A 115,343-nucleotide genomic window follows, 5' to 3' on the forward strand; every position below is an offset into this window, starting at 1 on the left:
GGGGTTCATCGACATCTTGACGTTGGCGAGGTCAACGCCGGAGTTGTCCGCCTTGACGCGAACTTTAACGTTGTAATCGACCACTCGTTTGACAGCTACAAGAACCTTCATGGATTCCTCGTTACTCTCCGGTGAAAAGAAAGTCGCCTAGGCGAACCTGGCGGTTGATGCTCATCAGCACAAGGGCACCTCCAAAGATCGTTGCCCTGCTTATATAAAGAAAGACGAGTGCCCAAAACTTCCCTTGCGACCGCTTATCGGATGTGACTGGTAAGTCATTCATCGCAATGACGTGTAAACTTCGCTCAAAAAATGGCAGGCCCCATCAGGCTCATGCCTGTGCCCTGTCTTTAGAGGTGCTCTTGAAACCGACAATCAGCCTACGGCGAGCGCAAAACCGCCCGTATCTTGACCGGAACGCCTTTTGCGGTCAATACAGCAAATCGGCCACTTTAGAGCCGCGCGTCATTGATTTGTCTGGGTTACAGCGATTTCAAACAAACGTTTGTATTGGACCCCACGGGTGGTGTAGATATAATGCCGCCCCTTAGAGAGAGCGGTGCGTCATCCATTGCGTCTTCAGCCTGCGCCGAGGAAATAATGGATGAAACGCCAAACCTCCAATTAGAAAAATACCGTTGAGCCTTGAGTAGGAGATAGCCTGTGGAACGCGAATACATGGAATTCGACGTGGTCATCGTCGGCGCCGGCCCTGCCGGTTTGTCCGCCGCCTGCCGTTTGAAGCAGAAGGCCGCCGAAGCCGGTAACGAAATCAGCGTCTGCGTGGTGGAAAAAGGCTCTGAAGTCGGTGCACACATCCTGTCTGGTGCCGTGTTTGAACCCCGCGCCCTGAACGAATTGTTCCCGGACTGGAAAGAACTGGGCGCTCCGCTCAATACCCCGGTCACCCGTGACGACATCTATGTACTGCGCAGTGAGACGACCTCGACCAAGGTGCCGGATCTGTTTGTGCCCAAGACCATGCACAACGAAGGCAACTACATCATCTCGCTGGGCAATTTGTGCCGCTGGCTGGCGCAACAGGCCGAGAATCTGGGCGTCGAAATCTATCCGGGCTTTGCCGCTCAGGAAGTCCTGTTCGATGAAAACAACGTGGTGCGCGGGATCATCACCGGCGACCTCGGTGTTGACCGCGAAGGCAATCCGAAAGAAGGCCTGTACACCCCCGGCATGGAACTGCGCGGCAAATACACCCTGTTCGCTGAAGGCTGCCGCGGCCACCTCGGCAAGCAACTGATCGAACGCTTCAAGCTGGACGCCGACGCGGACAGCCAGCATTACGGCATCGGCCTGAAAGAAATCTGGGAAATCGACCCGTCCAAGCATAAGCCCGGTCTTGTGGTTCACACCGCAGGCTGGCCACTGGACGTCATGAGCAGCGAAAACACCGGCGGCTCATTCCTGTATCACCTGGAAAACAACCAGGTGGTGGTCGGCCTGATTGTTGACCTGTCCTACAGCAACACCTTCCTCTCGCCGTTCGATGAGTTCCAGCGCCTCAAGCATCACCCGGTGCTCAAGCAGTACCTCGAAGGCGGCAAGCGCATCAGTTACGGTGCCCGCGCCATTTGCAAAGGCGGCCTGAACTCGCTGCCGAAAATGGTGTTCAACGGCGGCGCACTGATCGGCTGCGATCTGGGCACGCTGAACTTCTCCAAAATCAAGGGCAGCCACACGGCCATGAAGTCCGGCATGCTCGCCGCGGATGCCGTGGCGGATTCGCTGCTCGCCGGTTCTGAAGGCGGTGATGCGCTCAATACGTATGTTGAAGCGTTCAAAGGCAGCTGGTTGTTCGACGAACTGTTCGCCAGCCGTAACTTCGGCCCGGCGCTGCACAAGTTCGGGCCTATCCTGGGCGGCGGTTTCAACTGGATGGATCAGAACATCTTCGGCGGCAAACTGCCGTTCACGCTGCACGACAACAAACCAGACTACGCGTGCCTGAAGCTGGCCAAAGACTGCAAGCAGATCGACTACCCGAAACCTGACGGCAAGCTCAGCTTCGACAAGCTCAGTTCCGTGTTCCTCTCCAGCACCAACCATGAAGAAGAGCAGCCTTGCCACCTCAAGCTGCGCGACCCGAACATCCCGATCAACGTCAACCTGCCGTTGTACGACGAACCGGCGCAGCGCTACTGCCCGGCGGGCGTGTATGAAGTCATCACTCAGGAAAGTGGCGAGAAGCGTTTCCAGATCAACGCGCAAAACTGCGTTCACTGCAAAACGTGCGACATCAAAGACCCGTCGCAGAACATCACCTGGGTGACCCCGGAAGGCGCAGGCGGTCCGACCTACCCGAACATGTAAGCCTGAAGCGGCCTGTCAGCCGCTGACGAGACAATGACAAGGAACGAGCGGCCCCGGCATACGGAGCCACTCGTGCCCTCGGCCAAAGCCTTGCGCTGCTCGTCAACGGCTACAGGCACACTCAAGCACTGCTGATTACGCCCCTCCTGCCCCTTCATGTCCGGGGCTGCGCTCGAAGTAGCGTTTGTACTCGCGACTGAACTGCGAAGTACTTTGATAGCCCACCCGCTCTGCCACCTGCGCAACACCCAACCCCTCATTCAACAGCAACTGCTGAGCCCGCAATAAACGCAAGCGCTTGAGGTACTGCACGGGCGACAACAGCGTGCTGCGTTTGAAGTGCTCATGAAAGGTCGAGGCACTCATGTTCGCGCAACGCGCCAGCGTTTCGACATTCAATGGCTCGGCAAAGTGCGCGTGCAAATGGCTCAAAGACGCAGCCACCCGCGCAAACTGGCCTTGCTGCTCGACCAGCGCCCGCAACACCCCCGCCTGCGGACCTCGCAAGGCCGCAAACAGCACTTCGCGCAGCCGCGCCTTGCCCATGATCCGGCACTCCAAAGGGTCATGCAGACAGCGCAACAACCGCTCAACCGCCTGGCGCATTTCGTCATCCAGCACGGCAGAAGTCATGGACTCAGGGGTTTGAGCCACAGCGCTGCGATCAGGATCAAGCCCCATGGCCAGCACCAGCTCGCCGAGTACGGCGCGGTCGATGCTGATGGCCACGCCCAGCAGAGGGACTTGCTCCGAAGCAAAGGTCTCGCACTCGAACGGGACGGACAGCGCCTGCACCAGATAATGGCCCGCGCCATACTCCAGAGTCCGCTGTCCGAGGTAGGCCAACTTACTGCCCTGCGCGATGACCATTAGGCTAGGCTCATAAATCTGCGGCATGCGCGCCACCGCCCGACAAGCTGAAACCACGCGCACTTCGGGCAACAAGGTCGATACAAAACCGATTGACGAGGCCAGCGGCTGGATCAATGAAACCAGCGTGGCATTCTCGTCGCGATGGCGAGTCAAAAACATGCAGACAACTTCACAGGAGGAATAGACAGGCGCATCTTCGCAGAATTAACCGTTAAAACCAGATCCACCCCGACACGCCGGAGGAATAGGCATAACAGGCGGAGGAATCGTCATAGTCCTCAAAGACAGGCGAGCGCAAAATCACCTCCTTGTTTACAGTCAACGTTTCGCGAGGTTCTCCATGTCCAACGTCACCTACAACGCCATCGGCTACGCCGCTCAAACCGCCTCTGCGCCCTTGGCGCCGATGCAGTTCAACCGCCGCGCTCCGCGCCCGGACGATGTCGCCATCGAGGTCATGTACTGCGGCGTGTGCCACTCCGATATTCACCAGGTGCACAACGATTGGGGCTTTGCCGTTTACCCGGTCATGCCGGGCCACGAAATCGTCGGCAAAGTGACCGCTGTTGGCAACGATGTGACCAAGTACAAGGTCGGCGATCTGGTCGGAGTGGGTTGCATGGTCGACTCCTGCCGCGAATGCTCCGCCTGCAAGGAAGACCTGGAGCAATACTGCCTGGAAGGTTTTACTCAAACATACGGCTCGCCGGACCGCATTGATGGCACCACCACCATGGGCGGCTACTCGGACAGCATCGTCGTACGCGAAGACTTCGTGGTGCGCATCCCGGAAAACCTAGACCCGGCCAGCGCTGCGCCACTGTTGTGTGCTGGCATCACCACCTACTCGCCGCTGCAACACTACGGGGTTGAACCGGGCGACAAGGTAGGCGTGCTGGGCATGGGCGGCCTGGGGCACATGGGCATCAAGTTCGCCAAGGCCATGGGCGCTGAAGTGACGCTGTTCACCCGCTCTGCCGCCAAGGCCGAAGAAGCCCGTCGTCAGGGTGCCGATCACGTGATCGTTTCCACCGATGCCGAGCAAATGAAAGCTGCTGCCGGGAGCTTCGACTTCTTGCTGGACACCATTCCGGTGCAACACGACCTCAACCCCTACCTCGAAACCCTGCGCTTTGACGGCGTGCACATTCTGGTAGGCCTGATCGAGCCTGTCGAACCTGCTGTGGATGCTTTCAATTTGGTGTTCAAGCGCCGCGTGCTGGCCGGCTCGCTGATTGGCGGGATCGCTGAAACGCAAGAGATGCTGGACTTCAGCGCCGCCAACGGCATCACCTGCGACATCGAAATGCTCGACATCAAAAACATCAATCAGGCATTTGAACGCGTGCAGAAAGGCGACGTGAAATACCGCTTCGTGATTGATATGAAAACACTGAAAGCCTAAGGGTTTACGCACCCGGGTCCGGGGCGATGGGGAAAAACTCCCCGTCGCTCCAGACGCCGAGCCACAACTGGCCGTCAATCGGTCGCGACTGCGCCAGCTCAACCAACTGGTAGAACACATTGCGGTGGATCAGCGCGTCCAGGTTACGGCGCACCCGCAGATAGGGCGCAGGCTCCTGGGTCACCGGGTCGATCTCCACCCGCAACGGGTGTTCACGCCCCGCCTCAATCAGCTCATCCACATTAGTGGTGAACCGCAACACCTGCTGCTCACCTTGCCCCTGCACATCCAGCGCCACCGCCACAAAGGGCGCGTCATCGACCTGTATGCCGACTTTTTCCACGGGTGTGATCAAAAAATAATCATCGCCATCACGACGAATGATGGTCGAGAACAATTTGACCATGGGTTTGCGGCCAATGGGCGTCCCCATGTAATACCAGGTGCCATCACGGGCAATGCGCATGTCGATGTCACCGCAAAAGGCGGTGTCCCACAAGTGAACCGGCGGCAGCCCCTTGTCGGCTTTAGGGATTTGCGCCAACAGATTACTGACGTCTACCGGATCGCTCATGGTCATTCCCTCGCTTTATTGGTCGCTCAAGCCTATCAAGCTGCGCGCGTACTTAGCCAGCGGCGGGCCAATCAGGTCGGCGGGTTTGTTGTCATGGAAGGTCAGTAAGCCACCACGGCTGCGGATGGTCGCCGTGTCGATCAGGTATTGGGTGCTGGTTTCGATCAACATCACTTGAATCACACCGCTGTCGATGCCCAAACGACTGATTTCTTCCTGATCCAGCCACTCATCACTGTTGCCAATGCGGTCGTCGGCCCGGGCAAAACGTGTGTACAGCAAGTAATGAGCGCCGTAACCCCGCGCCTCGGTCATTGCATCATCCAGCCCGACAGGCGCTTTGGCGCGACGAACCATCGGAAAGTATTCAACAAAGCCGTTGAACGCTTCTTCTGCGACCACATTGGGCCGCACATAAGGATCGCCAATCGGCTTGAAGGGGCCTTGGGCAATGTAAATAAAGGAGTCAGGCTGAATGCGCAGTGAATTGCTGCGACGCGTGTTGCTGTGGTCCAGCAGACCGGCATCACTCATTTGATCACGCGCGCCTTCGCCCAGGTCGCTGACCTTCATGCACCCACCCAGCGCCAACAAAGCCAGCAAAACAAACAGACTACGCATCCTGATCTCCCGATGACCGGCGACAAAAAACCGGCGAATAGCCGCGTGATGCAGTTTGCGCGCCAGTTTAAGCCGCTGTTCGGATTTTGGGATCTCGCACGCTATCCGCCGATGATTTTCATCACGGTGGCGCCGCCCGAGAAGGCGACGTCCTGTTTATCGCCCAAGGCTTTCATTAGCAGCCCCTGCAACGCCGGAAGGGCTTCATGACGGGGCTTGTTGAGCAAGTCGCCGACATAATGGCGATTGCTTGACGATAAACAGCCGTGCAGCCAACCGGTAGAGGAGAGTCGCAAACGCGAACAGGTTCGGCAAAACGGTACGCTTTCGTTGGCAATAACCCCGAAATACCCACGCCCGGGGATCTGGTAGCGCACAGCAGTGGCATCCACCGGCGCATCGGCCTGCAAATACTCGTGACGCTCACCGATCAACGCGAGCAGTTGTTGCAGGCTGACGAATTGTTGCAGAAACCCGTTCCCGTCACTGGCCAGATGCCCCATGCGCATGAGTTCGATAAAGCGCAGCTCGTACCCTCGCGCCAGACAGTATTCGAGCAGTGGTATGACCTGATCGAGGTTCTGACCACGCAACGGCACCATATTGACCTTGATTTTCATGCCGGCATCGCTGGCCTGACGCAACCCGTCGAGCACCGTCGCCAGGTCGCCGCCGCGAGCAATCGTGCGAAAGGCGTCGGGGTTCAGCGTATCCAGGGAGACATTCAGGCGACGGATGCCCGCCTCTCTCAATAACGGCAATTTGCGCGCGAGCAGTTGGCCATTGGTGGTCAGGCTGATCTCACTCAGGCCCAACTGCCCGACTTCGCGCATAAAGGTCTCAAGCTTGGGGCTTACCAGCGGCTCGCCCCCGGTAATGCGCAAACGCTCAATCCCCGCGGCTTCTATCAAGTAGGCCACTCCACGCGCCATGGCTTGGGCCGACAACTCGTCCTGCGCCGCCACCAGCCTCTTGCCGTTGGGCACGCAATAGGTGCAGGCATAGTTGCAAGCTGACGTCAGACTGATACGCAAATTGCGAAATTGTCTGCCCTGGCGGTCAACGATCATGGATGACTCCGGCACGCGAAAAAGGGGGTGCGCCAAAACCTGACTCAAGTATCAGATTTTGGCAAGACCCACGCCTGAGTATAGGCAGCACGCCAAGGTGCCATGCAGGCCCAGGCAGCGGGATTATTCCACCGCCGGGCTGTCTGAATCGCGCTTGCGCTTGTTGCCCATGCGCACACCGATGTCCATCAGGAACTGGAAAAAACCTTCCTGGTCTTCCAGCACATTGCTCCAGAACGGCGAGTGATACAGCGCCACGGCGCCGTGTACCAATGCCCAGGCGGCGCAATAGTGGAAGTAAGGCGGCACATCTTCCAGCTTGCCTTCGCTGATACGGCCCTTGATCAGCAGGGTCAGGCGCTCAAAATTCGACGCGCGAATCTTGTGTAACTCCTCCACCAGCTCAGGCACCTGATTGCCTTTGACGACCTTTTCTTCAAGCCGGTCAAACAGCCGATAACGCTGAGGATCGCGCATGCGGAATTCAAAGTAGGCACGCGACAGCGCTTCCTTATCCTTGTCCACATCAGCGGAATGCAGCAACTCGTTCAAATCGCGCTCGTAATCGAGCATCAGGCGCAGGTAGATCTCGGCCTTGGACTTGAAGTGCTTGTAAATGGTGCCTTTGCCGATACCGACGGCATCCGCAATCATCTCGACGGTGACGCTGTCTTCACCCTGTTCGAGGAACAGCTTGAGCGCGGTATCGAGAATTTCTTGCTCACGGCGACGAAACTCACGGACCTTACGGGGTTCTTTGTGCATAAGAAAAGGTCTGTAGGGGTCAAAATCGAAGCCCGGTATTATGCCTAAGTCACGCTAAATTGCACGGATCATCCTGCAAATCGATGGGTGCAGGTAAATTGTGCGGCAGCTAATGCGTACTCAACCGAATCACGGGTATTCCAAATCTGTTTAAAAAATGTACAGCCAGGACTGGACGCCCGTTAAAGCTGACCAATACTAAAGGAGTCGGCGGTACATCCCCCCAAGTGCTTCGCCGATAAAGGCCGCCAGGGACTGTGTGCCTTTGTTTTACTCCTAATGGTCTTAACCCGGATTCCCCCAGAGCCCGGGTTTTTTTTGCCTGTGTGCCGCACGCTCCGATCAGCGTTGGAGCCGCGCCAACGGGAACAGGCGCTGGAAGTTTTCGGTGGTCTGCTCTGCAAAGCGTTCGTAGGACTCACCACGCAGCATGGCGAGGAACTCTGCCACTTCGCGCACGTATTGCGGAAGATTCGGCTTGCCACGGTAAGGAATGGGGGCGAGGTAAGGGGAATCGGTCTCCACCAGCAAGCGGTCGGCAGGCACCTGTCGCGCCACATCGCGCAGCGCATCGGCATTGCGGAAGGTCACGATGCCCGACAATGAAATGTAAAACCCCAGGTCCAGCGCAGCCTTGGCCATCTCCCAGTCTTCGGTAAAGCAATGCAGCACGCCCGCCTGGAGCAAGGCCGCCTCACGCAGCAGCGTCAATGTATCGGCCCGGGCACCACGGGTATGAACGACCACAGGCTTGCCGGTCTTCTGCGCAGCCTCAAGGTGAACGCGAAATGACATTTGCTGCAATTGGGCCGCTTCAGGCTCGTAGTGATAATCCAGACCGGTTTCACCGATAGCCACAACGCGCGGATGGTTCAACTCGCTGAGCAACCAGTCCAGCGCCGGAGCCGCACCGGGCTGTACGTCCAGAGGATGGACGCCCACCGAGCAATCGACATCGTCGTAACGATCAGTCAGGGCTTTGACATCGGCCGCATTGTCGGCACTGACACCAATGCACAGAAAGTGCCCCACACCCCGTGCCCGTGCCGCTTGCAGCGCGGCATCCAGCGAGCCGTCGTGGGCGCTTAAATCGAGACGGTCGAGATGGCAATGGGAGTCGACGAGCATAGTAATCACCTGCGTGGAATTTGAATCAGATCAGCGCTGGCCGGGCAGGCTTGCCCATTGCACCAGTAACGCTTCGAGCAACAGCACACGATTGAGGTTGGCTTTGCCCAGCACTTTCTGACGCTGGGCAAGAATCCAGTCCTGAATGTTCAACACTTTTTCCTGCGGGGTTTTCTGTGCCAGGTATTGCAGCACTTTGCGCATGTCTTCCAGACCGAGGCCTGACTCATCCTGCGTCAATTGATAGCGCAGAATCAGGCTCGACCAGTCGCAGAACCAGTCAAACAGCAGCAGCAAGGGAATCGCATTCCAGCTTTCCGCCAACTGAGTGGCCGATTGCTGATGCTTGAGCAGTTTTTTCACCCCCTCCACCACCGCTGCCCGCTGCTCGCGCACGCCTTGGGCCTGCAACTTGACCGCCGCCAAAGGCGAACCGGCCGCCAGGGTCAGCAACTCCACACGCTCCTGGGCACTGCAATCGGGCAAGGCCGTGGCCAACCAGTGCAGGCTCAGCGCCTCGCCCGGCAGTGGGCAGGCCTGCTGAACACAGCGGCTGCGGATGGTGGGCAGCAAACGGCTGGACTGGTGGCTGACCAACAGCAACACCGTATCGCCCGAGGGTTCTTCCAGACTTTTCAGCAAGGCATTGGCAGCATTGATGTTCATGGCCTCAACAGGCTCAACCAGCACCACCTTGCGCCCGCCCAACTGGGCCGTCTGCACGACAAAACTCACCAGCTCGCGCACTTGATCGACCTTGATCGCCTTGTCGGCCTCTTCGGGCTCAAGAATGTAGTTGTCGGGATGGCTGCCCGCGGCCAGCAATAAACAGGATTTGCACGTGCCGCACGCTTCAAGACCTGCAGGCTGCTTGCACAACAGACTGGCCATCAGACGCTCGGCAAGGGCCCGTTTGCCGATCCCCGCTGGCCCGTGCAGCAAGTAAGCATGCGCATGCTGAGCACGCCCGGCCATTTGCTGCCATAAGTCGTCTTGCCACGGATACACCTCAGCCACGGTACATGCCCAGTAGTTGTGGCAGCAGGGTATCCAGTTGAAGCTGGACCTGCTCCAGGGTTTGAGCAGCGTCGATCAGTCGATAACGCTGTGGCGCGGCCTCGGCGCGTTGCAAATACGTGCTGCGAACGGCATCGAAGAAAGTACGGCCTTCCTGTTCAAAACGATCCAGACGCCCGCGCGCACTGGCACGAGCCATGCCGACTTCGATCGGCAAGTCGAATACCAGCGTCAAATCCGGACGCAGATCGCCTTGCACAAACGCTTCAAGCGCTGCGATACGGGCGTGCGACAAACCTCGACCGCCGCCCTGATACGCATAGGTGGCGTCGGTAAACCGGTCGCACAACACCACCGCACCGCGGGCCAATGCCGGGCGGATGACCTCGGCCAAATGCTGGGCGCGTGCCGCGAACACCAGCAGCAGCTCGGTATCGGCACACATGGCATCTTCGCTCGGTGTGAGTAACAGCTCACGGATGCGCTCGGCCAAGGGAGTTCCACCCGGTTCGCGGGTCAGCACCACGTCGATGCCCGCCTCGCGCAAGCGTGCAGCCAGGTACTCGCGGTTGGTGCTCTTGCCCGCACCTTCGGGGCCTTCCAGGGTAATAAACAAGCCAGTCACAGGCTGCGGTCCTTCATCAGTGTCATTGCTCGCCTTTCGGCTCGGTTTCAGCGGGTGACGGCTCAACCGCAGGCTCGGCCGGCGGCGTCGTGTCAGACGCGGGCGCGGGGCTTGAACGGTAGTCGGCACGGCGCTTGATCTGAAACTCGCGAACGGCGTTGTTGTGCGCGTCCAGATCGTCTGAGAACGTATGGCTGCCATCGCCCTTGGCCACAAAATACAGGCTGCTGCCGCTGACCGGGTGCAACGCTGCGTGAATCGCCTCGCGCCCCACCATGGCAATCGGTGTCGGCGGCAGTCCGGGGATGGTGTAAGTGTTGTAGGGCGTCGGCTCGCGCAGGTGGGCGCGGGTCAACTTACCGTTGTACCGCTCCCCCAGACCATAAATGACGGTCGGATCGGTCTGCAAAGGCATGCCGATTTTCATGCGACGCACAAACACCCCCGCTATTTGCCCACGCTCGTGAGGCACACCGGTTTCTTTCTCGACCAGCGACGCCATGGTCAACGCCTGGTAGGGATCGATATAAGGCACCGCCGGGTCGCGCTGCTCCCACTCTTCGGCCAGCACTTTGTGCAGGCGGTCGTAGGCTTTTTCAAGGAGCTGCGCGTCACTCATGCCGCGTACAAAACGGTAGGTGTCGGGGAAAAACCGGCCTTCAGGGAATTCACCCGGATGACCGAGCTTCGTCATCACTTCGCTGTCGCTCAGGCCGTCGAGTGTCTGTTCGATTTTTTCATGACGGGCCAGCGCACTGCGCACCTGGCGGAAATTCCAGCCTTCGACCAGCGTCAGGCTGTATTGCACCACTTCGCCACGCTGCCACAGGCCAATAAGGTCACTCGCCGTCATGCCGGGCGTCATCCGGTACTCGCCGCTGTGCAGCGGCTGCCCCGCCAGGTTGAAGCGCCAATACAGGCGCAGCCAAAATGCGTCGCTGAGTGTGTCGTCGGCCTCAAGGCGATTGAACGTCCCGGTCGGGGTTGCGCCAGCGGGCACATCAAGCAGTTGCTCTTGGGTCAGGTTCAGCGGTTGCTCAAGCGCAGCGTTGAGCTTCCAGGCACCAGCGCCCAGCATCAAGCCCGCCAGCACCAGACCTGTCTCCAGCAGCAGCAAGAATTTACGTTTCACGAATCAAACATCCAATAGGGTGCGGGCAATGCCTTGCAGTTTACGGGTGAGCGGCCCCACCGGCCAGCTCAGGTCGGCAAATGCGCGTACGGGCCAAACGCCATACACGCTGTTACAGACAAAGAGTTCATCGGCCTGTTGCAACTGCTCAAGGCTGATGTCGGTGATATGGCACGGGATCGCCAGGCGCGCGGCCTGCGCGAGTAACGCTGCGCGCATAACGCCGGCCACGCCGCTGCGTTGCAAATCGGGCGTCAGCAACCTCCCGTCCTGCACCAGAAATAGGTTACTGAAGACCCCTTCAACGACCCGCCCGGAGGTATCGCGCATCAACCCTTCGGCGTAGGCCGGGTCTTGCCATTCGGAACGGGCCAGCACTTGCTCCAGTCGATTGAGGTGCTTGAGCCCCGCCAACAACGGCTGTTCGGACAAGCGGGTGGCACAGTCAAACAGAACAACCCCGTCACGGGCATTGGCCTGTGGATAGGAAGCAGAGGGACTGGCTTGCAGAATTCTTCGAGGCTGGGCCCCGGGTGACGCGCCATACCCGCGCTGGCTGTCGCCGCGGGTCAGGATGAGCTTGAGAATGCCGTCGCCCATTTGCTGCGCGTAAGCCAGCAACTCACTGCGGATCAACACATGATCCGCAGCGATCGCCAACCGGGAGCACCCCAGGGCCAGGCGCTGCAGGTGCAGCTCCAGCAACAAAGGGTGCCCTGCCTTGACGGCAATGGTTTCAAACAACCCATCACCGTAGGCGAGCCCACGGTCCTTGAGCGACGACAAACCGTCAACTGGCAGACCGTCGACCCAACTGTGCATCACTCGGCGTACCGGCGGAAAACCAGTGAGCCGTTGGTGCCACCAAACCCGAAGGAGTTGGAGAGCACGACATCAATCGGCATTTCGCGCGGCGTATGCGGCACAAAATCCAGATCGCAGCCTTCATCGGGCTCGTCGAGGTTGATGGTCGGCGGGGCGATCTGACTGTTGATGGCCAGTACGCTGAAAATTGCCTCCACTGCGCCTGCTGCACCGAGCAAGTGACCGGTCATTGACTTGGTCGAGCTGACTGCCAACTGGTAGGCGTGGTCACCGAACACCGACTTGATCGCCGAGACTTCTGCCAGGTCACCGGCAGGCGTCGACGTGCCGTGTGCATTGATGTATTGCACTTGCTCAACGTTCACCTTCGCATCACGCAAAGCATTGGTGATGCAACGTGCCGCGCCTGCACCGTCTGCCGGTGGCGAGGTCATGTGATAAGCGTCGCCGCTCATCCCGAAACCGATCAGCTCGGCATAGATGGTCGCGCCGCGAGCCTTGGCGTGCTCAAGTTCCTCAAGCACCAATGCACCGGCACCGTCCGACAGCACAAAGCCGTCACGGCCTTTGTCCCACGGGCGACTGGCGCGTGTCGGGTCATCGTTGCGCGTCGACAGCGCACGTGACGCGCCAAAGCCGCCCATACCCAGACCGCACGCCGCCATTTCGGCACCGCCAGCAATCATGACATCGGCTTCGCCGTAGGCAATATTGCGCGCCGCCATGCCGATGCAGTGCGTACCTGTGGTACACGCGGTCGAGATGGCATAGTTAGGCCCCTGTGTCCCCAAATGGATAGACAGGAACCCGGAAATCATATTGATGATCGAACCCGGCACAAAAAACGGAGAAATCCGTCGTGGGCCTTGTTCGTGCAAGGTACGGCTGGTTTCTTCGATATTGGTCAAACCGCCAATACCCGACCCCATCGCCACACCGATGCGCTCACGATTGGCGTCAGTGACTTCAAGGCCGGCATTACGCACTGCCTGAAAACCAGCTGCCAAACCGTATTGAATAAACAGGTCAAGTTTTCGGGCTTCTTTGACGGAGAGGTAATCCTCGACGTTAAAGCCCTGTACCGAGCCGCCAAAACGGGTGGAATAGGCAGAAAGATCCGTGTGTTCGATCAGACCAATGCCACTGCGGCCTGCCAGAATGCCTTGCCAGGTGCTCGGAACATCCGCACCCAGTGGCGACAACATCCCCATACCGGTGACTACGACGCGTCTACGCGACACAGCACTCTCCTTTATTCTATTGACGACACTTTGCATCACGCCTAAAGAAAAAACCGCACGCCTGAGCGGCAGTGCGGTTTTTCCATGACAGCGTGCAACGATTACAAACTATTACGCCTGGTGGGCAGTAACGTAATCGATAGCAGCTTGTACAGTAGTGATCTTCTCAGCTTCTTCGTCAGGAATTTCGGTCTCGAATTCCTCTTCCAGAGCCATCACAAGCTCAACGGTGTCAAGGGAGTCGGCACCCAGGTCTTCAACGAAGGAAGCGCTGTTGGTCACTTCTTCTTCTTTAACGCCCAGTTGCTCGGCAACGATTTTCTTGACGCGTTCTTCGATGGTGCTCATACCTTGTTTTCACTCCTAATGGACAAATTCAGGCAGCTGGCCAGTGGGCAAGTGTATCTAAAGGCTTTTCAATTTTTCAACTGAAAGCTTTGCACGTGCCCCGCAATGACCGGCTACCTATAAAAAGATGCAGCTTTATAACGGATTTTAGACAGCTCGTATGACATTTTTTTGAAGCAATCCGTCACATTTAACTCATGTACATCCCGCCGTTGACCGGGATTGTAGCCCCAGTCACGTAAGCTGCGCCGTCCGAAGCCAGGAAAGACACCACATTCGCGATCTCTTGAGCCTGCCCCAGACGACCCAGTGGAATCTGTGTCAGCAACGCTTCACGCTGTGCTTCAGGCAATTCGCGCGTCATGTCGGTATCGATAAAACCGGGCGCTACCGAGTTGACCGTGATGGAGCGCGAGCCCACTTCACGCGCCAGAGCACGGCTGAAACCTTCAAGGCCGGCTTTGGCCGCGGCATAGTTTACTTGGCCTGCGTTGCCCATGGCACCCACAACCGACCCAATGTTGATAATTCGACCCCAACGCGCCTTGGTCATGCCACGCAAAACACCCTTGGACAGGCGGAACAGACTGTTCAGGTTGGTATCGACAACGTCATGCCACTCGTCGTCTTTCATGCGCATCATCAGGTTATCGCGGGTGATACCGGCATTATTGACCAGAATTGCCGGCGCACCGAATTGCTCCTGAATGCTGGCCAACACCGCCGCAACCGATTCGTCATTAGTGACGTTGAGTTCCATGCCGGTGCCTTGAACGCCGTTTTCTTTCAGCGTCGCGGCAATGCGCTCAGCGCCAGAGGCCGAGGTCGCGGTGCCGATAACGATGGCGCCCTGACGCCCCAACTCCAGTGCGATCGCCTGGCCAATGCCACGGCTAGCGCCTGTTACCAGTGCAACTTTACCTTGCAAGCTCATGCAGAATTCTCCTGATTCAGTCCAGTGCCGCACGCGCAGCGGCGAAGGCATCCGGGGTATTCAAATTGTGGGTGGTGACGCCTTCAGCACAACGCTTGCTGATGCCGACCAAAACCTTGCCCGGGCCGCATTCAACCAGATCAACCGGGCCATTGGCCGCCAGGCATTGAACCGACTCAACCCAACGCACAGGCTTGTACAGCTGCTCAAGCGAATCGCGCTTGAGGGTGTCCAGGTCACCGGCCACAGCGGCACTGACGTTTTGCACCAGCGAGATCTTCGGCATTTGCCAGTCAATGGCTTCAATCGACTCGGCAAAACGTTCTGCCGCCGGGCGCATCAGTTCGCAGTGCGACGGTACGCTCACCGGTAGCGGCAAGGCGCGTTTGGCGCCCGCCGCCTTGCACAGCTCCATGGCACGTTCAACCGCCGCCTTGGCACCGGCGATCACCACTTGGCCCGGCGAGTTGAAATTCACTGCACTGACGACTTCGCCTTGCGCAGCCTCTGCACATGCCTGGATAACAACGGCATCATCAAGGCCCAGAATCGCCGCCATGGCGCCCTGACCGGCCGGTACGGCCTCCTGCATCAGACGGCCACGACGCTCTACCAGCTTGACCGCTTCAGCCAGGGTCAGGCATTCAGCAGCAACCAGTGCGCTGTATTCGCCCAAGCTATGGCCCGCGACATAATCAGGACGCTTGCCACCTTCGGCCAACCACAAGCGCCACAAGGCAATCGAGGCCGTCAGAATCGCAGGCTGGGTAATATCAGTTTGATTGAGCTTCTCGGCAGGGCCTTCCTGGGTCAACGCCCACAGGTCGTAACCCAGAGCGTCAGACGCTTCTTTAAATGTTTCCAGGACCAGCGGATGTGCCGCGCCCAGCTCGGCCAACATGCCGAGGGACTGCGAACCCTGCCCTGGAAAGACGAATGCGAGGGATGTAGACATGTAACAAGCCCCTAATAATCTGGTCGTCGGTGAATTGACGTTCCGCCATTGCGGACGCAAGAAACTGACAGTTGGATGGCTGTTTGGACCGAGCGGTCACATTTAAGCACTCGGCCGGCAAAACGCCTACGGTAACAACCCTTCAAGACGCCCATGTAAACGCTTTGGCAGGTCTTCATGGATTTCAATCAATGCGCGCTCTATCGCACTTTGAAAGCCCTGAGCACCTGCCGAACCGTGACTCTTGATCACAATGCCCTGCAACCCTAGAAAACTCGCCCCATTGTGCCGGGCAGGCGCCAGATCAGCCTGCAGGCGGCGCAACAAAGGCAAGGCCAGAACACCGACAAAACGACCCAAAAGCGTGCGCTTGAACAAGGCTTCAATGCGCCCACCAATCATGGTGGCCAGACCTTCGCTAGACTTGAGCAGGATATTGCCGACAAATCCGTCGCACACGATGACGTCTGCTTCACCCCGATACAGCCCGTCACCCTCGACAAAACCGATGTAATTCAAACCCGGCGCAGCCTGAAGCAGACTGGCGGCCTCCTTGACCTGCTGATTGCCCTTGATGTCTTCCGTGCCAATATTGAGCAGCGCCACGCGCGGGCGTTGTGTACCCAGCGCCTGCGCAGCCACCGACCCCATCACGGCAAACTGAAACAACTGCTGCGCAGTGCAGTCGACATTGGCCCCGAGATCCAGCAACTGACAATAGCCTGCCTGCGTCGGCACCGCCGCAACCATTGCCGGACGATCAATACCCGGCAGGGTTTTAAGGACAAACCGCGACAGGGCCATCAATGCACCCGTATTGCCGGAACTCACACACGCTTGCACTTTGCCATCACGCAACAATTCCAGCGCCACACGCATGGAAGAGTCCGGCTTACCACGCAAGGCATGGGACGGCCGTTCACTCATGGCAATGACTTCGGAGGCAGGAGTAATGGTCAGGCGCGAGCGATCCACAGCCGAATGACTGGTGATCAAATCTTCAAGTACGGAGGGTTGACCTACGAGGGTCAGGTGAAGCGAGGGCGTAGCAGATAGGCAAGCGATACATGCCTGAACAATGCTGCGGGGACCGAAGTCCCCGCCCATTGCGTCGATCGCGATGACCTGAACGGACAAGTGATTACTCGTCAGCGCCCTTGTCGATCACTTTACGACCACGGTATACGCCTTCTGGCGATACGTGGTGACGCAGGTGAATTTCACCGGTGGTTTTTTCTACAGACAGCGTGCTAGCCGAAAGAGCATCGTGCGAACGACGCATGTCACGGGCAGAGCGGGATTTTTTGTTCTGCTGAACAGCCATAATTGATTAACTCCTAAACGTTTGGGTCACGCTTTAACTGCGCCAATACACTGAACGGGTTGGACCGCGTTACCTCGTCCTCGCCTGGATCGGGCTCATCGAGACCCGCCGGCTGCTGGCATTCTTCCGGATGATGAGCAGGCACAATGGGCAAGGCGAGCAAAAGCTCCTCCTCGATCAGTGCATGCAGATCCAATGGATCTTCGCCCAGTTCCAGCACGTCATAACCTTTCGGTAACGACTGGGTATTCGCACCCTCTTTCACCACGGCATAACTGCATTCGCTGTGGATCGGCAGGGTGACCAGCTCAAGACAACGCTGGCAAACCATCTTGACCTCGACGTCGATGGAACTGTGTATTACCACAGATCTTCGCTCGTCGCGCTCAAAAACAAATTTAGCCTGCACCGTACCGACATCGTCGGAAAGCGGGTCGCAGAGTCTCTCCAAATCGGCCAGCAGCACTTCACCTTGAAGGGTAGTGCCACGATCAGCCAATTTGCGCGGGTCAACGTGAGGTGGAATCGGGTCATTCAACATAGGCGCAGCATTCTAGGGACGACCCCCTCACCTGTCAAAGGAAATTGTGCCTGTGCGACATCCCGTGCGCCCGCTAGAATCGCCGCTCACCCTCAGGAGACGCGCATGCTGCCTTTATTACTCGCCTCAAGCTCGGTTTATCGCCGCCAATTGCTCGACCGCCTGCGCCTTCCTTTCACGTGCAGCTCACCCGATATTGACGAAGCCCACTCCCCTGACGAGAGCGCAACGGAACTGGTCCGGCGCCTGTCCCTGCAAAAGGCGCAAGCCCTGGCTGACAGCCACCCACAGCATCTGATCATCGGCTCCGACCAAGTAGCCGTCCTTGACGCAAAGATCCTTGGCAAGCCTCACACCTTTGACAATGCGCGCCAGCAACTGCTGGACGCCAGCGGCGCCAGCGTCAGCTTCCTGACCGGGCTGACGCTGCTCAACAGCCAGACCGGCAAGTACCAGACCGACTGCGTACCTTTTACCGTGCACATGCGCCCGCTCACCACGCAACAGATCGAACGCTACCTGCATGCCGAGCAACCCTACGACTGCGCTGGCAGCTTCAAAGCAGAAGGCCTCGGGGTCAGCCTGTTTGAGCGCACCGAGGGCGATGACGCCACCAGCCTGGTCGGGCTGCCGCTTATCAGCCTTGTGACCATGCTTATTAATGAAGGCATCAGCATCCCCTGACGCCTGGCCCGGACACAAAAAAGCCGACCTTCTCAGGTCGGCTCTTCAAGCGACATTCCCTCTTAGCGAAGGGTCGGGCCCTGAAACCCCATCCACAGGGCGATATGCTCCGCCACGCTGGCACCCAGCTTTTTAGAGAAGCGATCGAACGCCGATTCTTGCACCGTAAAGTCGACCAGCTCTTTCTCACCGATCACATCACGTGCAACAGAACTGGCATTACCCAGCCCATCGATCAACCCCAAAGGCAGTGCCTGCTGCCCCGTCCAGACCAGCCCCGAAAACAACTCGGGATGCTCTTTATCCTTCAGACGATCGCCGCGCCCTTGTTTGACGCTGGCAATGAACTGCTCATGGGTAATATTGAGTACGCCCTGCCAGAACTTGGTTTCATCCGGCTTCTCAGGCTCAAACGGATCCAGAAACGCCTTATGCTCGCCCGAGGTGTAAGCGCGACGCTGCACGCCGAGCTTCTCCATGGCGCCAACAAATCCAAAACCGGCCGCCGTAACACCAATCGAACCCACCAGACTGGCCTTGTCGGCATAAATCTCATCGGCCGCGCTGGCAATGTAATAAGCACCTGAAGCGCCCAGATCAGAGATCACCGCATACACCTTGGTCTCGGGGTGCAACCCGCGCAGACGGCGTATTTCGTCGTACACGTAACCCGACTGCACGGGACTGCCGCCCGGGCTATTGATGCGCAGCACCACGCCTTTAACCTTCGGATCGTCAAACGCCGCTTGCAGGCTGGTCACCAGATTGTCGGCGCTGGCCTGCTCTTTATCGGCGATCACACCCCGCACATCGATCAATGCACTGTAGTGCGTACCCGAAGCGACATTGCGCTCCATCTCCATCAATGGCGTGAAGGTCAACAGCACAGCCACCAGCAACAAGAATGAGAGCAGCTTGAAGAAAATCCCCCAGCGCCGCGCTCGGCGCTGCTCCTGAATACCGGCCAGCAAGGTTTTTTCCAGCAGCTTCCAGCTCTTGTCATCGCCCGCGGCGGGCTCAGCCTCGACAGGCGCCTTCCATTGATCAACCATGCGTTACCTCAGCAAAGACGTGAATGAGCGCGCGCCTCCAACCAGCCACGCAACTCGGGAAAATGATCAACCTCCAGCACCGGGTCAAAGTCACGCAAACGCTCAATCGACTGAGCCCCGTAACTCACAGCAACCGAATCAATACCGGCACTGCGCGCCATTAGCAGGTCAAAGGAGGCATCACCCACCATCAGCGCCTGCTCCGGCCGCATGTCGCAGTGCGCGAGAATCTGATTGAGCATCAAGGGATCTGGCTTGCTGGCCGTTTCATCGGCGGCGCGGGTCACGTCGAAAAAACGCTCCCAGCCGTGAGCCTTGAGCACGCGATCCAGCCCCCGTCGAGCCTTACCTGTTGCAACAGCCAGACGATAGCCCTGCGCACGAAAAGCCTCAAGCGACTCGGCCACACCGGCAAACAAAGGGGAAGGCTCGGCATCCAGGGCAATATAGGTATTCGCATAGTGCTGACGGAAGGCAATCACCTGCTCTGGCGCCATATCGGGATAAAGCGTCAGAATTGCCTCAGGCAACCCCAGCCCGATAATGCCCTTGATCGCCTCATCATCACGCTCGGCACGCCCTGCGCGCTGCGCAGCTTCTTGCATCGAGGTCACGATACGGCCGATGGAATCCGCCAGCGTGCCATCCCAATCAAAAATCAGCAGCTTGTACTCAGACGACACTCAGTCGCTCCACGGTCTTGGCCCACATGTCGTCGACCGGCGCCTGAAATTTCATTTCGCCCCCATCCGGCATCGGCACCGTCAGCATGTAGGCGTGCAAGAACAAACGCTTGCCACCCAGATCGCGAATTTCTTTCGAGAAACCTTCTTCGCCGTACTTGGTATCGCCCGCAATGCAGTGCCCGGCATGCAACGTGTGCACGCGGATCTGGTGGGTACGACCGGTAATGGGCTTGGCCTCAATCAGGGTGGCGAAGTCGCCGAAGCGACGCAGCACCTTAAACACCGTGACCGATTCCTTGCCCTCTTCATTGACTTCCACCATGCGCTCGCCGGAACGCAAGTTGCTTTTCATCAACGGCGCACGCACCTGCTTGATGGAAGACGCCCAATGACCGCGCACCAGTGCCATGTAGCGCTTGTCGATACCGTCGCCACGCAACGCCTCATGCAAGTGACGCAACATGCTGCGTTTTTTGGCGATCATCAGCAGACCCGAGGTATCACGGTCGAGACGATGCACCAGCTCCAACTCTTTGACATCGGGGCGCAACTGACGAAAGGCTTCAATAACGCCGAAATTAAGACCGCTGCCCCCATGCACCGCAATGCCCGCGGGCTTGTTCAGCACAATCAAGGCCTTGTCTTCGTAGACAATCGCCGCTTCAAGCCGCTGCAACAGCCCTTGCGCCAACGGCACAGGCTCATCGCGCTCAGGGACTCGCACAGGGGGCACGCGCACGATATCGCCCGCCTGAAGCTTGTACTCAGGCTTGATCCGGCCCTTGTTCACGCGCACTTCGCCTTTACGCAAAATGCGGTAAATCAAGGTCTTGGGAACACCTTTGAGGCGAGCAAGAAGAAAGTTATCAATGCGTTGGCCGGCATATTCCGGCGAGACCTCAAGCAGCTGGACGCTGGGGGTCGGGGGGGTAGTCGTCGTCATGGCGCGGATGATAACAATTTTTTATGGAATTGAAGCACTTAATCATTGCTGCTATAGTCGCGAACGCCGCCAAAAGCGGCCCGGACAGCGGATTAACGGTGTATCGCCGGCCCTGACCAACGCTCTTCACGAGGACGCGAGGCCGTCCTACGGGACTTTTGCTGCAACGGAATGCCTGGAGTTGTAACAAGCGCAGGTGACATGAGGCCTGAAGCGAGCCTGGAAAGCAGAGTGCAAACTCGCCTTTTACGCCGATATTCACGGCCAGTTCACAAAGTGCAGTCAGCCCCGGGGATGCCGAGCGAATGTTTCGGAAACTTCGCCTTTATTAGCCATGATGCGTGGCCTCCCCTTTTGGAGTTCACGGTAAATGCCAACCCGCTGCGGATTCTGCGCGCGGCAGCACCCGAATTATCAGGGATACGTGTAGGGTGGAGATGCACAACCGCCGGACTGTGTAGCAATAGGCTTTATCAAGACGCTTCATCTCGTCCACAGCCGCCGGTTGATTCCTCCTCCTGACCAGACTTTTGCTTAAGGCGGTGCATTAGCACCACAGCAAGCAGGACGCGTTAGTCGCGACTTCGGCCTCCGGGTTGAACCTCGCTGGACACTGGAGTGGCCAACTACTCCTGACGCACCTGACACCGACCATGAGAAGTCGTGTGTGCCGAACGCCGTTTCCGGCAGCCCGGAAACCGACGGTACAACATGAAAAGAATGCTGATTAACGCAACTCAACCTGAAGAGTTGCGCGTAGCACTGGTAGATGGCCAACGCCTCTATGACCTGGACATCGAGTCAGGTGCGCGCGAGCAAAAGAAAGCCAACATCTACAAAGGCCGTATTACTCGCATCGAACCCAGCCTTGAGGCTGCCTTTGTCGATTTCGGCTCTGAGCGCCACGGCTTCCTGCCCCTCAAAGAAATCTCCCGCGAATACTTCAAGAAAGCCCCAGAAGGCCGCGTCAATATCAAGGACGTCCTGAGCGAAGGCCAGGAAGTCATCGTTCAAGTCGAGAAAGAAGAGCGTGGCAACAAGGGCGCAGCCCTGACCACGTTCATCAGCCTGGCCGGTCGTTATCTGGTTCTGATGCCGAACAACCCGCGCGCTGGCGGCATCTCGCGCCGCATTGAAGGCGAAGAGCGCAACGAACTGCGTGAAGCGCTGAACGGCCTGATCGCCCCTGCCGACATGGGCCTGATCGTGCGCACTGCCGGCCTGGGCCGCAGCAGCGAAGAAATGCAGTGGGACCTCGACTACCTGCTGCAACTGTGGACCGCCATCAAAGAAGCCTCGCTGGACCGCGCTGCCCCGTTCCTGATCTACCAGGAAAGCAACGTCATCATCCGTGCCATCCGCGATTACCTGCGCCAGGACATCGGTGAAGTTCTGATCGACAGCGTTGAAGCCCAGGACGAAGCCCTGACATTCATTCGCCAGGTGATGCCGCAGTACGCCAGCAAAATCAAACTCTACGAAGACAGCGTTCCGCTGTTCAATCGTTTCCAGATCGAAAGCCAGATCGAGACCGCTTTCCAGCGCGTCGTTGAACTGCCTTCCGGCGGCTCCATCGTTATCGACCCGACCGAAGCCCTGGTGTCCATCGACATCAACTCGGCGCGCGCCACCAAAGGCAGCGATATCGAAGAAACCGCCCTGCAAACCAACCTTGAAGCGGCTGAAGAAATCGCTCGCCAGTTGCGCCTGCGCGACATCGGCGGCCTGATCGTCATCGACTTCATCGACATGACCCCTGCCAAAAACCAGCGCGCCGTGGAAGAGAAAGTCCGCGAATGCCTGGAAGCAGACCGTGCCCGCGTACAGGTCGGCCGCATCTCGCGCTTCGGCTTGCTGGAAATGTCCCGTCAGCGTCTTCGTCCTTCTCTGGGCGAAAGCAGCGGCATCGTATGCCCGCGCTGCAACGGCACCGGCATCATCCGCGACGTCGAGTCCCTGTCGCTGGCCATCCTGCGCCTGATCGAAGAAGAAGCCCTGAAAGACCGTACTGCCGAAGTTCGCGCCCAGGTACCAATCCCGGTTGCTGCGTTCCTGCTTAACGAAAAACGCAACTCGATCACCAAGATCGAACTGCGGACTCGTGCACGCATCGTCATTCTGCCGAACGACCACCTCGAAACGCCTCACTTCGAAGTGCAGCGCCTGCGTGATGACAGCCCGGAAGCCCACACCAATCAGTCCAGCTATGAAATCGCCGCGGCTGCCGCTGAAGTGGAAGAAGTTCAGCCGGCTGCTGCCACCCGCACCCTGGTTCGTCAGGAAGCTGCCGTCAAGACAGCCCCGGCCCGCACCTCGGCGCCGGTCCCGACCGAAGCTGCCGCTGCCGCTGCACCGGCTCCCGCGCCAACCATCGCTGAGCCAAGCCTGTTCAAAGGCCTGGTGAAGTCACTGGTCAGCCTGTTTGCCTCCAAGGAAGAGCCAGCACCGGCGCCGACCGTGGTTGAAAAACCGGCCACTGAACGTCCGCAGCGTAACGAAGAGCGTCGCAACGGCCGCCAGCAAAGCCGCAATCGCAACGGTCGCCGCGACGAAGAGCGCAAGCCTCGCGAAGAGCGTGCACCTCGTGAAGAGCGCGCCCCGCGTGAGCCGCGTGAAGCCCGTGAACCTCGTGAAGAGACACCGGTTGTAGCACGTGAAGAGCGTCAACCTCGTCCACCCCGTGAAGAGCGCGCTCCACGCGCACCGCGTGAAGACCGCAAGCCGCGTGGCGAACGTGAAGAGCGCGTGCGTGAATTGCGCGAACCTCTGGATGCCGCTCCGGCCATCACCCCTGAGCAAGAACGTCCGGCCCGCCCACCCCGTGAAGAGCGTCAACCTCGCCCGCCACGTGAAGAACGCGCCCCTCGCACAGAGCAAGCCACGCCTGCTGTCGAAGACGAAGCCGCTCTGAGCAACGCCGAACAAATCCAGGATGATGCCCAGGACAACGCGGAGGGCGATCGCCCACGTCGCCGCTCACGCGGTCAGCGTCGTCGCAGCAATCGTCGCGAGCGCCAACGTGATGCCAACGGCAATGTGATCGAAGGCTCGGAAGAAGGCAGCGAAGAAGCCAAAGCTGAAAACGCGCCAGCCACCACAGCTGAACTGGCGGCCGGTCTGGCCGTGACAGAAGCCGTTGCCAGCACTGTAATCAGCGCCCCAGCTGAAGCCCAGGCCAATCAGCAAGCCGAACGGGCGACCGCGGCAACCCAGGAATCGGCTCCGGCTGAAACCGTAGTTGCTGAGCAAACCAAGGCCGTGGCGATTGTTGAAACGCCCGCTGCTTCGGCACCGGTTGTTGAAACGCCTGTTGTTGAAACACCGGTAGCGCAAGCGCCAGTCGTTGAAACTCCCGTGATTGAAGCCACCACACCGGTCGAAACGGTTAAAGCGCCTGAAGTTGAAGTGGCTCCGGCCCAAGAGACTCAGCCTCAGATCAAGGCCGCTTCCGAGCCTGCGCCTGTGATTGAAGCACCCGTCGAACTGACAGCAGAGCCTGTTGCAGAGGCCCCAGCGGCAGAGACGCCGGTTGTACAAGCGCCAGTCGTTGAAAAGCCTGCTTTTGAAAAGCGTCCTGAGCCCGTCAAGGAAGCGCGCACCCTGCGCGAACCCGTTGCCGAGCCTGTGATGATTGAAGAAGCACCCGCTGCGCCGCAGCCTGCTGAACCTGAAGTAATCGCCCAACCAGAACCGGTTGAAGTGATTGTGAAGGCTGAGGTAGTTGAAGTGGCTGTCGTTGCAGCGCCTGTGGCAAGCGCCCTGACCAGCAACGGTCGCGCCCCTAACGACCCACGTGAAGTGCGTCGCCGCAAGCGTGAAGCCGCTGCTGCCGCAGCCGCTGCTCAAGCGCAAGCTACCGAGGCCGTTGCAGAGCACACGACGCCAACCGTCGACGAAAACCTGCGTTCCGTCGAAGACCTGGTCGAGCAAAACCCTAAAGCCCTGGAAGAAGAACACGAGCCTAAACCCCTCGCCTGATTCCAGCCGCTGTTAAAAAGCCCCGCCTGAGCAATCAGGCGGGGCTTTTTAATGTCCGTCAAAGCTTAGAAGAACCAGAATGACCGACGCTTGCTCTCTAACTCGCCGCGGCACTGGTTAAGCTGCGCACCGTAGGTTCTGGACTGCTGCTCAACTTTGCGCGCGACCTGCATCAGCCAGGGCTTGGCGCGGTAAGTCCCGCGACTGTAGCCCCCTCGACCTTCGTGATAGGCCAAATACTGGTTATAAGCATCCCACTTGGAAATCCCCAACTGCTGTTGCGTGCCCGCCGTATACCAGCCGATAAAGCGGATGGCGTCCGCAAAGTTGTCCCGCGACCCACTTTTGCCGGTGCTTCTTTCAAAGTCACTCCAGGCGGGAGGCTGAGCCTGAGCATATCCGTAGGAAGGACTCACACGCCCCCAGGGGATGACCCACAACAGATAAGCACGCGGTGGCAGCGCGTCGGCCACGAAACTGCTCTCCTGCTTCATGATTGCCATCGCCACCTGGGGCGGTGTGCCCCATTGACTCTGCATAGCAAGGGAATCTTCATACCAGCGCGGGTATTGCCGGTAGATGTTGCACAGATTGCCCTGATCCCGCGGAGGTGCAGTGGTGCACCCCGACAGCGCCACCAGAGTCAACGCCAGGGCCCATGCAGGCTTATGTTTCATTGAATGTCCTCAGGGCACTGCCAATGACACCGCGAAGGCGCTCATCAATACAGATTGGGTTCCATCTCAAGCTTCACATTGAACCGCCGGGCGATGTCTTCCTGAATGCGCTGCGCCAGCGATAACAATTGCAAACCAGTTGCCGCGCCATAGTTAACCAACACCAGCGACTGCAAGCGATGGACGCCTGCATCGTCTTCCCGGAAGCCTTTCCAGCCAGCCGTCTCGATCAACCACCCGGCCGCCAGCTTGACCTGGCCATCGGCTTGCGGATAGCCGACGAGGTTGGGGTGGGTCAATTTCAGCTCAGCCGCCAGTGCTGAGGACACCACAGGGTTTTTGAAGAAACTCCCGGCATTGCCAAGCACCGCAGGATCAGGCAGTTTTTCGCTGCGGATGCTGCTGATGGCGCGACTGACATCCGTGGCCGTCGGCTGATGGATGCCTTGCTCGCTCAGTCGCTGACGTACCGGGCCGTACTCCAAGTGCAAACGGGCAGCGCGGCTCAGGGCAAAACGGACCCGTAAAATCAACCAGCGCCCCGGATGCTGCTTGAACACGCTGTCGCGGTAACCAAAGTTGCATTCCTCAAGCGTGAAATCACGCAGTTGGCCTGTTTGACGATCCAGCGCCGTCAGCCCGGCAAACACATCCTTGATCTCCACCCCGTAGGCGCCAATGTTCTGCATCGGTGCAGCGCCGACCGTACCGGGGATCAGGCTCAGATTCTCAAGCCCGGCGAACCCCTGGGCCAGGGTCCACAAGACAAAGGCATGCCATACCTCGCCCGCCTCGGCCTCGACCACCACACGCTGCCCGCCGTCCTCGATCACCCGAATGCCGCGGGTGGCCATGCGCAAGACCAGCGCCTGAACATCCTGAGTCAGCAGCACGTTGCTGCCACCGCCAATGACCAGCAACGGCAATTCGCGCTCGGCGCAATACTGCAACGCTTCACGCACCTCGTCGTCGTTGTGCGCCTCGGCAAACAGCCGCGCACGCACATCGACACCGAAGCTGTTGAACGGTTTGAGCGACGCATCAACCTGCAGCTGCAAACTCATACACGTCCCTTCAATTCGATCACCAGCCCATCACAGGCCGCTTCTATCAAGTCCAGCACTTCTTCGAACCCTTGTTCACCGTCGTAATAAGGGTCGGGAACTTCATGTTTCACGCCCTTATACCGACGCAGGAACAGATCCAGCTCAGCCTTGCCCTTGGCAGGCTGTAGGGCCTTGAGGTCCCGCAGGTTGCTGTTATCCATCGCCAGAATCAGGTCATAGCGCTCGAAATCCTGCGCACGAACCTGTTGTGCTCGTTGCTGCGACAGGTCATAGCCCCGCCGCAGAGCGGCCCGTTGCGTGCGCTTGTCTGGCGGCTCGCCAGCATGCCAGCCGCCAGTCCCGGCCGACGCCACTTCAATCTGCCCTTCCAGGCCCGCCTGCTGAAGTCTGTGGCGCAGCACACCTTCGGCCGTCGGCGAACGGCAAATATTGCCCAGGCATACAAACAGGATGCGCATCACGCCTCCAACAAACGCCGAACGCGCTCAAGGTCTTCGGGGGTGTCGACTCCCGCAGGGGGGGCTTGCAGCACATCGGCCACATGAATCCGCACGCCATGCCACAACGCCCGCAGTTGCTCCAGGCGCTCGGTGTTTTCAAGCCAGCACGGCCCCCAGCTGACGAAGTCATGCAGGAAGCCCGCCCGGTAGGCGTAGATCCCGATGTGTCGGCGGTAAGGCACGCCCTCAGGCAAACGGTCGGTGCTCAGGGCAAAATCGTCACGCGCCCACGGCAATGTGGCACGGCTAAACGTCAGGGCCAGCCCGTTGACATCGCTGACCACTTTGACCACGTTCGGGTTGAACAAGGTCGCGACGTCTTCAATCGGCTCGGCCAGGGTGGCCATGCTGGCTTCACCATGGGCCGCGAGGTTGACAGCCACCTGGTCAATCACTTGCGGCGGGATCAGCGGCTCATCACCCTGAACGTTGACCACGATCGCATCACTGGCCAGGCCCAATTGCGTGGCCACTTCGGCCAGACGATCGGTGCCTGACTCATGGTCGGCCCGGGTCAACAGCACCTCGGCGCCAAACGCCTTGCAGGCTTCGACGATGCGGGCGTCATCGGTGGCGACCACAACACGCTGCGCACTGCTTTTGCACGCCTGTTCCCACACATGCTGGACCATGGGTTTGCCCGCAATCATTTGCAACGGCTTGCCGGGCAAACGCGTCGAGGCAAAACGCGAGGGAATGACGACCGTAAAAACCGGAATCATTTATCCAGACGCTCATCATCGGTGAGGGTGCGGGCTTCGGTTTCCAGCATGACCGGAATGCCATCACGGATCGGGTACGCAAGACCGGCGCCCTTGCTGATCAGCTCCGTTTTGTCGGCGCTGAGCTTGAGCGGGCCTTTGCAAACCGGGCAGGCAAGGATGTCGAGCAATTTGGTGTCCATAAGGTTTCCCTGAATAAAGATGAGTTAGGGCAAAAAACGATCAGGCAAAAGACGCAATAACTGTTGATCCAACCAGAGCGCGAAGGCTTCTGAAGGTACAGCGTCTACCGCCAGATACCACCAGTTCGGCGCGGCAAAGTCGCGGCATTTCACCGCATCCTTCTCCGTCATGACCAGCGGCAGGTCCGGCTTGAAATTCAGAACTTCAGCACTGTAGGGCGCATGGTCGGCAAACGCGTGGGCAATTGGCCGCCAGTGTAGCGTTTCAAGGGTTTTGAAAAAACGCTGCGGGTTACCGATACCGGCCACCGCGTGCAGTGCTTGCTCAGGAGGAAAATAATCCAGTGCCTGACGCTCACCCGTGCGCACGTTGATGAGCGCTGTCGGCTGCAACTGAAAGGCAAAACCTAGGGCAGGGTCTGTTTGGGCGCCGTTGTACAGCACCGCATCGACACTGCTGAGGCGTTCAGCCGGTTCACGCAGCGGGCCGGCTGGCAGGCAGCGGCCGTTACCCAGGCCGCGCGCGTTATCGATCAACACCAGTTCCAGATCGCGGGCCAGCCGATAATGTTGCAGACCGTCATCAGACAGGATCACGTCCAGCGACTCGGTGGCCAACAGCGTTTTCACCGCACGGCTGCGATCCGGGTCGATCATTAACGGCACGCCCGTGCGCTGCACAATCAACAACGGCTCATCCCCCGCCTCTGCGGCCGGTTGATCCGCCGTGACCCGCCAAGGGAACTGCCCCGGTCTGGCGCCGTATCCCCGGCTGACCACCCCGACCCGCAGCCCTTTACGTTGGCAATGCGCGATCAGCCACAGGATCAAAGGCGTTTTACCTGTGCCTCCCACGGTGATATTGCCCACGACTATAACAGGCACCGGGGCTCGATAAATGTCGCCCTGCCCGGCCATAAAACGCGCACGCTTGCCGTTCACCACACGCCGGTAGAGGCATTCGAGCGGTCTTAATAGTGTCAGCAAGGGGTGCCCGGTGTACCAGGCCCGCAACAAACGATCGGACATGGCCATCAGGGATTCGCCTGCTCCTCGACCGTGGTCATGCGCAAATGGCTGAACCCCAGTTTGCCCGCTGCATCCATGGCGGTTACCACGGCCTGGTGCTGGGTTTTGCCATCCGCACTGATCGACAACGGCAATGACGTGTCCCCGCCGGATTCTTTCTGCAGGGCTTCCATCAGGCTGGCCAGATCATTTTTCGGCAATAACTGGTTATTCACCGAAAACACGCCGTCCGCGCTGATGGCGATATCCAGCTGTTTAACGGTTTGATCTTCGCTCGGGGAGCCACTCACCGCTTCAGGCAGGTCAACCCGCAGTTGGGTTTCACGGGTGAAGGTGGTGGTCACGACGAAAAACAGCAGCAGGATAAACACCACGTCGATCAGCGAAGCGAGGTTGATATCCACCGTTTCTCGTGGCTTGCGGCGAAATTTCACGCTGTGCTCCCGGCCATGTCGACTTCGCGGTCGCCTTGAACGACTTCAACCAGTTTGATGGCTTCCTGCTCCATGCCGACCACCAGCTCGTCGACGCGACGCTGCAGGAAACGATGGAAGAACACCGCCGGGATACCCACCATCAGGCCCGCTGCCGTGGTGATCAACGCTTTGGAGATACCGCCTGCCAGGATTGCAGCATTGGTGGTCATGCCCGAGCCCATGAATGAGCTGAAAATATCGATCATGCCCAGTACGGTGCCCAGCAGGCCCAGCAACGGGGCCATCGCGGCGATCGTGCCCAGCGCGTTGAGGTAGCGCTCCAGTTCGTGAATCACACGGGCAGCCGCTTCCTCAATGCACTCTTTCATGATCTCGCGACCGTGCCGGGAGTTGGCCAGACCCGCCGCAAGGATTTCACCCAGCGGCGAATCAGCACGCAGTTGTTTGAGTTTCTCTTTGTCCAGCTGCTTGTCTTTGATCCAGACCCAAACTTGCCCCAAGAGATGAGGCGGCGTCACGCGGCTGGCGCGTAATGTCCAAAGACGCTCGACAATAATGCCCAGCGCGGCAACAGAGCTCAGAATGATCGGCAGCATCATCCAGCCACCGGATTTGACCAGTTCCCACACAGTGACAATCCCCTCGAAAAAGTGCGCCACTCTACCATAGGATTGGCTCGCCGCTCAGGCACGCACAAAACCCCTGTCACCCGTCAAGGCGCCAGAACCTGCGTTGTTGACGCTCGCCCAGGGCCACCCCATTCGCCCCCAGGCTCAAACGCACGGCGCCTTGTTCTGCACTGTCGAGCACCGTCATGCCCAACGCCCGGTAACGAGCCAATACCTGAGGGTGCGGGTGACCAAAACTGTTGCCAGCCCCGCGTGAAATCAAGACATGTTGCGCAGACAGCGCGTTCAGAAACACCCGGGACGACGAGGTGCGGCTGCCGTGATGCGGAGCTTGCAACCACTGCACCGGGACCGCCAAAGGGCTGCGCAAAAAAGCCCGCTCAGCCTGCGCGTCGATGTCTCCGGTCAGCAATAGCCGCTCATCGCCAGCCTGTACCAAGAGCACACAGGACTTTTGGTTGCCGTTGCTGGCGTCCGGCCATTGCCAAAGCGAGAAGCGCACACCGTCCCACTCCCAGCCGTCTTGCGCGGCGCAAGGTTGAGCCTGTAACTGAGCGGGCAAACCGGGTACGTCGCCGCTGATCACCTGCTTGACGTTCAGCGCTCGCCGGACTGCCAACGCACCCCCTGCGTGGTCTGAGTCGGCATGGCTGATCAGCATCAAATCCAGCTCATGGATGCCTTGCGAGCGCAGAAAAGGCACGACCACCCGCTCCCCCTGATCCAGATCCCGAAGCGTGGGACCCGCGTCATAAAGCAGGGTGTGGTGGCGCGTGCGCAACAGCATGGCCAACCCTTGCCCGACGTCCAGTTGCCAGACCTCAACCTGACCGTGCGGGACCTGCTCGCGCGGCGCAAGCAACGCCAATGCCAGCAGCGGCCACCCCAATGGCCTCAGCGCAACGCCCGCCGGCAACAGCAGCATCACAACCCCTGCCGCCGTCAGCGCCCAAATGCCGATCGGTACGGCTGGCGGCAACCAGGCCGGGAATGTCCCCGCCAACCAGGTCAAACCGCGTATCAACACGTCCAGCAGACCGCCGGACACCCAGAGTAACCCCTCTCCCAGCCAGGGCACGGGCAGCAAGAAGGTGCCCAGCAACGCTGAGGGCAACACCAGCAGGCTGATCCACGGCACCGCCACCAGGTTCGCCAGCGGGCCGGTCGCACTCACGGGTAACGCCAAGGCCCACATCACGGGAAACAGCCCCAGGGCAATCAGGCCGTGGGGCCTCGTCCAGGCAGACCACTGACTCCAGGCTCCCAAACGCCCGCTGAACGTAAAAATCAGCACGGCAACCGCTGCAAATGAAAGCCAAAAACCAGGCATCAAGCTGGCCAACGGCTCCACCAGCAACACCGCATTCAACGCCAGCAAAAATGGCAACCACACCCCTAAATGCCGAAAGCGCAGACGCCATAACAGCACCAGCCCCAGCATCACGCAGGCGCGCTGCACTGGCACTTCAAATCCGGCCAACAGGCCATAACTGACCGCCCCCACAAACGCCATACCACACGCCCAAGGCAGCCACGGCCAGCCTCGGGGCCATATGCCATAACGCGCGAGCAGTGCGATCAGCCCATAGAGCAATCCGGCAAACAAACCGATGTGCTGCCCCGAGATCACCAATAAATGCACGGTGCCTGTGGTTTGCAGCAGCTTCCAGTCTTCGCGATCCAGACCGGAGCCGTCCCCCATCACCAGCGCCGCCAGCCAAGGCGCCCGGCCATGGGCCTCGACACTCAACAAACGTTGACGCAACCCGTCGCGCCACGCAGCAGAGGCTGTCGCCAGCCGCTGCCCGTCCTTGACCGTTCCGGTTGCGCCTATCCGCTTGCTGAGCAACCACGCCTCGTAATCAAACCCCTGAGGATTAAGCAGACCCCGCGGCTTTTTCAGCTTCACGGCCAGGCGCCAGCGTTCGCCACTGTTAACCGGCGGACCACCCTGCCAGCTCAAGCGAAGCGTGCGCGGCAACTCAGCCCGACGAGAGACGGGCGTATCGATGTCAAACCCTACGTAGGACGCCGTGCGTTGCGGCAACCCGGTCACCCGCCCTTCAATCCAGAGGGTGCGACCGTCGAGGGCATCCGACAGGCGGTCATCCAGCGCCGACTGCCCCTGCACGCACGCCCACACCAACCCCAGCAGCCACAACCCGACCGGGTACGTTCGAAAAAACATCAGCCCTACTGCAAGGCCGCACAACACCCTTAACCACCCTGCCGGGGGCAGTACCGGCAAATACCCCAACGCCATCAACCCCAGCGCCAGCCCTGTCATCCCTGTGTACATAGCCCGCCCAAAAAATCCCTTTCACACGGATTAGTTCATCAGGGCAAACGACGCTTTAATAATTGTCACAAAGTCTGAATAGGCATAAGGCCGAATTTGGGCATACTGGCCCATTCACCCCAGGGAGAGGCCCATGCCACGGCGTTTATTCAAACGTTACATGCCAGATCCGGCAAGCATCAGGGAACACAAATCCTTACGATTTATGGGCACCCTGCTTCATGATCCAAACCTGTGGCACCTGAACCGGCACTCCGTATCCCGCGCCATGGCCGTGGGCATATTCGCCGCATTCATTCCCATGCCGTTTCAAATGCTGCTGGCCGCGTTCCTCGCAATCACCGTGCGCAGCAACATGCCCATTTCGGTCGGACTGGTGTGGCTGACCAACCCGATCACCATGCCACCAGTGTTTTATTGCACCTACAAACTCGGCGCGTGGCTAATGGACGTACCGGCCCGTCAATTACCTGACGACCTGACCTGGGAGTGGATCAGCGGGCAGCTGTCTACGCTCTGGCAACCCTTCTTGCTCGGTTCGGTGGTGTGCGGCGTGGTGTTGGGTGCGCTGGCCTATTGCCTGACACAGCTGTATTGGCGTTGGTGGGTGAGCCGCCAATGGAAGCGCCGGCAAAACAATCGCCCATAAAAAAGACCCCGTTCGGGGTCTTTTTGCAAAGCGCGGAACGTATTACTGACGCATGCCGCGACCGCTGACCAGTAAGCGGGCGCACAAGACGTACAACACCACGGTCGCCACCACCATAAAGGTCAAGGCCACGCTGATTTTGATGTCAGACACCCCCAGAATGCCGTAGCGGAAGGCGTTCACCATGTGCAACACCGGGTTGGCCATCGACACCGTCTGCCAGAACGGCGGCAGCAACGAGATCGAATAGAACACCCCGCCCAGATAAGTCAACGGCGTGAGCACGAACGTGGGAATGATCGAAATATCATCGAAATTGCGTGCAAACACGGCGTTAACGAAGCCCAACAGCGAAAAAATGGTCGCCGTCAGCAATACCACGGCCACCGTCAACCCCAGGTGATGCACCTGCAAGTGGGTGAAAAAGAGCGACAGCAACGTCACGATCACGCCCACCATCAAGCCTCGTAGAATCCCGCCCACGGTGTAGCCGATCAAAATGGTGTGCGGCGATACCGGCGACACCATCAATTCCTCGATGGAGCGCTGGAACTTGCTGCCAAAAAAGCTCGATACCACGTTGCCGTAGGAGTTGGTGATCACAGACATCATGATCAGGCCGGGCACGATGTACTCCATATAGGTGAAACCACCCATATCGCCGATTTGTCGGCCAATCAGGTTACCGAAGATCACAAAGTACAGAACCATGGTGATCGCTGGCGGCAGCAACGTTTGCGGCCAGATGCGCATGAAACGGCGCACTTCGCGGTAAACAATGGTGTTCAACGCAATCAGATTGGGGCGCAGCTCCGAGCTCATATCGCCACCTTCGCCAGATTTTTCTCGACCAACGACACAAACAACTCCTCAAGGCGATTGGTTTTATTGCGCAAGCTCACCACTTCAATCTGCTGGGCAGCCAGTTGGGTGAACAAACCGGTAATGCCGACCTGTTTGTCCACCTGAACTTCCAGCGTCACGCTGTCGAGCAATTGGCTCGGATAACCGATCAGCTGCGGCGCTGCCTGCAATGGGGTTTTCAGGTCCAGCAGGAAGGTTTCGACATGCAGCTGGCCCAACAACTGGCGCATGCTGGTGTTTTCAACGATGGTGCCGTGATCGATGATGCCGATGTTGCGGCACAGTTGCTCAGCCTCTTCCAGGTAGTGGGTGGTGAGGATGATGGTGGTGCCCTGCTCGTTCAGCTCGGTAAGGAACGTCCACATGGAGCGACGCAGCTCAATGTCCACCCCCGCCGTCGGCTCGTCGAGAATCAACAGGCGCGGCTCGTGCACCAGGGCGCGAGCAATCATCAGGCGGCGTTTCATGCCCCCTGACAATGAGCGCGAGGGCGTGTCGCGCTTGTCCCACAACCCGAGCTGGGTCAGGTATTTCTCAGCGCGTTCCTTGGCGACTTTGGGCGCAATGCCGTAATAACCCGCCTGGGTCACGACGATGTCGAAGGTCTTTTCAAACTGGTTGAAGTTGAACTCCTGGGGCACCACACCGATGCAACGCTTCAAGGCGGCGGGTTCGCGGTCCAGGTCATGGCCGAACACATTCACCGTGCCGCTGGTTTTGTTCACCAGCGTCGAGAGAATGCCAATGGTTGTGGATTTGCCGGCGCCGTTGGGGCCAAGCAATGCGAAAAAATCACCTTCAGAAACATCCAGATCGATACCACTCAGGGCCTGGAAACCGTTGCCGTAGGTTTTGGTTAGCTGCCGTATGGACAGAGCGGAACTCATATCTGATTACGCACCAAGATGGGGGAATAGGAGGTGTAAGTATGGGCGAGCCGTCTGTCATACAAGTCCGACACGCTGGCAGCATGGTGCTTGGCCTCGACGCACAAGTACAGTCGCCCGTATTAATAGTGAGTATTAAGTCAACGCGGTCATGACCGCATGGCGGTAGCACGGGCGCAGTTTCAGGCGCTCATACCACGCTTCCAAATGCGGCATTGAAGGGCGCTCAATAGGCATTTCAAACCAGGCATAAATGAATGACCCCAGCGGAATGTCGCCCATGCCAATTTCATCACCCGACAAATAAGGTTTTTCCGACAAGGCCTGATCCACAATCGACAGCAACTCTGCGCACGTTTTACTCGCACCGTTGATCAACACCCAGTCCTGCTGCTCGGCTGGCGTACGCAACATCCCCCAGAACAGATCGCGGAAAGGCCCTGCAAATGTCGACGTGGTCCAGTCCATCCACTTGTCTGCCTGTGCGCGCACGCACACATCGCGCTGATACCAGGAAGTGTCTGAGCCATAACGGGCAGCCAGATACCGCACGATGGCGTTGGATTCCCACAACACGAAACCGTCGTCTTCAATCATCGGCACCCGACCGTTGGGGTTTAGCGCCCGGTACTGTGGGCTATCGACCACCCCAAACGCACCACCGGCCTCTTCTCGGTCGTAAGGCAAGGCCAACTCTTCGGCACACCACAGGACTTTTCTGACATTGGATGAATTCTTGCGACCCCACACTTTCAGCATGACTCAACTCCTGATTGATAGACGCCGCAGGAGTCTAACCCCACAGGACGAACTCCGCCTCCCGGGTGAGGTCACTATCCATAGCACCCCGAACAAGACTTGCGACTAAGCTCTAGAAGGTTCCCGCCACTGGTTTCACGGAGGATTGAATATGCTGTTGTTGTGGATTGTGGTTTTAATCGTTGGCGTCGCCTGGCTGGCGCATCGCCGCGTTGCACCGCTGCCCGCCATGGGCGTGGTGGCTGTCTATCTCGTGGCCATGGCCATTTTCAGCCATGCACCGGGCTGGCTGCTGGGGATCTTCTGGATTCTGCTGGCGATACCGGCCGCGCTGTTGTTGCTGCCTGATCTGCGGCGCAAGGTGTTCACCGCCCCGCTGTTCAACTGGTTTCAAAAAACCCTGCCACCCATGTCGCAAACCGAGCGCGACGCCATCGACGCTGGCACCGTGTGGTGGGATGGCGAATTGTTCAGCGGTCGTCCCGACTGGAATCAGTTGCTGGCTTATCCCAAAGTCCAGCTGACCGATGAAGAACAGGCCTTTATTGACGGCCCCACCGAAGAACTGTGCGCCATGGTCTCGGACTGGGACATCGGCCAGCGCATGGACTTGCCCCCTGAAGCCTGGGCGCACATCAAGCAACACGGTTTCTTTGCACTGATCATTCCCAAGGAGTTTGGCGGCAAGGGCTTTTCGGCGTATGCGCATTCACAGGTGGCCATGAAACTCGCCACCCGCAGTGGCGACCTGGCGTCCACGGTGATGGTGCCCAACTCCCTCGGCCCGGCTGAATTGCTGCTGCACTACGGCACGGATGAACAGCGCAACCACTACCTGCCCCGCTTGGCCCGGGGCGACGACATCCCGTGCTTCGCCCTCACCGGCCCGCTTGCCGGTTCTGACGCGGGCGCCATGCCCGACACCGGCATCATTTGCAAAGGCCAGTGGCAAGGCGAGGAAGTTATCGGTCTGCGTCTGAATTGGGAAAAGCGCTACATCACGCTCGGCCCGGTCGCCACGCTGCTGGGCCTGGCCTTCAAGGCCCATGACCCCGACCACTTGTTGGGTGAGGAAGAAGATCTGGGCATCAGCCTCGCGCTGATTCCGACCGACACCCCAGGGGTCGAGATTGGCCGACGCCATCTGCCACTGGGTGCAGCCTTCATGAATGGCCCCAACTCGGGCAAAGACGTGTTTATTCCGCTGGACTACCTGATTGGCGGGCAGGAGATGCTCGGCAAGGGCTGGATGATGCTGATGAACTGCCTGTCCGTGGGCCGTTCGATTTCACTCCCGGCCGTTGGCACCGGCGCGGCCAAGTTCACCAGCCTGGTCACCGGGCAATACGCTCAGGTGCGCGAACAGTTCAACGTGCCCCTCGCAGCGTTCGAAGGCATTCAGGAAGCGCTGGCCCGTATCGGCGGCAATGCCTGGTTGATGGACAGCGCCCGCATGCTGACGGCCAATGCCGTCGATCTGGGGGAAAAACCGTCCGTGTTGTCGGCCATCCTCAAATACCACCTCACCGAGCGTGGCCGCGAATGCATCAGCCACGCCATGGACGTGCACGGCGGCAAAGGCATCATCATGGGGCCCAACAACTATTTGGGTCGCAGCTGGCAAGGGGCGCCGATCTTCATCACCGTGGAAGGCGCGAACATTCTGTCGCGCAACCTGATGATCTTCGGCCAGGGTGCCATTCGCTGCCACCCGTTTGTACTCAAGGAAATGGCACTGGCCGGGCGCGAGGACCACGAACAGGCCCTGCGCGAGTTTGATGACCTGCTGCTCAAACACATCGGTTTTGCTGTCAGCAACGCCGCTAGTACGCTGGTCTTGAACCTGGGGCTGGGTCGCTTCGAACACGCACCGGGCAACGCGTTGAGCCAAGGCTATTTCCGCGCCTTGAACCGTCAGGCTGCAGCGTTCGCGATGCTGGCAGACCTGAGCATGATGCTGCTGGGTGGCGAACTTAAACGTCGCGAACGCCTGTCGGCGCGTCTGGGCGATGTGCTCAGCCATATGTACCTGGCCAGCGCAGCCCTCAAGCGCTATCACGATCTGGATTCACCCGAGCATCTGAACCCGCTGTTTACCTGGGCCATGGAAGAAAGCCTGGGACAGGCCGAGCGGGCACTGGATCAATTGCTGAAAAACTTCCCGAGCCGCACTTTGGGCTGGCTGCTGCGCGGGGTTGTCTTCCCGTTTGGCCGACGTCACACCGGGCCGGACGATGCACTGGACGCCGAGGTGGCCGCCGTGTTGGGACGCGCCCAAGGCGATCCGACACTGGAGGCCGTACTAGCCGGGTGCTATCGCCCGCAATCGGCTGACGATCCGGTCGGCGCCTTGCAACATGCCAGTCAACTGCTTAGCGCCGCCCAACCGCTGTTCAAAAAACTCCATCAGGGGCTCAAAAGCGGTCAGGTTAAACCGGCTGCAGGGGAACATGCGATTGATGCGGCGCTCACCGCTGGCGTGCTGCAACCGGCCGAGGCACAGACCCTGCGCGAGGCCGAGGCGGCACGTCGCAAGGTGATCGACGTCGACGATTTCTCGAAGGAAGCACTCACCCACAGCGAAGGAAAAGTTCGATAGCACGACAGCAGGCGCACGGAGCTTTATACTCCCGCGCCCGTTTTGCTTTAGAGGACACCGCAATGGCCACCAACGATCTCAACCACAACCTCGTGTTGCTCGACATTCTGCGCAGCATTCTGGTTGCTGTCGGTGATGCCGAGCAGATCCCCGAAGAAAGCCACGCATTGTTTATCGAACGGTTCGACGAAATGCGCAGCGCATTGCCGGTCGATCCGATCGAGAGTCAGTACCTGGGCCAGGACATCATGTGCCAGGTGATCGAACGCTACCCGCAAATCGCTCACTTGGTGCCACGCGATCTGCTGTGGTACTTCGGCGGTGCATGCTTCAACTTCCTGTCCGATGAAGAACTGGACATGTATGAGGCGCTTGAAGAGCGCCGTCATGAGGCCGAAGAAAACGGCGAACCGTTCGACTGGAATCAGGAAAAGCAGTTCATGGCGTTGCCGACAGGCGAGGACAGCCCGCAACACTGATCGGCACCCAGCACCACATCAGGCCCGCCCGGTTACCCGGACGGGCCTTTTTTTTCGCCCGGCTGTTTTAAGGTCCACTGTCACGGCGGGTCTGGCACTTAGGCAGTGCTCGCGTCCGGACCAGAGGCCGACAGCGGCCGACTCGCTTCTTGCGCCAGCCGTTCAACCAGAAAGTCGATAAACACCCGCAATTTCGGCGGCAGATAACGGGTCGGCTCGTAGAGCAGCCACACGCCACCGTGGTAGGACGCAATAAAGTCCCACTCGGGCAACACCTGAACGATGTGCCCTTGCTCCAGTGCCTGACGCGCCGTGAAGTACGGCAGGCTGCCAATTCCGATGTGCTGCAACACCGCATCCAGCCGAACGCCCGTGTGATTGGCGGCATACCGCCCTTTCACCCCCACCACAGCGGATGCGCTGCCCTGCTTGAACTTCCACCGTGCATCGGCCGGAGTCTCGCCCAGGCAAATACAGCTGTGATGGCGCAGATCTTCGGGCTGTTGCGGGACGCCGTTCGAGGCCAGGTACTGAGGGGTTGCGCACAGCAGTTGCTCGATCACACACAATTGCCGCCCCGCCAAGCCCGGCGCGGGCTGGTCAGTGACGCGAATGCTCAAGTCGACGTTGCCATCAATCAAATCCACATAGCGGTCTTCAAGCACCAACTGCACATCCACGTGCGGGAAGCGGCGCAGGAACTCGGGCATATGCGGGTGGATGACATAGCGGCCGATGGCCTTGGGGACGCTCACGCGCACCAGACCTTCAGCCTCTTGGGTAAACCGTCCACTGACTTCCATGACCGATTGCGCCGCGCCCACCACATCCCGGCAGCGCTTATACACCTGCTCCCCGCCATCGCTCAGGCGCAGTTTGCGGGTGGTGCGCTGCAATAAACGGATGGCCAATGCCTTTTCCAGCCGGGCAATGCTGCGGCTCACCGCAGAGGGCGAGGTACCCAGTTGCCGCGCCGCTTCAGAAAAATTACCGGCCTCGACCACCTTCACGAAAATCGCCATTTCGGCCAATAAGGACAACGGTAGATTTATGCTCACAGCGCACAGGTCCATTGAAAATTGAAGGGATTATCACGCCAAGGTGACGTCCTTATACTTTAAAAACTTGTTTCTCAGGAACCTCCCCATGACCCCACGCCTGTTTTTTACCGAAGATGGACTCACCGCTCAGGTCGATGTGCTCAGTTGTGCGCCGTGTGACGATGGGTTTGCGGTGGTGTTGAGTCGCACCCCTTTTCACCCCCAGGGTGGCGGACAGCCCAGCGACACGGGCTGGATTGGGGACAGCGAAGTGATCAAGGTTTTCCATGATGTCGAGCACGTGGTGCATGTGGTCAACGCCGCAGTGCAAACCGGGGAAACCCAGGCCCGAGTCGATGCGACGCGGCGCCTTTTGAATACCCGCCTGCATTCGGCCGGTCATTTGATCGGCGTCTGTGGCGAACGCGCTGGCTGGATCCCCAGCAAAGCGCATCATTGGCCCGGTGAATGCCGGGTCAGCTTCGTCCCGGGCAACGCCCCTCAGCCGCTGCAGGCGCAACAGGTCGAGGAGCAACTGCAGCGCTGGATCGACGCAGACTTGCCGCGGATGACGCGCATGGAAGGCGACCAGCGTTTCATCGGCTTCGGTGAACTGCCCGCCCACCCATGCGCGGGCACCCATGTCAGCTCGTTGAAGCAATTGAAGTCCGTGCCCATCCTGTCGATCAAAGAAAAGAAAGGCGTGCTCACCGTTCGCTACGACGTGCAATAAGAGCCCCGCCATTAAGGGATCGACAGGAACAGCCGCTGGGCCAATGCCGTATCCAGTTTGGCGCGGTACACGTCTATCACTTCTTGCGAGTTGAACGCCTTTGCATACAGCGCCTGTTCACTCAACCGGCGCTGGGCTGCCGTCTTGAGATGCGCCACATCGAACGCAGCCGCCGGGGTATCGAGCGCCTTGTAATGAAAGTGCGCGTACCACAGCGCTGCCCCCTGTTTGTCGTCGATGGCGTATTCCTGCAGGTAATCCTTGCGCTGACCGCGGGACAAGAACTTGCGCTCACCCACGCGCCGAATCCTGATTTCTCCCTGCGTAGTCAAATACTCCACATTGGGGCCCGTCGGCGGAAGTCGCTTGATCATGCTGATCCGCAAACGTTTACCCAACGCGCGCAACTTGATGGCCTCTGCCTTCAATTGTTCGCTCAGCGCCCGGGCTGCCTGTTTGCGCGTTTCGTTCAGGGTTTCCGCTTCAGCGCTGACGGCCGTCACAATCCGGTCGATCTGAACCGCCACCTCATCAAGGCTCTTGCCTTTGAATTCCAGAATCTCTTCGATTTCGACGGGGATTTTTGAAGTCATGGCGCTGGAACGGCTGGTTTCAATCGCACTGTCGACCTTGGCCAGCAGGCGTCGACCGTCAGCTACCAGCCGCGAGAGATCTCTGGATTGAGTGGCCAGTTGCACAGCCGGTCGACGTTGAGTGATTTCCTCCCACGCACCGTTTTCGACCTGCTTATAGGTATGGACGGACAGCCTGCCAAAGCCTTCGGTCACATCCACCACGCCGCCAGATTGACCCTCGGATGATTCGCGCGGGGCGCCGACCAATACCTGATGGGTGGTGGTTTTAATCACCTGTTGTGGCGCTCCGGATGTCGCCGTTTTTTTACTGAGTGCTGCATACGCCAATCGGCTGGGCCCCGGCCGCGGCTCTTCATAGTCAGAAGACGAACTTTCGGAATCGCGAATGACTTTTTCGAGCTGGGATTCTGCAAACACTCTCAAGTGCCTGACCACCTGAATGATCGGAGTGAGGTACTCGTTGCGAAAATGCTCGGACTCCAGATGGATCAGGTTCGCGCACAGACTTTCTGCTGTGTAGTACTGCTCGATAGCGCGGTCCAGCAGCGCAATCTGATCTTGGCCGTACAGCTGATTATCCATCCGCAAACTCAGTTGCGACCACGCCGTATCAACCAGTGCTGCACTGCCAAATAAGTTGAAGGCATGCTCTTCTTCCGCAGACAAGTTAACCGCCCCCCGACGGATTACCAGCTCACACAGGGTTTCCAGATACACAGCCGACCAATGACGATCGAAGTACTCATGTTCCTCCATGTTTTTTAGCTCGCGCAACGCACTGTCCTTGGGTAAAGGGCGCCCATCGACGTGCCTGAGGGCTTCAAGTTCCAGCGCCGAGTTGGAAAACAGTTTGGCTTCGATAGTGCGAGCTTTTTCCAGGTGCTCAATCCACGTTTCATACGAACTGACAGAACCGGCACTCATCTGTTGGACCACGTCCAGCGCCTTATCCAGAAAGTCCACTTGAGAGTTGTAGACCGGGAGGCTCTGGCGTTCAGACTCATAATAGTTTTGTAATTTGAAATGCTGCAGGGTCAAACTTACCCAGCAATGATGGAGAAACGTCGCACGCGACTCCAACGGCGAGATCGCTTCGACCTTGTCCAAGAGGTTGATCAGTTCGTGCATCTTCAGCCGCCAGCTTTCAAACTCAACGCTGAAACGCTCAAGAAACGTTGCCCGACGGTCAACTGCGATTTCCAGAAGCCCCTCGGTGACTTGCATCACGCGCTCATTGTCGTGAAGTTGGCCTTTGAGGATTTCAGCTTGCTGAAGCAGTTCGTCAACTTTCTTTTGTTTCTCTTCCCGCAGTTTCTTGATCCTGGATTTAGGCCCGCCTCCTTTTAAACCCAAGCGCAAATCCAATTGCCATTGACCCGAAAGGTCTTTCATCAGGCGAGGCCCTCGACGATCGGCTTGCTGTACATCCTGAATGTGCAAGCCTTCAGCATCACGCGCCACGCAATAGGTTTTGTCAGCGAGGCGCACGTAGGACAAACCTTGATACGTCAGGATTCCAGCCAATTCACCTACTTCAATCGGCGTGGCACCGGCCAGGTCAAAGGCCACTTCATAGGTTTCAAGCTCCAGACGCTGCGCGCCGGTCAAGCGCTGCGACGGACTAAACCAGTGCACGTCCAATGCCGAATAATGCTGCGCAGCCGAAGGGGTGAGGTCCGGCCGTTTTTTAGGGGTTATCAGCGGCAACACGGGAGGTTTCACCTGGGGCGCAGAAGGTGATTCATAACGTGAGAACAAGGGCTCATCAACAGGCACCCTCAGGCGCCGTCTGTCATTGGCCTGCGCCCTGAAATTCAGACCTTCCTGCAATAACGCCAGGCTGATGTTGAGCAACAGGTCGATCACCGACTCCAACGCGGCCTCTTTGTCCCCGCTCAAACGCGCATGCAGCGTGTTATCAATGCTCAGCAAGGTCTGGAGCAACCAGGCAGCCTTCTGCAATGGCCCATTGACGAAAAACGTGAGGCCATTGAACAAGGCCCAACCCGCTTTTTTAACCAACAGCCAACGCCGCTCAGCCACGGTGACGGTTTGTTTGTCCGCCAATGAAAGCAATGCCTGGGCATTGGCCTCAAACAGCGCGTCAAAGTAGTTACCCACTACGGCCTGAGTGCTCAACATCGCAGGACTGCGCGGTAACAGCGCCAGAAAGCCTTCCAGCAATACCCCCTCAAGATGCGGTCTGGCAAACCCGCCTTCAGCGTACAACGCGCGCGCATCATCATTAAGCCATTGCAGCACGCTGTAATTCAGGTCTTCAGATTCGCTGATGGCGGCAAACAATGCTGCCCATGTTGCACACTCCAGCAACGGTTCAGACGCGAAGGGTTGATAGAGGATAAACGGGCCTGTGCCGACCTGACGCGGGCCCAGTACAAACATGTTGGCGACATAATCGGTGGGCGCCCCCTCATAGGCGATGAAACCCAACGGCCGCACACAGAGGCCACTTTTCTCCAGTGTGTCGTGTGCATCGGGACGCATCAGGCCGTTCACGATGTTCCAGCCCTGTTGCGTAAACCCGGCTTCACCCTTGATCAGTTTTTCCAGGGCAAACAGCGGCAGTTGCACGCTCAGTTGGGACTTGAACAAGGTTTTACGACGCGCGACCTCATCCGCCTCATCAATCAGTAACCGTTTGATCTGCGCGATGTACTGCGAGCCAACATCCAGCTCGTCCACTAACTGCCGCGCATAATCTGCGGTGAACCAATCTGGCAAAACGGCGGCGTCGCGCCCCTGAACGCTAATAAGCCCGACAGGCCAGCCGCCGCGATAGCTCAGGACAAACTCGGTCAGGGGCAGCGTCTTATCGGTAAAAATCGGCAGGGTCAGCACTTCGACCCCGAGGTCATGAATCTCGACCCTGGCGATGTCGATGTCTGCGCCGGGGTGATCCCTGTCCAGCCGTTGTCTGATTAGCTGCTCGGCAAATGTCGGCAAGGCCTCGATCCCGTCCAGGAATGTTTTCCCCTGTGATTGCTGCTGAAACAAGGCTTGGGCAATCATCAGTTTGCTGTAGGCCAGCAGGTGCTGCGCCGATGCCTGCTTGAGCCATGCAGGCAATTTCGTCATGACATGGTTCAGCCACGGTCGGTCTTGCTCATTGAACAAAGGGAACATGCCCACAGCTGCATCCAGTTTCTGCTCCAGACGCAAGGCACTCCACTGTTCGCGCCGGGCCGTTTCGCCAAGCGCCTGCACAGTGCGCAACTGCTCATCCAGCAGGGTGCAGGAAAGTGCGGTAAAAAAGTCACCTTGCGGTTCATGCAACGCCCATGCAAACACTGGTTGTTCGAACGTGTCCTGAAGGCGGCGGGCCAGTTGGCTAGCGTGATCCGCCAACGATTCAAACACTTCAATACCGGATTCCAGGGAGTAACTCAGCACCAGCAGGCGCTGCTTCATCTGCCGCGTAACAAGCATCACACCGGGTAATTGAAAGCGCTCCACTCGTAGATTCTTGAGCGCCTGCAGGTAAACCAGGCACGCCCGCACCGGGGTTTCTTCCGTTCCTTTTTGGCGGCTTTCCCGGTCCGCAAAGCTGGCCACCACGGCCATCGAAACCGCTTGCTCATTGGTCAAGGCGGGGACGTATTGATCGTCAGCCAACGTCGATTGCAGCCCCCATTGCTGCACATGGCTCAACCACTGAAACGGCGATCTGCCTTGCCCGTTGCCCACACTGCAAAACTGCGTCAGCGCGTGCTGCCAAATGTCGATCAGCAACGCAGCGCATTCATTGATGGCCGTTTGCAGGTCATCCATGTGTACAGCCAATGGGTGGGGATCGCGCTCGCGGGTGTCGTCGGTCAACCGATGGAACCCCTGGATCAGGGTCACCGGCCGCGCATCAATGTAACTCTGGATCAGCATGTCCACCGGGGACATCAGCCGAAAGTGCCGGGGCATGCCGTTCTCGGGGGTGATTAAGGCGGCCGCCACTGGCCAAGGCTCAGCGATATGCAAACCGGTCACATCAAGGTCGAGGCTTGGGTACTTCTCTGCCAGCGCCTCATTGAGTTGGCGGGCCAGCACACTGAACAGCGTGGGACGCGGCGGAAAATGTTGGGCATTGAAGCTGCCCAGAACCTTGAAACGTGACAATAACCCGGGGGTCGTGGAGAGGGTTTTCATAGAGCGTCCATTGCGGTGGCATGTAAAGGCCAGTCCGCCCGGCGCTATGCCCGGGACTGGACTGTCTTTTCATTAAACGCAATGCACACCTTTCAACTGCGGTAGCGGGTTACTTCTCGCTTACACCTCTGTGCGCCGCCGTTGCACAAAACGATCGACGTACTCATCCGCTGGCGCGTTGAGTATTTGCTGCGGCGTCCCGACCTGTATCAATTGCCCGTCCTTGAGAATGGCAATGCGGTGGCCGATACGCAGCGCCTCATCCAGATCGTGGGTAATGAAGACAATGGTTTTTTGCAGCGTGCGCTGAAGTTCGAGCAGCTGGTCCTGCATTTCGGCGCGGATCAAGGGATCAAGCGCGCTGAAGGCTTCGTCCATCAGGATGATGTCGGTATCGGTGGCCAAGGCCCTTGCCAGCCCTACGCGCTGACGCATGCCCCCCGACAATTGATGAATCATCGCCTGTTCATAACCCTGCAAGCCCACCACGCCAATCCAGTGCCGTGCGCGCTCATTGCACTGCGCTTTGCTTTCGCCACGCACCTTGAGCCCGTAGGCCACGTTCTCCAGCACGGTGCGATGGGGCAACAGGCCAAAATTCTGAAACACCATGCTGATTTTATGGCGGCGCAGGTGACGCAAGGCTGACATGTCGTACTGAAGAATATCTTCACCATCGACCAGGATCTGACCGCTTGTAGGGTCGACCAAACGGTTCAGGTGGCGAACCAGCGTCGACTTGCCCGACCCGGACAGACCCATGATGACGAAGACCTCCCCCGCCTGGATCGACAGCGACAAATCATTGATGCCCACCACGCAGCCGGTTTCGGCCAGGACTTGATCCTTGCTTTTGCCCGCCCGAATCAGCGCCAGCACCTCTTTTTCGCGGTTGCCAAAGACCTTGAACACATGACGGACTTCGATTTTGCTCTCGGTCACTGCGCTCATTTACGCTCTCCGTGCCGTGGCCGACCATAAGCCTGAGTAATGCGATCAATCACCACGGCGAGAATCACAATGGCCAATCCTGCTTCCAACCCTTTGCCGACGTTGAGGGTTTGAATGCCCACCAGCACATCCTCGCCCAATCCCCTGGCCCCGATCATGGAAGCGATCACCACCATCGACAACGCCATCATGGTGGTCTGATTGATCCCGGCCATGATGCTCGGCAAGGCCAGTGGCAATTGCACGCCAAACAGTTGCTGCCACGGGGTGGCACCAAATGCGTTGATGGCCTCCATCACTTCGCGATCCACCTGGCGAAGGCCCAGATCGGTGAGGCGGATCAACGGGGGTACGGCATAAATGACCGTGGCGAAAATGGCCGGAACTTTGCCCAGACCGAACAGCATCAGCACCGGGATCAGGTAAACGAAACTGGGCATGGTTTGCATGATGTCGAGCAACGGCATCATCACCGCCCGCAGACGATTGCTGCGCGCCGCCAGAATGCCCAAGGGAATGCCGACGAGCACCGAAATCACGGTGGCCACCATCATCAACGCCAGGGTCTGCATCAGCTTGTCCCAAAGCCCGACCGCACCGACCAGGAACAGCAAGCCGACGATTAACAGCGTACTGATGATCTTGCGGGTGGCATGCCAGGCAATGGCGCCGACGATGGCCAGCATCAGCCACCACGGCGTCAGGCGCAGCAGGTTTTCAAGGTGAATAATGGCCCACAGCAACGTGTCAGAGATGTTGCGCAACACATCCCCATAATTGCTTACCAGCGCATCGACCCCATCGTTGACCCAACCGGCGATGGAGAACGTCAGATTTTCAGGAAACATGCGCGGCTCTTGTTCTGAGACATAGGCGACTTATAACGCCGATTTAACTTTTTGGGCGGCCTCAGGGGTTACCCATTTCTCCCAAATCTGCGGCTGTTCACGCAGGAAAGCCAGCGCGGCCTTACGCGGTTCGGTTCGTTTTTCACTCATTTGCGCCAGCGTCTGATTCAGCAGGTCGATCGGGAAGTCGACCTTCTCATAAAACTGCACCAACTGCGGGTACTCGGATTTGAAGGGGGCAGAAACGCCAATCGCCAATTTCGCAGGCAACGAACGCGTGCCCTTGGGGTTTGGATCGTTCGCGTCGGTCAGGGTTTTCCAGGCCTGGGCATCAAATGGAGGCTCTTCCAGCTTGATCAACGGGTAGCGCCCGATCAGAGGTGTCGGGGACCAGTAATAGAACAGCACCGGCTTGCCGCGTTTGATCGAAGAACTGATCTCGGCATCCAGCGCAGCCCCGGAACCGGTCCGGAAATTCACAAAATCTTTATCCAGCCCGTAGGCTTTGAGCTTTTGACTGTTAACGGTTTCAGACGTCCAGCCGCTGGGACTGTTGAGAAAGCGCCCGCGGCTCGGGTCTTCCTGATCGCGGAATACATCCTTGTAACGGGCCAGATCGCTGACGGACTTCAGCTCGGGCGCCAAGGGCTCGATCCCTTTTTTCGGATCGCCTTTGATAACGTACTCCGGTACCCACCACCCTTCGCTGGCGTTTTTCACGATATCGCCCAGGCCGAAGACCTTGCCTTGTGCTTCAGCCTTGACCCACACCGGACTGCGCCCGGCCCACTCTTCGCCGATCACCTGAATATCGTTTTTAGCCAACGCCGCTTCAAGGCTCACAGTGCTGCCTGGCAATGTGTCGGTGCTGATGCCGTAGCCCTTTTCAGTGAGCTGGCGCAGCACCTCAGTGATAAAACTGCCGCTTTCCCACGTGAGATCTGCGAAATGAACCGGTGTTGCCTGGCTTTGTGCCCACACCGGTTGCGTGACGATCCCAAAGGCCAGAAGCGAGCCACTGAGCCATTTTTTAAGATTGTTCATACGGATTCTCTTGTTGTGTTGTGTCGGCGTTATTGGAGCATTAATGGTTTTGAACAACGAAGGTGACGCAAGGTTCAGGTCAGTACTGACTGAACAAGGGGATATGTCCAACCTTAGCAGTCATACCGTCCAGCGGGCGGTGACGCTTAATGGTAAGAACACGTATTTGGCTGTTGTTGAGGCGCTGGGAATGATTGTGCAAAGCCGCACGGATTGAGCACGGCCTATAAATCGCAGGCACAAAAAAAGCAGCCCGTAGGCTGCTTTTATGTGTTTTTTGAAACTGCGTTGCTCAAAAAAACAAAATTTGGAGCGGGAAACGAGACTCGAACTCGCGACCCCGACCTTGGCAAGGTCGTGCTCTACCAACTGAGCTATTCCCGCAAAATGGCGTCCCCTAGGGGACTCGAACCCCTGTTACCGCCGTGAAAGGGCGGTGTCCTAGGCCACTAGACGAAGGGGACGTTGCCCAAAACATACGTTGTATGTCTCAGTGCCAGCCGCATCAAACTCAATTGCTGCGCTGGCGTTTCACTCAACCTCACCCGAAGGCAAAGCTGCTGGTGACACAAAAAAAATCAGCCTCAGCTGATCTTTTTATGCTTCCTGAATGTTGCTTGACTTCAGAAAACAAAATTTGGAGCGGGAAACGAGACTCGAACTCGCGACCCCGACCTTGGCAAGGTCGTGCTCTACCAACTGAGCTATTCCCGCAATAATGGCGTCCCCTAGGGGACTCGAACCCCTGTTACCGCCGTGAAAGGGCGGTGTCCTAGGCCACTAGACGAAGGGGACGTTGCCCGAAACATACGCTGCATGTTTCAGTGCCAATCACATTGACCGAAGCTAATGTTTTGGCTTTCACTCAACCCCGCCCGAGAGCGAAGCTGCTTAAAAATGGAGCGGGAAACGAGACTCGAACTCGCGACCCCGACCTTGGCAAGGTCGTGCTCTACCAACTGAGCTATTCCCGCATTGGCGTCCCCTAGGGGACTCGAACCCCTGTTACCGCCGTGAAAGGGCGGTGTCCTAGGCCACTAGACGAAGGGGACACGCTACAACTTCACTGGTTACTGCGTTTCGCTGTGTGCTTTACGCTGCAATTGGCGCGCATTCTAGGGATGGTTTTAGAAGTCGTCAACCCCAATATGAAAATATATTGAAATCAATGACTTCCCCAAACTTAAGGCCATTTCCTACGCCGTCTAGCGCCCAAGTCCTGACGCCTATATTCCGACATCCTACAAGGAGTTATAGTTGGCACCGCACAATAGTGGCACTCTGTACCACATCCAACACATCTGCCTCTTTATAGACGAGAGCTCTGACCTTCAAGATTGTTCGCAACACCAAAATAAAGCCCATTGACTATCCAAAGAGGTTTTCACGTTGACACCATCCATGATCACCCTGCTTGTAGTGGCCGGGATCGTCCTATTGATCGCCATCGGTTACATGAACCATGTGGTGGAAAACAACAAACTCGAAAAGGCGCGCCTGAAGGTCGAACTGACTGACCGCGTTCGTCGTTGCAGCGAAGTCAGCGAAACCTTCCCCGGCCAATTGATGTCGCCCGGCTTAAAGCACTTGCTGACACGCCTGGAGCTCAATGCCTGCCAGCGCCTGCTGCATCTGGATAAGAACAGTGCGCCAGTCAAGGCGCGTATTGCCGAGCTGAACGCACTGGTGGGCCAAGGCGAGTCGATCCCCGTCAATAACCCGCCCGGCCCGATCCTGACTGAAGCCAAGGCCAAGGATGTGCGTTTCTTGTTGGAAACATTGCACGGGCAAATCACCCGCGCGGTGCAAGATGGCTTTCTGCCTACCAATGAAGCCAAACGCTGGATCAAAGAGATCCGCCATTTGCTGGTCGTGCTGCACATCGAATTCTTCAACAACCTTGGGCAGTTGGCCTTCCAGCAAAATCAGCCGGGGCAGGCACGCCTTGCCTATGAACGCGGCGCCCAGTACCTGCGCAAACAACCTGAACCCGCCATGTACAGCAGCGCGTTGAAGGAAATGGAAGAACAACTGGCGCGTGCAAATTCGCTGGTGCTTACCAAGCTTGAGCCGACAAAGGATGAGGTCAACGAACTGACCGAGGGCTTGAAAACTGACGAAGCTGATGCGGACTGGAAGAAAAAGGTCATCTACGACTGATGCCCTGATTGCCAATCGATAAAAGGACAAGCTCATCCCTTGTCCTTTTTTTTGCATTCGCGAAAGCGTGATGAGTGAGCCGGACACGCCCATGCATGCAGATAACCACGTACGAAGCCGTCTCACCCTCGACTACACGGCTAAACAACGCACGCACGGGTGCGCAAGGAATGCAGGCAAAAACAATCAAGGAATGGGTATCGGTCGCCCGGACGGGCCAGAGGATCTTGCAGAACAGCCGCATGGAAGCAGCCAGACAGGCTGCCTCCATGCATCACATCAGGCTACCGGATTGATAGGCTTTTCCGGGTACCACACGTCGAGCAGCGGGCTCACTTCAACGCTGGTCAGCTCTGGACGAGCTTTCAGCCAGGCTTCAACAGCGGCACGCTGCTCTTCGCTGACCGAACCGCGCTTCTGCAGGCACACCAGACCGTAGTCGTCGCCGCCAACATAACCAAGGCCGTTGGCTTCCATGGCTTCTTTCAAGAACGCTTCGAGGAAAGCGTCGATAGCTTCTTCCGACAGGTCTTCTTTGAAATCCAGGTTCAGCTCAAAACCCAACTCCTGAAATTCATCAACGCACAGCTTTTTGCGCAGACGCTGGGAACGATTAGTAGCCATTGAACAATCCTCTTAAGTAATAACGGCGGCACTTTACCAGTTTCGAGCTGTACGTGCCCGGTTCAGTGTGGACGGCTCATCGTTTTGTGCATTTAATCAATGCACGTGTGTATCACGGCAATGCACAAGACTGACGACCTTGGGGCATAATGCCGTCACTTTCATGACCATTGAGGGAATTTTCATCATGCCCTCGTATTTTTTCCCCTCGCCTGCAGGGTATTACTTTTTATGATCAAGTCTTTACGTCCACTGCTACTCGCCGGGTTGATGCTGCCATTTGCCTTTGGGGCCAACGCAGCCCCGGTCAACACCACACTTTCGCCCAAGGTTCAGCAGGCGCTCAAAACCAACAAATTGCAAAACAACGCACTATCACTGGTGATGCTGCCGCTCAACGGCCCCGGCGTACCGACTGTGTTCAATGCTGATGTCTCAATGAACCCGGCCTCCACCATGAAGCTGGTCACCACCTACGCAGCCCTGGAAATGCTCGGCCCTACCCATCAGTGGAAAACCGAGTTTTACACCGATGGCACGCTGAGCAACGGCATCCTGCAGGGCAACCTCTATCTCAAAGGCGGCGGCGACCCCAAGCTGAACATGGAAAAGCTGTGGCTACTGATGCGCGACCTGCGTGCCAATGGCGTGCAACAAGTCACCGGGGATCTGGTGCTGGACCGCAGCTTCTTCGAGCAACCGCAATTGCCAGTGTTTGATGACGACGGCAATGACAAGAACAAGCCGTTCCTGGTCAAGCCCGACGCGCTGATGGTCAACCTCAAGGCGCTGCGCTTTGTTGCACGCAACGACTCAGGCAAGGTCTTGATATCAGTTGAGCCGCCGATTGCCAGCATCCGCGTGGACAATCAGGTAAAAGCCGTCAACGCCAAGCAATGCACGGGTGACGTGCGTTACAACCCGGTGCCGCAGCCGGACGGCTCAGTACTTGTAACCGTCACGGGTCAATTGGGCGATGGCTGCAACTCGCAGACCTACTTGTCGCTGCTTGACCACGCCACGTATACCGCAGGCGCCGTTCGCGCGATCTGGAAAGAACTGGGCGGCAGTATTCTGGGGCAAGATCGCCAGGGTTCCGTCCCTAAAAGCGCCAAAGTCCTGGCCCGCGCCTTCTCGCCAGACCTCGCTGAAATCATTCGTGACATCAACAAGTACAGCAACAACACCATGGCTCAGCAGTTGTTTCTGAGCCTGGGTGCGCAGTTCCGCACGGATGCCGACGGCGATGACGCCAAAGCAGCCCAGCGTGTGGTTCGTCAGTGGCTGGCCAAGAAAGGCATCACGGCGCCGCACCTGGTGATGGAGAACGGCTCAGGCCTGTCTCGTGCCGAGCGGGTCAGCGCCCGTGAAATGGCTCAAATGCTCCAGGCCGCCTGGAAAAGCCCCTACGCCGCCGAGTTCATCAGCTCCATGCCCATTGCTGGCAAGGACGGCACGATGCGCAAGCGTCTGAAAACCACCGCCATGAACGGTCAGGCTCACATCAAGACCGGCACTCTCAACACGGTGCGTGCGATCTCGGGCTTTAGCCGTGATAGCAATGGCAACACCTGGGCCGTGGTGGCCATTCTCAATGACCCACGCCCATGGGGCGCCTCGGCCGTCCTCGACCAGGTCCTGCTGGATCTTTATCGTCAACCGCAACTGCCGAACAGTGCGATTTCAATCGCCCAATAAGGCTTTTACGAAGCCATAAAAAACGCCCCGGCTCACTCGAGCCGGGGCGTTTTTGTGTATGGCCTCTGTCATCCCTGCCTGCAGCCCGGGATGACAGGTGCGCGATCAACGCGCCGTGATTTTCCAGGCGCGGTGAATCTTGCTGTTGCGGGCAAAATCCGGATCAATCGTGCTGGCAGTGATTTCTTCGACGGCGTAACGCGCTTCCAGGTGCTCATCGAGGATGAACTTGCGGAAGTTGTTGGAGAAATACAACACACCGCCGGGCGCCAGACGCGCCATCGCCAGGTCCAGCAATTGCACGTGGTCACGCTGGACATCGAAGATGCCTTCCATGCGCTTGGAATTGGAAAAGGTCGGCGGATCGATAAAGATCAGGTCGTACTCTTCCCGGCATGCATCGAGCCATACCATCACATCGCCCTGCTCCAGACGGTTCTTGTCTGAAAAACCGTTGAGCGACAAATTACGACGCGCCCAGTCCAGGTAAGTTTTGGACAAATCCACGCTCGTGGTGCTGCGCGCGCCCCCTTTAGCGGCGTGAACACTGGCGGTTGCGGTGTAGCAATACAGGTTCAGGAAACGCTTGCCGGCCGCCTCGCGCTGAATCCTCATGCGCATCGGGCGGTGGTCGAGGAACAGACCGGTATCCAGGTAGTCCGTCAGGTTGACCAGCAGCTTCACGCCGCCTTCATTGACCTCGGTGAACTTGCCTTGCGCGCTTTGGCGCTCGTACTGCTTGGTCCCGCTCTGGCGCTCGCGCCGCTTGACGATCACACGGCTTTTATCGACGTTCAATGCCTGAGGAATGGCCGCCAGCGCATCGAACATGCGCGCCGAGGCTTTTTCCGGGTCAATGGATTTGGGCGCTGCATACTCCTGAACGTGCACCCAGTCGTGGTACAGATCAATCGCCATCGAGTATTCAGGCATGTCTGCATCGTAGACACGGTAGCAATCGATGCCTTCGCGCTTGACCCATTTGCCCAAGGCTTTGAGGTTCTTTTGCAGACGATTGGCGAACATTTGCCCGCCTTCGCTCAAACGCGGCTGCTCAACCACCACGGGAACCGGCTTGATCGGGTTACCGTTCTTGTTGAATTTTTCGTATTTACCCGGTGCTTCAATGTTGGACGGCAGATCGGACTCAGCCTGCTCGCGCTCAGCCTGACGCTGCTCAGGGGTACGACGCTCACCCGTCACGAACTGGTCCGGCACGACCTTGATCAGCAGCAACTTGCACGGCAAGGCGCCGTTCCAGAATGAATACTGTTTGTGGCTGCGAATACCCATGCGCTTGCCCAGGTCAGGCGCGCCGGTGAACACAGCCGCCTCCCAGTTCAAACAGGCCTGACGCAGGCGCTCGCCCAGGTTCTGGTAGAGATAGAGCAGGCTCGCCTCATCGCCCAGGCGCTCGCCATACGGCGGGTTACAAATGACCAGGCCTTTCTGGTTCTGATCCGGGCGAGGTTCGAACGTCGCAACTTCACCTTGGTAAATCTTGATCCAGTGACTCAGACCGGCGCGCTCGATGTTGTTGCGCGCAGGCTGGATCAGGCGCGGATCGGCTTCATAACCCCGAATCCACAATGGCGGTTTTGACATGCCCGCCTCAGCCCGCTCAGTGGCTTGCTGGTGAAGTTTCTTCCAGATCGCCGGTACGTGGCCGAGCCAGGCGTCAAAGCCCCAATGAATGCGGTTGAGGTTAGGCGCCATGTCGGCGGCAATCATCGCGCCCTCGACCAAAAATGTGCCCACACCGCACATCGGGTCAGCCAGCGCAGCGCCTTCAGCTGCCATGCGCGGCCAGCCCGCACGAATCAGGATGGCTGCTGCAAGGTTTTCCTTGAGCGGCGCAGCGCCTTGCTGCAAGCGATAACCGCGCTGGTGCAGGCTGCTGCCTGACAGATCCAGCGACAGAATGGCTTCACCCCGATCCAGTCGCAGGTGGATACGCAAATCAGGGCTGATTTTGTCGATCGACGGACGCTCGCCGGACGGCGTGCGCAATTTGTCGACAATGGCGTCTTTGACTTTCAACGCACCAAAGTGGGTGTTGTCGATGCCGGAGCCGTGGCCGCTGAACTCCACCGCCAAGGTGCCATCGGGCACCATGTGATCCTGCCAGTCAACCTCCAGCACGCCGTGATAGAGGTCCTCGGCGTCCTTCATCGGAAAGCGCTTGAGCACCAGTAATACGCGGTTAGCAAGACGCGACCAGAGACACAGACGGTAGGCAGTTTCCATATCTGCAGTACCACGAATGGCCGAGGTATGCTCGCGAGCGTCCTCAAGGCCAAGGCTTTTGGCCTCATCAAGGAGCAAGCCTTCAAGGCCTTTCGGGCAGGTAAGGAAGAGTTCGTAACGATCCGACATGGGATTCCTGAGCTTTTAGCTATCTGTGAAGAGGCAACGCATTGCCTGCTCCGTTTTCAATCAAGCGCTTTTCTTGAAGAGCGCTCGCGTGGCACGAGACTGTGCCGGTCCATCCCCGCGCCCAACCTTGCCCGCAGGCATGAAGAGTTTAGACGCTGAGACAGGTCATTCATCTTGAAACAAAGGGACATATTCAGACCCTTCGTCGAATAGTACCCGAGCAAATAAGGCGGTCATTCGCAGCGGAGAATGAAACGCATCATCTTTGCAAACACTCGCAGGATCAGGCTTTGGTCGTAGAAAGGGGCAAAAGGCCTCCCTTTCTTATGGCCTGAACACCACTATCGTTACGTCCTTATGACAAAACGATCATTCACACACCCAACCACATTGGTTAGAACTGAACGCAGGTTGTCACCGCGCAGGTGATAACAAAAATGCTCGCCACGCCGGCAGCGAGCCACCCACGGCAGAAGCACTCTGCCCCGACCTGAGTCAGGTCGACGCGATATAAAACAGTCAACAAGTGAGGGCAATACCCTATGAGAAGACTTAAGCGTGATCCGTTGGAAAGAGCTTTCTTGCGCGGATACCAATATGGCGTTAACGGAAAGTCCCGTGAGCTTTGCCCTTTTACTCTACCGTCGGTGCGCCAGGCATGGATTAATGGCTGGCGCGAAGGACGCGGCGACAACTGGGACGGTATGACAGGCACTGCGGGCATCCACAGACTCAACGAACTTCACGCCGTCGGCTAACTCTGGGCACATTCCGACATCACCTCGAATACGCAACACGTTAACCATGTCGTCCTATCCGGGCGGCGGGCTGCGGCCCAAGGGCTCCTTCAAGGAGCCCTTTTTATTGGGTGTTTATCGACGGGTGATGGCCGAAATGGCATCCACTGATTCGCGAATCAGCGCTGGCCCTTTGTAAATGAAGCCGGAATAAATCTGCACCAAACTGGCACCCGCCTCGATTTTCTCAGCCGCATGCTTGCCTTCAGTGATACCCCCCGCCGCAATAATCGGCATCCGGCCAGCAAGTTCTTCAGCCAGGACCTTGACGGTATGGGTGCTTTTTTCTCGTACGGGCGCACCCGACAGGCCGCCTGCCTCATCCCCATGCTCCATGCCCTCCACACCGACGCGACTCAACGTCGTGTTGGTGGCGATCACCGCGTCCATGCCGGTTTCCAGCAAGGCACGCGCGACGAGCACGGTTTCTTCATCTGTCATGTCAGGTGCAATCTTGATCGCTAGCGGTACACGCTTGCCGTGACGCTGCGTAAGCTCGTTCTGACGCAGCTGTAAGGCCTCCAAAAGCTGCTTGAGTGAATCACCGAACTGAAGCGTGCGTAGACCCGGAGTATTCGGAGAACTGACGTTGACCGTCACGTAGCTCGCGTGAGCGTAAACCTTGTCCAGGCAAATCAAATAATCATCAACGGCCCGCTCAACCGGTGTATCGAAATTCTTGCCGATGTTGATGCCCAGGATCCCGCTGTATTTGGCCGCCTGCACACGGGTCAACAAATGATCGACCCCCAGGTTGTTGAAGCCCATGCGATTGATAATGGCCTGCGCTTCAGGCAAGCGAAAAATCCGCGGCTTGGGATTACCGGGCTGAGGGCGCGGCGTCACGGTGCCGATCTCCACAAACCCGAACCCCAATTGGGCAAATCCATCAATCGCCGCCCCGTTTTTATCCAGGCCTGCGGCCAACCCTACCGGATTAGGGAACTCAAGCCCCATGACGCTAACGGGCAGCTTGGCTGGCGCCTTGCACAGCAAACTGTTCAGCCCCAAACGGCCGCCCGCTCCGATCAAATCCAGAGACAGATCATGCGAGGTTTCAGGGGAAAGTTTGAAGAGCAACTGGCGGGCCAGGTTATACATGGGCTCGATGGTCTCGGAAGGCGGCTGAAAGTGAGCGCGATTATAGCCGTGCCGAGCGGTAAGACGCGAGGGAAGTGTGGGACGCCGTTTCAGGCCTTCCCGGCTTGAGACATCGGGACTAAATCGCAGACAAAGAAAAGCCCGGCCTGAGCCGGGCTTTTCTGAACAGGCTAGCTAATAATTACTTAGCTTCTGCTTGAACGGTAGCTTCTACGCGACGGTTCAGAGCACGGCCTTCATCAGTTGCGTTCGAAGCAACTGGGTTGGCTTCGCCGTAACCCACTGCGTTTACGCGACCGGATTCAACACCGTCGTTAACCAGAGCTGCACGAACGGCGTTAGCACGACGCTCGGACAGTTTTTGGTTGTAGGCGTCTGGACCTACGCTGTCAGTGTAACCAGCAACAGTCGTGGTGGTCGCAGGGTACTGCTTCATGAAATCAGCAACGTTGCGGATGTCAGGCATGTACTGCGATTTAACAACCGACTTGTCGAAGTCGAACTTAACGTCCAGCTCAACCTTAACCACTTCAGCGATTGGAGCTTCTGGTTCTGGCTCAGCGATTGGTGCTGGAGCTGGAACTGGAGCAGGAGCTACTTTACCGCCGTTGCCACCGAAGTTTACACCCAGGCCAACAGTAGGCGCGTAGTCCCACTTGCCGTTGTCCAGTTTGTAGTCAGCTTCAACGCCTGCACGGGCGAACAGGTTGTCAGTGATGTACCACTTAACACCAGCGCCAGCAGTCAGGAAAGTAGACTGGTCACGACCGCTGTGGCCGTCAGCTTCTACGTTGGTCATGCTCTTGTGAGCAACACCACCGGAAACGTAAGGACGCAGAGCGTCACCAACGGTGCCGAAGTGGTACTGAGCGTTCAGACCAAAGTTGTCGCCTTTGATTTTCTGGTGGCCAGTGCCGTCGTTCGAACGGGTGTGGTTGGTCTTGTCGTAGGTCAGGTTCAACGAGACGTCGTCGGTCAGGAAGTAACCGATCGATGCGCCTGGGTTGTAACCGTCTTCTACGTGCTTGACGCTGTCGTTGTACTGTTTTTTGTAGAACAGTTCACCCTCGACCGCGCCTTGGCCTTGTGCCAGGGCACCGAACGAAGTTGCGGCTACAAAGGAACCAATGGCAATGCCCAAGGTGTTTTTCAGTTTCATCCGTTAAATCCCCATCTGGTGATTGTAAAGCAGTCCCACATACCGGGGGACAACTCGGCGGCAAGTCTATCAGAACTTACCTACACGTAGAGCTATTTGCGCTGAACTAAGTTTCAGCAATGCCTGCAAATTTCTCACGCAATTTATCAAGAGCACGCTTGTAGCGCATTTTCGTCGCACTCAAACCCATATGCATTATGTCCGCGATTTCCTGAAATTCCAGTTCTGCGACAAATCGCAGCACCAGAATCTCCCGGTCGATCGGGTTCACATGCACCAGCCAGCGATCGAGTCCGCCCTTTTCCTCAGGTTTCGGCGTCTTTTCTTCAGACGCTTCCTCAAGGGGGTCAATACTCAATGCGTCCATCAAGCGACGCTTTCGCCGTTCCTTCCGATACTGCGTAATGCATTCGTTGTAGGTGATGCTATATAGCCAGGTCTTGAATTTCGATTTGCCCTCAAAATTCTTCAAGCCATACAGCACCTTAAGCATTACCTCCTGACAGACATCGTCAGCATCACGATCGTTCCCTAAATACCTTGAACAAACGTTGAACAAAGTGCGTTGGTAACGCCGCATCAACTCTTCATAGGCGCGCGTGACGTGAAACAACTCATCATGCGAGCGCGCCACCAGCTCCTCATCAGAGAGTTCGCGGGGGTCATAGCGCATGGATAGCGATTGGGCTTTATTCAAAACGAGTCGTGCCGACAGTCAGGTCAATGTCCGCCACAGCCGAGAACACAGGCATATTTGCGGCGGCATACATTAGCAGGGTTTGCCGCATCAGCGGCTAGTCACGTGCTGCTCCAGCAAGATCCGATTGGAGATGGAGACTAGCTCACCCTCCTCGGTCAGCAACGTGGTTTTAACCGTGCCGATCTCTTCGATCTGCCCTTCTATCTCGCCAACACGTACGTCTTGCCCAACCTGATACAGCTCACGCACATAGATCCCGGCAAGGATCTGACCCGCAATTTCCCGACTTCCCAACCCCATTGCCAGCGCAACGGCCAGACCAACGGTAATCAAAACGATGACAATCACATGGTTCAGCAGGTCAGTTTTGACCTCAAGCTGACTGATGGCCACTGAAATACTGATGATGATGACCAGCCCCTGAGCCACCCGACCCAGCCCGCCAGCATAATCAAATCCGACGCTTTCGGCCGCGCCACGCACCAGACCGTTGAGCAATTGCGCAAGCAATACCCCCACCAGCAGCACCAGCAACGCACCAAAAACCTTGGGCAGGTAAAGCGTGAAAATGTCCAGCGTAGCTGAAACCCGCTCAAGTCCAAGGGATTGAGCCGCAGAAACGAGGAAAATCAGCAAAATAAACCAGTAGACGATCTTGCCGATCAAGGTGGAGATCGGCACCTGGATCCCCGCACGACCCAGGATTTTGGTCAGGCCGGTCCCGCCCATCAGGCGATCAAGGCCCAGCTTGGCCAGCAACTTCGACAGCAGGGTATCAAGCAGTTTTGCAACCACGAAACCCAGCAATACAACCACCAACGCCCCAAACAGGTTTGGAATGAAGTTGGCAATTTTGGTCCAAAGGGCGGTCATTGCCGTGACCAGGCTCTGGGTCCAGAGATCAAGTTCCATGTTCAATCAGCCTTATCAGCAGGGCGAGCAGCAGGTTTGCGTCGCGAAACGGGCGCAATATGAGCCGAACCGCTGTTCAAAGCAATCATCAGTGCCTGCACCCAACGGCCCAGAAGACTGAAAAGATCACCTGCACCCACTTGGCGGTTTGCAGTTTTCAGTACTCGGCCCAGGCATGCATCGTCGTCACGGGTCGACGGCTCAGCCTTGAGCATTTCACGTAAAGACTGTTCAAACGGATCGTGCATAAGCACCTCTCGGTATGTCAGTGAAAGACGCGGGCCACATCAACGGGGTCACATGCCCACCCTTCACAACCATTGCAACCGGCGATAAAACCACCACTGGCCCACGCCAATAACCAGCATGACGAGGCACGTAACAGCAAAGCCGTAAGGGTCATTGGAGAAGGGAACGCCCCCCACATTGATACCGAGTAATCCGGTAATAAAGGTGATGGGTAAAAAGATTCCGGTCAGTACGCCAAAGCGATACATGATGCGGCTCATGCGCACATTCAGACGCCGATCTTCAGCCTCAAGCACCAGCCCCACGCGCTCGCGGGTCAATTCCAGCTCTTCCAGGTAGCGGGTCAGACTGTTATTCAATTCGTTCCAGTAGTCGGCATCGTCCGCCGTAAACCACGGCAATTTGGTGCGCGTCAGCTGTCCGAAAATATCGCGCTGCGGTGCAAGAAAACGACGCAATGCCGCTGCCCGACGACGGATCTGCAAAATCGCGCCATGCTCAGGGGTGTACCGTTCGTCGGCATCTATCTTGTCCTCCTCGTCATCGACGATTTCAGACAGCTCACCGATCAAATCCTGCACCTTTAATGTCAGGTGCTGAGCCAGATAGAGGATCAATTCAGCGGGATTTTTAGGCCCTTCGCCCTGATCGAACTCCGTCAGCAACTCATCGGTTGCACGCAAAGGGCGCATGCGCAGCGAAATTACCCGCTGCGCACTGCCGAAAATGCGCAGTGACACCATGTCTTCCGGCTCCGCCCCCGGATTTAGGTTCACGCCGCGCAAGAACAGCAGCAGTTCATTGTTGGGCAAAGGCAGCAGACGTGGACGGGTGTTCTCTTCGAGCAGCAAATCACAGCTGAATTCGCTCAGGCCGCTGGCGTTACGCAACCAGCTCTGGGTTTGAGGATGACTGCGATCCCAATGCAACCAGAGGCTTTCATGACTGTGCAACTCAAGGTCATTGAGCTCGGTGCGGGCAATCGGGCGGGCACCGCCCTCGCCGTCCAGCACCAACGCGTGCACCAGGCCCCATTGAGCGTTGTCTTCCTCGAACATCCGTGATCCTTAGCGGTTGCGCCGTTATTCCGGCATTTTCAAAGCAGTGGGCGACACAATGACGCCGTTATTGTCGGCGTAAATGTACTCACCCGGCCGAAACGTCACGCCCGCAAAGGTCACGGCAACATTGAGGTCGCCCAACCCGCGTTTGTCGGTTTTCATCGGATGACTGGCCAGGGCCTGTACGCCCAGATCCGTTTGCGCAATGACGTCGACGTCACGGATGCAGCCGTAAATAACCAGGCCTTCCCAGCCGTTTTTCGCCGCCTTTTCAGCGATCATGTCGCCCAGCAAAGCACGGCGTAGCGAACCACCGCCGTCGACCACAAGCACTTTGCCTTTACCGTCTGCCTCTGCCTGCTCTTTGACCAGTGAGTTGTCCTCAAAACACTTGATGGTCACGATTTGGCCACCAAATGAATCGCGCCCCCCAAAATTGCTGAACATCGGCTCTAGCACTTGAACCTGGTCAGGGTAGGCATCGCACAAATCAGGCGTGATGTAGTGGTTCATGGAAACTCCTTGGGAGAAGACGCTACAGGAAGAAACAAAGGGTTCTAGTGTTATAGACGCCAGCACGCAGCCAAGCTTTAAATGTTGCCCTACAGGTCAGAACACACGCTGGCCCCAGCCACACAATATGACCAAAACCACAAATCGCGTCACATAGTAGCCTCAACCGCTGCCTGTCGGAACCCCAATGGGGTATCGTCGCTTTGTTTGCCAGTGCCGGAGGGCTGCAGCGCTGTGTGGCCGTGTAACCATTCAAGCACCAAAGGCCAAACCTCGGCTTGAGCAGCGTCACTGACCAGCATTTCAGCGTGCCCGAAATCAGAACTGAAACCGTGCGCATGCCCCAACGTAATGAATTTTCGCGCCTCTGAGCCCATTTGGTCATACAACGTGCGGCAAGCCCGCTCCGGCGTTTTCAGGTCACCCGCCGCCGCGACTGCCATGATCGGCAAGCGGACTTCAGCCAGCCCCGCCCACCAGTCACGCTCGGCATCCTTGAAGCGCCCCAGAAAACCGTTCCAGCGTAAGGATTCCAGCGCAATGCCGATCGGTTCATCCTCAGGCCCGCGCTTAAGGCGCGTTCCAGACAGTTGCGCGCAGCGTTTTAGTAATAAATGAGCGCCCCACTCCACCGGCGGTATTTTCAATGGCCAGTAACGGCGATTGATCTGAGTGCCAAAAAACGCAGCGGAGGCTACGGCCGGCTCACCCAAATACTGACCGCCCAGTGCCGCGGCCAATGTGATGCCGCCTTGAGAATGCCCGATCCAGTGCGGGACCTGCCCGCTCTGCTCACGCACAAACGCAGCAATGGCCGGCAGATCGTAACGTGCGTAATCGGCCACGCGATTGTTGCGCCATTGTTGATTACGCACTGAGAGGCCATGGCCGCGCATCTCCGGCAACCACACATCAAAGCCTGCACGGGCCAAAAACGCCCCAAGCCCGACACCTTTCGGGGAGTACCAGAAACGCCGATTGGCAAAACTGCCGTGCAACAAAATCACGGGCACGCCCCGCGCCAGCCCGGCATCTGCCAGGCCCAAGCGGGTGACCGCCAATTCCACGGACACATCCGGGCTATTGGCGGGTTTCAAGCGATACACGTCTTCGCTCAGATCGCCCCGACGCTCGGCGCTGATCAGGGCAACGGGAAATAGATGACTGCTGCTTTGCATAATGCTCTTGCACAAAAAAGGGCGACCCCATACAGGAACTCGCCCTACCACTGCTTATATAAGGACAGGGCAATCACTGGACTGCCCTGCCCCTCATTTAACGACTCAAGCCTTGGCTTGACCTTCAGCCAGGAAGAACCAGGTTTCCAGCACGGTATCCGGGTTCAACGAGACACTTTCAATGCCTTGCTCCATCAGCCAGCGCGCCAGATCCGGGTGATCGGACGGGCCCTGACCACAAATACCGATGTATTTGCCGGCCTTGTTGCACGCCTGGATGGCATTGGACAACAGCTTCTTGACCGCCGGATTACGCTCGTCGAACAAATGCGCGATAACACCCGAGTCACGGTCAAGCCCTAACGTCAGCTGAGTCAGGTCGTTGGAACCAATGGAGAAACCATCGAAGTACTCCAGGAACTCATCCGCCAGAATCGCGTTGGACGGCAGCTCGCACATCATGATGACGCGCAGGCCGTTTTCGCCACGCGTGAGGCCGTTCTCAGCCAGCAAATCGATCACCTGACTGGCTTCGCCCAAGGTACGCACGAATGGCACCATGATTTCGACGTTCGTCAGGCCCATCTCATTGCGCACACGCTTCAGGGCACGGCATTCGAGTTCGAAGCAGTCACGGAAGTTTTCGCTGATGTAACGCGAAGCACCCCGGAACCCCAGCATCGGGTTTTCTTCTTCCGGCTCGTACAGCTTGCCGCCGATCAGGTTGGCGTATTCGTTGGACTTGAAATCCGACAGGCGCACGATCACTTTCTTCGGCGCAAAAGCCGCTGCCAGCGTACTGATGCCTTCGACCAGTTTCTCAACATAGAAACCCACCGGATCGTTATAACCGGCGATACGTTTGTCGACGCTTTCCTTGATGTCCTGCGGCAGACCGTCGTAGTTCAACAGGGCTTTGGGGTGCACGCCGATCATGCGGTTGATGATGAACTCCAGGCGGGCCAGGCCCACACCGGCATTCGGCAACTGCGCGAAGTCGAAGGCGCGATCCGGATTACCGACGTTCATCATGATTTTGAACGGCAGCTCCGGCATGGCATCCACGGAGTTTTTCTTGATGTCGAAGCCCAGCTCGCCTTCAAAAATAAAACCGGTATCGCCCTCGGCACATGAAACAGTGACACCCTGGCCGTCTTTCAACAGTTGGGTGGCATTGCCGCAACCCACCACGGCCGGGATGCCCAGCTCACGGGCAATGATCGCCGCGTGGCAGGTACGGCCGCCCCGGTTGGTCACAATAGCGCTTGCACGCTTCATGACCGGTTCCCAGTCCGGGTCGGTCATGTCGGACACCAGTACGTCGCCCGGCTGCACTTTGTCCATTTCGGACACGTCTTTAATGATGCGGACCTTGCCAGCGCCGATGCGCTGGCCGATCGCACGGCCTTCTACCAGCACAGTGCCGGTTTCCTTGAGCAGGTAGCGCTCCATGACATTGGCCTGAGAACGGCTTTTCACGGTTTCAGGACGTGCCTGAACGATGTACAGCTTGCCGTCATCGCCATCTTTGGCCCATTCGATGTCCATCGGGCACTTGTAGTGCTTTTCGATGATCATCGCTTGCTTGGCCAATTCGCAGACCTCAGCGTCACTCAGGCAAAAACGTGCGCGATCAGCGGGTTCGACGTCGATGACCTTGACCGACTTACCGGCCTTGGCTTCGTCGCCGTAGATCATCTTGATGGCTTTGCTGCCCAGGTTACGGCGCAGGATCGCAGGACGGCCTGCGTCCAGCGTCGGTTTGTGAACGTAGAACTCGTCCGGGTTAACCGCGCCTTGTACGACGGTTTCGCCCAGGCCGTAGGCGCCGGTGATGAAGACCACATCACGGAAGCCCGACTCGGTGTCCAGGGTAAACATCACGCCAGCGGTCCCGGTTTCGGAACGCACCATGCGCTGTACGCCCGCAGACAGGGCGACCAGTTTGTGATCGAAGCCCTGATGCACGCGGTAGGAAATGGCACGGTCGTTGAACAGGGAAGCGAACACTTCCTTGGTCGCACGAATCACGTTTTCTACACCACGGATGTTAAGGAAGGTTTCTTGCTGACCGGCAAAGGATGCGTCCGGCAGGTCTTCGGCGGTGGCTGAAGAACGAACGGCCACTGCCATGTCGGGGTTGCCCTGCGACAAGCTGGCAAATGCCGTGCGAATTGCTTCGTTGAGCTTCTCCGGGAACTCGGCTTCCATGATCCATTGACGGATCTGGGCGCCGGTTTTGGCCAGTGCGTTCACGTCATCAACATCCAGCGCGTCGAGTGCCGCGTGGATCTGATCGTTCAAACCGCTGAGTTCAAGAAAATCGCGATAGGCCGCAGACGTGGTGGCGAAACCACCGGGTACCGAAACACCGGCGCCTGCAAGATTACTGATCATCTCGCCGAGGGATGCGTTCTTGCCCCCCACATGCTCTACATCATGGACGCCGAGCTTATCGAGGGAAACTACGTACTCTACCAAGGTGATCTCTCCACTAACTGTGTTGGAAAAGCTCAGGGCGCTGGACGCTCTACAGGGCGGCATCTCAGCGAATGTGGCCTGGACCTGGAAAATAAGTGACACTGCCTGACACTGAGGCCGACAAAATCGCGCCTATCATATCCAAGAATCGTCACCAGCTTAAGGCCCAAGGCGCAAATGAAACGATCTGCTTTCTTTATCTCCGATGGCACCGGCATCACCGCCGAAACCCTCGGCCAGAGTTTGTTGGCCCAATTCGAAAATGTGACCTTTAGCAAGTTCACGCGGCCTTATATAGACAGCGCAGAAAAAGCGCGGGCAATGGTACAACAAATCGATAACGCCGCCGAAAAAGACGGCGTTCGCCCCATCATCTTCGACACCATCGTCAATCAGGACATTCGTGAAATCCTCGCGACCTCCAATGGCTTCATGATCGATATTTTCTCCAGCTTCCTCGCCCCGCTGGAGCAAGAGCTGGCCGAACATTCCTCCTACTCGGTAGGCAAGTCGCACTCCATCGGCCACAACTCCAACTACATGGAGCGTATCGAGGCGGTGAACTTCGCCCTCGACAACGACGACGGCGCCCGCACCCACAAATACGACAAGGCCGACTTGATTCTGGTCGGCGTCTCGCGCTGCGGTAAAACCCCGACCTGCCTGTACATGGCCATGCAGTTCGGCATCCGCGCGGCCAACTACCCGCTGACCGAAGACGACATGGAAAGCCTGAAACTGCCCGCTGCCTTGCGCGAGCACAAACACAAGCTGTTTGGCCTGACCATCGACCCTGACCGCCTGACCGCGATCCGCAACGAGCGCAAACCCAACAGCCGCTACTCCAGCTTTGCCCAATGTGAATTCGAAGTGCGCGAGGTCGAAAACCTGTTCAAACGCGAAAACATCCCGCACATCAACTCCACGCATTTTTCCGTGGAGGAAATCTCGGCCAAGATCCTGGTCGAGAAAGGCGTGGAACGCCGCTTCAAATAAACCTCGCCTGTCGCACTGCCACCGGCTGCACTACGCAAGCGGATGAGCCCCGAGTGCAGCCTGTTGCAGTGATGACAAAGGCGGGTTTAGATCACCCACTTCTCGACAAACTCATTGACCGGCGTCGACTCAAGCCGTGCCTGGTTGTTGCACAGTTCAACAATCTGCGCGCAACGCTGCCCTGTAAAACGCGTCGCCAGGTTATGCCTGAACTTCTCTTCCAGCAGCACAATGCCTTGCGCCCGGCGCCGACGATGGCCTATCGGGTACTCCACGACCACTTGTTGCGTGCTGGAACCATCAGTGAAAAAGACCTGTATGGCGTTGGCAATCGACCGCTTGTCGGCCTCCAGATACTCCCGGGTAAAACGTGGGTCTTCGACGATGTGCATCTTCTCCCGCAGCTCATCAATGATCGGATGCGCCGCATGGAAATCGTCCTCGTACTGTTCAGCCACCAGATTGCCAAACGCCAGGGGCACGGCGGTCATGTATTGCAGGCAATGATCGCGATCTGCCGCATTGGCGAGTTTGCCCTGCTTGGAAATGATCCGGATCGCCGATTCGTGGGTGGTAATGACGATTTTCTCGATCTCATGCAGCCGATCCCTGACCTGCGGATGCAAGGTGACGGCAGCTTCGCAGGCGGTTTGCGCATGAAATTCCGCCGGAAAACTGACCTTGAACAGCACGTTTTCCATCACATAAGTGCCATACGGCTGCGCCAGCGTGAACGCGCGCTGGCCTTCAGGTTTGAGGGCCAAATCCTTATTGGTATGGCTGAAGAGCACATCATAAAAGCCCCATTGCGGCGCTGTGAGAGCCCCCGGAATGCCCATTTCTCCCCGCAGCGCGATGTCGGCCAGACGCACTCCACGGCTGGTGGCATCCCCCGCCGCCCACGATTTGCGCGAGCCTGCATTGGGCGCGTGGCGATAGGTGCGCAAGGCCTGACCGTCCACAAATGCGTGCGACAGCGCTGACAACAGCTGTTCGCGACCCGCCCCCATCAGCTTGGCGCACACGGCCGTCGAGGCGACTTTCACCAATAACACATGGTCGAGGCCGACTCGGTTGAACGAGTTTTCCAGCGCGATCACGCCCTGAATCTCATGCGCCATGATCATTGCGTCGAGCACGTCGCGCACCGTCAGGGGCGTTTGCCCCTTGGCCACGCGCTGCTGTGAGAGGTGATCGGCCACCGCCAGAATCCCGCCGAGATTGTCCGAAGGATGCCCCCACTCCGCAGCCAGCCAGGTGTCGTTGTAATCCAGCCAACGCACGCAGCAACCGATGTCCCACGCCGCTTTTACGGGATCGAGCCGGTAGGACGTACCGGGCACTCGCGCACCGAATGGCACCACGGTGCCTTCGACCAGCGGCCCGAGGTGCTTGGTGCACTCCGGAAAACGCAGGGCCAGCAAACCGCATCCCAACGTATCCATCAGGCAGTAACGGGCTGTGTTCAGGGCTTCGGGCGACGTGATGCGGTAATTAAGGACGTAATCGGCAATGTCCTGCAAAACCTGGTCATAGTCGGGACGGATATTGAGGTCGACATTGGCGCTCATGGGGTGTCTCCAGAACAGTCAGTGAGTGGTGTGTTCCATCCTCAGGTTTATCGTGATGGTGCAGGTCTCAAGTGCCCGCTCAATAGTGCCTTTGCACCTTGGCCCGTCACCCCCGCCCTTCACCTGACGGAAAAGGGCGGGATGAGGGAAAAGGGTTCACACGGTCAAAAGGAATCGCCCGGCACTCGTACCCAGCCTTCCATCAGCACCCGCGCGCTGCGGCTCATGATGGCTTTGGTGACGGTCCATTCGCCGTTGACCTGCTGCGCCTGTGCGCCGACGCGCAACGTCCCTGAAGGGTGGCCAAAACGCACGGCATCACGGGTTTCGCCGCCAGCCGCCAGGTTCACCAACGTGCCGGGAATGGCGGCCGCGGTGCCAATCGCAACGGCTGCCGTGCCCATCATGGCGTGGTGCAATTTACCCATCGACAGCGCCCGCACCAGCAGATCCACATCCTGCACCTTGACCGCTTTGCCGCTGGACGACACGTAATCCGCAGGTGCCGCTACAAAGGCGACTTTCGGGGTGTGCTGGCGTTTGGCGGCCTCTTCCACAGAGCCGATCAGCCCCATGCGCAGCGCCCCATAGGCCCGGATGGTTTCAAACATGGCCAGGGCCTTGGCATCACTGTTGATGTCGCTTTGCAGTTCCGTGCCGCTGTAACCAATGTCGCGGGCATTGACGAAAATAGTGGGAATGCCAGCATTGATCATAGTCACGTTCAGGGTGCCGACGCCGGGCACGTCAAGCTCATCGACCACATGCCCGGTGGGGAACATGGAGCCACCGGCGCCGTCTTCATCCGCCGCCGGATCAAGGAACTCCAACTGCACTTCGGCGGCCGGAAACGTAACGCCATCCAGCTCAAAATCGCCCGTTTCCTGCACGGCTGAGTCCGTGATGGGGACATGGGCAATGATGGTTTTCCCGATATTGGCTTGCCAGATTCGCACTACGGCAGTGCCGTTCTGCGGAATGCGTGACGCGTCCACCAGGCCGCTGCTGATGGCAAAGGAGCCGACGGCGGCCGACAGGTTGCCGCAGTTGCCGCTCCAGTCCACGAACGGTTTGTCGATGGCGACCTGACCAAACAAATAGTCGACGTCGTGATCCGGTCGCAGGCTCTTGCTCACAATCACCGTTTTGCTGGTACTGGACGTCGCGGCGCCCATGCCGTCGATTTGTTTTTCGTAAGGGTCCGGGCTGCCAATGACCCGCAGCAACAAGGCATCACGGGCCGCGCCCGGCACCTGCGCGATCGCGGGCAAGTCGAGCAGACTGAAAAACACACCTTTACTGGTACCGCCCCGCATATACGTCGCCGGGATTTTTATTTGCGCTGCATAAGCCATGACACAGTCCTGTTTAGGCCGGGGCGAGGCGCCCCGGCGCTGTGATTACGCGGTGGCCGATTCCAGGAAGTCTTGCGCGAAACGCTGCAACACGCCGCCCGCTTCATAGATCGAGACTTCTTCAGCCGTGTCCAGACGGCACGTTACAGGCACTTCGATGCGCTCGCCGTTCTTGCGCGTGATGACCAGCGTCAGCGTGGCACGCGGGGTCCGCTCCCCCATCACGTCGTAGATCTCGCTGCCGTCCAGCGCCAGGGTTTTGCGGTTGGTGCCCGGCAGAAACTCAAGCGGCAGAACGCCCATGCCCACCAGGTTAGTGCGGTGGATGCGCTCGAAACCCTCGGCGACGATGGCTTCCACGCCCGCCAGCCGCACGCCCTTGGCCGCCCAGTCGCGGGAAGAACCCTGGCCGTAATCGGCACCGGCGACAATGATCAGCGGCTGCTTGCGCTCCATGTACGTCTCAATGGCTTCCCACATGCGCATCACCTTGCCTTCAGGCTCCAGCCGCGTCAGTGAGCCCTGTTTGACCTTGCCGTCCTCCATCACCATTTCATTGAACAGTTTCGGGTTGGCAAAGGTGGCACGCTGCGCAGTCAGGTGGTCACCGCGGTGGGTCGCGTAGGAGTTGAAGTCAACTTCCGGCAGGCCCATTTTCGCCAGGTACTCACCGGCCGCGCTGTCGAGCATGATCGCGTTGGACGGCGACAAGTGGTCAGTGGTGATGTTGTCGGGCAGCACCGCCAGCGGGCGCATGCCCTTGAGTGGACGCGCGCCGGCCAGTGCGCCTTCCCAGTAAGGCGGGCGGCGAATGTAGGTGCTTTGCGGGCGCCAGTCATACAGCGGCTCGACTTTCGGGCCGGTGTCTTCGTGAATCGCGAACATGGGGATGTAGACCTGACGGAACTGCTCCGGCTTGACCGCCGACTTGACCACCGCGTCGATTTCTTCGTCGCTCGGCCAGATGTCTTTGAGGCGGATTTCAGTGCCGTTGGCGTCCCGTCCCAACACATCTTTCTCGATGTCAAAACGGATGGTGCCCGCTATCGCGTAGGCAACCACCAAGGGTGGCGAGGCGAGAAACGCTTGCTTGGCGTAAGGATGAATACGCCCGTCGAAGTTACGGTTACCCGACAGCACGGCCGTGGCGTACAGGTCACGGTCGATGATCTCCTGCTGGATGTGCGGGTCCAGCGCACCCGACATGCCGTTGCACGTGGTGCAGGCAAACGCCACGACACCAAAGCCCAACTGCTCCAGTTCATCGGTCAGCCCGGCTTCGTCCAGGTACAAGGCGACGGTTTTCGAGCCCGGCGCCAGCGACGATTTGACCCACGGTTTACGGGTCAGTCCCAGGCGGTTGGCGTTACGGGCAATCAGGCCTGCCGCGATCACGTTGCGCGGGTTGCTGGTATTGGTGCAACTGGTAATGGCCGCGATGATGACCGCGCCATCCGGCATTTGCCCCGGCACGTCGTCCCATTGGCCAGCGATGCCTTTGGCGGCCAGATCGCTGGTAGCCACCCGGGCGTGCGGGTTGCTCGGGCCCGCCATGTTGCGCACGACGCTGGACAGGTCAAAGCTCAAACGGCGCTCGTATTGCGCGTCTTTGAGGCTGTCAGCCCACAGGCCGCTGACCTTGGCGTAGGTTTCCACCAACTGCACCTGTTGGTCCTCGCGCCCGGTCAGCTTGAGGTAGTCGATGGTTTGCCGGTCGATATAGAACATCGCCGCCGTGGCGCCATATTCCGGGGCCATGTTGGAAATCGTTGCGCGGTCGCCCAAGGTCAGCGCCGCGGCCCCTTCACCGAAGAACTCCAGCCAGGCGCCGACCACTTTTTGCTTGCGCAGGAACTCAGTGAGGGCCAGCACCATGTCCGTCGCCGTGATGCCCGGCTGTAATTTACCGGTCAGCTCAACGCCAACGATCTCGGGCAACCGCATCCAGGACGCACGGCCCAGCATCACGCTTTCGGCTTCCAGCCCGCCAACGCCAATCGCAATCACCCCCAGCGAGTCGACGTGGGGCGTGTGGCTGTCGGTGCCGACGCAGGTATCAGGGAACGCCACGCCGTCACGCACCTGAATCACCGGCGACATTTTCTCCAGGTTGATCTGGTGCATGATGCCGTTGCCCGGCGGGATCACGTCGACGTTTTTGAAGGCTTTTTTGGTCCATTCAATGAAGTGGAAACGGTCTTCGTTACGGCGGTCCTCGATGGCGCGGTTCTTTTCGAACGCCTCAGGGTCATAACCGCCGCATTCCACTGCCAGCGAATGGTCAACGATCAGTTGGGTCGGCACCACCGGGTTAACTTGCGCCGGGTCGCCGCCTTGTTGGGCGATGGCATCACGCAGGCCAGCCAGGTCAACCAGCGCGGTCTGGCCGAGAATGTCGTGGCACACCACGCGGGCCGGGAACCACGGGAAGTCGAGGTCACGCTTGCGTTCGATCAACTGGCTCAGCGAAGCATTGAGGGTCGCCGGATCGCAGCGACGCACCAGGTTTTCGGCCAGTACGCGGGAAGTGTACGGCAGCGTGTCATAAGCGCCGGGCTTGATCGCATCGACCGCCGCGCGGGTGTCGAAATAATCCAGCCGGGTGCCCGGAAGTGTTTTGCGAAATTCAGTGTTCATTGGCATGGGACTCGATCACGGTTAGGTCGGGGCCGCCACACGCGGCGCCGTCAGGCGCAAGTCACGCGCCTGTGGGCGGGTGGGCGGCCTTGCGGTCAGCGACGTTCGATTGGCACGAACTTGCGCTGTTCGACGCCGATGTACTCGGCGCTCGGGCGAATGATGCGATTGTTGGCGCGCTGCTCGAACACGTGCGCGGCCCAGCCGGTCAGGCGGGAGCAGACGAAGATCGGGGTGAACAGCTTGGTTGGAATGCCCATGAAGTGGTACGCCGAGGCATGGTAGAAGTCGGCATTGGGGAACAGCTTCTTTTGCTCCCACATGGTCTTGTCGATGGCTTCGGACACCGGGAACAGCACGGTGTCCCCCACTTCGTCCGCCAGCTTTTTCGCCCAGCCCTTGATCACTTCATTGCGCGGGTCGCTGTCTTTATAGATGGCGTGACCAAAGCCCATGATCTTGTCTTTGCGTTCGAGCATGCCGAGGGTGCCTTTGATGGCTTCGTCGGCCGAGCTGAAGCGCTCGATCATTTCCATCGCCGCTTCGTTGGCCCCACCGTGCAACGGGCCACGCAACGAACCGATGGCTGCCGTGATGCACGAAAACAGATCGGACAGCGTGGAAGCGCAAACGCGGGCAGTGAAGGTCGAGGCGTTGAATTCGTGCTCGGCATACAGAATCAGCGACACGTTCATGACGTTGACGTGCAAGTCGCTTGGCTTTTTGTCATGCAACAGGTGCAGGAAATGGCCGCCAATCGACGCTTCGTCCGTCACGCAATCGATGCGCACGCCGTCGTGGCTGAAGCGATACCAGTAGCACATGATCGCCGGGAAGGCCGCCAGCAGGCGGTCTGTCTTGTCGCGCTGCTCGCTGAAGTCCTGTTCCGGCTCAAGGTTGCCCAGGAACGAGCATCCCGTGCGCATCACGTCCATCGGGTGGGCATCGGCCGGGATACGCTCCAGAACTTCCTTCAGCGCTTGCGGCAAATCGCGCAGGGTTTTGAGCTTGCCTGTGTAGGCCTCCAGCTCGGCCTGGGTCGGCAACTCGCCGTACAACAACAGGTAAGCCACTTCTTCAAAGCGCGCCTGGGCGGCCAGCTCACGCACGTCATAACCACGATAGGTGAGCCCGGCGCCTTCCTGGCCTACGGTCGACAGCGCCGTTTGCCCGGCCACCTGGCCGCGTAATCCGGCACCACTCAATACTTTTGCTTCGGCCATTGCGCTTCTCCAATCTTGAATTTGTTAGGGATTCGGCAAGAACTTATAAATTTTTTTACACCCGTCTTGCGTGTCGAGCCCCGCGAGGCTCGACAACCATCACAGGCGTCAGGTCAATCCGGTTTCAAGCGGCGTTACTTTTTGCTGGCAAACAGCGCATCGAGCTTCTGTTCGAACACGTGGTAATCGATGGCGTCGTACAGTTCCATACGGGTTTGCATGGTGTCGATGACGTTTTGCTGAGTGCCGTCGCGACGAATCGCGCCATAGACGTTTTCCGCGGCCTTGTTCATGGCGCGGAAGGCCGACAGCGGGTACAGGACCAGCGACACATCGGCTTCACGCAGTTGATCCACGGTGTACAGCGGGGTGGCGCCGAATTCAGTGATGTTGGCCAGAATCGGCGCTTTGACGCGGCTGGCGAACAGCTTGTACATCTCAAGCTCGGTAATGGCTTCCGGGAACACCATGTCGGCGCCCGCTTCGACGCAGGCAGCGGCACGCTCCAGCGCGGACTCCAGCCCCTCAACCGCCAGCGCATCGGTACGCGCCATGATCACAAAGCTGTCATCGGTGCGCGCATCCACGGCGGCCTTGATGCGATCAACCATCTCTTGTTGCGAGACGATTTCCTTGTTCGGACGATGGCCGCACCGCTTGGCACCCACCTGATCTTCAATGTGAATGGCGGCAGCGCCAAACTTGATCATCGACTTGACGGTACGCGCCACGTTGAACGCCGAAGAACCGAAGCCCGTGTCGACATCCACCAGCAGTGGCAGGTCGCAGACGTCCGTGATGCGGCGCACATCGGTCAGTACGTCATCCAGGCCGGTGATGCCCAGGTCCGGCACGCCCAGCGAACCCGCCGCCACCCCGCCACCGGACAAGTAGATCGCCTTGAACCCGGCGCGCTTGGCCAGCAAGGCGTGGTTGGCGTTAATCGCGCCCACCACTTGCAGTGGGTGTTCATTGGCGACTGCATCACGGAAACGTTGGCCTGGACTGTTTTTATTGCTCATGACTCACCTCGTGGAGTGGCTGTCTGCTGGGCGCTGTCTTGGTAGTGACGCGCAATATTGCGTTTGGACGCGCCGATGTGGCGACGCATCAATAACTCGGCCAGTTCGCCGTCGCGATCGGCAATGGCATCGAGAATCCGGTGGTGCTCGGCGAATGCCTGGTGCGGGCGATTCGGGGTGGTGGAGAACTGGATGCGGTACATGCGCACCAATTGATACAACTCACCGCAGAGCATCTGGGTCAGGGTGCGATTACCGCTGCCCTGAATAATCTTGTAATGAAAATCGAAGTCGCCTTCCTGCTGGTAATAGCCCACGCCCGCCTGGAACGCGGCATCGCGCTCGTGGGTTTCGAGCACCCGACGCAGCTCCGCGATGTCCTCATCGCTCATGCGTTCAGCCGCCAGACGGCAGGCCATGCCTTCAAGGGACTCGCGAATTTCGTAGAGTTCAATCAGCTCGGCATGGCTCAAGGACACGACCCGCGCCCCGACATGCGGCACCCGCACCAGCAGGCGCTGGCCTTCAAGGCGGTGGATCGCCTCGCGCAGCGGCCCGCGGCTGATGCCGTAGGTGCGCGCCAGTTCCGGCTCGGAGATTTTGCTGCCCGGCGCGATATCGCCTTTGACGATGGCGGCCTGAATACGCCTGAAGACGTTCTCGGACAGGGTTTCCGAGTCATCTTGAGCCAGCACGGCACCTTCGAGCGAATCCAGCATATTGTCGACACCTTGAAAATCAATAGTGCCAAAACTAGCCATTTCAGGCCTTACAGTCAAAGGATAAATGGAGATTGTCGACAATCATCGGATACGACCTTGGTTGAATCGACAGACGCAGGCCATGATCGGAACGGTCTGGGCGCTGGCGTCATAAAACCATCATGCTAGAATGCCGACCGCATCAGCCTTGCCCAATTAACAGGGCAGCCGCACGAGGACGCTTGCGCTGTATTGCCAGTCGCCTTGAACTGAAGATTGCAAGAGACTGCCCCCGGATTTATGAAATTTCCCTCCTTATTTATATGTCTTTGCCTGCTGGCCTTGCCGGGCCTGAGCCTGGGCGCCGAAAAAACCGTATACGGCCTTAATGAGTACGCTGAACTGGCAGGTATCAACCTGCAAGTGGCCGCCAAACTCGACACCGGCGCCAAAACCGCCTCGCTGAGTGCCCGCGATATCAAACGCTTCAAACGCGACGGCGAGAGCTGGGTACGCTTTTATCTGGCCATTGACGATGCCCACTCGCACCCCATCGAGCGTCCGCTGGCACGGGTCAGCAAGATCAAGCGCCGCTCCGGGGATTACGACCCCGAGTCGGACAAGAACTACACGTTGCGCCCGGTTATTTCCCTGGAAATCTGTATGGGTAAAGCTTTACGCACCATCGAAGTGAACTTGACCGACCGAAGTGCGTTCCAATACCCGCTGTTGATTGGCTCCGAAGCGCTCAAGCGCTTCGATGCGCTGGTCGACCCAAGCCTTAAATACGCTGCTGGCAAACCTGCCTGCGCCGCCATCGCTCAAACCGCAGAGTAATTGAAATGCGCGCTCTTACCTTTCACCTGAAAGTCTTGATTACCATCCTTGTGGTGCTGGGCATTTCGATTACGGCCTACCAGATTTTCGTCGTCGGTATCCCGGTGACCGAAGACGCAACGGATGACCTGTGGAACATCGACGCAAAAGTCGAATTCGTCGCCAGCTCCAAGGATCCGGTCAAGATCCAGATGTTCGTACCGCCATTGAACCGCGACTACGTCAGCCTCAATGAAAGCTTCATCTCCAACAATTACGGGGTGAGCGTCAACCGGGTTGACGGCAACCGTAAAGTCACCTGGTCAGCCCGTCGCGTCAGCGGCAAGCAAACCCTTTACTACCGTCTGGTCTTGACCAAGCGTTACACCGGCGACAAAACCAAGGCCAAAGGCCCGGTATTCCGTGACAGCATCGCGGTCGAAGGGCCGGAAAAAATCGCCGCCGAAGCCTTGCTGGCCCCGATTCGCCAGCACTCGGCCGACGTTGAAACCTTCATCAGCGAAACCATCAAGCGGGTGAACAACCCCAACGACGACAACGTCAAACTGCTGCTGGCGGGCGATCCGTCGACGCCGCACAAGGCACAAATCATCGAGCTTTTGCTGTCGATTGCCCACGTGCCGCTGGAAAAAGTCCACACCATCCGCCTGGTGGCCGATCAGCCGCAAACCCCGGAGCTGTGGTTGCGCAGCTTCAACGGTAACGACTGGCTGTACTTCAACCCCGAAACCGGCGAACAGGGCCTGCCGTCCGACCGTCTGCTGTGGTGGACCGGCGACGAGCCGATGATCAGCGTCGATGGCGGTAAAAAAGCCAACGTCACGTTCAGCCTGAACAACAGCGAAATGAACGCCATTCGTCTGGCCAAACTGACCGACGAAAACACTGACGCCAACTTCCTCGAATACTCGCTGTACGGCCTGCCGCTGCAAACCCAGCAAACCTTCATGATCATGGTGATGATCCCGATTGGCGTGCTGGTGATTCTGGTGTTGCGCAACCTGATCGGACTGCAAACACTGGGCACGTTCACCCCGGTACTGATTGCACTGGCGTTCCGTGAAACACAATTGGGGTTCGGCATCATCCTGTTCACGGTGATCACAGCGCTCGGGCTGATGTTGCGCTCCTATTTAGAGCACTTGAAGCTGCAGATGCTGCCGCGCCTGTCCGTGGTACTGACGTTCGTGGTGATACTGATTGCCGCCATCAGCCTGTTCAGCCACAAGCTAGGCCTTGAACGCGGACTCTCGGTGGCCCTGTTCCCGATGGTGATTCTGACCATGACCATCGAACGCCTGTCGATCACTTGGGAGGAGCGAGGCGCAGGGCATGCGATGAAGGTCGCCATCGGCACCCTGTTCGCGGCGACCCTGGCGTACTTGGTGATGAGCATTCCGGAGCTGGTGTACTTCGTGTTCACTTTCCCGGCAGTCCTGCTGATTCTCGTGGGCTTCATGCTGGCCATGGGTCGCTATCGCGGCTATCGCCTGACTGAACTGGTCCGTTTCAAAGCCTTTTTGAAGGCAGATTCCTGATGTTTGGCTTCTGGAAGACCTGGAAGGCCCTGGAAGCCAGGGGCATCATGGGCATCAATCGGCGCAATGCGGACTACGTACTCAAGTACAACAAACGCAGCCTGTATCCGATCGTGGATGACAAGATCATCACCAAGGAACGCGCCATCAAGGCTGGCATTCACGTGCCGGAGATGTATGGCGTGATTTCCACCGAGAAAGAAATCGAAAAGCTCGACGAGATCATCGGCGGGCGCAGCGACTTCGTGATCAAGCCCGCGCAAGGCGCGGGCGGTGATGGCATTCTGGTGATCGCCGACCGCTTCGAAGACCGCTTTCGCACCGTTTCGGGCAAGATCATCAGCCATGAAGAAATCGAGCATCAGATCTCCAGCATTCTGACCGGCCTGTATTCCCTCGGCGGGCACCGCGACCGTGCCCTGATCGAGTACCGCGTCACCCCCGACCAGATTTTCAAAAGCATCAGCTACGAAGGCGTGCCGGACATCCGCATCATTGTGCTGATGGGCTACCCGGTGATGGCGATGCTGCGTTTGCCGACCCGTCAATCCGGCGGCAAGGCCAACCTTCACCAGGGCGCTATCGGCGTCGGTGTCGACCTGGCAACCGGCCTGACCTTGCGCGGCACCTGGCTGAACAACATCATCAGCAAACACCCCGACACCACCAACGCGGTGGACGGGGTGCAACTGCCCTACTGGGACGGTTTCATGAAGCTCGCCGCGGGCTGCTATGAATTGTGCGGCCTGGGGTATATCGGCGTGGACATGGTGCTGGACCAGGACAAGGGCCCCTTGATCCTGGAGCTGAACGCCCGTCCGGGCCTGAACATCCAGATCGCCAACGACTGCGGCCTGACCCTGCGCACCCACGCCGTCGAAGCGCACGTTGAAGCGCTGGCCGCAAAAGGCATCAAGGAAACCGTTGAAGAGCGGGTCCGTTTTGCTCAGGAAATGTTCGGGCACATCCCCCTTAACGCCTGACCCGCAGGAGCGAGTTGGCCACCCAAGGCCTGCTCGCTCCTGAACGGTTTCATGGATTTACCCGCCGACACAGGCCTACAATCCCCTCCCCGCTTCGATGGCTGATTTGCTGCGCATGTTGACCTGCTCCGTTCATCCACTGCCTTACCTCGCCAACCCGGCCGATTACTTTGCTGCCTTGCGCCACGCCCCCGGCGCGGTACTGCTGGACAGCGGCCGACCCGACGCTGACCGTGGCCGTTACGACATCATGAGCGCCTGGCCCTTGCACACACTGCAACGCCAGCCAGAAGAACCGGGGCGCGCGTTTTTGCAGCGTTTGCGCAAACAGCTTCAGGCGCTGGGCCAGGCGCAGTTGCCGGCGCAGTACGAACTGCCGTTTGCTGGCGGACTGATCGGTTACTTGAGCTACGACTTCGGCCGCCAGCTCGAACAGCTCCCCGCGCAGGCGCAGGACGACTTGCAACTGCCGGATGCACGCCTGGGCCTGTACCCGTGGGCGTTGATCAGCGATCACCAACGCGCAACCAGTCAATTGGTGTTTCATCCCACCCTGGAAACCCGCGAACGCCTGCGCCTGATTGAGCTGTTCAGTGCGCTTGAGCCCGCAACCGCGGCACCTTTCAGCCTGAAACAACCGATGCAGCCGGATATCAGCGCCCAGCAGTACGCGCAGGCCCTGGCGCAGGTGCAGCAGTACATTCAGGCTGGCGACTGCTATCAGGTCAATTACACCCAGCGCTTCAGCGCCCACTGCCATGGCGATGCATGGACCGCGTATTGCGCGCTGCGTGCGGCTTGCCCGACCCCGTTTTCAGGCTTCATGACACTGCCCGCAGAGGGCGCGATTGTCAGCCTCTCGCCAGAGCGCTTTGTGCGGGTCAGCACGCGCCAGGTCGAAACCCGTCCGATCAAAGGCACCCGTCCACGGGGCAAAGACAACGCAGAAGATGCCGCCAACGCCGCCCAATTGCTTGCCAGCCCAAAAGATCGCGCTGAGAACCTGATGATTGTCGACCTGCTGCGCAACGACCTCGGCCGCACCTGCCGCACAGGTTCGGTCCGCGTACCGGAGCTGTTCAGCCTCGAAAGCTACCCTAACGTGCATCACCTGGTGAGCAGTGTCACGGGCGAGCTCGCGACGGATAAAGACGCGCTGGACCTGATCGGCGACAGTTTTCCGGGCGGCTCGATCACCGGCGCACCGAAGATCCGCGCCATGCAAATCATCGACGAGCTGGAACCCACCCGGCGCAGCATTTACTGCGGTTCACTGCTGTACCTCGACGTTCGCGGCGAGATGGACAGTTCTATCGCCATTCGCAGCCTGTTGATCAAAGACGGGCGGGTCAGTTGCTGGGGCGGAGGCGGCATTGTCGCGGACTCGGACTGGGAAGCCGAATACCAGGAATCCATCACGAAAGTGAAGGTGCTGCTCGATACGCTGCAAACCCTGTAGCGCGCGGTATTTGCTAACATCGCGCCACTAGAGAGCGCCCAGCGCCATTTACTGTAGGAAGCCGCCTGATGAGCCATCCGTTCGACGTCGCTGAACTCGCCGCGACATACGCCAGCAAATCCCCGCAGGACATTCTCAAACTCGCGTTTCAGCACTTTGGCGACGAGCTCTGGATTTCATTCAGCGGCGCCGAAGATGTGGTGCTGGTGGACATGGCCTGGAAGCTCAATAAAAACGTCAAGGTGTTCAGCCTCGACACCGGGCGCCTGCACCCGGAAACCTATCGTTTCATCGAGCAGGTGCGCGAGCACTACAACATCCCGATCGAGCTGATTTCACCAGACCAGCAGCAACTTGAGCCCTTCGTCAAAGAAAAAGGCTTGTTCAGCTTTTACAAAGACGGCCATGGCGAATGCTGCGGTGTGCGCAAAATCCAACCGTTGCGCCGCAAACTGGCGACCGTCACCGCCTGGGCCACGGGCCAGCGTCGCGACCAAAGCCCGGGCACCCGCAGCCAGGTTGCCGCGTTGGAAATCGACGGCGCCTTCTCGACCCCGGAGCGCACGCTGTACAAATTCAACCCGCTGGCGCAAATGACCAGCGAGGAAGTCTGGGGTTACATCCGCATGCTGGAATTGCCCTATAACAGCCTGCACGAACGCGGCTTCATCAGCATCGGTTGCGAGCCCTGCACCCGTCCCGTGCTGCCTAACCAGCACGAGCGTGAAGGTCGCTGGTGGTGGGAAGAAGCCACACAAAAAGAATGCGGCCTGCATGCTGGCAACTTGATCGCCAAGACCTGATCCGGCGCTGCCCCGCCTCGCCTGCGATGAATAAGGGGAACGAGGCTGCAAGCACGCAGCCTCGCGCCGTGTCTCAGCAGATGAGGCCTGCCTTGCGTTTACCGAAGACTTGAGCACAGAATTAGCAATTATTCTCAATAGCGTTTGAGCCTAGTTCTATGTCTTCGGGTGAACCTCCGTTTCAATCCGCGATTACAGACCTGTACTGCGAACATCACGGCTGGCTACTGGGCTGGCTGCGCAGAAAGCTGGGGTGTGCGCAGAATGCTGCCGACCTGACTCAGGACACCTTTGCCCGAATCCTTAATGCACGCGAGTCGGTCGCCAGCCTGCGCGAGCCGCGAGCGTTTCTGAGCACCACGGCCCGGCGCCTGATCATCGATCAGGCACGGCGCAAGAAGATCGAACAGGCTTATTTGCAAGAACGTGCGCTCACCGCCCAAGCACTGGAAGGCCACCACTCACCCGAGGCCATCCTGACCACCCTTGAAGCCCTTGAACACATCGCCTTTATGCTCGAAGGGCTGCCTGAAAAGACCCGCCAGGCGTTTGTGCTGTATTACCTCGACGGCCTCAACCAGGCCGACATCGGTCGCCAACTCGGCTTGTCTGATCGCACCGTTCGCAAGTATTTGATTCAGGCGCTGCTGCATTGCAGTCATAGCCTCACACCATGAGCAAGCCGATGCACAGCACGCCCCAGCAGATCGATGAACAAGCGGCCGAATGGATGATTTGCCTGCATGAAGGAGATTTGTCTGACGACTTGAGGCTCGCCTTTGAGCACTGGAAGCGTCAAAGCCCGCAACACGGCGCAGCGGCCGAGCGCATGCAGGAGGTCATTTCACAGCTGCAGTCATTACGCACTCAGGCAGCGCCAGCCAAAGCGGCGCTGAACGCAGCGTTCCCCTCGCCGCGCAAAACATCCGCACGCAAACCGATCGTTCGGGCCTTGGTCCTGGCGGGCTGCCTGATTATTCCGGCCACTGTGTTACTGCGCAGCCAGTACCCCGCGCGCTGGCTGGCCGATACCCACACAGCGCCCGCCGAATGGAAAACACTGCACCTGCCGGATGAGTCATCCCTGACCCTCAGCGGCGCCAGCGCCGTGAATGTGCATTTCGATAAGCAGCAGCGACGAATCGAACTGCTGCAAGGCGAGATACTGGTGGACGTGGCCCATGACGCCACACGCCCGTTTGTGGTGCAGACCGCCCAAGGCACCCTGCGCGCGCTGGGGACACGCTTCGTGGTCAAGCGCACGGGGGACACGACGATCCTGACCATGTTGCAATCGCGCGTCGCGGCGCACAGTGAAAACCGGCAACACGCGCTGGAGGTGGATGCGGGTGAACAGGCACTGATTGAGACTGACGCCATCCGCAGTCTGGGCCACATTGATCCGCAGCGAATCGATCACGCCTGGAAACGCCATCAACTGGTGGTTCAGGACCTGCCGTTGAGTGACGTGCTTGAAGAGATTGCCCGCCAGCGATACGGCCTTTTGACTTTCGACCGCGCGGCGCTGGCGGACCTGCGGGTGTCGGCCGTTTTACCGATGGACGATCCTGAGCGCGCATTGAACCTGATAGCTGAAACACTGCCTATCAGCGTCCGTCACTTCACGGCATTGCTGATCCGCGTGGACCGTGACACGCAGACTAAAAAATAATGATTCGCATTGCTTCCGCTTTTTAAAGGTCGCTCGTCAAGGTAGGTACATAGACTCTAAAGGACTGCGCCTACCATGCTGACTTCACCCAAAACCCGCGACCGCTTGCGTGCAAAGGCTTATGCACCGCTGTCACTGGCCATCCATTTGGTGGTTGCCTGTACCGCCGCAATGCTGGTCAGCACCGCTGCGCAGGCGCAAAGCAGTGCCTCGGTGCAGGTCTACAACATTTCTGCCGGGCCGCTGGGCGATGCATTGAACCGCTTCGCTCAACAAGCCGGGGTCGCGATTGCGTTCCAGCCCCGTGACGTTGACGGCGCGACGACTCAAGGCTTACAGGGCAGCTACAGCGAGATGGACGGTTTCGACACGCTGCTGCGCGGCAGCGGGTTCAGCGTGGTCAAAAGCCAGAACGGCTATTTGCTGCAAGCCACTCCCCAAGCAGGCGGCGCTCTGGAACTGGGCGCCACCGAGGTCAGCGCCAACCAGCTCGGCACCATCACCGAAGGGACTGGCTCCTACACGCCCGGAAGCATCGCCACAGCCACTCGCATGGTGCTCACACCCCGCCAAACCCCACAGTCGATCTCCGTCGTGACCCGACAGGCAATGGATGATTTCGGCCTGAACTCGATCGACGACGTCATGCGCCACACGCCCGGCATCACCGTGGCCACCTATGACAGCGACCGCACCAGTTACTACTCGCGCGGCTTTGCCATTAAAAACTTCCAGTACGACGGCATACCCATCTTGCAGGACCCGCAGTACTCGGCCGGTCACACACTCACCGATACGGCGATCTATGACCGCGTCGAGATACTCAAAGGCGCCACCGGGCTGCTCACTGGCGCTGGCGGGCCGGGCGGGACCATCAACATGGTGCGCAAAAAGCCTACCCGTGACTTCAAGGCCCACATCGATCTGGGCGCCGGATCATGGGACAACTACCGCTCGGAAGTGGACGTCAGCGGACCCCTGAGCGACAGCGGCCATGTGCGAGGCCGAGCGGTCGCGGCTTATCAGGACAAGCACTCATTCATGGACCATTACAAGCGCGACAGCGAGGTGTACTACGGCATTCTTGAGGTCGACTTAACCCCGGACACCTTGCTTACCCTGGGGGCCGACTATCAGGACAACCACCCCACCGGCTCGAGCTGGTCGGGCAGTGCATCGCTGTTCAACTCTGCGGGTGACCGGATCGATAACCCACGTTCGTTCAACAATGGCGCGAAATGGAGCAGTTGGGAGCAATACACCCGGACTGTCTTCGCCACGCTGGAGCATGACTTCGCCAATGGCTGGGTGACCAAAGGTCAGTACAACCATCAGATCAATGGCTACGACGCGCCGCTGGGAGCACTGCTTGATCCGGACGTGAACACCGGCAAGGCAAAAATCCTGGCGCGCAAATACACCGGCGAGTACGTCAGTGATAGCGCAGACCTTTACGCCACGGGACCTTTCAGCCTGCTGGGCCGCGAACATCAACTGGTCGTCGGCGGCTCGGTCTCTCGCTCTCACTGGACGGGCAAGGACTACACGAACGCGCTCATGGTCAATAACGCCTATGACTATTACCACTGGGACGGCGACGCACCGGAACCCGACTGGGGCAATGTCACCTCCAAAAACGATGAAATCACACGCCAGACCGGCACTTATGTGACGGGGCGTTTCAGCCTGACCGATGACTTGACCCTGATGTTGGGCACCCGCGTTGCCAACTACTCGCTAACAGGCACCAGCCAGGCCAAGGACACCGGCAAAGTGCTGCCTTACGCAGGCCTGATCTACGACATCAACGACTCTGTTTCGGCCTATGCCAGCTACACCGAAATATTCTTGCCCCAGTCTTACTACCGCAATCGCGATAACAAAATGCTTGAGCCAGACGAAGGCAGCAACTATGAGATCGGCCTGAAAGGCGAATTCTTCGACGGGCAATTGAACTCAAGCCTGGCGTACTTTGAAGTGCATCAAGATAACCGGCCCGAAGCGGACACCGCTTACAACGCCCACCCGACCAACCCTGACATTGACTACGCCTACAAAGGCATCAAGGCCACCACGAAAGGCTACGAGGCGGAAATATCGGGTGAAGTGATGCCAGGTTGGCAGTTACAGGCAGGCTACACGCACAAAGTCAGCCGCGATCAAAGCGGCAAGAAAGTGTCGACCTGGGAACCGGAAGATCAAATCAACCTGTACACCCGCTATAAATTGAGTGGCAACCTCGACAAATTGACCGTGGGCGGCGGTGTTCGCTGGCAAGGCACAGGCTGGCAAGTGCTGACCAACTACAACAAAGGCGGCGCGCAGGAGAAGTTTTCGCAAGACGCGTACTGGCTTGTCGATGTGATGGCCAGGTATCAGCTGACGGAGCATGTGTCAGCCACGGTGAACCTGAACAACGTCTTCGACAAATCGTATTACACCAATATCGGGTTTTATAACTCATCGTATTACGGCGATCCGCGCAATGTCATGGTGACAACGCGCTGGGACTTCTAACGCCACAATCGTCGCCTGTGGCCACTTATCGGAACGCGAACGCCTGCCAAGCTTTTATTGGCTTGAGTTTGCGGCGGAAGGAATGAGGGTGGTCACAGACCTGGCGACGGCTTCGGACTGCCGCCGTTGCCGGGAGGGGCTTACACAAAACACACGCGCACAAAAAAGCCTGCACATGGCAGGCTTCTTGTGGATCACAAGCGTTCAAGGGGCTTGTGTTCCGAATATGGCGCAGCGGACGGGACTCGAACCCGCGACCCCCGGCGTGACAGGCCGGTATTCTAACCGACTGAACTACCGCTGCGCGTAACATTGAAAGCGAATGGTGGGTGATGACGGGATCGAACCGCCGACCCTCTGCTTGTAAGGCAGATGCTCTCCCAGCTGAGCTAATCACCCTTGCTTCACTCTCGTTGCGGGGCGCATTCTCTCACACTTATTGTGTAAGTGGTTGTTTTTATTCAGTTTTTTTAAAAAACTGTCAAAAACGACCTTTTCCAGCGCCCTGCTCTTGGATTCCTCAGCAAGCTGTTGAATCTAAGCCTTTCAAGAAAAACCCCGCGTTAGCGGGGCTTCCCCAGATCACAAGCGTTCAAGGGGCTTGTGATCAAAATATGGCGCAGCGGACGGGACTCGAACCCGCGACCCCCGGCGTGACAGGCCGGTATTCTAACCGACTGAACTACCGCTGCGCGTAACACTGCAAGTGAATGGTGGGTGATGACGGGATCGAACCGCCGACCCTCTGCTTGTAAGGCAGATGCTCTCCCAGCTGAGCTAATCACCCTTTCACTCTCGGTGTGGCGCGCATTCTACGGAGCGACCTGAAGTCTGGCAAGCACTTTTTAAAATAATTTTCTTATGCACGACAAAGGCTTAGCGCAGGGTTGGCCTATGCGCCCATGAGGCGAATAATGCCGTCTTTGTATAAAGGAGTGATTCACCCCATGTGGTTCAAAAACCTGCTTATCTATCGCCTGACCCAAGATCTGCCTTTTGATGCGCAGGTGCTGGAAACTGCACTGGCCACCAAATTGGCCCGCGCCTGTTCAAGTCAGGAATTAGCCACTTACGGTTTCGTCGCCCCTTTCGGCAAAGGCGAAGACGCTCCCCTGGTTCATGTCAGCCAGGACTTCCTGCTGATCGCCGCCCGCAAAGAAGAACGCATCCTGCCCGGCAGCGTGGTGCGTGACGCACTCAAGGAAAAGGTCGAAGAGATCGAAGCCGAGCAAATGCGCAAGGTCTACAAAAAGGAACGCGACCAGCTCAAGGATGAAATCATCCAGGCCTTCTTGCCCCGTGCCTTTATTCGTCGCTCAGCCACCTTCGCCGCCATCGCACCTAAACAGGGTCTGATTCTGGTTAACGCCTCCAGCCCGAAACGCGCCGAAGACCTGCTCTCCACCTTGCGTGAAGTGGTGGGTTCGCTGCCGGTGCGTCCATTGGCTGTCAAAGTGGCGCCAAGCGCGACCATGACCGAATGGGTCAAGACTCAAAAAGCCGCCGAGAACTTCTTTGTCCTCGACGAATGCGAGCTGCGCGACACCCATGAAGACGGTGGCATCATTCGCTGCAAGCGTCAGGATCTGACCAGCGACGAAATCCAGCTGCACCTGAGCACCGGCAAAGTCGTGACTCAGCTGTCACTGGCCTGGCAGGACAAACTGTCGTTCGTGCTGGACGACAAACTGGTGGTCAAACGCTTGAAGTTTGAAGACCTGCTGCAAGACGAAGCCGAACAGAACGGCGGTGATGACGATCTGGGCCAACAGGACGCCAGCTTTACCCTGATGATGCTGACGTTCGGCGAATTCTTGCCGCAGTTGTTTGAAGCGCTGGGCGGTGAAGAAATCCCTCAAGGCATCGAATAACGCCTGTTCAGGAAGCACGCCTGACCGGTGATGCACGATCACCGGTCGGCTGCTTCCTATATAGAAAGCGCGTTAATAAAACTACGCTTCTGAAAATTCAGAGTTGCCTGTCAGATTATTCATGGGCAATATACTGCGCACAGCGAGGACGACCTCGCGACTCATCGAGTGATTTTCTGGGGACGACCCCATCAATTGATGGAGGTAAGCATGTCCTGGATTATTCTGTTTTTCGCCGGCCTGTTTGAAGTCGGCTGGGCTGTAGGCCTGAAATACACTGACGGCTTCAGCCGCCCCCTCCCCACCGCATTGACCATCGCCGCCATGGCGGTAAGCCTCGGCTTGCTGGGCCTTGCGATGAAGGAACTGCCATTGGGCACGGCCTACGCCATCTGGACAGGCGTGGGAGCAGTGGGCACGGTCATCGCCGGGATCATCCTGTTTGGCGAATCCATGGCCTTGTTCCGCTTGGCCAGCGTGGCGCTGATCATTGCCGGCCTGGTTGGCCTGAAAATCAGCGCCTGAACCCTCACTCGCCAGCGACTACAGCCCCACCCACTCTGTAGTCGCTGGCCAGGCCGCCCCCCCCCTGCCAACAATGGCTCTAGAGTGTCTGCCCACGTAGCGCCGTCACCTGCTCGCGCAGCCTTTTTTGCGTCGCTTCACTCGCCGCTATCGGCTCGCCAGCTACCAGTGTTACTCGCGACCACAACCTGCGCAAGAACCCCTTATTGGGATCGCGACTAAAGAAGCTGCCCCATAGCCCTTGCAACGCCATCGGAATGACCGGCACTGGCGTTTGCTCCAGAATCCGTGTGACGCCTGCCTTGAACTCGTTGATCTGGCCATCGGTGGTGAGCTTACCCTCCGGAAAGATGCACACCAGCTCGCCGTCGTTCAGGTATTCGGCAATTTTCTTGAACGCCCGCTCGTAGATCGCTTCATCTTCAGCGCGCCCGGCGATAGGAATCGTCCCTGCTGTGCGAAAGATGAAGTTGAGCACCGGCAAATTGTAGATTTTGTAATACATCACAAACCGAATCGGCCGACGCACTGCTCCACCTATCAGCAATGCATCCACAAATGACACGTGATTACACACCAGCAAAGCTGCGCCCTCATCCGGGATCGCTTGCAGGTTTTTATGTTGCACCCGATACATGGAATGGCTCAGCAGCCAGATCATGAAGCGCATGCTGAATTCGGGAACAATCTTGAAGATGTAGGTATTGACCGCGATGTTCAGCAGTGAAACCACGAGGAACAGCTCAGGAATCGTCAGTTTCGCCACGCTGAGCAGCAGGATGGTGACGAGGGCCGAGACCACCATAAACAGCGCATTCAAGATGTTGTTGGCCGCAATCACCCGCGCACGCTCGTTTTCTGCCGTGCGCGACTGAATCAAGGCATACAGCGGCACAATGTAAAAACCGCCAAACACGCCCAGACCCAGAATATCGAACAGCACCCACCACGCCTGGCTGAAGCCCAATACGGCCAGCCAGTCGTTAGGCTGAAGGGTCGACGGCATCTGCCCGGAATGCCACCACAGCAACAGGCCGAACACGGTCAAGCCGAATGAGCCAAAGGGCACCAGGCCGATTTCGACTTTACGCCCCGACAGTTTTTCGCACAGCATCGACCCCAACGCGATGCCCACCGAAAACACCGTCAGGATCAACGTCACCACGGTCTCATCGCCATACAGCCACTCTTTGGCGTAGGCCGGAATTTGTGTCAGGTAAATCGCACCGACAAACCAGAACCACGAATTGCCCACGACGGAACGCGACACTGCTGGCGTCTGGTTCAGGCCCATTTTCAAGGTGGCCCAGGACTCGCTGAAGATGTTCCAGTTCAGCCGTAATTCAGGCGTATCGGCCGGTGCGCTGGGGATCGCCCGGCTGGCCAGATACCCCAGGGCCGCCACGGAAACGATCACCACCGACACCACCCCTGCGTAATTGCTCGAAGACAGCATGATTCCCGCGCCGATCGTACCGGCCAGAATCGACAGGAAAGTCCCCATTTCTACCAGACCGTTCCCCCCGACCAGCTCATCCTCATGCAATGTTTGCGGCAGGATTGAGTATTTGACCGGTCCGAACAACGCCGAATGGGTGCCCATCGCAAACAGCGCGACCAGCATCAACGCCAGGTGATCGAAGGCAAACCCCGCCGCTCCGACCAGCATGATCGCGATTTCACCGAGCTTGATCAGACGGATCAGGCGATCCTTGTCGTACTTCTCGCCAAACTGGCCCGCCAAGGCTGAAAACAGAAAGAACGGCACGATAAACAGCAGCGCACACAGATTGACCCAAATCCCTCGGTCCCCCTCGATGGCGAGCTTATAAAGGATGGCCAGAATCAACGATTGTTTGAACAGGTTGTCGTTTAGCGCGCCCAGCGACTGGGTCACAAAGAAGGGCAGGAAGCGGCGCTTCCTTAGCAAGCTGAACTGCGAGGGGTGACTCATCATCCATGTTCTCAAGTTGCGCCAGAGGCTTTCTCATTGGAGGGCTGTTGTAACACCCGAGACACAACCTTGCCTCAGGTTATGTAACGGATGCCACCAGTCTCAGCGCATTCGTACAAAACCTGAGGCAAACTCTTACTTCTTCAAACCCGCGATGCAGGGCGAAACAAACAACTCGCCCCGGTAAGCGCCGATCAGGGTTTTACGCCCCACGATCAGCCACATCATCGCCAGCAAAGCCACCAGCGCACAGCCCGCAATCTCGAAGAACGTCAGGTGCAGCACGTTACCCAGACGCAAGGTGGCCAGCGAATACACACCCAGCGGGAACGTGAACCCCCACCACCCCAAATTGAACGGGATACCGTCGCGGTAGTAGCGATGGGTAATCAGTATCGCCATCACAATCCACCATAACCCGAAGCCCCACAGGGCAACCCCTGCAATCAGGCCCATGCCGTTGGCCACGTCACCGATACCGGCAAATCCATTGGCGGCAAAGATCGCAGGCGAGTTCGCGCCCAACAGCAACAAGCCGAGCGCTCCCGTACCAATCGGCCCCAAGGCCAGCCAGCTCGAGGCCGCCATGCTTTCGTGAGGCAATTTATGCAGCGCCATGCGCAGCATCAGGATGGTCAGGATGCTGAACGCCAGCGGCACCGAAAAGGCCCACAGGACGTAGCTGGTGATCAGTACGTGGAACTGCGCCAGCGAATCCGACAGGTGCGGCGCCAACTGCCCACCGCTGGCAGCCGCCACTTCAGCCGCCACCACCGGCAACAACCAGACAGCGGTCATCTGATCAATGCTGTGCTCCTGACGGGTGAACATCATGTAAGGAATCAGCACACCGAACGCCAGCGACATCGCCACGTCCAGCCACCACAGCACCTCGGCCACCTGCACCATGCCGCTGCCCCAACGGGCGACGCCAAACAGTAGAAAACCGTTGATGATGGTCGCCAGCCCCATGGGAATCGTGCCGAAGAACATCGAGACAGTTGAGTGGCCAAAAATCCGCCGTGCCTCATCGAAATACAGCACCCAGCGGGCGCCGTAGAGCACGCTGAATAGAATGAACAATCCGATATTGAACAGCCATAGCCCTTCAGCGACAGCGTGCAGGCCGGGAATGTTCACCGGCAACGAAGCCAGTGCCAATGCCAGCACACCGGTGCCCATGGTGGCGGCAAACCAGTTCGGGGTGAATTGACGAATCACCTCACGCGGGTGCTGCAAGGCGCTCAAGGGCCGTAAAGTGGTGTGGGTCGTGTTAGGGCAAATCATGGGTTCCTCCTGATCCTCGTGCGAGGTAGTGCAAGAGTAGAACTGAATCGAATATCTATATAACGGGTAATTTCTCTAACTGTTATCGACTTTACAGATATGTGCGATATGCGCGTCTTTCAAGAGCTGCGACACCTGGCCGCGCTGCGACCATCGTCGACACTGACGGCGCCTGAACATCATGCGAGACTAGCCCGCAGCAGCCGGATTGCTGCGACCTTATACCTCCAGGAGTCACCATGTCGTTGTCCAGCGGGCTGATCGCCGCCGTTGCCCTGGCCTATATGGCCGTCATGTTTGCCATTGCCTTTTATGGTGACCGGCGCAGCACCCCGCTGCCGCCGCGGGTTCGCGCATGGGTCTATAGCTTGTCGCTGGCGGTGTACTGCACCAGCTGGACGTTCTTTGGCGCCGTCGGCCAGGCCGCCGAGCAACTGTGGTCTTTTTTACCCATCTACCTGGGCCCGGTGCTGTTGTTGGTGTTTGCACCCTGGGTGCTGCAAAAAATGGTGATGATCAGCAAACAGGAGAACATCACCTCCATTGCCGACTTCATCGCCGCGCGGTATGGCAAATCCCAGTCGCTGGCCATTGTCGTGGCCCTGATCTGCCTGGTGGGCGTATTGCCTTATATCGCCTTGCAACTCAAAGGCATCGTGCTCGGCGTGAACCTGTTGATCGGGGCTGGCGCCGACGCCACGGGCACCCGCGCACAAGACACGGCCCTGATCGTGTCGCTGGTACTGGCGCTATTTACCATCGTCTTCGGCACCCGCAACCTCGACTCCACCGAACACCACCGGGGCATGGTGCTGGCCATTGCGTTCGAGTCGCTGGTCAAGCTCTTCGCGTTTCTCGCCGTTGGCGCGTTCGTGACCTTCGGCCTGTATGACGGCTTCGACGATTTGTTCAATCAGGCCATGCTCGCACCGCGCCTGGAGCAATACTGGAAAGAGACCGTCAATTGGCCTTCGATGGTGGTGCAAACCGGCGTGGCCATGATGGCCATCATTTGTTTGCCTCGCCAATTCCACGTCACGGTGGTGGAAAACATCGAGCCGCAGGATTTGCGGCTGGCGAAATGGGTGTTCCCGGCCTATTTGATCCTCGCCGCCCTGTTCGTCGTCCCGATCGCGCTGGCCGGGCAAATGATGTTGCCCAGCTCCGTCTTGCCCGACTCTTTCGTCATCAGCCTGCCATTGGCCCAGGCCCACCCGGCACTGGCGTTGCTGGCCTTTATCGGCGGCGCATCGGCAGCCACCGGCATGGTGATCGTGGCCAGCGTCGCCCTGTCGACCATGGTTTCCAACGACATGCTGTTGCCGTGGCTGTTACGGCACAAAAACGCCGAGCGCCCCTTCGAAGTATTCCGCTACTGGATGCTGTCGGTGCGCCGGGTATCGATTGTGGTCATCCTGCTGCTGGCTTACGTCAGCTATCGCCTGCTGGGCTCGACGGCCAGTCTGGCCACCATCGGCCAGATTTCTTTCGCCGCCGTGACGCAACTGGCGCCCGCCATGATCGGCGCGCTGTATTGGAAACAAGCCAACCGTCGCGGCGTCTTCGCCGGTTTGGCGACCGGCACCTTTATCTGGTTTTACACGTTGGTGCTGCCCCTGATTGCTCACAGCCTCGGCTGGCAATTAAGCCACTTCCCCGGCTTGGCCTGGCTGCACGGCAACCCGCTGGGGCTGCCGATTACACCGCTGACACAAGGCGTTGTGCTGTCACTGGCCGGCAACTTCACCGTCTTTGCGTGGGTCTCGGTGTTGTCGCGCACCCGCGTCTCGGAACACTGGCAAGCCGGGCGCTTCATCGGCCAGGAAATCAGCCACCCGAATGGCCGCTCCATGCTGGCGGTACAGATCAATGACCTGTTGACGCTGGCCGCACGTTTTGTCGGCGAAGAACGCGCGCGTCAGAGCTTTATCCGTTTCGCTTACCGGCAGGGCAAAGGCTTCAACCCAAACCAGAATGCCGATGGCGAATGGATTGCCCATACCGAACGCCTGCTGGCAGGCGTACTGGGTGCTTCTTCGACGCGGGCTGTGGTGAAAGCGGCCATCGAAGGCCGGGAAATGCAGCTCGAAGACGTCGTGCGCATTGCCGACGAAGCGTCAGAAGTCTTGCAGTTCAACCGCGCCCTGCTGCAAGGCGCCATTGAGAACATCACCCAAGGCATCAGCGTGGTCGATCAGTCCTTGCGGCTGGTGGCCTGGAACCGCCGTTACCTTGAGCTGTTCGACTACCCCGAAGGCCTGATCAGCGTGGGCAGACCGATAGCAGACATCATCCGCCACAATGCCGAACGCGGCCTGTGCGGCCCCGGCGAAGCCGAAGTGCATGTGGCCCGTCGCCTGCACTGGATGCGGCAGGGTCGCGCCCACACCTCTGAACGGTTATTCCCCAATGGCCGGGTGATTGAGCTGATCGGCAACCCGATGCCGGGCGGCGGGTTCGTCATGAGTTTTACCGACATTACGGCCTTCCGCGAAGCAGAGCAGGCGCTGACAGAAGCCAATGAGGGCCTGGAACAACGAGTGGCCGAGCGGACCCGCGAACTGTCCGAGCTGAACAAGGCGCTGATCGAAGCCAAGGGCGTCGCGGAAGCCGCCAACCAATCGAAAACCCGCTTTCTGGCTGCCGTCAGCCATGACTTGATGCAACCCATGAACGCCGCGCGACTGTTCTCCTCCGCCCTTTCCCATCAGGAGGAAGGACTTAGCCCGGAAGCCCAGAAGCTGGTGCAGCATCTGGACAGCTCCTTACGTTCTGCCGAAGACTTGATCAGCGATTTGCTGGATATTTCCCGACTCGAAAACGGAAAATTCACTCCCGATATCAAGCCGTTTGCACTCAATGACCTGTTCGACACGCTGGGCAATGAGTTCAAGGCGCAGGCCCAGGAACAAGGACTGACCTTCCGTGTGCGTGGCAGTCGATTGCGGGTGAGCAGTGATATCAAACTGCTGCGCCGGATTTTGCAGAACTTCCTGACCAACGCCTTTCGCTATGCCAAAGGCCCGGTCCTGCTAGGCGTGCGGCGTCGTGGCAATGCGTTGTGCCTTGAAGTGTGGGACCGCGGCCCGGGCATTCCGGAAGACAAGTTGCAGGTCATTTTTGAAGAGTTCAAACGCCTGGACAGTCATCAGACCCGCGCCGAAAAAGGCCTCGGGCTGGGCCTGGCGATTGCTGACGGTTTGTGTCGCGTGCTGGGGCACACCTTGCAAGTCCGCTCATGGCCGGGCAAAGGCAGCGTATTCAGCGTCAGCGTGCCGTTGGCTCAGAGTCAGGTTGCCCCACAACCGGTCGTCGCAGAGCAAAATGGCCAACCCGTGACCGGCGCCCAAGTACTGTGCATCGACAACGAAGACAGCATTCTGATCGGCATGCAAAGTTTGTTGACCCGCTGGGGATGCCGCGTCTGGACAGCGCGCAATCGCGAAGAATGTGCGGCCCTGCTCAATGAAGGGGTACGCCCACAACTGGTGCTGGTGGATTACCACCTCGATAACGGCGAAGTCGGCACTGAGCTGATGCGCTGGTTACGGGCCGAGCTGGGCGAGCCGGTGCCGGGCGTGGTCATCAGTGCGGACGGTCGCCCGGAGATGATTGCGCAGGTGCATGCGGCGGGGCTGGAATATCTGGCCAAGCCGGTAAAGCCCGCCGTGCTGCGGGCACTGGTTAGTCGGCACGTCCCGCTTTAAACCTGCGGCAGAGCGATTCACTGCGCCGCACACACGTCACTCTGCGGGGTGCGCCACGCCGTTCACGTCGGTCATGGCGCGCTCCAGCAGATCCGGCGGCAAGCTTTTACTGGCGCGCGCGCCCAGCAGCTTGAGTTGCTCGCTGCGGCTCACCAGGTTGCCACGCCCCTCGGTCAACTTGTTGCGCGCCGCGGCATACGCTTTGTCCAACTGCTGCAAGCGATTGCCCACCTCATCCAGGTCTTGAATAAAGAGCACGAACTTGTCGTACAGCCACCCGGCGCGCTCAGCAATTTCCCGGGCGTTCTGACTTTGGCGCTCTTGCTTCCACAAACTGTCGATCACCCGCAACGTGGCCAACAAGGTCGTCGGGCTGACAATCACAATGTTGCGGTCGAACGCTTCCTGAAACAGATTGGGCTCGGCCTGCAATGCTGCGGAAAAAGCCGCTTCAATGGGCACGAACAACAAAACGAAGTCCAGGCTGTGCAAGCCTTCCAGCCGCTTATAGTCCTTGCCTGCCAAGCCTTTGACGTGATTACGCAACGACAGCACGTGCTGCTTGAGTGCCGCCTGCCCGATGACCTGATCATCCGCGGCTACAAACTGCTGATAAGCGGTCAGGCTGACCTTGGAATCGACCACTACCTGCTTGTCGCCAGGCAGCATGATGAGGACGTCCGGCTGAAAGCGTTCGCCATCCGGCCCTTTGAGGCTGACCTGGGTCTGGTATTCGCGGCCCTTCTCCAGCCCCGCATGCTCCAGCACCCGCTCCAGAATCAGCTCCCCCCAGTTGCCTTGGGTTTTCTGTCCCTTGAGGGCCCGCGTAAGGTTAGTGGCCTCGTCACTCAAACGCAGGTTGAGCTGCTGGAGGCGCTCCAGTTCTTTGCCAAGGGAGAAACGCTCGCGGGCTTCTTGCTGATAGGTTTCCTCGACGCGCTTTTCAAACGACTGAATGCGCTCTTTGAGCGGGTCCAGCAACTGCCCCAGCCGTTCATTGCTGGTCTGCGCAAACCGTTGCTCGCGTTCGTCGAATATTTTACCGGCCAACTCTGCAAACTGCGCCCGCAACTCATCGCGCGAACCCTGCAGGTCGTTGAGTCGTTGCTGATGGCTTTCCTGCTGTTCGCGCAATTCAGCGGCCTGAGCGGCGGACTGAGCGTCCAGCCTGCGCAATTCAGTTTCTTTCTGGGCGCGTTCCAGACTCCAGGCATGGGCGGCATCCCGGGCGTTGTCGCGTTCCACCTGCAACAACTCCACTTCACGGCTCAGGGCCGCCAGCTCTGCCTGCTTGGCCGCATTGGCCTGCCCCAGATCACTGATCTCGTCACGGCTGGCATCGAGTTGCGCATTAAGACCTTCCTGCGCCAATTGCGCCATATTCAGGCGCTCTTCGAGCAAGGCCAGCTCAGCGTGATGCGCGCTGGCCCGGCGCTGCAGTTGCCAGATAAAAGCCAGCAGCGGCACGCCCGCCACCGCCAGGCCCAGCAGAATGCTGTTCAAGTCCAGGGCCATAACCCCTCCGCACACGGTAAAAGAGCAAGGTTAACCAAGCTGCGGAGTCGAAGACAGCTCAGTCTTCGATCTTGTTGAGTTCCTGCTGGGCTGACTCATCGCCCGCACGCGCAGCATTGCGCAATAAGGCCTGACCAATGCGCTGGTCGCGCTTGCTGCCGCAATCGCGGCACATCAGTTGACCCAGACGACTTTGCGCCAGCACCACGCCCTGGCGGGCAGGTTGCTTGAGCAGATGGCCCGCAACATGTTTGATGCTCGGATTGGTCCCCAGCCGCGGGTTGTCCAACAGCCAGATCGCTACGCGCAAAGAAAACCGTTTTTTGGGTGCTTCGGCAGGTGATCCGGAGGGCGTAACAGAGGAAGAGTTTGTACGAAACTTCATAGAACACTGTGGGGCAGAACAGAAGGCGCGCCACTCTACTCCTTTTTTCGTTTGGGTAAAGTCGAAAAAGGTCTACAACCCCGATCTAGAGCAACGGCGCGGGACAATCCACAGATCCTGTGGATAAGTCAGTGGACAACCCCCTTTTGCCCCCGCCAAACCCCCACAGGACGGGGGCCGAGGTCAAACTGACGATTTTTTCACCAATTCAAAAAAACGATGTTTTTCATTGACTTAAATTTGCGAAACAGGCTAAGCGGCTGTGTCGCTTGCGCCCTGCCATGCGTTTATATGACGCACTGCAAATGTGCACAAGTTCATACTCATCAGCAGGAATCGGCCCAAAACGTAATGATATCTGTAGGACTGTGCGCTCCCAAGAGGCGTGTAATCAGAGCCGTCGTTTACCCTCGCCCCCCTGCCCAATCGACTGGCGTTTTAGCAAAAACCGACTAACGGTTTGCTGCCATCCTTCGCCCCGTACAGAAAGTATTTTTGCTAGCACAGTTGCGTTTATTTTTTCAAGCCGTTAGTATCCGCAGCGTTAGTACCAAGCTGAAAGTCAATTGGGCCGAACAAATCCCCCAGCCACCTTCCCTAAAGAGAAGTCACGCTGATACACACGGGATCGACCCCCTCGATGGTTTCCAGGTAAATCTTGCGACGATACGGCCTTTGAACAAACACAAAGGGTATCGCCAAGCACTCTTACTCTGACCGAACCAACCTGCAAATTGATCAGGAACTTCACCCCGAGCACGGAACCTTAGCTCTTGTTGTGATTGCCTGCCCTCCTAAGTACCTACCTGCCAGCCCAAGCGCCACATACTTAAATGCGCTCCAACTGGCGGCTTTGTTCCAGTCAGGTTCTTCGTCACGCCAAAGATGGCTCGACGTCACTGGAACGTTTTAACGTTGCACGGATCATATCCGTGTCATTTGTAGGAACACCTAATAACTATGTCTACTCAAATCCATACTCAGGATGCCATTCGCACCCTAACCAACGCCTTCGCTCCTATGAACTGCCTGATTATGGCCGCTCGCAAAGGCTGCTTTAGCTTCACACTGGTCAACGAACACGGTATCGCACGTCACAGCGAACGCCTGTATCCCGATCAATACTCCAGCGCAGAACCCCTGCAAGCTGTGATTGACCGGACACGTCAGGCCTTGATCGCCTGACAACGCGGCCAGCGTCTATACAACAAGCCCTGCTCCAATAGCAGGGCTTTTTGTTGTCCTGAATTTAAGAAATATGCCGCATTGTTTAATTACTTGCGGGTATATAGCCACAACCTAGATGCTGCAAATGTTTTAAAAACAATCCTTTACAGCATAGATATGACACTACACTTCAACTCAAGCGGTTCATTCCGCTTCCGGCGAACCCTACCGACTCACAGCTGCCAAGCGCCTGGGTGTAGCCGGCCAATTTCAGGCTTCGAGGTTGCCATGGGTATCGCTGCCAGGGAGTTGAGCCTTTACGTGATCCGCCCGACGCTTCTGTATTTAGGCATGAACAATCCTAATGCAGAGGCGTTGTTGCTGGGCATTGCTGCAAGTCAGTCCAATCTGGGCTCTGCGCTGCATGATCGGCGCGGCCATGGTCTTTACTGCATCCGCGAACCCCGACACGCCGCACTGTGGGATGGCTACCTCGCCCATGACCCGGATCTGGCAAGCCTGGTCAGGGGGCTTGCCAGCCAGCACGCTTTTTTATGCAGCCCGCATCTGGAGCTAACTGTAAATTTGCGTTACGCCACCGCAATCGCATGGATGTTGATTGAAGAGCAAAAAGCCATCATCCCGGAACCCAATGATTTGCTGGGCATGGCTAAAATTTGGCGCCAAGTCTTTGAGCCACAAGGACGTTTACGTGACTTCACCCATGCTTGGGGCATCTGCGTTACACCTCTCAACCAGGTGGCCTGAGATTTTCAACCACCTCAACAACTAGAAAAAGATCCAAAACCGGTAGGATTGTCCTACAAAACATCGCTATCTCCTGCGATTTGGCCTATAGCGCTTAAACAAAAATGTTGGTAGCTTTCCACCCGGTGATCACAAGGAGTTCTAATAATGAAAAAAGTAATGCTCAAGACCACACTTAGCCTCGCCGTCACTTTGGCTTCCAGCCAGATTTTCGCCAGCGGCTTCGCCCTCAACGAACAAAGCGTTAGCGGTATGGGGACCGGTTTCGCAGGTCGTTCATCTTCTGCCGACGATGCCAGTACCGTCTTTGGTAACCCTGCCGGTATGTCCCGCCTTCAAGGTCAGCAAGTGACCGGCGGTTTCGCAGTCATTGATGCTTCGACTGATATCAAAGATGCCCGTGGCAGCATTGCCGGAACCAACAAAGGCGACATGGTTCCCTTCACTGGCGTGCCGATGGGTTTCTACACCAATAAGCTCAACGATCAGTGGTCGGTTGGCTTTGGTTTGTATGCACCGTTCGGTCTGGTGACCGATTACGAAGGTAGCTTCCAGGGCCGTGGCTTTGGCAGCAAAAGTGAAGTGAAGGTTGTCACCCTGCAACCGACCATCAGCTATGCCTTCAACGACCGTGTGTCGATCGGTTTTGGTCCGACCATCAACCGCATTGCCGGTACGCTTGAGTCCGAAATCCGTTTGACCCCGATCCCGCAAGCTCGTGCTGGCGACAACAACGTCAAGATCAAGGGTGATGACACGGCACTGGGCTTTAACGCCGGTATCCTGGTCCAGGCCACTGACACGACTCGCGTAGGTCTGACCTACCACTCCAAGGTTAAATACAAACTCGACGGCCACACCAATGTCACGGCCAGTTCCGATCCTTTCACCGCAGCGCGTCTGAAAAGCAACCGCTACGACGCCTCGCTGAAAATTGACACCCCGGAATCCTGGGACCTGTCGGTGACTCAAGAGCTCTCGGATGCCTGGAGAGTGTATGCCGGTACCACGTGGACCCGCTGGAGCCGCCTGAAAGACATCACCGTTGAAAACAAAGGTGTAACTGCCGCCGCAGGTGGTGCTGCCGCACCTCAGCTGTTCGGCACCATCACCGAAGAGCAGAACTGGCACGACACCTGGGCTTACGCCATCGGTACGTCGTATCAGCTCAACAAGCAATGGGTAGTGCGTACCGGTCTGACCTGGGACCAGTCGCCAACCAACAACACCAACCGTTCGCCACGTATTCCTACCGGTGACCGGACAATCTTCAGCCTGGGTGCCGGTTATGCCGTCACTGACGACCTGACCATTGACGTGGCCTACTCCTACCTGAAGGAAGAGTCCGTCAAGGTTCACGACGCCAAGCCACAGATTGGCAGCTTCTACGAAGCCAAGTATGAAAACAGCGCGAACGGCTTCGCAGTGGGTGCAACCTACAAGTTCTAATTCGCGACGAACCTCAGGGTTCATCTGCTGAATAAAAAAATCCCCGCCTCGGTGACGAGCGCGGGGATTTTTATTGACCGTCAATCAGGGTTTTGAAGCGATCGCCTTTTCGATCGCCTCGATCAGCTCCGGGCTGTCAGGTTTGGTCAGGCTGGAAAAGTTGGCAATCACATTGCCCTGACGGTCCACCACGTACTTATAAAAATTCCACTTCGGCGCACTGCTTTGCTCAGCCAGCACTTTGAACAGATGAACTGCGTCGGCCCCGCGAACCTTTTGCGGGTTGGTCATGGTGAACGTCACGCCGTAGTTCACGTAACACACCTTGGCGGTCTCTTCGCCATCTTTGGCCTCTTGTTTGAAGTCATCCGATGGCACGCCGATCAGCTCAAGCCCCTGATCCTTGTAACGTTGATTCAACGCTTCAAGCCCTTTGAATTGAGGCGCGAACCCGCAAAAACTCGCGGTATTGACAATCACCAGCGGTTTTCCGGCAAAACGCTGACACAAGTCGATGGACTCTTTTGAGCGCAACTTGGGCAGCGAACCTTCGAGCAGCGGCGGGCATTGGGCCGCCCAAACAGGTCCAGCACACGCCAACAACAGTACGGGCATCGCCATCCAGCGCTTGAGCATCATCGGTGTCCTTTTAAAAAATGCAGACCCTGAACTTACGCGCCAAGGCCATCAACTAGCAAGTCGCCATACCCAGTTGCAGCAAGGCCAGCCCACTCTGATGCCAACCCCACCACGCCAGCGCAATAAGGGCCAGCCCGGCCCCCACGCCGCCCAACCAGATCAAGGTCGAATTCACAACGCACCCTCCTGCAACTGCAAACGCGCAACAGGCCGCTCGCGTACCGGCACGTTAAGGGCAGCCGCTAACAGGCTCAAGCCAATCGAAACGTGCCAAATCAGGTCATAGCTACCGGTTTTATCGTAGACCACGCCACCGAGCCATCCACCCAGAAAGGCCCCCAATTGGTGGAACAGAAAGACGATACCGCCCAGCATCGACAGGTTACGCACACCAAACAGCGTCGCCACCGTTCCGTTGGTCAGAGGCACTGTCGAGAGCCACAAGAAACCCATGGCCATGCCGAACACGTAGGCGCTGAACGTCGTGACCGGCGCCCACAAGAACAGCGCAATGACCACCGCCCGCGCCAGATAGAGGCCGGTCAACAGGCGCGGTTTGGACATCCGCCCGCCCAGCCATCCCGCCGTGTAGGTGCCAAAGATGTTGAACAACCCGATCAGCGCCAGCACCGAGGTACCGACCGTCGCTGGCAGATGCTGATCCACCAGGTAGGCCGGTAAATGAATGCCGATAAAGACCACCTGAAAACCGCAGACGAAAAAACCAAAGGCCAATAGCCAGAACCCGGAGTGGCTGCACGCCTCTTGCAACGCTTGCTTGAGAGTCTGTTCGCCGCCCAGCGCTGGCATGGGCCGATCCTTGAGCATGCTCACCAGCGGGACGATTAGCGCGACCAACAGGCCCAACACCAACAAGGCGCTTGACCAACCGAGCCAACCGATCAGCCCCAGCGTGCCCGGCAGCATGGCGAACTGCCCGAAGGAACCTGCTGCGCTGGCGATCCCCATGCCCAGGCTGCGCTTTTCGGGTGGCAAGGCACGCCCTACAACACCGAGAATCACTGAAAACGAAGTGCCCGACAGGCCAACCCCGATCAGCAGCCCTGCGCTCAACGACAGCGACAGCGGCGAATCGGACATCCCCATCATGACCAGGCCCACCGCGTACAACACGCCGCCGACGATTACCACCCGGGCCGCGCCAAAGCGGTCTGCCAGCGCCCCGGTGAAGGGCTGCGCCAACCCCCACATCAAGTTTTGCAGGGCGATAGCAAAGGCAAACACTTCGCGCCCCCAGCCGAACTGCGCACTCATGGGCGGCAGAAACAGCCCGAAGCCATGCCTCACACCCAAGGACAGCGCCAATATCAACGCACTGCCCAACAAGACCCAACCGCTGTTACGCCACACCGTTGTCATTATTATTCTCCGGGAGCGGGTAAAAACCCTTTTGTAGACACGCGGCCGCCGCTCAGTCAGGGCCTGCCAGTTCATTCAACAGTTCTAAAAGTTGGGCACGTCGTGCCTCACCCAACCGGTCCATCAAGCGTTGCTGGGCCGCCTCCCAGGCGGGCAAGGCTGCCGCAAGACGCTCGTTGCCCGCCTCGGTCAGGCACACCAGACGGTTACGCTGATCAGCGCCTTCCGAAAGCTTCACCAGCCCCATGCCCTCAAGCACCCGCAAATTGCGGCCCAACGTGCTGCGGTCCAGCCCCATCGCTTCAGCTAGGCTGGAGATGCTCGGCCGATCGAGACGCTTGAGGTTGCTGAGCAGCGAATACTGGGCAACGTTGATGCCGAAGCCATCCAGGGCGCCGTCGTAATGCCTGCTGACGCCACGGGCGGCGCGCCGCAGGTTTGTGCATAAACACTGGGTCGGTAACATTTTGTATGTATATACCCGCAATAAAAGAGTGACAAGAATAAAACCGTAGCGGCTGTCAGCGCCTGAGCTGCCTTGAAGCGCACAGTGGCTGACCCCATTGCTCGTGCCCGCTCAACACGGGGGCTAGCCGATCAGGGCCAGCCCCACCAACACCCCCACCTCAAGCAACTCCAGCAGCGCGCCAGCGGTATCGCCGGTGGTGCCGCCCAATCGACGCATCATGATTCGGCGCAACCAGGCAAACCCGATGACAGCCAACACCAGCGACCAAACGCCACTCATGCCCGCCACCAGCACACATCCCAGCGCGCTGAAGCCCAACACCCACCAGCCTGCGGTGCGCGGCAAATGATCGGCCAGCGCCTGCCCCAGACCTCCCTCACGCACATAAGGTGTGGTCAAAAAAACAACCAACAACGCACTGCGCCCGATCAGTGGCACGATCAACAACGCCGCGAACTGTTGCTGATCGATCACCGCCAACAAGGCACAGAACTTGAGCAGCAGCACCAGTACTAACACCACCACGGCAATCGGCCCACTGCGCGGGTCTTTCATGATGGTCAGCGTGCGCTCGCGATCACCAAACCCGCCCAGCCACGCATCAGCGCTGTCCGCCAGGCCGTCCAGGTGCAACCCGCCACTGAACAGCACCCACACCGTTAGCAGCAAAGCGGCATGCAGCATAAGCGGCGCACCCGACAACACCACGTTGGCGCCGTACAAAACTACGCCCAACACCAGGCCCACCAGCGGGTAATACAGCAGCGAACGGCCCGTTTCCCGAGGCGAAGGCATGCCGGGTAACCGCACCGGCAAACTGCTCAGAAATTGCAGGGCAATCCAGAACGGTCCCTTCACGCACTCACCTCCCGCAACTCACCCTCAGCGCTGACCTGCACGTGCAACAAGGCGCCGTGGGGCACCGCGACGCTCAGCAGCTGTTCACGGGGCAAGCCGCGCGCCTGTGCCAATAACCGTTTGATCACACCGCCGTGGCAAACCACCAGCACTTTTTGCCCCGCGTAACGCTGTTGCAGGCGCAAAACCGCCGCTAACACGCGTTCGGCAAAGTCCAGTACCGGCTCCCCTTCGGGCGGCGTAAAGGCATAGGGGTCAGACCAGAACAAGCCCAAAGCCTCGGCATCGGTTTGCATCAAGGCCGCCGCGCTTTGCCCTTCCCACACGCCGAAGTGCAGTTCTTGCAAATCCGCGTCGAGGGTCAATGGCACCTCCAGCGTCGCAGCCAGCGCTTGCGCAAACAGGCGGCAGCGCTGCAAGGGCGAACTGACAATCCGGTCCCACGGCCCCTGCCCCTGAACCGCCTCGTGCATCTGCGCCCAGCCCAGTTCAGTCAGTGCATCGTCCAGACTGCCGCGCAAGCCGCCGCCCAGTTCGGTTTCGCCGTGGCGCAGCAGGTCCAGGCGTACAGTCATGCCGGACGATCCGCCACGGCCGCTTCGGCAAACGTTGCCATGTGTCCGTGCAGGTCGCAGGCCAGGCGCAGCAACGGCACGGCCAGCGCCGCCCCGCTGCCTTCGCCCAGTCGCAGGCCGAGGTCAAGCAAAGGCGCGGCCTCGAGGCTTTCGAGCACATGGCGGTGCCCGTGTTCGGCACCCCGATGGCTGAACACCAGCCATGGACGGCACTCGGGGTTCAACCGCACCGCGACCATCGCCGCGACCGTGCAGATAAAGCCATCCACCAACGCCACCACGCCCTCTTGAGCACAGGCCACATACGCACCCGCCAGCGCGGCAATCTCAAAACCACCCAGTCGGAATAACGTTTGCAACGGGTCGTCCAGCAGGCCTGCATGGAAGTCCAGCGCTTGCTCAATCACCCGCGCTTTATGGCTGACGCCCGCTGCGTCCAGCCCGGTGCCGGGGCCGGTCAGCAAGGCCGCAGGGCATTCAAGCAACGCGCTGGCCACGGCACTGGCCGACGCCGTGTTACCGATGCCCATTTCACCACCAATGAACAGCTCGCTGCCCTGTTCGCGGGCGCGCAAAACACTGTCGCGCCCTGCCTGCAACGCCTTCAAACCTTGGGCATCCGTCATGGCCGGGCCTGTGGCGAAGTTCGCCGTGCCGGCGCCCAGTTGCAGGTGACGAACACCCGCCAGATTGAGCATCGGCGTGACCGTGCCCAGGTCCACCACATCCAGTTGCGCGCCCAGTTGCCGGGCAAGCACGCTGATGGCTGCGCCGCCACTGACAAAGTTGTGCAACATTTGACCGGTAACGGCTTGCGGATAAGCCGAAACACCTTCGGCGACCACGCCATGATCGCCGGCGAAGAGGGCAATCCATAACTGATCGACACGCGGCTTGACCCGCCCTTGTAACCCGGCCAGTTGAATCGCCAGTGTTTCGAGCTGCCCCAGCGAACCTGCGGGCTTGGTCAGTTGCTGTTGACGCTCGGCCGCAGCCTTTTGCGCGTCACGGTCCGGGGATTTACACGGACGCAGCCACCACGGCGTATTCATAAGGCAGTTCCTTTCAACGTCAGGGGCAGGCCTGCCACGGTCAACACAACACGCTGACAGCGCTCGGCCAAGGCTTGATGCAGCCAACCGGCTTCATCGACATAGCGGCGAGTCAATTCGCCCAGCGGCACGACACCCATCCCGGTTTCGTTGCTGACAAACAGAATTTCACCCGGCAACCCTGCCAGGCACGCCAACAGGGCGTCGCGTTCAGCCGTCAGGCGTTGCGCGTCGTCCAGCATCAACAGGTTGGTCATCCACAGCGTCAGGCAGTCCACCAGCAGGCAGGTATCGGCACGGGCGTTTTCGCGCAGCACGCGGGCCAGCGCCAGCGGCTCTTCAATCAGCCCCCATTGCGCAGGTCGACGCTCGCGATGATGCCGTACCCGCTCGCTCATCTCGCCGTCCTGCGGCTGGCTGGTTGCAATGTACGTCACTGCGTAACCGGACTCGGCTGCCAGCTTTTCGGCCAGACGGCTTTTACCCGAGCGGGCACCGCCCAAAATCAGTTGCAGCATGTTCATGCACCTCTCAAGACAAAACAGCCCGCGGCATCGATTACACCGTTATTGCAGCCCACACAGTTGCCGCAGACGGGCCGTGTCCAAATGGTTTTCCACCAGATCGGCCAAGCGCTCAATGTCCCGCTCGCGCAGCGCGTGATAGTCCACTGCCTGAACGCTAGGCAGCCCGGCCCAGCGCAACAGGGCGCTGCAGGCTGCCGGCGACTCGAACAGACCATGCAAGTAAGTCCCGATAATCTGCCCGTCGGCGCTGCAAGCGCCATCGCAACGGCCGTCTTCAAGCTGCACGGCAGGCAGCTCAAGGGCGCTGCCGCGGGTTACACCGGCGTGAATTTCATAACCGCTGACCTCGGCGTTTTCCAGCGCCAGGCGCCCGCGCACATTACGCAGTTGTTTTTCAGCCTCAAGCTGCGTGGTGAATGCCAGCAGGCCCAGCCCGTCACTGGAGCCCGGCGCGCCTTCCAGCCCCAGCGGGTCGTGGACCTGCTCGCCCAGCATCTGCAAGCCGCCGCAAATCCCCAACACCCGGCCGCCGTAGCGCAAATGCCGCTCAATGGCCGTGTCCCAGCCATTGGCGCGCAGGTAGGCCAAGTCGCTACGAACGCTTTTGGAACCCGGCAGGATGATCAGGTCGGCGGGGGGAATCGGCTGACCCGGCCCTACAAATTGCACATTCACCTGAGGGTGCAGGCGCAGCGGATCGAAATCGGTGTGGTTGCTGATGCGCGGCAGCACCGGCACCACGACGTTGAGCACCCGGTCGGCCTTGTTGATCTGGCGCTGGTCGATGCCGTCCTCGGCTTCCAGGTGCAGGTCCATGACATACGGGAGCACGCCGATTACCGGTTTGCCGGTCCGCTGCTCCAGCCAGTCGAGCCCCGGTTTCAGCAGGGCAATATCGCCACGAAAACGGTTGATGATAAAACCCTGAACCCGCGCCTGTTCGCTCTCGGACAGCAATTCCAGAGTGCCGACCAAGTGCGCGAAGACGCCACCGCGATTGATGTCGGCAATCAGAATTACCGGGCAGTCCACGGCCTCGGCAAAGCCCATGTTCGCAATGTCGCCGGCGCGCAGGTTGATCTCGGCCGGAGACCCGGCTCCTTCGACCATCACCACCGGGTAGGCCGCACTCAGGCGGTCATGGGAGGCCAGTACGGCCTGCATCGCGATGGCTTTGTAATCGTGATAGGCCACGGCGTTCATGCTGGTCACGGCGCGCCCGTGAATGATCACTTGCGAGCCGGTGTCGCTGTTGGGCTTGAGCAACACCGGGTTCATGTCGGTGTGCGGCGCCAACCCGGCAGCCTGCGCCTGCACAGCCTGCGCGCGACCGATTTCGCCGCCCTCGGCCGTCACCGCGCTGTTGAGCGCCATGTTCTGCGGCTTGAACGGCACCACGCGCACGCCCTGACGGGTCAACCAGCGGCACAACGCTGTCACCAATGTACTTTTGCCCGCATCGGACGTGGTGCCTTGCACCATCAACGTGCTCATGGGGTTTCCTTGGTGTAAGCCTGCAAAGCCTGTTCAAGCTTGAGCCAGTGCGCCTCATCGGCGGGAAGGCCGAAACGCACGCTGCTGTTATGGGTAAACAGGCGCAGGAGAATGCCGCGCCGGGCCATGAAGTCGTACAGGTACTCGGCGTGCGGGGTCATCAGCCACTGAAACAGCGCGCAGCCCCCCTGAGCGGGCAACCCGTACTGGCTGAGCATCGCCACCAGCCGTTGGCTGGCCTGTTCGCTGCGCTGGCGTTGCCGGGCGTGCGCCTCGGTGTCGAGCAGGCACGCCTGTCCCAACACCCGCGTCGGCCCGCTGACCGCCCACGGGCCGACTTGCTCAGCGAGCAACTTGAGCAGCTTGAGTTCCGCCAGTACAAAGCCCAGGCGCACCCCCGCCAGCCCGAAAAACTTGCCGAACGAGCGCAGGACGATCAGCCCGGTGCGCTGGCTTTGCGGCGCCAGGCTCATCGTCGGCGTGTTGTCCATGAATGCTTCGTCGACCACCAGCCAGCCCCCGCGCTGCACCAGACGCGCATGCCAGTCCAGCAAGCGTTCGGGCGACAGGCTCAGGCCCGTCGGGTTATTGGGATTGACCACCACCAGCACGTCCAGCTTATCGAGGTAGAAATCGACTTCCTGCTCCATGATTTCGCGCACGATGTGCCCGTTGCGGCGCCAGGCTTCGGCGTGCTCGGCATAGCACGGCGACAATACCCCGACCTTGCCACTGCGGCGCAGACGCGGCAGCAACTGGATGGCGCATTGCGACCCCGGCACAGGTAACACGTGTGGAGCGCCGTAGTAGCTGCACGCGGCCTGTTCAAGGCCGTCATCGGTCTCGGGCAATCGGGCCCAGGCGCGCTCGGGTATGTGCCCGATTGCAAAGGGCCAGGGCGCCAGACCGCTGGACAGGTCCAGCCAGTCAGCTTCGGCAATCCCGTAGCGCAGGGCGGCCTGACGCAAACGTCCACCGTGCTCAAGCATAGAATTCACTCCCGACACACAAAATCAGCAGCCACAGCCACACGCCACGCTGCACCAGTTGCCAGCCGCGACCGATGGAATCGGCGTCGGCAGGCAGGCCTTCCCCCAACTGTGGGCGCTCGTGCAACTCACCGTGGTAAATTGCCGGACCTCCCAACGCTACACCCAGTGCGCCTGCACCGGCAGCCATGACCGGGCCTGCGTTGGGGCTGTCCCAGTGTGGCGCCTGTTGTCGCCAGCAGCGCAACGCGGCTCGGGTTTTGCCCAACACTGCGTAGGTCAGGGCCACCAGACGCGCGGGAATATAGTTAAGTACATCGTCGATACGGGCAGCGGCCCAGCCGAAACGCTCGAACCGCTCATTGCGATAGCCCCACATCGCGTCGAGGGTATTGCTCAGACGATAGAGCACCACGCCGGGAGCCCCCGCCACGGCAAACCAGAAAATCGCCGCGAACACAGCATCGCTGCCGTTTTCCAGCACCGACTCAGTGGCGGCTCGCGCCACGTCGGTCGCGTCCAGTTCGCTGGTCTGTCGACTGACCAGATAACCGACACGGGTGCGGGCTTCATCCAGGTCCTGACGGCGCAATGCATCAGCCACCGGTTGCACGTGTTCGCCCAAGCTGCGCATGCCCAGCGCGCAGTACAAGGCCAGAATGTCCACCAGCCAACCGATGTAAGGCAGCCATGACAACGCTGTGGCCAGAATCGTCAACGGAATGACCGCCAGCACCCAGGCCGTGACCCCGTGACTGCGCCAGCCGCGTCCACCGGAATTGAAACGCTGTTCGATACGGTCCGCCATACGGCCAAACGCGACCAGCGGATGCCAGCGCCTGGGCTCGCCCAACAGTGCGTCCAGCGCCACCCCGGCGACGCACAGCAACGCCACACTCATGGGCTCACTCCCCAATAGTTCTCGTACACCAATTCATTGAGCGGACGCGCCTGCGCCCACCCTTCCAGCACCAGCATAGGCGCCGGGTAAAACGCTTCGACCGGCCCCAGGCACAGCACCGCCAGCGGCTTGGCCCCGACGGGCAAGCCCAGCAGGTCCGCCAGCGCTTGCGGCTCGAACAACGACACCCAGCCCATGCCCAGGCCTTCAACCCGGGCGGCCAGCCACAGGTTCTGAATGGCGCAAGACAATGACGCCATGTCCATTTCCGGCAGCGTGCGCCGACCGAAAATATGCTTCTCGCGATCGTCCATCAACGCGGCCACCAGCACTTCGGCGCAGTCGTGGATGCCTTCGACCTTAAGGGTCATGAATTCATCGGAACGCTCGCCCAGCGCCTCGGCGGTGCGCACCCGCTCCTCCTCCACCAGCGCTTGAATCTTGTCGCGCAGCTCACGGCAGGTGATGCGGATAAACCGCCACGGTTGCATCAAGCCCACGCTAGGGGCCTGATGCGCCGCTTCGAGCAGGCGCGCCAACAGTTCGGGCGCAACGGCGCCGCCGCTGAAATGGCGCATATCGCGGCGCTCGGCGATGGCGCGGTACACCGCTGCGCGCTCTTGGGGACTGAATGCGTTGTCGCTCATGGCACCTTCACAGCACACGGCGCGAACAGCGCAGCCACGGCCTTGGGATTGGACGGAAAGTAAAAGTGCACATAGGACGCTGTCAGGCGGCCTTCGCGATACACCGCTTCGGCACCGCGTCCACCATTGGGGCTCAGGCCCCGGGCAATGGGTTGCAGCTCGGTACGGGTCAGCGAATGGTGATAGGTATGACCGCGCAGTTGGCCTTCAGGCAAGTCCACGGCTTGCAACGCCAAGGCCGCCAGACGCTTTTGCATGGTTGCCTCACCCGCCAGCACCCCCACCAGCTCGGCGCGCTGGCCGTCGACATCGGTCAAGGCATCGAGCAGGTACAACATCCCGCCACACTCCGCCAGCAACGGCTTGCCTGCGGCATGATGAGCGCGGATCGCATCAAGCATCGCGTGGTTACGCGACAGCTCAAGGTGATGCAGTTCGGGGTAGCCACCCGGTAAATACAGGCTGTGCGCAGCGGGAAGCTGCGTGTCACGGATCGGTGAAAAGAACGCCAGCTCCGCGCCCATGTCCCGCAGCAAGGCCAGGCTCGCGCCGTAGGTAAAGGCGAACGCTTCATCCCGGGCCACAGCAATCCGTACACCCGCCAGCAACGGCTCGACCGTCACCGGCGTCGGCGCGGCGAATTCAACAGCGGGTGGCAGCGCTACCTCGCAGGTGCTGGCCAGCGCGTCGGCTGCGGCATCCAGGCGGGCGTCCAGGTCATTCAACTCGCTGGCTTGCACCAGCCCCAAGTGACGGCTCGGCAACTCGATGCCGGTTTCCCGGGACAACGCGCCATACCAGCGCAAGCCTTCGGTCAGGCTGCCTTCCAGCAATTGCGCGTGACGCACCGTGCCCACCCGGTTGGCCAGCACCCCGGCAAAGGGCAGATCCGGCTGGTACCGCGCAAGCCCCAAGGCCAGGGCACCAAAAGTCTGGGCCATGGCCGTGCCATCGATGACACCCAGCACCGGCACCCCGAAATGACGGGCCAGATCTGCGCTGGACGGCGTGCCATCAAACAGCCCCATAACCCCTTCAATCAGGATCAGGTCAGCTTCGCCAGCGGCCTCCCACAGCAGGCGCCTGCTTTCCTCTGCGCCCACCATCCACAAATCGACCTGATACACCGGCGCACCGCTGGCGCGCTCCAGAATCATCGGGTCTAGGAAATCCGGGCCACATTTAAACACCCGCACCTTGCGCCCCTGATTGCGATGCAAACGGGCCAACGCGGCGGTAACGGTGGTCTTGCCCTGACCGGAAGCCGGCGCGGCGATCAACACCGCCGGGCAATGACGCGACTCTCTCATGCTTGAACACTCACAATTCGATGCCTTTCTGGGCTTTGATACCGGCCTGGAACGCGTGTTTGACTACGTTCATTTCCGTCACGGTGTCGGCCAGGTCAATCAGTTCAGGTTTTGCACCGCGCCCGGTGACCAGCACATGCTGCATCGGCGGGCGGGCTTGCAGGTCTGTCAGCACCTGATCCAGGTCGAGGTAGCCGTGCTTGAGCGCAATGTTCAGCTCATCGAGCACCACCAGCCCGATGGACGGATCGCGCAGCATGTCGCGGGACACTTCCCAGGCAGCCTCGGCCGCCGCGATGTCGCGCTGGCGGTCCTGGGTTTCCCAGGTGAAGCCCTCGCCCATCACGTGATAGCGCACTTGCTCCGGAAAGCGGCGGAAGAAGCGCTCTTCACCGGTGCTGTTGCGGCCCTTGATGAACTGCACCACGCCGCACTGCATGCCGTGGCCCATGGCGCGGGCCAGCATGCCGAAAGCCGAGCTGCTCTTGCCTTTGCCATTGCCGGTCAAGACCAGCAGCAGACCACATTCATTGGGTGCGCTGGCGATGCGCTCGTCCATGACGGCTTTTTTGCGCAGCATGCGCGCCTGATGACGTTCGTCGCGTTCGGGGGATTCATTCATGGCAGCTCTCCGTTGGGGCTGAAAAAAGCAAACGGGAGGCGGGGGGAGATTTAACAACAGCGACACACCGTCGCCCGCCGCGAGGTGCTGGATGGATCAGGCCGGTCTCCGGGCTCATGAGCGGGCCGCCTGCCTGGCAGCAACCCTGACCGCGCGCCTTCCCGTGTACAGACACAGTGGCACTCAGCGCGGTGTTGACTCATTTACCGTTGCGGGGGCAGCGCCGGAATCGTGAACCTGGCGCACTGCGCCCTGCCCCTCACCGGCTTCCCTGTTTCACCCTGCCAGCCCATGGCTGCAGAGCACCTGAAACAAGCGGCGAAGGTTAGAGGGTTGGGGGTGGAGCGTCAATTAAAGGAAGCGCTGACCTGCACTTCAAAACGGCATTGCCCTGAACCTTTGCACGACTAGGCTTCTCTATCACTTACACCCCACTCATGGAGATTCACATGCTTAAGCGCCAGCACGCTGTTGTCATCGTACTTGCAGCAGGGTTAGCCGCCTGTGGTGAGAGTTCGACCTTGCAAGTGGCGGATGGCACCGGCTCCTCGCCCAAGCTGCCTGAGCCCAACAAGACGCTGATTCCGACGGTCAATATCGCACCCGCCGTGGGATGGTCTCAGGGCGCCAAGCCGATTGCCGCCGAAGGGTTGCAGGTCAGCGCCTTCGCCGAGGACCTCGACCACCCGCGCTGGCTGTATGTGCTACCCAACGGTGATGTGCTGGTGGCAGAAACCAATGCCCCGCCCAAACCGGACGACAGCAAGGGGATTCGCGGCTGGGTGATGGAAAAGGTCATGGGCAAAGCGGGCGCGGGCGTGCCAAGTGCGAACCGGATCACCCTGTTGCGCGATGCCAATCACGACGGCATCGCTGAAACCCGCAGCGTGTTTTTGCAGAACCTGAATTCGCCGTTCGGCATGGCGCTGGTCGGCAACGATCTGTACGTGGCCGACTCGGACAAGCTGCTGCGCTTTCCCTATCAGGCCGGTGCCGACAGCATCAGCGCCCAGCCGACCAAAGTGGTCGATCTGCCGGGCGGCCCGCTGAACCATCACTGGACCAAAAACGTGATTGCCAGCCCCGACGGCAAAAAGCTTTACGTGACCGTTGGCTCCAACAGCAACGTGGGCGAGAACGGCATGGATAAAGAAGAAGGCCGCGCGGCGATCTGGGAAGTAGACCCGGCCACCGGCAGCCACCGGATTTTCGCGTCGGGCTTGCGCAACCCCAATGGCATAGACTGGGAACCGGCCACCGGCAAGCTCTGGACCGCTGTCAATGAACGCGACGAGATCGGCAGCGACCTGGTACCGGACTACATCACTTCGGTTAAAGACGGCGGTTTCTATGGCTGGCCCTACAGCTATTACGGCCAACACGTCGACGTCAGGGTCGACCCGCAAAACCCTGAATTGGTGGCCAAGGCCATTGCCCCTGACTTTGCCGTCGGCCCGCACACCGCGTCATTGGGGTTGAGCTTTGCCGATGGCAGCAAGTTGCCAAACTTCACCGAAGGGGCGTTTATCGGCCAGCATGGCTCTTGGAATCGCAAACCCCACAGCGGTTACAAAGTGATTTTCGTGCCATTCGCGGATGGCAAACCAACCGGCATGCCGATGGATGTCTTGACCGGGTTCCTCAACGCGGATGAAAAAGCGATGGGCCGGCCGGTGGGCGTGGTGATCGACAAACAGGGTGATCTGCTGGTGGCCGATGATGTCGGCAACAAAGTCTGGCGCGTGTCTGCCAAGTAAGGGGCTGTCTGGTTGCCCCGATAAAAAAAAGAGAGGCTGTGCAATCACAGCCTCTCTTTTTTTCAACAGTGCGGTTTATGGGTTGCGGGCCAGGTGCTGCTCGGTAGGCAGTACACGCTTGGCATTCAGATAGGCTTTTTGCCAGTAGGCTTTGGACAGGCTGTCGAGCTTGACCGTACCGCCCGTGGCCGGCGCATGAACGAAGCGCCCTTCTCCCACGTAAATCCCCGCATGACTGACCTGCGTCCCGCCACTGGTGGCGAAGAACAGCAGGTCGCCGGTTTGCAGCTTGTCTTTACCCACATTCGGCGCACTCATCACGATCATCTCGCGGGTCGAGCGCGGCAACGAAATGCCAGCGGCATCGTTATAGACGTACTTGATCAGACCACTGCAATCAAAGCCCGAGTCCGGAGTATTACCGCCCCACCGATAAGGCGTGCCCACCAGCCCCAGCGCACGGAACAACACATCGGCGGCGACGGGCGAGAAGTCATCAGAGGGGTTGGCAAATACCACCGGCTTTTTGGCCACGGGGGCGGGCGGCGGGTTGCTGGCGCAAGCGCTGAGCAGGGCTGCTAGAGTCAAAACTGAGAGGCGGGCCATGATTGACATAAACAGAACGTTCCTGATTCTGGATACGGCAACTCGGCCGCGAAACCTGAAACCGCGACAGGTACTACCTTCGCGGCTCAGGAATTTAACAATGCGACTGAATTCTAGCCCTTAGAGGCCAAACTTCAAGTGAAGCTTTAACTTTACTTGCGGGCTATGACGCTCGTTGGCGCCATGGCCAGTGCGCGCTTGGCTTCAATGAAGGTTTTGCTCCAGTAGGTATCGCCCAACTTATCGATACGCACCCCGCCACTGCGACGGCTGCTGGAGTGGATGAACTGGTCGTCCCCCAAGTAGATCCCGGCATGGCTGACACGCCCGCGACCGTTGGTGCTGAAGAACAGCAGGTCACCCGGCTTGAGCTTGTTACGCGCCACCAGCGGCGCATCAACGTTGATCATTTCGCGCGTGGAACGCGGCAATTGCATGCCAGCTTCTTCGCGGAACAGATAACCGATGAAACCGCTGCAGTCGAAGCCTGCTTCCGAGGTGCCGCCAAAACGGTAACGGGTACCGATCAAGGACATGCCGCGCTCAAGAATGCTGTCCGCCAATGCTGGCAGCTCATAAGGCTTGCTGTTTTCGGAGAATTGAGCCAGTTCTTTTTCGGTCGCCAGTTCTTCCTGATAAAGAGCGGAATCCTGGGACACAGATGACTTTTGAACCTGCCGGTCGACTACTTGCTGAGACACTGGCGAGTGCGCAGCGCAACCAAATAACAGGGTAACGAGTGCGAGGGGCACGAGGGGTGCGAAGCGATTTAGCATGGGCACGACCGTGGCTTGTAGGAAAAGTAGCCGCGACTATGCCAACTATGATCCTCATTTGCAAATTCAATCGATCTAAATGTGACTCGGCAGTTTTCTCATGACATCTAAGGTTTTACACCCCTGACGATAGAGTCTGCGTTCGCCACCCTGCTGGCGCGCGGTTTTTCTGGCGCCTGCCATTTGCCAGACCGGCTATAAAACGAGGGATTACCAGCCCAAGGTTTCTTTCAGAAAAGGGATGGTCAGCTTGCGCTGGGCTTGCAAAGACGCCTGATCGAGCTGCTCCAGCAGATCAAACAGCGCGCTCATGCTGCGGGTACCACGGGTGAGGATGAAGTGCCCGACTTCGTCGGTCAGGTGCAGGCCACGGCGCGAGGCGCGCAACTGCAAGGCTCGCAGCTTGTCTTCGTCAGACAGCGGTCGCATCTGGAAGATCAACGCGAGTGTCAGGCGGGATTTGAGGTCAGCCAGCTTGATCGGCAATTCTCGCGGTGATGCCGAGGCCGCGATCAACAGCCGTCGCCCGCTGTCGCGCAAACGGTTGAACAGGTGGAACAGCGCTTCTTCCCAGTCCGCGCGTCCGGCGACGGCCTGAAGGTCATCCAGACACACAAGCTCGTACTGTTCGAGGTTATCGAGGATTTCGATGCCGCGATCCATCAGCTCGCCCAACGGCAGGTACACAGCGGGCTCGCCCATCTGTTCAAAACGCAGGCAGGCTGCCTGCAACAGGTGCGTACGCCCGACGCCATGCTTGCCCCAAAGGTAGATCAGACTTTCTGTCCAGCCGGCGTCGGCTTCGCATAGACGCTCGACATAGCCGAGTGCAGCGGCATTGGCGCCTGGATAGTAGTTTATGAAGGTAGCGTCATCACGCAGACGCACACCTAGGGGCAGCTGAATCGGTTTCATGCTGACTGAACAGTTCAAACGAACCGTTAGTGGCCTCTGTGTAAAGTTTGCAAAGTTTATACCCGTTGTAGCCGGGCGCACAATGTAACAGACCACGAGCAAAATCAAAGGTTTGCGTTAAAGCCTTGGATTATTTGAGTTTTTGCCAACGCTCAAGCTCAAGCCGCGCCATAAAAAAGGCAGGCCCGCGAAACCAGCGGCCTGCCTTTTTCAACATGAGAAGACCTACAGCTCGGGGTCTTCTTCACCTTTATACACGTGCGACTCCTTGTACATGTCCTGCACATGGCGAACCAGCACCATGATCACGGCGGCCACAGGCAAGGCCAGCAGCACCCCGGTAAAACCGAACAGCTCACCCCCGGCCAAAATCGCAAAGATCACCGCTACCGGGTGCATGCCGATTTTGTCACCTACCAGCAATGGCGTGAGCACCGTACCTTCCAGCGCCTGCCCCACCATAAACACTGCGACGATTCCGAGCATCGGGTACAGGTCACCGCCAAACTGGAAGAGCCCGGCAATCAATGCCGCCCCAATGCCGATGATGAATCCCATGTACGGCACGATGGCCGCAATGCCCGCCATCAAACCAATCAGCAGGCCCAGTTCAAGCCCGACCAGCATCAGCCCCGCGGAATAAATCACCCCGAGCGCGAGCATCACCAGCAACTGCC

General features: G+C 58.6%; 103 protein-coding genes, 10 tRNA genes, 1 pseudogene and 1 riboswitch (1 of these 115 running past the window's edge). Of the genes and pseudogenes, 27 read left to right on the forward strand and 87 right to left on the reverse strand.

Annotated features, from left to right (window positions below):
* Window positions 1–111: pseudogene (locus BKD70_RS23985) on the reverse strand (electron transfer flavoprotein subunit beta/FixA family protein); the annotation flags it as partial.
* 552 nt (window positions 112–663) lie between these two features.
* On the opposite strand from BKD70_RS23985, the gene BKD70_RS00695 reads away from it, so the two are divergent.
* Entirely contained in the window at window positions 664–2,328 is a 1,665-nt protein-coding gene (locus tag BKD70_RS00695; RefSeq protein WP_047276211.1) for an electron transfer flavoprotein-ubiquinone oxidoreductase, read from the forward strand.
* Window positions 2,329–2,463: 135 nt separating this feature from the next.
* Here BKD70_RS00695 and BKD70_RS00700 read toward each other — a convergent pair whose 3' ends face one another.
* Entirely contained in the window at window positions 2,464–3,360 is an 897-nt protein-coding gene (locus tag BKD70_RS00700) for an AraC family transcriptional regulator (protein WP_047276212.1), read from the reverse strand.
* A 181-nt stretch (window positions 3,361–3,541) separates the two neighbouring features.
* Here BKD70_RS00700 and BKD70_RS00705 point away from each other — a divergent pair, with 181 nt between their 5' ends.
* Window positions 3,542–4,606 (forward strand): NAD(P)-dependent alcohol dehydrogenase, encoded by a 1,065-nt coding sequence (locus BKD70_RS00705; RefSeq protein WP_047276215.1) that lies wholly within the window; start codon window positions 3,542–3,544, stop codon window positions 4,604–4,606.
* Between the two features lie 4 nt (window positions 4,607–4,610).
* Here the strand turns inward: BKD70_RS00705 and BKD70_RS00710 are convergent, their stop codons facing one another.
* From BKD70_RS00710 to BKD70_RS00785, 16 genes are all read right to left on the reverse strand, one after another.
* Window positions 4,611–5,180, reverse strand: coding sequence for a DUF1285 domain-containing protein (locus BKD70_RS00710; RefSeq protein WP_047276438.1), 570 nt, complete (start codon window positions 5,178–5,180; stop codon window positions 4,611–4,613).
* A 15-nt stretch (window positions 5,181–5,195) separates the two neighbouring features.
* On the reverse strand, window positions 5,196–5,801 hold the full coding sequence (locus tag BKD70_RS00715) for a DUF4823 domain-containing protein (RefSeq protein WP_047276217.1): 606 nt from the start codon (window positions 5,799–5,801) through the stop codon (window positions 5,196–5,198).
* 101 nt (window positions 5,802–5,902) lie between these two features.
* Window positions 5,903–6,871, reverse strand: coding sequence for a GTP 3',8-cyclase MoaA (locus tag BKD70_RS00720; RefSeq protein ID WP_047276218.1), 969 nt, complete (start codon window positions 6,869–6,871; stop codon window positions 5,903–5,905).
* Between the two features lie 123 nt (window positions 6,872–6,994).
* The gene (locus BKD70_RS00725) at window positions 6,995–7,636 is read right to left on the reverse strand and encodes a TetR/AcrR family transcriptional regulator (RefSeq protein WP_047276220.1); all 642 of its coding nucleotides are present in this window, start codon (window positions 7,634–7,636) and stop codon (window positions 6,995–6,997) included.
* A 342-nt stretch (window positions 7,637–7,978) separates the two neighbouring features.
* Window positions 7,979–8,764: a TatD family hydrolase gene (locus BKD70_RS00730; protein WP_047276222.1), complete on the reverse strand. Its 786-nt coding sequence runs from the start codon at window positions 8,762–8,764 to the stop codon at window positions 7,979–7,981.
* Window positions 8,765–8,794: 30 nt separating this feature from the next.
* Complete coding sequence (locus tag BKD70_RS00735; RefSeq protein ID WP_047276224.1) at window positions 8,795–9,781, reverse strand: DNA polymerase III subunit delta'; 987 nt, start codon at window positions 9,779–9,781, stop codon at window positions 8,795–8,797.
* Window positions 9,774–10,406 carry a dTMP kinase gene (gene tmk / locus BKD70_RS00740; RefSeq protein WP_047276226.1) on the reverse strand — a complete coding sequence of 211 codons (633 nt, stop codon included), beginning with the start codon at window positions 10,404–10,406 and terminating at the stop codon, window positions 9,774–9,776. Before tmk ends, BKD70_RS00735 begins: the two co-directional genes overlap by 8 nt.
* Window positions 10,407–10,428: 22 nt before the next feature.
* Window positions 10,429–11,538 (reverse strand): endolytic transglycosylase MltG, encoded by a 1,110-nt coding sequence (mltG, locus tag BKD70_RS00745; RefSeq protein WP_047276228.1) that lies wholly within the window; start codon window positions 11,536–11,538, stop codon window positions 10,429–10,431.
* 3 nt (window positions 11,539–11,541) lie between these two features.
* Complete coding sequence (gene pabC, locus BKD70_RS00750) at window positions 11,542–12,360, reverse strand: aminodeoxychorismate lyase (RefSeq protein ID WP_047276230.1); 819 nt, start codon at window positions 12,358–12,360, stop codon at window positions 11,542–11,544.
* Window positions 12,360–13,604 (reverse strand): beta-ketoacyl-ACP synthase II, encoded by a 1,245-nt coding sequence (gene fabF / locus BKD70_RS00755; protein ID WP_047276233.1) that lies wholly within the window; start codon window positions 13,602–13,604, stop codon window positions 12,360–12,362. The genes pabC and fabF overlap by 1 nt, the downstream gene beginning before the upstream one ends.
* Before the next feature lie 111 nt (window positions 13,605–13,715).
* Window positions 13,716–13,952, reverse strand: a complete 237-nt coding sequence (acpP, locus tag BKD70_RS00760; protein ID WP_016973676.1) for an acyl carrier protein — start codon at window positions 13,950–13,952, stop codon at window positions 13,716–13,718.
* Between the two features lie 190 nt (window positions 13,953–14,142).
* Window positions 14,143–14,886: a 3-oxoacyl-ACP reductase FabG gene (fabG, locus tag BKD70_RS00765; protein WP_047276236.1), complete on the reverse strand. Its 744-nt coding sequence runs from the start codon at window positions 14,884–14,886 to the stop codon at window positions 14,143–14,145.
* Between the two features lie 16 nt (window positions 14,887–14,902).
* Complete coding sequence (gene fabD, locus BKD70_RS00770; protein WP_047276238.1) at window positions 14,903–15,841, reverse strand: ACP S-malonyltransferase; 939 nt, start codon at window positions 15,839–15,841, stop codon at window positions 14,903–14,905.
* Between the two features lie 126 nt (window positions 15,842–15,967).
* Window positions 15,968–16,978: a phosphate acyltransferase PlsX gene (plsX, locus tag BKD70_RS00775; RefSeq protein WP_080960356.1), complete on the reverse strand. Its 1,011-nt coding sequence runs from the start codon at window positions 16,976–16,978 to the stop codon at window positions 15,968–15,970.
* Window positions 16,979–16,982: 4 nt separating this feature from the next.
* Complete coding sequence (gene rpmF, locus BKD70_RS00780) at window positions 16,983–17,165, reverse strand: 50S ribosomal protein L32 (protein ID WP_003442519.1); 183 nt, start codon at window positions 17,163–17,165, stop codon at window positions 16,983–16,985.
* A 13-nt stretch (window positions 17,166–17,178) separates the two neighbouring features.
* On the reverse strand, window positions 17,179–17,706 hold the full coding sequence (locus BKD70_RS00785) for a YceD family protein (RefSeq protein ID WP_047276241.1): 528 nt from the start codon (window positions 17,704–17,706) through the stop codon (window positions 17,179–17,181).
* A 105-nt stretch (window positions 17,707–17,811) separates the two neighbouring features.
* On the opposite strand from BKD70_RS00785, the gene BKD70_RS00790 reads away from it, so the two are divergent.
* Complete coding sequence (locus tag BKD70_RS00790) at window positions 17,812–18,390, forward strand: nucleoside triphosphate pyrophosphatase (protein WP_047276243.1); 579 nt, start codon at window positions 17,812–17,814, stop codon at window positions 18,388–18,390.
* A 62-nt stretch (window positions 18,391–18,452) separates the two neighbouring features.
* Here the strand turns inward: BKD70_RS00790 and sppA are convergent, their stop codons facing one another.
* From sppA to rluC, 3 genes are read right to left on the reverse strand one after another with little or no spacing between them, the layout of a single operon-like run.
* Window positions 18,453–19,442: a signal peptide peptidase SppA gene (gene sppA / locus BKD70_RS00795; RefSeq protein ID WP_047276244.1), complete on the reverse strand. Its 990-nt coding sequence runs from the start codon at window positions 19,440–19,442 to the stop codon at window positions 18,453–18,455.
* Window positions 19,443–19,450: 8 nt separating this feature from the next.
* Window positions 19,451–20,125: an HAD-IA family hydrolase gene (locus BKD70_RS00800; protein WP_047276247.1), complete on the reverse strand. Its 675-nt coding sequence runs from the start codon at window positions 20,123–20,125 to the stop codon at window positions 19,451–19,453.
* Window positions 20,115–21,071 carry a 23S rRNA pseudouridine(955/2504/2580) synthase RluC gene (gene rluC / locus BKD70_RS00805; RefSeq protein WP_047276249.1) on the reverse strand — a complete coding sequence of 319 codons (957 nt, stop codon included), beginning with the start codon at window positions 21,069–21,071 and terminating at the stop codon, window positions 20,115–20,117. Before rluC ends, BKD70_RS00800 begins: the two co-directional genes overlap by 11 nt.
* A gap of 720 nt (window positions 21,072–21,791) precedes the next feature.
* Between rluC and rne the strand changes: the two genes are divergently transcribed.
* The gene (gene rne, locus BKD70_RS00810) at window positions 21,792–25,049 is read left to right on the forward strand and encodes a ribonuclease E (protein ID WP_047276251.1); all 3,258 of its coding nucleotides are present in this window, start codon (window positions 21,792–21,794) and stop codon (window positions 25,047–25,049) included.
* Window positions 25,050–25,114: 65 nt separating this feature from the next.
* On the opposite strand, the gene BKD70_RS00815 is transcribed toward rne, so the two are convergent.
* The 9 genes from BKD70_RS00815 to BKD70_RS00855 form a co-directional block, all read right to left on the reverse strand.
* On the reverse strand, window positions 25,115–25,726 hold the full coding sequence (locus BKD70_RS00815; RefSeq protein WP_047276253.1) for a hypothetical protein: 612 nt from the start codon (window positions 25,724–25,726) through the stop codon (window positions 25,115–25,117).
* Window positions 25,727–25,770: 44 nt separating this feature from the next.
* On the reverse strand, window positions 25,771–26,790 hold the full coding sequence (gene murB, locus BKD70_RS00820) for a UDP-N-acetylmuramate dehydrogenase (protein ID WP_047276256.1): 1,020 nt from the start codon (window positions 26,788–26,790) through the stop codon (window positions 25,771–25,773).
* Window positions 26,787–27,251, reverse strand: a complete 465-nt coding sequence (locus tag BKD70_RS00825; RefSeq protein WP_047276258.1) for a low molecular weight protein-tyrosine-phosphatase — start codon at window positions 27,249–27,251, stop codon at window positions 26,787–26,789. The genes murB and BKD70_RS00825 overlap by 4 nt, the downstream gene beginning before the upstream one ends.
* Complete coding sequence (gene kdsB, locus BKD70_RS00830; RefSeq protein ID WP_047276260.1) at window positions 27,251–28,015, reverse strand: 3-deoxy-manno-octulosonate cytidylyltransferase; 765 nt, start codon at window positions 28,013–28,015, stop codon at window positions 27,251–27,253. The genes BKD70_RS00825 and kdsB overlap by 1 nt, the downstream gene beginning before the upstream one ends.
* On the reverse strand, window positions 28,012–28,197 hold the full coding sequence (locus tag BKD70_RS00835) for a Trm112 family protein (RefSeq protein WP_047276262.1): 186 nt from the start codon (window positions 28,195–28,197) through the stop codon (window positions 28,012–28,014). Before BKD70_RS00835 ends, kdsB begins: the two co-directional genes overlap by 4 nt.
* 24 nt (window positions 28,198–28,221) lie before the next feature.
* Complete coding sequence (gene lpxK / locus BKD70_RS00840; RefSeq protein ID WP_047276264.1) at window positions 28,222–29,232, reverse strand: tetraacyldisaccharide 4'-kinase; 1,011 nt, start codon at window positions 29,230–29,232, stop codon at window positions 28,222–28,224.
* Window positions 29,232–29,660 carry a biopolymer transporter ExbD gene (locus tag BKD70_RS00845; RefSeq protein WP_047276266.1) on the reverse strand — a complete coding sequence of 143 codons (429 nt, stop codon included), beginning with the start codon at window positions 29,658–29,660 and terminating at the stop codon, window positions 29,232–29,234. The genes lpxK and BKD70_RS00845 overlap by 1 nt, the downstream gene beginning before the upstream one ends.
* Entirely contained in the window at window positions 29,657–30,292 is a 636-nt protein-coding gene (locus BKD70_RS00850; protein ID WP_047276443.1) for a MotA/TolQ/ExbB proton channel family protein, read from the reverse strand. The genes BKD70_RS00845 and BKD70_RS00850 overlap by 4 nt, the downstream gene beginning before the upstream one ends.
* A gap of 76 nt (window positions 30,293–30,368) precedes the next feature.
* A complete protein-coding gene (locus tag BKD70_RS00855; RefSeq protein WP_169859565.1) occupies window positions 30,369–32,591 on the reverse strand; it encodes a DNA internalization-related competence protein ComEC/Rec2 in 2,223 nt (740 codons plus the stop codon).
* Window positions 32,592–32,724: 133 nt separating this feature from the next.
* On the opposite strand from BKD70_RS00855, the gene BKD70_RS00860 reads away from it, so the two are divergent.
* On the forward strand, window positions 32,725–33,240 hold the full coding sequence (locus tag BKD70_RS00860; RefSeq protein ID WP_047276270.1) for a DUF2062 domain-containing protein: 516 nt from the start codon (window positions 32,725–32,727) through the stop codon (window positions 33,238–33,240).
* Window positions 33,241–33,282: 42 nt separating this feature from the next.
* Here BKD70_RS00860 and BKD70_RS00865 read toward each other — a convergent pair whose 3' ends face one another.
* From BKD70_RS00865 to BKD70_RS00875, 3 genes are all read right to left on the reverse strand, one after another.
* Window positions 33,283–34,062, reverse strand: coding sequence for an ABC transporter permease (locus tag BKD70_RS00865; protein WP_047276272.1), 780 nt, complete (start codon window positions 34,060–34,062; stop codon window positions 33,283–33,285).
* Window positions 34,059–34,991 carry an ABC transporter ATP-binding protein gene (locus BKD70_RS00870; RefSeq protein ID WP_047276274.1) on the reverse strand — a complete coding sequence of 311 codons (933 nt, stop codon included), beginning with the start codon at window positions 34,989–34,991 and terminating at the stop codon, window positions 34,059–34,061. Before BKD70_RS00870 ends, BKD70_RS00865 begins: the two co-directional genes overlap by 4 nt.
* A gap of 135 nt (window positions 34,992–35,126) precedes the next feature.
* The gene (locus BKD70_RS00875) at window positions 35,127–35,750 is read right to left on the reverse strand and encodes a glutathione S-transferase (RefSeq protein ID WP_047276275.1); all 624 of its coding nucleotides are present in this window, start codon (window positions 35,748–35,750) and stop codon (window positions 35,127–35,129) included.
* A 151-nt stretch (window positions 35,751–35,901) separates the two neighbouring features.
* On the opposite strand from BKD70_RS00875, the gene BKD70_RS00880 reads away from it, so the two are divergent.
* Both BKD70_RS00880 and BKD70_RS00885 read left to right on the forward strand, forming a co-directional pair.
* Window positions 35,902–38,349 carry an acyl-CoA dehydrogenase gene (locus BKD70_RS00880; RefSeq protein ID WP_047276277.1) on the forward strand — a complete coding sequence of 816 codons (2,448 nt, stop codon included), beginning with the start codon at window positions 35,902–35,904 and terminating at the stop codon, window positions 38,347–38,349.
* Window positions 38,350–38,411: 62 nt separating this feature from the next.
* Window positions 38,412–38,828, forward strand: coding sequence for a PA2817 family protein (locus BKD70_RS00885; protein WP_047276279.1), 417 nt, complete (start codon window positions 38,412–38,414; stop codon window positions 38,826–38,828).
* Window positions 38,829–38,926: 98 nt separating this feature from the next.
* Here BKD70_RS00885 and BKD70_RS00890 read toward each other — a convergent pair whose 3' ends face one another.
* Window positions 38,927–39,886: a LysR family transcriptional regulator gene (locus tag BKD70_RS00890; RefSeq protein WP_047276444.1), complete on the reverse strand. Its 960-nt coding sequence runs from the start codon at window positions 39,884–39,886 to the stop codon at window positions 38,927–38,929.
* A gap of 88 nt (window positions 39,887–39,974) precedes the next feature.
* Here BKD70_RS00890 and BKD70_RS00895 point away from each other — a divergent pair, with 88 nt between their 5' ends.
* The gene (locus tag BKD70_RS00895; RefSeq protein ID WP_047276281.1) at window positions 39,975–40,601 is read left to right on the forward strand and encodes a serine-tRNA(Ala) deacylase AlaX; all 627 of its coding nucleotides are present in this window, start codon (window positions 39,975–39,977) and stop codon (window positions 40,599–40,601) included.
* Between the two features lie 11 nt (window positions 40,602–40,612).
* Here the strand turns inward: BKD70_RS00895 and BKD70_RS00900 are convergent, their stop codons facing one another.
* From BKD70_RS00900 to BKD70_RS00945, 10 genes are all read right to left on the reverse strand, one after another.
* On the reverse strand, window positions 40,613–45,355 hold the full coding sequence (locus BKD70_RS00900; RefSeq protein WP_047276283.1) for a dermonecrotic toxin domain-containing protein: 4,743 nt from the start codon (window positions 45,353–45,355) through the stop codon (window positions 40,613–40,615).
* A 120-nt stretch (window positions 45,356–45,475) separates the two neighbouring features.
* Window positions 45,476–46,306 (reverse strand): glycine betaine/L-proline ABC transporter ATP-binding protein, encoded by an 831-nt coding sequence (locus BKD70_RS00905; protein WP_052892188.1) that lies wholly within the window; start codon window positions 46,304–46,306, stop codon window positions 45,476–45,478.
* Window positions 46,303–47,154, reverse strand: a complete 852-nt coding sequence (locus BKD70_RS00910; RefSeq protein ID WP_047276285.1) for a proline/glycine betaine ABC transporter permease — start codon at window positions 47,152–47,154, stop codon at window positions 46,303–46,305. The genes BKD70_RS00905 and BKD70_RS00910 overlap by 4 nt, the downstream gene beginning before the upstream one ends.
* Window positions 47,155–47,184: 30 nt before the next feature.
* Window positions 47,185–48,198 (reverse strand): ABC transporter substrate-binding protein, encoded by a 1,014-nt coding sequence (locus tag BKD70_RS00915; RefSeq protein ID WP_047276287.1) that lies wholly within the window; start codon window positions 48,196–48,198, stop codon window positions 47,185–47,187.
* A gap of 308 nt (window positions 48,199–48,506) precedes the next feature.
* A tRNA-Gly gene (locus BKD70_RS00920) sits at window positions 48,507–48,582 on the reverse strand.
* Window positions 48,583–48,586: 4 nt separating this feature from the next.
* A tRNA-Glu gene (locus BKD70_RS00925) sits at window positions 48,587–48,662 on the reverse strand.
* A 174-nt stretch (window positions 48,663–48,836) separates the two neighbouring features.
* Window positions 48,837–48,912: transfer RNA gene (locus BKD70_RS00930), tRNA-Gly, on the reverse strand.
* Between the two features lie 5 nt (window positions 48,913–48,917).
* A tRNA-Glu gene (locus BKD70_RS00935) sits at window positions 48,918–48,993 on the reverse strand.
* Window positions 48,994–49,096: 103 nt separating this feature from the next.
* A tRNA-Gly gene (locus tag BKD70_RS00940) sits at window positions 49,097–49,172 on the reverse strand.
* Between the two features lie 2 nt (window positions 49,173–49,174).
* A tRNA-Glu gene (locus BKD70_RS00945) sits at window positions 49,175–49,250 on the reverse strand.
* Between the two features lie 349 nt (window positions 49,251–49,599).
* Between BKD70_RS00945 and BKD70_RS00950 the strand changes: the two genes are divergently transcribed.
* Complete coding sequence (locus tag BKD70_RS00950) at window positions 49,600–50,358, forward strand: hypothetical protein (protein ID WP_047276289.1); 759 nt, start codon at window positions 49,600–49,602, stop codon at window positions 50,356–50,358.
* Window positions 50,359–50,637: 279 nt separating this feature from the next.
* Here BKD70_RS00950 and BKD70_RS00955 read toward each other — a convergent pair whose 3' ends face one another.
* A complete protein-coding gene (locus BKD70_RS00955) occupies window positions 50,638–50,982 on the reverse strand; it encodes a YggL family protein (protein ID WP_047276290.1) in 345 nt (114 codons plus the stop codon).
* Window positions 50,983–51,213: 231 nt separating this feature from the next.
* Between BKD70_RS00955 and dacB the strand changes: the two genes are divergently transcribed.
* Window positions 51,214–52,680: a D-alanyl-D-alanine carboxypeptidase/D-alanyl-D-alanine-endopeptidase gene (dacB, locus tag BKD70_RS00960; protein ID WP_047276292.1), complete on the forward strand. Its 1,467-nt coding sequence runs from the start codon at window positions 51,214–51,216 to the stop codon at window positions 52,678–52,680.
* Window positions 52,681–52,785: 105 nt separating this feature from the next.
* Here dacB and rlmKL read toward each other — a convergent pair whose 3' ends face one another.
* Window positions 52,786–55,056 (reverse strand): bifunctional 23S rRNA (guanine(2069)-N(7))-methyltransferase RlmK/23S rRNA (guanine(2445)-N(2))-methyltransferase RlmL, encoded by a 2,271-nt coding sequence (rlmKL, locus tag BKD70_RS00965; RefSeq protein ID WP_047276294.1) that lies wholly within the window; start codon window positions 55,054–55,056, stop codon window positions 52,786–52,788.
* A 542-nt stretch (window positions 55,057–55,598) separates the two neighbouring features.
* Here rlmKL and rmf point away from each other — a divergent pair.
* Complete coding sequence (rmf, locus tag BKD70_RS23995) at window positions 55,599–55,814, forward strand: ribosome modulation factor (protein WP_010448881.1); 216 nt, start codon at window positions 55,599–55,601, stop codon at window positions 55,812–55,814.
* 114 nt (window positions 55,815–55,928) lie between these two features.
* On the opposite strand, the gene BKD70_RS00970 is transcribed toward rmf, so the two are convergent.
* From BKD70_RS00970 to ppsA, 9 genes are all read right to left on the reverse strand, one after another.
* Window positions 55,929–56,954, reverse strand: coding sequence for a quinone-dependent dihydroorotate dehydrogenase (locus BKD70_RS00970; protein ID WP_047276296.1), 1,026 nt, complete (start codon window positions 56,952–56,954; stop codon window positions 55,929–55,931).
* A gap of 181 nt (window positions 56,955–57,135) precedes the next feature.
* A complete protein-coding gene (locus BKD70_RS00975) occupies window positions 57,136–58,113 on the reverse strand; it encodes an OmpA family protein (protein WP_047276298.1) in 978 nt (325 codons plus the stop codon).
* Between the two features lie 106 nt (window positions 58,114–58,219).
* Window positions 58,220–58,810, reverse strand: a complete 591-nt coding sequence (gene sigX / locus BKD70_RS00980; RefSeq protein ID WP_094995084.1) for an RNA polymerase sigma factor SigX — start codon at window positions 58,808–58,810, stop codon at window positions 58,220–58,222.
* Window positions 58,811–58,900: 90 nt separating this feature from the next.
* A complete protein-coding gene (locus BKD70_RS00985; RefSeq protein ID WP_047276302.1) occupies window positions 58,901–59,725 on the reverse strand; it encodes a mechanosensitive ion channel domain-containing protein in 825 nt (274 codons plus the stop codon).
* A 2-nt stretch (window positions 59,726–59,727) separates the two neighbouring features.
* Entirely contained in the window at window positions 59,728–59,973 is a 246-nt protein-coding gene (locus BKD70_RS00990) for a hypothetical protein (RefSeq protein ID WP_047276304.1), read from the reverse strand.
* 63 nt (window positions 59,974–60,036) lie between these two features.
* A complete protein-coding gene (locus tag BKD70_RS00995) occupies window positions 60,037–61,032 on the reverse strand; it encodes a CorA family divalent cation transporter (protein WP_047276305.1) in 996 nt (331 codons plus the stop codon).
* A 24-nt stretch (window positions 61,033–61,056) separates the two neighbouring features.
* A complete protein-coding gene (rraA, locus tag BKD70_RS01000; RefSeq protein ID WP_047276306.1) occupies window positions 61,057–61,548 on the reverse strand; it encodes a ribonuclease E activity regulator RraA in 492 nt (163 codons plus the stop codon).
* A 149-nt stretch (window positions 61,549–61,697) separates the two neighbouring features.
* A complete protein-coding gene (locus tag BKD70_RS01005) occupies window positions 61,698–62,726 on the reverse strand; it encodes an alpha/beta fold hydrolase (RefSeq protein WP_080960357.1) in 1,029 nt (342 codons plus the stop codon).
* 105 nt (window positions 62,727–62,831) lie between these two features.
* A complete protein-coding gene (gene ppsA, locus BKD70_RS01010) occupies window positions 62,832–65,207 on the reverse strand; it encodes a phosphoenolpyruvate synthase (RefSeq protein WP_047276308.1) in 2,376 nt (791 codons plus the stop codon).
* Window positions 65,208–65,384: 177 nt separating this feature from the next.
* On the opposite strand from ppsA, the gene BKD70_RS01015 reads away from it, so the two are divergent.
* Window positions 65,385–66,203 carry a pyruvate, water dikinase regulatory protein gene (locus tag BKD70_RS01015; protein ID WP_047276310.1) on the forward strand — a complete coding sequence of 273 codons (819 nt, stop codon included), beginning with the start codon at window positions 65,385–65,387 and terminating at the stop codon, window positions 66,201–66,203.
* Window positions 66,204–66,289: 86 nt separating this feature from the next.
* Here the strand turns inward: BKD70_RS01015 and prpD are convergent, their stop codons facing one another.
* The 6 genes from prpD to BKD70_RS01045 all read right to left on the reverse strand — a co-directional run bounded on the left by prpD (window position 66,290) and on the right by BKD70_RS01045 (window position 74,730).
* A complete protein-coding gene (gene prpD, locus BKD70_RS01020) occupies window positions 66,290–67,774 on the reverse strand; it encodes a 2-methylcitrate dehydratase (RefSeq protein WP_047276313.1) in 1,485 nt (494 codons plus the stop codon).
* A gap of 164 nt (window positions 67,775–67,938) precedes the next feature.
* Entirely contained in the window at window positions 67,939–69,129 is a 1,191-nt protein-coding gene (gene prpF, locus BKD70_RS01025) for a 2-methylaconitate cis-trans isomerase PrpF (protein WP_047276314.1), read from the reverse strand.
* Between the two features lie 45 nt (window positions 69,130–69,174).
* Window positions 69,175–71,766: a Fe/S-dependent 2-methylisocitrate dehydratase AcnD gene (acnD, locus tag BKD70_RS01030; protein WP_047276316.1), complete on the reverse strand. Its 2,592-nt coding sequence runs from the start codon at window positions 71,764–71,766 to the stop codon at window positions 69,175–69,177.
* Window positions 71,767–71,861: 95 nt separating this feature from the next.
* The gene (gene prpC / locus BKD70_RS01035) at window positions 71,862–72,989 is read right to left on the reverse strand and encodes a 2-methylcitrate synthase (RefSeq protein ID WP_047276319.1); all 1,128 of its coding nucleotides are present in this window, start codon (window positions 72,987–72,989) and stop codon (window positions 71,862–71,864) included.
* A gap of 134 nt (window positions 72,990–73,123) precedes the next feature.
* Window positions 73,124–74,011: a methylisocitrate lyase gene (gene prpB / locus BKD70_RS01040; protein WP_047276320.1), complete on the reverse strand. Its 888-nt coding sequence runs from the start codon at window positions 74,009–74,011 to the stop codon at window positions 73,124–73,126.
* Window positions 74,008–74,730 (reverse strand): GntR family transcriptional regulator, encoded by a 723-nt coding sequence (locus BKD70_RS01045; protein WP_047276322.1) that lies wholly within the window; start codon window positions 74,728–74,730, stop codon window positions 74,008–74,010. Before BKD70_RS01045 ends, prpB begins: the two co-directional genes overlap by 4 nt.
* A gap of 282 nt (window positions 74,731–75,012) precedes the next feature.
* Between BKD70_RS01045 and BKD70_RS01050 the strand changes: the two genes are divergently transcribed.
* The 8 genes from BKD70_RS01050 (at window position 75,013) to BKD70_RS01085 (ending at window position 84,521) form a co-directional block, all read left to right on the forward strand.
* A complete protein-coding gene (locus BKD70_RS01050; RefSeq protein ID WP_047276323.1) occupies window positions 75,013–75,549 on the forward strand; it encodes an ATP-dependent zinc protease in 537 nt (178 codons plus the stop codon).
* 5 nt (window positions 75,550–75,554) lie between these two features.
* A complete protein-coding gene (locus BKD70_RS01055) occupies window positions 75,555–77,087 on the forward strand; it encodes an inactive transglutaminase family protein (RefSeq protein ID WP_047276325.1) in 1,533 nt (510 codons plus the stop codon).
* On the forward strand, window positions 77,087–78,070 hold the full coding sequence (locus BKD70_RS01060) for an alpha-L-glutamate ligase-like protein (RefSeq protein WP_047276327.1): 984 nt from the start codon (window positions 77,087–77,089) through the stop codon (window positions 78,068–78,070). Before BKD70_RS01055 ends, BKD70_RS01060 begins: the two co-directional genes overlap by 1 nt.
* A gap of 115 nt (window positions 78,071–78,185) precedes the next feature.
* On the forward strand, window positions 78,186–79,529 hold the full coding sequence (gene pabB / locus BKD70_RS01065) for an aminodeoxychorismate synthase component I (protein WP_047276451.1): 1,344 nt from the start codon (window positions 78,186–78,188) through the stop codon (window positions 79,527–79,529).
* Window positions 79,530–79,597: 68 nt separating this feature from the next.
* Window positions 79,598–80,332, forward strand: coding sequence for a phosphoadenylyl-sulfate reductase (locus tag BKD70_RS01070; RefSeq protein ID WP_047276328.1), 735 nt, complete (start codon window positions 79,598–79,600; stop codon window positions 80,330–80,332).
* A gap of 158 nt (window positions 80,333–80,490) precedes the next feature.
* Entirely contained in the window at window positions 80,491–81,009 is a 519-nt protein-coding gene (locus tag BKD70_RS01075) for a sigma-70 family RNA polymerase sigma factor (protein ID WP_047276330.1), read from the forward strand.
* An 8-nt stretch (window positions 81,010–81,017) separates the two neighbouring features.
* Window positions 81,018–82,004: a FecR family protein gene (locus tag BKD70_RS01080; RefSeq protein WP_169859567.1), complete on the forward strand. Its 987-nt coding sequence runs from the start codon at window positions 81,018–81,020 to the stop codon at window positions 82,002–82,004.
* A 75-nt stretch (window positions 82,005–82,079) separates the two neighbouring features.
* Complete coding sequence (locus tag BKD70_RS01085) at window positions 82,080–84,521, forward strand: TonB-dependent siderophore receptor (RefSeq protein WP_047276334.1); 2,442 nt, start codon at window positions 82,080–82,082, stop codon at window positions 84,519–84,521.
* A 227-nt stretch (window positions 84,522–84,748) separates the two neighbouring features.
* On the opposite strand, the gene BKD70_RS01090 is transcribed toward BKD70_RS01085, so the two are convergent.
* The 4 genes from BKD70_RS01090 to BKD70_RS01105 form a co-directional block, all read right to left on the reverse strand.
* Window positions 84,749–84,825, reverse strand: a tRNA-Asp gene (locus BKD70_RS01090).
* 19 nt (window positions 84,826–84,844) lie between these two features.
* A tRNA-Val gene (locus BKD70_RS01095) sits at window positions 84,845–84,920 on the reverse strand.
* A 216-nt stretch (window positions 84,921–85,136) separates the two neighbouring features.
* A tRNA-Asp gene (locus BKD70_RS01100) sits at window positions 85,137–85,213 on the reverse strand.
* Between the two features lie 19 nt (window positions 85,214–85,232).
* Window positions 85,233–85,308: transfer RNA gene (locus BKD70_RS01105), tRNA-Val, on the reverse strand.
* Between the two features lie 160 nt (window positions 85,309–85,468).
* Between BKD70_RS01105 and rdgC the strand changes: the two genes are divergently transcribed.
* Window positions 85,469–86,392, forward strand: a complete 924-nt coding sequence (gene rdgC, locus BKD70_RS01110; protein ID WP_047276336.1) for a recombination-associated protein RdgC — start codon at window positions 85,469–85,471, stop codon at window positions 86,390–86,392.
* A 210-nt stretch (window positions 86,393–86,602) separates the two neighbouring features.
* The gene (sugE, locus tag BKD70_RS01115; protein WP_047276339.1) at window positions 86,603–86,917 is read left to right on the forward strand and encodes a quaternary ammonium compound efflux SMR transporter SugE; all 315 of its coding nucleotides are present in this window, start codon (window positions 86,603–86,605) and stop codon (window positions 86,915–86,917) included.
* Between the two features lie 79 nt (window positions 86,918–86,996).
* Here the strand turns inward: sugE and BKD70_RS01120 are convergent, their stop codons facing one another.
* Together BKD70_RS01120 and BKD70_RS01125 are read right to left on the reverse strand one after the other, a co-directional pair.
* A complete protein-coding gene (locus BKD70_RS01120) occupies window positions 86,997–88,871 on the reverse strand; it encodes an MFS transporter (protein WP_047276453.1) in 1,875 nt (624 codons plus the stop codon).
* A 135-nt stretch (window positions 88,872–89,006) separates the two neighbouring features.
* Entirely contained in the window at window positions 89,007–90,158 is a 1,152-nt protein-coding gene (locus BKD70_RS01125) for a TDT family transporter (RefSeq protein ID WP_047276341.1), read from the reverse strand.
* Window positions 90,159–90,397: 239 nt separating this feature from the next.
* Here BKD70_RS01125 and BKD70_RS01130 point away from each other — a divergent pair, with 239 nt between their 5' ends.
* Complete coding sequence (locus BKD70_RS01130; RefSeq protein WP_047276343.1) at window positions 90,398–93,865, forward strand: PAS domain-containing hybrid sensor histidine kinase/response regulator; 3,468 nt, start codon at window positions 90,398–90,400, stop codon at window positions 93,863–93,865.
* Window positions 93,866–93,901: 36 nt separating this feature from the next.
* On the opposite strand, the gene rmuC is transcribed toward BKD70_RS01130, so the two are convergent.
* Together rmuC and BKD70_RS01140 are read right to left on the reverse strand one after the other, a co-directional pair.
* Entirely contained in the window at window positions 93,902–95,266 is a 1,365-nt protein-coding gene (gene rmuC / locus BKD70_RS01135; RefSeq protein ID WP_162841642.1) for a DNA recombination protein RmuC, read from the reverse strand.
* 172 nt (window positions 95,267–95,438) lie between these two features.
* Window positions 95,439–95,765 (reverse strand): hypothetical protein, encoded by a 327-nt coding sequence (locus BKD70_RS01140; RefSeq protein WP_047276347.1) that lies wholly within the window; start codon window positions 95,763–95,765, stop codon window positions 95,439–95,441.
* A gap of 960 nt (window positions 95,766–96,725) precedes the next feature.
* On the opposite strand from BKD70_RS01140, the gene BKD70_RS01145 reads away from it, so the two are divergent.
* From BKD70_RS01145 to BKD70_RS01155, 3 genes are all read left to right on the forward strand, one after another.
* Window positions 96,726–96,950, forward strand: coding sequence for a hypothetical protein (locus BKD70_RS01145; protein ID WP_034156218.1), 225 nt, complete (start codon window positions 96,726–96,728; stop codon window positions 96,948–96,950).
* A gap of 270 nt (window positions 96,951–97,220) precedes the next feature.
* Entirely contained in the window at window positions 97,221–97,700 is a 480-nt protein-coding gene (locus BKD70_RS01150) for a hypothetical protein (protein ID WP_047276351.1), read from the forward strand.
* Between the two features lie 147 nt (window positions 97,701–97,847).
* The gene (locus tag BKD70_RS01155) at window positions 97,848–99,149 is read left to right on the forward strand and encodes an OmpP1/FadL family transporter (protein ID WP_047276352.1); all 1,302 of its coding nucleotides are present in this window, start codon (window positions 97,848–97,850) and stop codon (window positions 99,147–99,149) included.
* Window positions 99,150–99,233: 84 nt separating this feature from the next.
* Here BKD70_RS01155 and BKD70_RS01160 read toward each other — a convergent pair whose 3' ends face one another.
* From BKD70_RS01160 to cobO, 14 genes are all read right to left on the reverse strand, one after another.
* Window positions 99,234–99,785: a glutathione peroxidase gene (locus BKD70_RS01160; protein WP_047276354.1), complete on the reverse strand. Its 552-nt coding sequence runs from the start codon at window positions 99,783–99,785 to the stop codon at window positions 99,234–99,236.
* A 55-nt stretch (window positions 99,786–99,840) separates the two neighbouring features.
* Complete coding sequence (locus tag BKD70_RS25275) at window positions 99,841–99,963, reverse strand: hypothetical protein (protein ID WP_255164190.1); 123 nt, start codon at window positions 99,961–99,963, stop codon at window positions 99,841–99,843.
* Window positions 99,960–101,168 carry an MFS transporter gene (locus BKD70_RS01165; RefSeq protein WP_047276356.1) on the reverse strand — a complete coding sequence of 403 codons (1,209 nt, stop codon included), beginning with the start codon at window positions 101,166–101,168 and terminating at the stop codon, window positions 99,960–99,962. The genes BKD70_RS25275 and BKD70_RS01165 overlap by 4 nt, the downstream gene beginning before the upstream one ends.
* Window positions 101,169–101,220: 52 nt before the next feature.
* Entirely contained in the window at window positions 101,221–101,634 is a 414-nt protein-coding gene (locus BKD70_RS01170; protein ID WP_047276358.1) for a MarR family winged helix-turn-helix transcriptional regulator, read from the reverse strand.
* Between the two features lie 123 nt (window positions 101,635–101,757).
* Window positions 101,758–102,495, reverse strand: a complete 738-nt coding sequence (locus BKD70_RS01175; RefSeq protein WP_080960358.1) for an adenosylcobinamide-GDP ribazoletransferase — start codon at window positions 102,493–102,495, stop codon at window positions 101,758–101,760.
* The gene (gene cobC, locus BKD70_RS01180; protein WP_047276360.1) at window positions 102,492–103,070 is read right to left on the reverse strand and encodes an alpha-ribazole phosphatase family protein; all 579 of its coding nucleotides are present in this window, start codon (window positions 103,068–103,070) and stop codon (window positions 102,492–102,494) included. Before cobC ends, BKD70_RS01175 begins: the two co-directional genes overlap by 4 nt.
* Entirely contained in the window at window positions 103,067–104,122 is a 1,056-nt protein-coding gene (gene cobT / locus BKD70_RS01185) for a nicotinate-nucleotide--dimethylbenzimidazole phosphoribosyltransferase (RefSeq protein ID WP_047276362.1), read from the reverse strand. Before cobT ends, cobC begins: the two co-directional genes overlap by 4 nt.
* Window positions 104,119–104,640: a bifunctional adenosylcobinamide kinase/adenosylcobinamide-phosphate guanylyltransferase gene (gene cobU, locus BKD70_RS01190; RefSeq protein ID WP_047276457.1), complete on the reverse strand. Its 522-nt coding sequence runs from the start codon at window positions 104,638–104,640 to the stop codon at window positions 104,119–104,121. The genes cobT and cobU overlap by 4 nt, the downstream gene beginning before the upstream one ends.
* A gap of 48 nt (window positions 104,641–104,688) precedes the next feature.
* The gene (locus BKD70_RS01195) at window positions 104,689–106,143 is read right to left on the reverse strand and encodes a cobyric acid synthase (RefSeq protein ID WP_047276363.1); all 1,455 of its coding nucleotides are present in this window, start codon (window positions 106,141–106,143) and stop codon (window positions 104,689–104,691) included.
* The gene (gene cobD, locus BKD70_RS01200; RefSeq protein WP_047276365.1) at window positions 106,140–107,132 is read right to left on the reverse strand and encodes a threonine-phosphate decarboxylase CobD; all 993 of its coding nucleotides are present in this window, start codon (window positions 107,130–107,132) and stop codon (window positions 106,140–106,142) included. Before cobD ends, BKD70_RS01195 begins: the two co-directional genes overlap by 4 nt.
* Window positions 107,125–108,033 carry an adenosylcobinamide-phosphate synthase CbiB gene (gene cbiB, locus BKD70_RS01205; protein ID WP_047276367.1) on the reverse strand — a complete coding sequence of 303 codons (909 nt, stop codon included), beginning with the start codon at window positions 108,031–108,033 and terminating at the stop codon, window positions 107,125–107,127. The genes cobD and cbiB overlap by 8 nt, the downstream gene beginning before the upstream one ends.
* Window positions 108,030–108,680: a 5,6-dimethylbenzimidazole synthase gene (bluB, locus tag BKD70_RS01210; protein WP_047276370.1), complete on the reverse strand. Its 651-nt coding sequence runs from the start codon at window positions 108,678–108,680 to the stop codon at window positions 108,030–108,032. Before bluB ends, cbiB begins: the two co-directional genes overlap by 4 nt.
* Window positions 108,677–109,990, reverse strand: coding sequence for a cobyrinate a,c-diamide synthase (locus tag BKD70_RS01215; RefSeq protein ID WP_047276372.1), 1,314 nt, complete (start codon window positions 109,988–109,990; stop codon window positions 108,677–108,679). The genes bluB and BKD70_RS01215 overlap by 4 nt, the downstream gene beginning before the upstream one ends.
* 10 nt (window positions 109,991–110,000) lie before the next feature.
* The gene (gene cobO, locus BKD70_RS01220; RefSeq protein WP_047276374.1) at window positions 110,001–110,612 is read right to left on the reverse strand and encodes a cob(I)yrinic acid a,c-diamide adenosyltransferase; all 612 of its coding nucleotides are present in this window, start codon (window positions 110,610–110,612) and stop codon (window positions 110,001–110,003) included.
* 81 nt (window positions 110,613–110,693) lie between these two features.
* A riboswitch (cobalamin riboswitch) is annotated at window positions 110,694–110,937 on the reverse strand.
* A gap of 124 nt (window positions 110,938–111,061) precedes the next feature.
* Here cobO and BKD70_RS01225 point away from each other — a divergent pair.
* Entirely contained in the window at window positions 111,062–112,369 is a 1,308-nt protein-coding gene (locus BKD70_RS01225) for a sorbosone dehydrogenase family protein (protein ID WP_047276376.1), read from the forward strand.
* A gap of 75 nt (window positions 112,370–112,444) precedes the next feature.
* Here the strand turns inward: BKD70_RS01225 and BKD70_RS01230 are convergent, their stop codons facing one another.
* From BKD70_RS01230 to BKD70_RS01245, 4 genes are all read right to left on the reverse strand, one after another.
* The gene (locus tag BKD70_RS01230; protein ID WP_047276378.1) at window positions 112,445–112,984 is read right to left on the reverse strand and encodes a C40 family peptidase; all 540 of its coding nucleotides are present in this window, start codon (window positions 112,982–112,984) and stop codon (window positions 112,445–112,447) included.
* A 143-nt stretch (window positions 112,985–113,127) separates the two neighbouring features.
* Window positions 113,128–113,751, reverse strand: a complete 624-nt coding sequence (locus BKD70_RS01235) for a C40 family peptidase (RefSeq protein WP_047276380.1) — start codon at window positions 113,749–113,751, stop codon at window positions 113,128–113,130.
* Between the two features lie 210 nt (window positions 113,752–113,961).
* Entirely contained in the window at window positions 113,962–114,666 is a 705-nt protein-coding gene (gene hda, locus BKD70_RS01240; protein WP_047276383.1) for a DnaA regulatory inactivator Hda, read from the reverse strand.
* 225 nt (window positions 114,667–114,891) lie between these two features.
* Window positions 114,892–115,343 carry the final stretch of an AI-2E family transporter gene (locus BKD70_RS01245; protein WP_047276385.1) on the reverse strand. 622 nt of this gene lie beyond the right edge of the window, so the window shows 452 of its 1,074 coding nt (coding positions 623–1,074); its start codon lies beyond the right edge, outside the window; its stop codon occupies window positions 114,892–114,894.

The organism is Pseudomonas sp. BS-2016, from assembly GCF_001806145.1.
GTDB lineage: Bacteria > Pseudomonadota > Gammaproteobacteria > Pseudomonadales > Pseudomonadaceae > Aquipseudomonas > Aquipseudomonas lundensis.

Bases quoted from the DNA above. Each gene is read 5' to 3' on its own strand.
- cobT (WP_047276362.1), bottom strand. From the start codon at position 104,122: ATGAATACGCCGTGGTGGCTGCGTCCGTGTAAATCCCCGGACCGTGAC.
- rmf (WP_010448881.1), top strand. From the start codon at position 55,599: ATGAGAAGACTTAAGCGTGATCCGTTGGAAAGAGCTTTCTTGCGCGGA.
- rlmKL (WP_047276294.1), bottom strand. From the start codon at position 55,056: ATGTCGGATCGTTACGAACTCTTCCTTACCTGCCCGAAAGGCCTTGAA.
- cobD (WP_047276365.1), bottom strand. From the start codon at position 107,132: ATGCTTGAGCACGGTGGACGTTTGCGTCAGGCCGCCCTGCGCTACGGG.
- acnD (WP_047276316.1), bottom strand. From the start codon at position 71,766: ATGAACACTGAATTTCGCAAAACACTTCCGGGCACCCGGCTGGATTAT.
- BKD70_RS00865 (WP_047276272.1), bottom strand. From the start codon at position 34,062: ATGAGCTCGGAGCTGCGCCCCAATCTGATTGCGTTGAACACCATTGTT.
- rdgC (WP_047276336.1), top strand. From the start codon at position 85,469: ATGTGGTTCAAAAACCTGCTTATCTATCGCCTGACCCAAGATCTGCCT.
- BKD70_RS01055 (WP_047276325.1), top strand. From the start codon at position 75,555: ATGCGCGCTCTTACCTTTCACCTGAAAGTCTTGATTACCATCCTTGTG.
- BKD70_RS01130 (WP_047276343.1), top strand. From the start codon at position 90,398: ATGTCGTTGTCCAGCGGGCTGATCGCCGCCGTTGCCCTGGCCTATATG.
- BKD70_RS01125 (WP_047276341.1), bottom strand. From the start codon at position 90,158: ATGATTTGCCCTAACACGACCCACACCACTTTACGGCCCTTGAGCGCC.
- kdsB (WP_047276260.1), bottom strand. From the start codon at position 28,015: ATGATTCCGGTTTTTACGGTCGTCATTCCCTCGCGTTTTGCCTCGACG.
- acpP (WP_016973676.1), bottom strand. From the start codon at position 13,952: ATGAGCACCATCGAAGAACGCGTCAAGAAAATCGTTGCCGAGCAACTG.
- sugE (WP_047276339.1), top strand. From the start codon at position 86,603: ATGTCCTGGATTATTCTGTTTTTCGCCGGCCTGTTTGAAGTCGGCTGG.
- BKD70_RS00730 (WP_047276222.1), bottom strand. From the start codon at position 8,764: ATGCTCGTCGACTCCCATTGCCATCTCGACCGTCTCGATTTAAGCGCC.
- prpD (WP_047276313.1), bottom strand. From the start codon at position 67,774: ATGAGCGCCAATGTCGACCTCAATATCCGTCCCGACTATGACCAGGTT.
- rraA (WP_047276306.1), bottom strand. From the start codon at position 61,548: ATGAACCACTACATCACGCCTGATTTGTGCGATGCCTACCCTGACCAG.
- rpmF (WP_003442519.1), bottom strand. From the start codon at position 17,165: ATGGCTGTTCAGCAGAACAAAAAATCCCGCTCTGCCCGTGACATGCGT.
- BKD70_RS00995 (WP_047276305.1), bottom strand. From the start codon at position 61,032: ATGTTCGAGGAAGACAACGCTCAATGGGGCCTGGTGCACGCGTTGGTG.
- BKD70_RS00825 (WP_047276258.1), bottom strand. From the start codon at position 27,251: ATGCGCATCCTGTTTGTATGCCTGGGCAATATTTGCCGTTCGCCGACG.
- BKD70_RS00790 (WP_047276243.1), top strand. From the start codon at position 17,812: ATGCTGCCTTTATTACTCGCCTCAAGCTCGGTTTATCGCCGCCAATTG.
- dacB (WP_047276292.1), top strand. From the start codon at position 51,214: ATGATCAAGTCTTTACGTCCACTGCTACTCGCCGGGTTGATGCTGCCA.
- BKD70_RS00975 (WP_047276298.1), bottom strand. From the start codon at position 58,113: ATGAAACTGAAAAACACCTTGGGCATTGCCATTGGTTCCTTTGTAGCC.
- BKD70_RS00905 (WP_052892188.1), bottom strand. From the start codon at position 46,306: ATGAGCGCAGTGACCGAGAGCAAAATCGAAGTCCGTCATGTGTTCAAG.
- BKD70_RS01075 (WP_047276330.1), top strand. From the start codon at position 80,491: ATGTCTTCGGGTGAACCTCCGTTTCAATCCGCGATTACAGACCTGTAC.
- BKD70_RS00880 (WP_047276277.1), top strand. From the start codon at position 35,902: ATGCTGTTGTTGTGGATTGTGGTTTTAATCGTTGGCGTCGCCTGGCTG.
- BKD70_RS01160 (WP_047276354.1), bottom strand. From the start codon at position 99,785: ATGCTCAAGCGCTGGATGGCGATGCCCGTACTGTTGTTGGCGTGTGCT.
- rluC (WP_047276249.1), bottom strand. From the start codon at position 21,071: ATGACGACGACTACCCCCCCGACCCCCAGCGTCCAGCTGCTTGAGGTC.
- BKD70_RS01230 (WP_047276378.1), bottom strand. From the start codon at position 112,984: ATGTCAATCATGGCCCGCCTCTCAGTTTTGACTCTAGCAGCCCTGCTC.
- BKD70_RS00870 (WP_047276274.1), bottom strand. From the start codon at position 34,991: ATGAGTTCCGCTCTGTCCATACGGCAGCTAACCAAAACCTACGGCAAC.
- prpB (WP_047276320.1), bottom strand. From the start codon at position 74,011: ATGAGCAATAAAAACAGTCCAGGCCAACGTTTCCGTGATGCAGTCGCC.
- BKD70_RS00895 (WP_047276281.1), top strand. From the start codon at position 39,975: ATGACCCCACGCCTGTTTTTTACCGAAGATGGACTCACCGCTCAGGTC.
- fabG (WP_047276236.1), bottom strand. From the start codon at position 14,886: ATGAGCTTGCAAGGTAAAGTTGCACTGGTAACAGGCGCTAGCCGTGGC.
- BKD70_RS00885 (WP_047276279.1), top strand. From the start codon at position 38,412: ATGGCCACCAACGATCTCAACCACAACCTCGTGTTGCTCGACATTCTG.
- lpxK (WP_047276264.1), bottom strand. From the start codon at position 29,232: ATGGCCATGTCCGATCGTTTGTTGCGGGCCTGGTACACCGGGCACCCC.
- BKD70_RS00720 (WP_047276218.1), bottom strand. From the start codon at position 6,871: ATGATCGTTGACCGCCAGGGCAGACAATTTCGCAATTTGCGTATCAGT.
- BKD70_RS01120 (WP_047276453.1), bottom strand. From the start codon at position 88,871: ATGAGTCACCCCTCGCAGTTCAGCTTGCTAAGGAAGCGCCGCTTCCTG.
- BKD70_RS01085 (WP_047276334.1), top strand. From the start codon at position 82,080: ATGCTGACTTCACCCAAAACCCGCGACCGCTTGCGTGCAAAGGCTTAT.
- BKD70_RS00835 (WP_047276262.1), bottom strand. From the start codon at position 28,197: ATGGACACCAAATTGCTCGACATCCTTGCCTGCCCGGTTTGCAAAGGC.
- BKD70_RS01140 (WP_047276347.1), bottom strand. From the start codon at position 95,765: ATGAAGTTTCGTACAAACTCTTCCTCTGTTACGCCCTCCGGATCACCT.
- BKD70_RS00855 (WP_169859565.1), bottom strand. From the start codon at position 32,591: ATGTACACAGGGATGACAGGGCTGGCGCTGGGGTTGATGGCGTTGGGG.
- hda (WP_047276383.1), bottom strand. From the start codon at position 114,666: ATGAAACCGATTCAGCTGCCCCTAGGTGTGCGTCTGCGTGATGACGCT.
- cobC (WP_047276360.1), bottom strand. From the start codon at position 103,070: ATGACTGTACGCCTGGACCTGCTGCGCCACGGCGAAACCGAACTGGGC.
- BKD70_RS01215 (WP_047276372.1), bottom strand. From the start codon at position 109,990: ATGAGAGAGTCGCGTCATTGCCCGGCGGTGTTGATCGCCGCGCCGGCT.
- pabB (WP_047276451.1), top strand. From the start codon at position 78,186: ATGTTGACCTGCTCCGTTCATCCACTGCCTTACCTCGCCAACCCGGCC.
- BKD70_RS01015 (WP_047276310.1), top strand. From the start codon at position 65,385: ATGAAACGATCTGCTTTCTTTATCTCCGATGGCACCGGCATCACCGCC.
- BKD70_RS00985 (WP_047276302.1), bottom strand. From the start codon at position 59,725: ATGGAACTTGATCTCTGGACCCAGAGCCTGGTCACGGCAATGACCGCC.
- BKD70_RS00910 (WP_047276285.1), bottom strand. From the start codon at position 47,154: ATGTTTCCTGAAAATCTGACGTTCTCCATCGCCGGTTGGGTCAACGAT.
- BKD70_RS01150 (WP_047276351.1), top strand. From the start codon at position 97,221: ATGGGTATCGCTGCCAGGGAGTTGAGCCTTTACGTGATCCGCCCGACG.
- BKD70_RS00990 (WP_047276304.1), bottom strand. From the start codon at position 59,973: ATGCACGATCCGTTTGAACAGTCTTTACGTGAAATGCTCAAGGCTGAG.
- bluB (WP_047276370.1), bottom strand. From the start codon at position 108,680: ATGAGCGACAACGCATTCAGTCCCCAAGAGCGCGCAGCGGTGTACCGC.
- BKD70_RS01195 (WP_047276363.1), bottom strand. From the start codon at position 106,143: ATGAGCACGTTGATGGTGCAAGGCACCACGTCCGATGCGGGCAAAAGT.
- BKD70_RS00710 (WP_047276438.1), bottom strand. From the start codon at position 5,180: ATGAGCGATCCGGTAGACGTCAGTAATCTGTTGGCGCAAATCCCTAAA.
- BKD70_RS00950 (WP_047276289.1), top strand. From the start codon at position 49,600: ATGATCACCCTGCTTGTAGTGGCCGGGATCGTCCTATTGATCGCCATC.
- BKD70_RS01045 (WP_047276322.1), bottom strand. From the start codon at position 74,730: ATGCTGGATTCGCTCGAAGGTGCCGTGCTGGCTCAAGATGACTCGGAA.
- BKD70_RS01070 (WP_047276328.1), top strand. From the start codon at position 79,598: ATGAGCCATCCGTTCGACGTCGCTGAACTCGCCGCGACATACGCCAGC.
- BKD70_RS01235 (WP_047276380.1), bottom strand. From the start codon at position 113,751: ATGCTAAATCGCTTCGCACCCCTCGTGCCCCTCGCACTCGTTACCCTG.
- BKD70_RS01005 (WP_080960357.1), bottom strand. From the start codon at position 62,726: ATGCAAAGCAGCAGTCATCTATTTCCCGTTGCCCTGATCAGCGCCGAG.
- BKD70_RS00915 (WP_047276287.1), bottom strand. From the start codon at position 48,198: ATGAACAATCTTAAAAAATGGCTCAGTGGCTCGCTTCTGGCCTTTGGG.
- murB (WP_047276256.1), bottom strand. From the start codon at position 26,790: ATGAGTTTGCAGCTGCAGGTTGATGCGTCGCTCAAACCGTTCAACAGC.
- BKD70_RS00700 (WP_047276212.1), bottom strand. From the start codon at position 3,360: ATGTTTTTGACTCGCCATCGCGACGAGAATGCCACGCTGGTTTCATTG.
- cbiB (WP_047276367.1), bottom strand. From the start codon at position 108,033: ATGAGTGTGGCGTTGCTGTGCGTCGCCGGGGTGGCGCTGGACGCACTG.
- BKD70_RS00970 (WP_047276296.1), bottom strand. From the start codon at position 56,954: ATGTATAACCTGGCCCGCCAGTTGCTCTTCAAACTTTCCCCTGAAACC.
- prpF (WP_047276314.1), bottom strand. From the start codon at position 69,129: ATGGCTTATGCAGCGCAAATAAAAATCCCGGCGACGTATATGCGGGGC.
- BKD70_RS01225 (WP_047276376.1), top strand. From the start codon at position 111,062: ATGCTTAAGCGCCAGCACGCTGTTGTCATCGTACTTGCAGCAGGGTTA.
- prpC (WP_047276319.1), bottom strand. From the start codon at position 72,989: ATGGCCGAAGCAAAAGTATTGAGTGGTGCCGGATTACGCGGCCAGGTG.
- sppA (WP_047276244.1), bottom strand. From the start codon at position 19,442: ATGGTTGATCAATGGAAGGCGCCTGTCGAGGCTGAGCCCGCCGCGGGC.
- BKD70_RS01080 (WP_169859567.1), top strand. From the start codon at position 81,018: ATGCACAGCACGCCCCAGCAGATCGATGAACAAGCGGCCGAATGGATG.
- BKD70_RS01170 (WP_047276358.1), bottom strand. From the start codon at position 101,634: ATGTTACCGACCCAGTGTTTATGCACAAACCTGCGGCGCGCCGCCCGT.
- cobU (WP_047276457.1), bottom strand. From the start codon at position 104,640: ATGCTGCAACTGATTTTGGGCGGTGCCCGCTCGGGTAAAAGCCGTCTG.
- BKD70_RS00815 (WP_047276253.1), bottom strand. From the start codon at position 25,726: ATGAAACATAAGCCTGCATGGGCCCTGGCGTTGACTCTGGTGGCGCTG.
- BKD70_RS00900 (WP_047276283.1), bottom strand. From the start codon at position 45,355: ATGAAAACCCTCTCCACGACCCCCGGGTTATTGTCACGTTTCAAGGTT.
- fabD (WP_047276238.1), bottom strand. From the start codon at position 15,841: ATGTCTACATCCCTCGCATTCGTCTTTCCAGGGCAGGGTTCGCAGTCC.
- rne (WP_047276251.1), top strand. From the start codon at position 21,792: ATGCTGATTAACGCAACTCAACCTGAAGAGTTGCGCGTAGCACTGGTA.
- BKD70_RS00725 (WP_047276220.1), bottom strand. From the start codon at position 7,636: ATGCACAAAGAACCCCGTAAGGTCCGTGAGTTTCGTCGCCGTGAGCAA.
- BKD70_RS01060 (WP_047276327.1), top strand. From the start codon at position 77,087: ATGTTTGGCTTCTGGAAGACCTGGAAGGCCCTGGAAGCCAGGGGCATC.
- cobO (WP_047276374.1), bottom strand. From the start codon at position 110,612: ATGAATGAATCCCCCGAACGCGACGAACGTCATCAGGCGCGCATGCTG.
- pabC (WP_047276230.1), bottom strand. From the start codon at position 12,360: ATGCACAGTTGGGTCGACGGTCTGCCAGTTGACGGTTTGTCGTCGCTC.
- BKD70_RS00715 (WP_047276217.1), bottom strand. From the start codon at position 5,801: ATGCGTAGTCTGTTTGTTTTGCTGGCTTTGTTGGCGCTGGGTGGGTGC.
- BKD70_RS01165 (WP_047276356.1), bottom strand. From the start codon at position 101,168: ATGACAACGGTGTGGCGTAACAGCGGTTGGGTCTTGTTGGGCAGTGCG.
- BKD70_RS01050 (WP_047276323.1), top strand. From the start codon at position 75,013: ATGAAATTTCCCTCCTTATTTATATGTCTTTGCCTGCTGGCCTTGCCG.
- BKD70_RS00875 (WP_047276275.1), bottom strand. From the start codon at position 35,750: ATGCTGAAAGTGTGGGGTCGCAAGAATTCATCCAATGTCAGAAAAGTC.
- BKD70_RS00955 (WP_047276290.1), bottom strand. From the start codon at position 50,982: ATGGCTACTAATCGTTCCCAGCGTCTGCGCAAAAAGCTGTGCGTTGAT.
- BKD70_RS01145 (WP_034156218.1), top strand. From the start codon at position 96,726: ATGTCTACTCAAATCCATACTCAGGATGCCATTCGCACCCTAACCAAC.
- BKD70_RS00860 (WP_047276270.1), top strand. From the start codon at position 32,725: ATGCCACGGCGTTTATTCAAACGTTACATGCCAGATCCGGCAAGCATC.
- BKD70_RS00785 (WP_047276241.1), bottom strand. From the start codon at position 17,706: ATGTTGAATGACCCGATTCCACCTCACGTTGACCCGCGCAAATTGGCT.
- BKD70_RS00705 (WP_047276215.1), top strand. From the start codon at position 3,542: ATGTCCAACGTCACCTACAACGCCATCGGCTACGCCGCTCAAACCGCC.
- BKD70_RS01155 (WP_047276352.1), top strand. From the start codon at position 97,848: ATGAAAAAAGTAATGCTCAAGACCACACTTAGCCTCGCCGTCACTTTG.